Below are 113052 nucleotides of genomic sequence, written 5' to 3'. Positions count from 1 at the left end.
AGGACGCCCGCGGGTGCCTCGCGCCACTCCACGTCCCGGCCCGCGCCAAGAGCCGGGTGCGCGCGGCGCAGCGCGAGCGCCGCCCGGTACAGCTCCAGGGTCGAGGCCGGATCGCCCTGCTGCGCCGCGGCCGTGAGGTCCGCCCACCCCGCGGGCTGCGGCAGCCAGCTCGGGCCGCCCTCGACGGGCCCGAACCCGAACGGCGGCCGCGCCCCGGACCACGGCAGCGGCACCCGGCACCCGTCCCGCGTGCCCTCCTGCCCCGAACCCTGCCCGGCGCCCCGGAGGAACGCCGGGTCCTGGCGCACCTCGTCGGGCAGGTCCGTCACCTCGGGCAGGCCGAGCTCCTCGCCCTGGTACAGGTACGCGGAGCCGGGCAGCGCCAGCATCAACAGCGTGGCGGCGCGCGCCCGGCGCAGCCCCCTGGCCGGGTCGCCGTCGGCGAAGCGCGTGCTGTGCCGCACCACGTCGTGGTTGGAGAGCACCCATGTCGCGGGCGCGGCCACGGAGTTCATCGCGTCCAGGGAGCGGTCGATGACGGCGCGCAGCGCGGCCGCGTCCCAGCCCGTCGTCAGATACGCGAAGTTGAAGGCCTGGTGCAGCTCGTCGGGGCGCAGATACAGCGCGCTGCGCTCCACCGTCGGCGTCCACGCCTCGGCGACGGCGACGCGCTCGCCGTCGTAGCCGTCGAGCAGTGCCCGCCAGTCCCGGTAGATCTCGTGCACGCCGTCCTGGTCGAAGTACGGCACGGGCGCGGCGCCCAGGAGCTTGACCTGCTCTCCGTGGCCGACGTCCGGCAGGCCCGGCGCCTTGATCAGGCCGTGCGCCACGTCCACGCGGAAGCCGTCGACGCCGAGGTCGAGCCAGAAGCGCAGGATGGAGCGGAACTCCTCGCGCACCGCCGGGTGTTCCCAGTTGAAGTCGGGCTGCTCGGGCGCGAACAGGTGGAGGTACCAGTCGCCGGGGGTGCCGTCGGGGTCGGTGGTGCGGGTCCAGGCCGGGCCGCCGAAGACGGACTCCCAGTCGTTCGGCGGCAGTTCGCCGCCCGGGCCCCGGCCGGGACGGAAGTGGAAGCGCTCCCGCAGCGGCGACGCGGGGCCGTCCGCCAGGGCCGCGCGGAACCACTCGTGCTGGTCCGAGCAGTGGTTGGGCACGATGTCGACGATCACCCGCAGGCCAAGTCCATGGGCCCGGCGCACCAGTTCGTCGGCGTCGGCGAGGGTGCCGAAGACGGGGTCGACCACGCGGTAGTCGGCGACGTCGTACCCGGCGTCGGCCTGCGGCGAGGCGTAGAACGGGGAGAGCCAGACCGCGTCCACGCCGAGGTCCCTCAGGTGCGGAAGGCGGGCCGTCACGCCGGGCAGGTCGCCCATGCCGTCGCCGTCGGCGTCGGCGAAGCTGCGTGGGTAGACCTGGTAGATGACGGCGTCGTGCCACCAGCCGCCGCGGGCGGCGTCAGCAGCGGTGGTGGAGTCGGTGGTGGCGTCGGGCGTGCTGCCCGAGGCGGCGTCGGTCGTTACGGTGCTGGTGGCGTCGGTGATGTGCTGGGTCATGAAGTCCCTTGCCGGTACGGGGATTCCCTGCCGTTCCCCACAGTGTCGCCCCGACGGATCCGGGCACTGGGATGAACGTGCCGCGCGAGGCGAAGGTCACGAACACCGGGCGGACCTCGCCCGGGAGGGGGCGGATCATAGCGCCGGGCCCGGTGCGGCCGCGGCGGGTCGGATGATCTCCACCGTTCCAGGTCGTACCCCGGCCACGTACTCCCCGGTGGTGTGTTAGAGCGCTAGCGTGGACGGCGAGCCCGAAAGGGCCCGTTACCGTCCGCCGCTCCTGGGGGATGTCTACGTGGGCGTCAAGGACAAAGCAGTCAAGGGTGACAAAGGAGAGGCCGGGCCGGGGGTCACCACGGTCCTGGTCGTCGACGACGTGGCCGCGAGCCGGTACGCGCTGGGCGCGGTGCTGCGCCGCGCGGGCCACCGGGTCGTCCTGGCCGCGAGCGCCGGAGAGGCGCTGACCGAACTCGACGTGCGGCTGCGCGCGGACGACCTGCCCGACGTGGCCCTCGTCGACGTGGGCCTGCCCGACATGAGCGGCTACGACCTGTGCCGCCGTCTGAAGGCCTCCCCGACCACCGCCTGCCTGCCCGTCGTGCACTTCTCCGCCGCCGCGCACGGCTCCGCGGACCGCTGCCGCGGCCTCGACGCGGGCGGCGAGGCCTATCTGACCGTGCCCGCCGAACCGGAGGAGATCGCCGCCGTCGTCCGCGCCGCCGCCCGCGGCGCCCGGCACCGCAGCGCCGCCCAGACCCGGGCGGGCCGCCTCAGCCGCCTCGCCGAGGCCGTCCTCGACGTGCAGTCCGCGAGCTCGGTGCGCGAACTGGTGGACGCGGCGGCGGCCGGCGCGGCGGGCCTCGCCGCCGCCCCCGCCGCGGCCTTCGTCCTCGGCGAGGAGGGCGAGATCCACTGCGGCCGCTCCCAGCGCCGCGCCGCCGTGCCGCCGCCCGGCGCCGAAGCGCACGAGAGCGTCGCCCACCTGATGTGGCGCCTGATGTCCGGCAGGACCGGCGTCCACACCACGACCGTGCCCGCGCCGATGTGGCCCGCGGGGTTCGTGGGGGCGTCGCGGGGGGCCGCGCGGCTCACGGCGGGCCGCGGCGATGAGGCCCCGGACCAGGCGTCCAAGGGGTACCCGGCCCCGTGGCCGGACGGCGCCGCGGCGGAGGCGGCCGGGCTCCCCGTGCCGGGGGAGGGGGCGCTGCTCGCCCTCGCCCGCACCCGCGAGGACCGCGCCCCGGTGTGCCTGGCCACCGCCGCGTACGCCCAGGACTCCGCCCCCGACCTCGGCCGCCTGGCGCACGCCACGGCCCGCGTCGCGGAACGGCTCCTGATGTACGAGAAGGAGCGCCACATCGCGCTGACGCTCCAGCACAGCTTCCTGCCGAGCGCGCTGCCCGCCCTGCCCGGCACCGAGATCGTCGTCCGCTACGAACCCGCGTCCTGGCAGGCGGAGATCGGCGGCGACTTCTACGCCGCGCTGTCCACGCCCGCCGGGGTGCTCACCGGCATCGGGGACGTCGCCGGCCACTCCCTGGACGCGGCCACGGTGATGGTGGAGCTGCGCCACGCCCTGCGCGCGTACTGCGTCGAGGACCCCGACCCCGGCCGCCTCACCGCCCGCCTCGACCGCATGCTCCAGCGCTACCACCCCGACGTCACCGCCACCATGTGCCTGACCCTGGTCGACCCGCCCACGGGCCGCATCCGCGTCGCGAACGCGGGGCACATCCCGCCGCTCGTCGTGAGCGACACGGGCCCGGCCGCGTACATCAAGGCGAGCGGCCCGCTGCTCGGCCTCGGCCTCGACCGGCCGCCGCCCGTGGCGACCCGGCTCGCCCCCGCGGACCGCATGCTCATGGTCACCGACGGACTCATCGAGACCCGCGGCACGGACCTCGCCGTGTCCATGGAGCACCTGCGCCTCGCGGCCGCCGCCCCGCCCGGCGTGACCGCCCTGTGCGACACGCTCCTGGAACGCTTCGGCCGCGAACGGGACGACGACATCGCACTGTTGGCCCTGCGTCTGACGGCCTCGTCCGTCGGCGCCTAGCCCGCCCCGAGGACGGCCGCGCGCGGGCCGTCCGGTCGGCCTTGCGCGCGGAGCCCGTACGGAGACAGGGTGATCACACCTGTCCGTATCCGTACGCGCGCCGGAGAGAGCACCCCATGCCGCAGATCACCGTCGACTACTCCGAGCCGCTCGCGGACTCCTTCGACCGGCGGGGCCTCGCGCTCGCGCTGCACCCGCTGCTCGTCGAGGAGGCTGCCGCCACCCTGGAGGCCTGCAAGACCCGCTTCGTGCGCACCGAGGCGACCGTCGTGGGCGGCGACGAGGACGGGCACGCGGTGGTGCATGTGCTGATCGGGCTGCTCCCCGGCCGCACGGCCGAGGTCAAGGCGCGGGTGGCGGACGCGGCGGTCGCGCTCGTACGCCGCCATCTCACGCCCGTGGCGGGGCGCGTGGCGCACATCTCGGCGGAGGTGCGCGACCTCGACGCGTCCTACCGCAAGGCGACGGACGCCTGAGGTGCCGACGGCCCGAGGCGCCGACCGACCCGGGGCGTGACCGGCTCCCGCCGGGCTACGGAAGGACCGCGCGCGGCGCCAGCGCGGCGAGGCGGCCGAGGAGGTCCGCGAACGGCCCGTCGGCGGGCTCGTCCGCGAGGATGCCGCCGAGCAGCAGCGCCATCTCGTCGTCGTAGGCGGCGCTCACCGCCGCCAACGCCGCGAAGTCATGGACGAGTTGGAGCTCCAGCTCGGCGCGCGGAATGCGGCGGCCGTCCAGCCAGATCAGCGCCGTCGACTCGGCGAGCGAGATCCAGGAGCGCACCACCAGTTCGAGCCGGGCGGGCGGCGCCGTGACGCCCAGGTGCGCGAGGATCTGGTCGTACGCGGCCTGCCGCACCGAGTCGATGAGCGCGTTCGTCGTCGAGGAGCCGACCGCCGGGCCGCCGCGCATCAGCGCGGAGAAGCCAGGGCCGTGCTCGTCGACGAAGCCGAGGAAACGTCCCGTCACGCGCAGCAGCCGCGCCCCCAGCGGCCCCTCGTGCGGCTCCAGGAACCGCTCGGCCAGCTCGTCGGCGGCCCGCTTGAGCGCCGCCTCGTACAGGCTGAGCTTGCCGGGGAAGTAGTGGTACACGAGCGGGCGCGAGATGCCCGCGGCCGACGCTATCTCGTCGATGGAGACGTCGTCGGGCGAGCGGTGGCTGAACAGCTCGAGCGCGACCCCGATCAGTTGCTGCCGCCGCTCCTCGACACCCATCCTGCGGCGCATCCCGGTAGTCATGCGAACACTCTACCGATGTGATCCGGCCGTGAACGGACGCCCCCGCTCCGCCTGTTCGCCCGAGCTGTGTCCCCGCCGTGCCCGCCGCGCCGCTACGCGTCGAGCACGAGCCGCGTGCCGCGCGCCCGCGACACACAGATCAGCATCGAGTCCCCGCGCTCGCCGTCGGTCAGCAGCTCGTCGCGGTGGTCGATCTCGCCCTCCAGGACCCGGTGTTGGCAGGTCCCGCAGAACCCCTGCTCGCAGGAGTACGGGGTGTCGGGCAGCTCGGCGCGGACGGCCGCGAGCACCGTGGTGTCCGGGCCCACGGCCACCGTGCGGCCGCTGCGCCGCAGTTCGACCTCGAAGGCGCTCTCGCCGCCCGCGGCCGCGGCGGGCGCGAACCGCTCCAGGTGCAGCGCGCACCCCTCGGGCAGCGCCCCGGCGACGGCGTCCATGAGCCCCTCGGGCCCGCACACGTACACGGCACCGGCCGCGCCCGCCCCGAGAAAGCCCCCCACGTCGGGCCGCCCGGCCTCGTCCTCGGCGACGACGGTCACCCGCCCGCCCGGCCCGCCCAGCTTCTCCAGCTCCTCCAGGAACGGCATCGAGGCGCGGCTCCGCCCGCAGTACAACAGCCGCCAGTCGGCGCCCGCCGCGTCCACGGCCCGCACCATGGCGAGAATCGGCGTGACCCCGATCCCGCCGGCGACGAAGGCGTACGGCGCGGTGCCCTCGATCAGCGGGAACCGGTTGCGCGGCCCGCGCACCTCCACCTCCGCCCTCTCGCCCAGCGCCTCGTGCACCTCGCGGGACCCGCCGCGGCCGCCCTCGCCCGCCCCGATGAGCCGGGTGGCGACGGTGTACGAGGACGTGTCCTCGGGGTCCCCGCACAGCGAGTACTGCCGGACGAGACCCGACGGCAGCACGAGGTCCAGATGCGCGCCCGGCTCCCAGGCGGGCAGCTCGGCCAGATGCCCGCCCTCCAGGCGCAGTTGTAGGACGCCCTCGGCGACCCGCTCGCGGCGGGCGACGCGCAGCCGCAGCGCCCGCGAGCGCGGCTGCCCGGAGACGGGCTCGTCGAGGGCGGGCAGCGGCCACAGCGGGGAGGCGCCGATGCGGCGGCGCAGGGCACGGCGGGCGAGGAGGGCCGCGCCGGTCGCGACGAGGGCGGTGCGGACGGCGCGGGGCAGGTGCGGCGGCATGTCAGGCGGCCCCGTTCGCGCGGGCCTCGGCGGCGGTGGCCGCGGGGGACGAGGCGAGGTAGGCGACGGCCTGCTCGGTGCTGCCCTCCTGGGAGGGGTGGTAGGCGCGGCTCAGATAGCGCGGGATGGAGCGGATCATGTCGCCCGTGGTGGGCAGGGTGCCGGCGCGGCCGCTGCGGTGGAAGTCCCGGAAGGAGGCCTTGCCGTCGACGAGCGTCGGGTCGTTCTCCATGAAGAACCGGGCGCCGCGCTGCCACAGGAACACCAGCGCGGTGAAGGCGGTGGCCCAGGTGCGGGCGCGGCGGCGGTAGCCCCCGTCGACGTGCATGAACAGGTCGAAGGCGACCGCCCGGTGCTCGACCTCCTCCGCGCCGTGCCAGCGCAGCAGGTCCAGCATCGTCGGATCGGCCCCGCGCCGGTCCAGCTCCCGCGCGTTCAGGACCCAGTCGCCCAGGAACGCGGTGTAGTGCTCGATCGCCGAGATCATCGCGACGCGCTCCATCAGCCACCAGTGCCGGGGCCTGCCCGGCGGCAGCGTGCGGTCGCCGAGGAGCTTCTCGAAGAGCCAGTCGACCTGGGCGGTGTACGGGGTGGGGTCCAGGCCCTGCTCCCGCAGGTGCGGCAGGACCTCGTCGTGGGCCTGCGAGTGCATGGCCTCCTGGCCGATGAACCCGATGACGTCCTCGCGCAGCCGCTCGTCGCGGATGAGGGGCAGCACCTGCTTGTACACGTGCACGAACCAGCGCTCGCCCGCCGGGAGCAGGAGGTGCAGCACGTTGATCGTGTGCGTCGTGAAGGGGTCCCCCGGGAGCCAGTGGAGCGGGGTGCTCTCCCAGGAGAAGGAGACGTTGCGTGCCTTGAGCGCCGTGTGCTCGGAGGCGACGGGCTGCGGGAGCCGGGCCTTCGTATTAGACATGGCGTCAATGTACTGGCGGGTAGCTGGGGCGGTACAGGTGTGTGCGGCGGCTTTTTGTTCCCCCTCCGGACGGGGCGGGGACGCCGTCGTGCCAGAGTGTGGCCATGGACGCAGACTGGGAGAAGCGCATAGCTGCCGCGTGGGCCGAGATCGACGCGTACGGCGAGGAGCGGGCCGGGGAGTTCCGGGAGCGGATCGACGAGCTGGCCGGGGAGTTGCCGGAGGGCAGCCCCGTGGCGCCGTTCGAGCGGGCCTGCGCCTACGACTCGACCGGTCACTCGGACAAGGCCGTCCCCCTGTACCAGGAGGCCCTGGCCCTCGGCATCGACGGCTACCGCAGACGCCGCACCGTGATCCAACTGGCCAGCTCCCTGCGGAACATCGGCCGCCTGGAGGAGGGCATCGCCCTGCTCACCCCGGAACTCGACGCGGAGCACGACGAGTTGGACGACGCCGTGCGCGCCACCCTGGCCCTGTGCCTGATCGACGCGGACCGGGGCCGGGAGGCCGTCTCCCTCGCGGTGGGCGCCCTCGCCCCCCATCTCCCGCGCTACCAGCGTTCGATGGCGAACTACGCGCGCCTCCTGGTCGAGCCCGAGTAGCCCCGCGCACCCCCGCCGGGGCCCCCGCGCCCACCAGCGTGAAGTGACCGCCGGACGATTCGCTCGTTCTGCTGAACGTGTCGTCATCGCAGTCCACGAAAGCCGCCTCCCCGAGCGGCTCCGCATCACCCGTCGTCGACGTGGAGCAGGCCGAGGCCGCCCTCGTCGAGCACTACCCGCGCCTGGTCCGCCTCGCCTACCTGGTGCTGCCCCCGGCCCTAGGCCGCAACCGCCGCGTCCTGACCGCGCACGCCCTGGTCCAGCGCGCACTCCCGCGCGGCCGCGCCAGCGCCCCTGCGGTCCCCGACCAGCGCAGGCAGGCGGGCCGGGGCACCGACCCCGGCTACGCCTACGTCCGCTGCCAGGTGCTGCGCGCCGCGCTCGACGCCGGGCTCCCGCTGAAGCGGCGGGCCTGGCCCAAGCGCGCCCAACTGCCGCCGCTGCTGCCGCAGGTGTGGGGCCTCAGGCTGTTCCCGCGCTCCGGCGGCGCCGACGAACTCGCCCTGGACCAGCGGCTCGCCGCCCTGTCCGGGCCCGCCCGCGCCGCGTACGTCCTGCGCGGTCTCGAACGGCTCACGGACGACGAGACGCGGCGGATCCTCGACGCGGTCGGCGTCGACACCGACGAGGACTCCGAGGAGGCCGACGGCATCGCCGCCGCGCTCGCCGAGGCCGGCGCCGAGGGGCCGCCCGGCGGCCGGGGCCCCGCCGCGCTCCTGGAGTCGCCCGAGTTCGACCCGTGCTCCCTGCAGGCCCGGCCCACCGACCTGATGCGCCGTCGCCAGCACCTGAAGGCCGCCGCCGTCGCGACCGTCGCCGCCCTCGTGTGCGGGGCGCTGCTCGGCATGCCCGGCGAAGGCTGGGGCCCGGACGGCGCCGCCGCGCCGCCGTACGCGAAGAACCCCGCCGCCGAGGCGGCCCTCGACCCCGGGCGGCTCACCCGGGCCGCGCCCGCCGCCTGGAAGCAGTCCGCGCGCACCGACTTCTCCGTGTGGCCCGCGCGCGGCGCACTCACCGACGACAAGGCGCTGCTCAGGCGCGCACTCGCCGTGTGGGCGCGGCCCGGCGAGAGCGTGCAGGTGTCCGCGACGCCCGGCACCGCGTCGGGGGCGCCGCCCGGGCCCCCGCAACTGCTGTTCGCGGGGCCCGTCGACGGGGCCCGTGTGGTGCTCCTGTACGACGGTCTGCGCGTCGTGCGGTACGCCGAGCCGCAGGACGGGACCGGCGGCGCCGCGCTCGACTTCGCCCGCGTCGACGGCGCGGACGCCGGGGACTCCGGGGCCGTAGTCGTGGGCCGCGCCGACGGCAACGTCCGCTATCTGACGGCGCCCTGGGTGCGGACCGCCGTCGTACGCGACCTCCTCAAGCCCGACGCCGCCGCCACCCCGCTGCGGCGCTCCGCCGACGGGGTCACCGACCCCTTCGGCAGCCCCGCCCTCGCCCGCGAGTGCCGGTCCTGGAACGCCCTCCAGCTCCGCGACCACACCGGGGCCTCGCGGCTCGCCACCGACCTCGGCGAGCTGGCCCCCGCGCACCTCACCGCGGGGCGGCCCGACGCGCCCCGCGAAGCCGCGCCCCGGGACTGGGCGCGGACCGCCTGCTCCCTCGCCGCGGCCCGGTCGCACGGGGTGCGGGCCGTGAACTCCTGGCAGTACGCCCGGCAGGCGATGCCCGACGGGAGCGGGGGTGCGGCGTGGGTGTGCACCCGGGCCGAGACCTGGCGCGGCGGGGGCGGGCGGGTGCTCGCCCAGTTCCTCGCGCCCGGTGCCGCGGCCGGGGCCGTCGCCGCCAAGGCCGAAGGGGGGCCCGCCTGTGGGGTGCGGGAGCCGCGGGTGCTGGCCGGGGTGCTGTGGAAGTCCCCCGCCGGGGGCTGGTACCTGCTCGCCGCGGGCAGCAAGGACGTGTCCTCCGTGGCCGTGTCCGGCGGCGAGCGCGCCTCCGGCAACACCCTCGCCGCCCGCACCCGCCAGGGCACCCGCCCCACGGTGACCGGCACCCTCCCGGACGGCACCGAACTCCCCACGCTGCGCTGAGCCGTCCCCGGGCCGCCCCCCGAATCGGCGCTCCGCGCCTCGTCCTCAAACGCCGGACGGGCTTTTCCCCACCCAGCCGCCCCTACGGCCCGTCTCCTGACCAACAGCCCGGCACATTCCAGTCCGTCCGGCGTTTGAGGACGAGGCCGCAGGCCGATCGGGGGAGGACCGTTCCACCCGCACGGGGCACCCACCCCGTCCCGGCCCGTCCGGCGATTGAGGACGAGCGCGCAGCGCGATCGGCGGCGCCCCGGCCCACCCGCACGGGACACCCACCCCCGGGGTCCAGGGGCGCAGCCCATGGTTTCGGGAAGGGGCGGGGTCGGGGAGCCCCCGGCAGGGTCAGGTCAGTTGCCAGGCGCTGAACTCCGCCGTCCCCCGGCCCCCCGCACCCCCATGCGTCGCCGTCATGAACATCCCCACGTCCTGGGCGGAGCCCACCCCGGGGACCGGGACGGAGGCGACGGTGCGCCACGTGGTGCCGTCGTCGGTGGAGAGGGCCCCGGTGAAGGTGCCCCCGGCGCGGGTGAGCCGGAGGAGGACGGGCGCGCGGACGCCGGTGACGCGCTGGTAGGTGTCGAGGGTGCCGTCGCCCGTGGTGTCGTAGGAGAGGACGACGCCGTTGGCGGGGGTGACGGCGAGGTTGAGGAAGCCGGGGGAGCCGGGCGTGGCGAGGGAGTTGCGGGCGATGACGCCGGCGCGGGCCCAGGGCCCGGTGACGGCCTGGGAGTCGACGCGGACAGTGACGGACCCCCCGTCGCGCAGGCCCCCGGGCCGGTAGAGGGTGCCGAACTCGGCGGTGCCCCGCCACAGATCGGCCCCGCCCCCGTCGATGGCGTACCGCCCGTCCAACTCCCCGAAGACGGCACCGTTGTTGGCGTAGGTCTCCCAGCCCGGGCCGAGGGGCCCGGCGACGAAGAGGGTCCCTTCGTGGACGGCGGGCACCCGCTTCTCGCCCTGGGGCCCGTAGCGGGCGGTGAGGGTGTAGGGCAGCGGCCGCAGCGGCCGGTCGAGCGGAGCGTCGGGCGCGCTCACGCGCCAGGCGACGGTACCGGTCCCTCCGGCGGGCACCCGGGGCAGCGACGTCGGCCCGTCAGGATCGGCGTCGAGGCCGGTGAGGGTGAAGTCGACGCGGCCGGTGGCGCGCAGCCCGTTGACGTTGCGGAAGAGGGCGGAGACACGCGCGTGCCCGCCGGGCGGGAAGGACGGCGGCTCCGCGGTGACGGTCAGGGAGCCCTGGTAGGGGGCGCGGGCGAGGACGTCGTGGACGCGGGCGGCGGTGCGGTGGGCGTCGGCGACGGGCCGCAGCGGATAGTCCTTGCGCTCCCGCGTCCACGGCTCCTCCACGGCCCCGTACCAGTCGACGGGCGTGGGCGCGCGCCCCGCGGCGAGCGCGTCGGCGAGTTCGTCGAGCCACTTCTGCCAGCGCGGCAGATAGAAGTCGCCGGTCAGGCCGTGCCATTCGCGGTTGCCGTAGTCGTGGAGGTTGCCGGGGTCGGAGGTGGGCCGGTCGCCCCAGACGGTGATGAGGACCTTCGCGGTGCGTTCGAACTCGGCACGCTCGGTGTCGTTGGTGGCCAGGCGCCGGGCGTCCTCGATCCAGGGGCCGAGCAGGAACGCCGGATGCGTGCCGGTGACGTCGTCGGAGAGCCGCATGAGGCGCAGCCACAGGTTGGACAGGGCGCGGAAGGTGTCCTGGTCCTTGCGCGCGTACGCGGTCCTGAGCTGGGGCAGGAGCTGGCGGCTGCGGTGGGCGAGGGCCTGGCGGGCGACGTCGACGAGGTCGTGCCGGTAGGCGGCGCTGCGCCGCAGTCCGCCCGCGACGCCGAGCAGGCCGGTCAGGGCGGCGTCGAAGCGGCCGGGGTCGTAGGTGAGGGCGCGCGGTGCGTACTCGGCGGCGCGGTTCGCGGCGAGGTCGGGGCGGGCGGCGAAGAGCGAGTCGTGCGGGTCGCTGCGCTCGACGGCCTTGTGCTGGTACGCGGTGTCGTGCAGGGCGCGCCAGGCGGCGCGGGCGTGCCGGTCGCGGCCGCCGTAGCGGAAGTCGGCGTACGCCGAGAACCAGTCGGCCCGGTCCACCTCGTCGTCCATCCAGGCCAGTTCGGAGAACAACTCGAAGGCGGCGGGGTCGCGGTCGGTGGCCTCCGGCATGTAGGCGGTGCCCACGAGCGCGCTGTCCGGCTTGTCGCGCCAGGCGAAGAACCTCTCCTGCCACAGGTGCGTACGGGCGCCGATGGTGGAGCGGCCGCCGAAGTTCGGGATCGTGCCGAAGGCGTAGGGCGTGCCGCCCCAGTCCTTCTCCCGGTCGCTGACGTTCTGGTAGCGGTCGGAGACACCGTCGACGATCAGCATCTTCTCGCGGTCGACGGCGTCCAGGAGCGCGGGCAGCGGGTTCTCCTGCCAGCCGAGGATCACCCAGGTCGCGCCGGGGTGCGCGGTCCTGAGAGCCCTCTCCACGCCCTTCGCGGCGGCCGGCACGGGCACGTCGCCCGCGGTGCCGCCCTCGTGCAGCAGGTCCATCTTGAAGTGGTCCGCGGTGCCGAAGAGTTCGCGCTGGTGGCGGTAGAAGGACGCGGCGACCCGCGCGAAGGCGTCGGTGCGCGGGTCGAGCCAGTCGGGGCGCTTGAAGCCGTGCCAGGTGCCCTGCGGCACGACGCGCGCGTCACCGCCGTTGCGGGCCACGAAGCCGTCCGGGACGTGCCCGTAGTAGCCGGGGAGCACCGGCGCCATGCCGAGGTCGCGCAGCCGGTCGACGATCTTCCGGCCCAGGTCCACGCGCCGCTCGATGATCTCGGGGGAGAGGGGGCCGCCGTACCCGGACAGGTTCTGCAGCAGCCACCACGGCTGGTGCGAGGGCGCGGGCAGCCAGGCGCGGGACTCGGCGTCGGTGTACTGGAAGTCCTTCAGGACGCGGTGGTAGACGGCCTCGGTGCCCGCGATGGTGAGCACCTCGTTGCAGCCGTGCAGCGCGAGGACGTCGATCATGCGCTCCCAGTACGGCCAGTCGGCGTACGGGGCGGTGTAGCCGTCGTTGGTGTCGTTGAGGGCGAAGCGGTGGCGCAGCGCGGTGGCGCGGGTCAGCGGGCGGGCCGGTGCGGGCAGGCGGCGTGGCAGGTCGAGCTGGCCGCCGTTCCAGGCGATGTGCGCGCCGCACACGTACTTCAGGTACCAGTGGACGCCGGTGAGCAGCACGGCGGGCGTGGTGCCCGACACCTCGATGCGGCCCGTGGCGCCGGTCACGCGGAAGCGGTCCCGGCCTTCCTGAGCCGGGACCAGTCTCAGTCTGAACTGATCCGCGTGGTGTGGGAGTTGCCGATTGAGCACGGAGCGCGCGGAATCCGTATCGAGGACGGGGCCCGCGGCGGGCCCCTCGGCCGCGCGGGCCGGAGCCGGGGTGCCGACGGTGGTCCCCAGGCCTCCGAGCCCCGTCAGGCCGATGGCGCCGGCGGTGCCGAGCATGGTGCGTCGCGACGGTTCGTACATGTGTACCCCCTGCGTCGATGACTGCGGCGCACGGTATCCGCGCGGCCTCCGGCGCTCAACGGTGCTTACGGAGAAGGCGAGTTCGCATCGCCGGACGGGACAGGAGGAAGTGATGAGGAAGATGGTGTGGGCCGCGGGAGCGCTTTCGGCCACGACGCTCGGCCTGGTGATCGCGGCGGGTCTCGTCGCGGGCTCCGAAGAAGGCTCCGGTGGTGGGGGCGCGGCGGACGCGGCGCCGAGGACGGCCACCGGGACCCTGGAGCAGTTGGCGGCGAAGGCCGAGTGCGCGCCCGACATCCAGACGAACGCCGATGAGCTGCGCCAGGCCAAGTGCCAGAACGAGGACGGCCGTTTCGTCCTCGCGACCTTCGCCACCGACCGCGGCGAGCGCGACTGGCTGAACGCGGCCAAGGACTACGGCGGTACGTACCTCGTCGGCAGGAAGTGGGTCGCCGTCGGGGAACCGGCCGTGGTCGGAGCGCTGCGCGGCCGGCTCGGCGGGACGGTGGAACGGGCCTCGCACCACTCGCCGTGAGGGAGGGTGGTGGGGGGAGCGAGGACCGGGCCCTGGGCACGTAGGGCACGGTTCCACCGGCACCGCGCGAGCCGACCGCGCAGCAGTCATGGGTGGGGCGCGGGCGCCCCGCGGTTTCCTTCCGGCGGCGCTATGCGCAGCGGCGGTTGCCGTTGATGCACTTGGCGACGCGCTGCATCAGCCGCTCGTCGAACACGTTGATGAAGTCGCCGTGGTCGGTGATGGGCTTGTGCAGCTGCTCGGGGAAGGAGTCGACGGCGAAGCCGGGGCCCGGCGGCACGTCGTACACGACGCGCTGCACGAGCTGCGGGATGGCACGGAATCCCTGCGGGCAGCGGCCGCTGCGCTGGTCGGCGAACGCGACGTGGGTGCGGTGGTTGGCGCTGTCGGTGTTCTGACCGTCCCAGCAGCTCTGGAAGTTGAAGGTGCGCACGACCTTGCTGCCCTCGGGGCAGATCGGGTACTTGTCCTTCAGCTGCCGGTTCTCGAATCCGGTGCAGCTCCAGGACGCGTTGGCGTTGGCGTCACCATTGGTGAAGGCCTTGGCGTCACCGGTGATGATGCGCAGGAAACGCGGCATCGCGGTCACCTTTCCGACCGGACTTCCGACGAACTTCAGCGTGACCTGGTCCGGCGTCTGGATCTCGCCGACGTTCTTGTCCCGGCCGCCGCCGTCCGCGTCGGCGTCGTTCTCGTTGTTTCCGTTCTGCAGTCGAAGGACCGGCCAGTAATACGTCGACTTGTCGCCCCGATTGCGGCAACTGGTGTCACCGTTCGCGAGATCGTCGTCACCGGAGAAGGCGTCCGTCTCCTGATTTCCGACGTAATCGTGCATATGGTGGGCGCCATTGCTCACACCGGGCGCGACGATGACATTGTCCGGATTGAACTTTCCGTTCTCGTTCGTTCCGCAATTCGTGGTGAAGGTGCCGCGTGACGCGCCGCGTTGTTTGCGCGGCTTCTGGACGTTGGGGCGGACCGACTTGATGTCGACGAAGTCACCGGCCTCGGGACCGTTGCCCGCCTGGCCCTTTCCCTGCCCCTGGTCCCCGCCCTGCCCGTCGCCCTGGTCGCCGCCTTGGCCATCGCCCTGACCTTGGTTCTGGCCCTGGTCCTGGCCGCCACCCTGGTCCTGGCCGCCCTGGCCCTGGTCACCGCCCTGTTGGCCGCGGCCGTCGTCGTCGGCGCGCAGGGTGCACGGCGCCATGCTGTCCAGGTTCTCGGGTGCCTGGCCGTCCTTGTCGATGGCCGAGCGGATGTTGTCGATGGTCGGGCGCCGCTGCTCCGCGAGCGGGCCGAGGACGGAATTCTTGTCCTCGGCCTCCGCGAACCGTGCGTAGGCGTCGGTGATCTGGCTGTCGAGCGTGGCGAGTTCGCGGTCGACCTCGGCGCGCGCGCCCTCGGGAACCTCCGGGAGCTGATTGCCGACGTCGGGGCAGCTGATGGTGGTCGCCTGCTGAGCCCCGCCCTGAGCCTGGTTCTGCACCTGGCTCTCCGGCGGCGGATTCCCGCCGTCCTCGGCGTTCGCGTAGACATTCACCGCGACAAGTCCGCCGCCGCCCAGGATGAGCGCCGCCGACGCGGCGATCGCCCGCCCGGCCAGTTTTGATCGTTTTCGTGACGTGCGTCGTGAGGTGCGTCCCATGGGGCTACGTACGCATCGGCGGTCCGCCGTGTTCAAAGCCCGCCGGGAAATTCTCGGCGCGAACTCCCGTACGTATCAACGCCCTTGATCGAGATAGGCGAGAACCGCGAGGACACGGCGGTTGTCGTCGTCCGACACCGGCAGGTCCAGCTTCGCGAAAATATTTGAGGTGTGTTTGGCGATGGCCCGCTCCGTCACCACGAGCTGTCCCGCGATCGCGGTGTTGGACCGGCCCTGCGCCATCAATTCGAGGACCTCGCGCTCGCGCGGGGTGAGCGCGCCGAGCGGCTGGTCGCTGGCGCGCCGCGAGAGGAGCTGCTGGATGACCGTCGGATCCATCGCGGTGCCGCCCGCCGCGACCCGGCGCACCGCGTCCACGAACTGCTCCGCGTCGAAGACCCGGTCCTTGAGGAGATAGCCGACCCCGCCGTTGCCGTCGGCGAGGAGCTCGCGCGCGTACAACTGCTCCACGTGCTGCGAGAGGACGAGCACCGGAAGGCCGGGGCGCGCCCGCCGCGCGGCGAGCGCGCACTGCAGGCCCTCGTCCGTGTGCGACGGCGGCAGCCGGACGTCGACGACCGCGACGTCCGGCTCGAGCTCGGCCAGGGCCTTCGTCAGCTCCGGCCCGGTCTCTACGGCCGCCGCGATCTCGAAGTCGAATGCCTCCAGCATCCGCACGAGACCGTCGCGCAGCAGGAAGAGATCTTCGGCTAGGACAACTCGCAAGGGATCTCCATGGTCACCATGGTCGGACCGCCAACGGGGCTGCTGACGGCCAGTACGCCGTCGAATGTACCGAGTCGCCGTTCGATCCCGCTCAGCCCCGACCCGGCGCCGATCCGCGCCCCGCCCTTGCCGTTGTCCGTGATCGCGATCCGCAGCATGCCGTTGGCGTGGTGCACGTCCACCCAGACGCGCTCGGCCTGCGCGTACTTCACCGCGTTCGTCAGGGTCTCGCTCACCGCGAAGTACGCCGCCGCCTCCACCGGTTCGTCCAGGCGGCCCGGCAGCTCCACGTCGACCTCCGTGTCCAGCGGGAGCCGCAGCGCGAGCGCCCTCACCGCGTCGCCGAGGCCGCGCTCGGCGAGCACCGGCGGGTGGATGCCGCGGACCAGGTCGCGCAGCTCGGTCAGCGCCTCGCCGGAGTTCTGCCGGGCCTTGGCGAGCATCTCCTTGGCCTTCGCCGGGTCCTTCTCCACCAGCGCCTCGATGGTGCCGAGGTCCATGCCCATGGCGACCAGGCGGGCCTGCGCCCCGTCGTGCAGATCGCGCTCGATGCGGCGCAGCTCGGCGGCGGAGGTGTCCACCGCGTCGTGCCGGGTCTCCTCCAGTCGGTCCACGCGCAGCGCCAGCTCGCGCTCGCGCATCGAGGCGGTGGGCGCGAGCAGGCTGCGGGCGAGCAGGAAGTGGCCGCGGACGATGGCCGGGTTGGCGAAGAGGGCAAGGACCGCGAGCGCCGTGCCGAGCACGGCGGCGCCGTTCGCCGCCATCTGCGAGTTCACGTGGATGAAGCCGTACCACTCGCCGCCGTCCGCGTTGTAGATGGGCTTCCAGACGCCGAGGGCGAGCACCCAGCCGTACACCGGGTAGAGCAGCAGGGCGGGCGCGAAGATCACGACGGTGAAGCCCGCCGTCATGTCGACCAGGAGCCACTGCAGGTCGCGCCAGGTCGCCGGGTCCTTCAGCATCCGCAGGCAGCGCGCGACCTGGCCGACGGCGCCGGGCGGCTCGGTCGCGGGCGGCTGCCGGTAGGGGATCGGGATGCGGACGTCCGCCCACTCGGCGGCGTGCACCCGGCGCAGATTGGCGAACCTGGCCACGGCCGCGAGGACCACCGGGGTCGTGAAGAGGCCGATCCCGAGCGCGATGAACGCGATCGACACGACCGCGAGGACGAAGAGCGTGATCGACCCGGCCAGCGAGATGATCGCCAGATACAGGCCGCGCGCCCCCGACACCAGTGCTTCGCGCACCCTCGACGTCTTCATGATGTCCCTCTCCTCAAACGGCCCGTACGCGGTCGCTGCGTCCGGCACTCGAACAGTCTCCCTGGTCACGGCGGCCCGGGTCATTGGTCCGGGCACCCGCTTGGGGGTGTTGCCAACACCACCCCCGTGCCGGGTCCTGTGCTTCACCGACAGGGGGGCTCGGCGGCTGGGGCGGGACGCCCCTGATTTCTAGCGTGGATCACGTCAGTTCGGCTTATCTCACGCTTACTCAACTGGGGGCGAAGGACATGAGCGCCAAGGGGCAGAACCTCGCGGCACGACTCGGGGTGTGGAGCGCACACCATCGCAGGACGGCGATCCTCGGCTGGCTGCTGTTCGTGGTCCTCGCCACCGTGATCGGCGGCGCGACCGGCACGGTCACGGCCGCCGACGACGAGATGGGCGTCGGCGACTCGGCCCGGGCCACGAAGATCCTCGACGACGCCGGGATCGACGAGCCCGCGGGCGAGCTCGTCATGGTCGGCGCCAAGTCCGCCGACGGCTGGCGGGACGCCGCGGCCGACCTCTCCCGGGCGCTCCGCGACACCGGCAAGGTCGAGAAGCTCCAGCCGCCGCTGCCCTCCGAGGACGGCAAGGAAGCCTTGCTGCGCTTTCAGATGAAGGGCAAGTCCGACGACGCCGCCGACCAGGTGCAGCCGGTCCTCGACGCCGTCGCCAAGGCCGAGGACGCCGGGCGGGAGCGCGGGATCAGCGTCCACCAGTTCGGCGACGCCAGCTCCGAGAAGCACCTCAACGACCTGCTCGCCGACGACCTGAAGAAGGCCGAGTTCACCGCCGTACCGCTGGCACTCGGCATTCTCCTCGTCGCCTTCGGCGCCGTCGTGGCCGCGCTCCTGCCCGTCGGGCTCGCGCTCACCGCCTGCGTCGCCGCCTTCGGCCTGCTCTCCCTGGCCAGCCACTCGCTGCACCTGTTCGAGACCACGTACTCCGTGATGTTCCTGATGGGCCTCGCCGTCGGCGTCGACTACTGCCTGTTCTACCTGCGGCGCGAGCGGGACGAGCGGGCCGCCGGGCACGACGCCGAGACCGCGCTGCGCATCGCCGCGGCCACCAGCGGGCGGGCCGTCCTGGTGTCCGGCCTGACGGTCATGGTGGCCATGGCGGGCATGTTCCTGTCCGGGCTGCTCCTCTTCAAGGGCTTCGCCGTCGCCACCATCCTGGTCGTCTGCGTGGCCATGCTCGGCTCCGTCACGGTGCTGCCCGCGCTGCTCGCCTGGCTCGGCGACCGCATCGACGCCGGCCGCATCCCCTTCCTCAACCGCCGCTCCAAGAAGGGCGTCCACGCCAGCGGCTCCGTCGCCGGATCGCTCCTCAAGCCGGTCCTCGCCAAGCCGAAGTTCTTCGCGGTCGCCGCGACCGCGCTCCTGCTCGCCCTCGCCGCGCCCGCCCTCGGCATGAAGACCGAACAGCTCGGCCTGGAGAAGCAGTTCGGCTCCGACGCGCCGCTCTCCGTCTCCTTCAAGGCCATCACCGAGGAGTTCCCGGGCGGTCCCGCGCCCGCCCGGATCGTGGTCAAGGCCGACGACATCACCTCAGGACCGGCGCGCGACACCCTCCGTACGCTCAAGCAGCAGGCGGGCAAGGCCGCCGAAGTCACCGTCCACGCACGCCAGAACGTCGCGGAGATCGCCGTCCCGCTGCCCGGCAGCGGTACCGGCGCGGACGCGAAGAAGGCCCTCGCGGACCTGCGTGACGAGGTACGTGAGGTACGAGACGGGCGCAGCGGGGGAGTCGAGGCGTACGTCGGCGGGGACCTGGCCGAGTCCGAGGACTTCAGCGACCAGCTCTCCCGGGGCATCGTGCCGGTGTTCCTGTTCATCGCGGCCGTCACGTTCCTGCTGATGCTGTTCAGCTTCCGGTCCATGGTGATCGCCGTGACCTCCATCGCCCTCAACCTGCTGTCCGTGGGCGCCGCGTACGGCGTCATGACCGCCGTCTTCCAGCACGGCTGGGGTGCCTCGCTCATCGGCTCGGAGAAGGTCGGCGCCATCGAGAACTGGATGCCGCTGTTCGTCCTCGTCGTCCTGTTCGGCCTCTCGATGGACTACCACGTGTTCGTGGTCTCCCGGATCCGGGAGGCACGGGACCGGGGGCTCGGCAACCGGGACGCGATCCGTGAGGGCATCACGCGGACCGCCGGTGCGGTGACCGGTGCCGCCGTGATCATGGTGGCCGTGTTCGCCGTCTTCGGCACGCTGTCCATGCAGGACATGCAGCAGATGGGGGTCGGGCTCGGTGTCGCCGTCCTCCTCGACGCCACGGTGGTCCGTATGGTCCTCCTGCCCTCCCTCATGACCCTTCTCGGCGAGCGCAACTGGCACACCCCGCGCTACCTCCGGTGGCTGCCCCACGTCTCCCACGAGGCCCCGGCCCCGGCCCCGGCGCCCGCGCCCGCCCCGCAGCGCGTCTGAGCCCCGACGAGCCGGGCCCGCCCCACTCGCCCCTCCGGGGTGGGTGGGGCGGGCCCTCGGCCTGGGGGCACCCGGGGGCGGGCCCTCGGCCTGGGGGGCACCCGGGGGCGGGCCCTTGGCCTGGGGTCACCCGGGGCGGGCGGGCCTGCGGCCTGCCGTCGGCCCCGGCGTGCCCCCTTCTCCGCCGCTCCGCGGCGGCTTCCCACCCGCCCACCGGTTTCCAGCCGACCAGACGGTGAGCGTCTCCCGCTGGGGTTGCCCGCCGTCGGCGAGTGCGGGATGCAGGGCCCGTTGGCGTTGCCGTTGGCGTTGCCGTTGGCGCCTGCTGCTGCCGCCGCTGGCGCCTGCTGCTGCCGCAGGTGCGTGCGTCCTGCTCTCACCGCTGGGGGCTGGGGCGGCGGTGCCCTCTGCCTTACCGCTGTGGGCAGTCGTCCCGCAGGGCGATAGGGGCTCCCCTGCTCGAACGGAGCCGAGAGCTCGGGGAAGGGTGGGCACAGCCCCGGCCGACGGCGCCGTCAACGTCCACGGCCGCCGGGCCCGGGCAGCAGCCCGGCAAGGGCCACGGCACCCCGGCCCACGGAGGGGCACCGAGCCAGGCCGCCCGGCCAGACCACCGCACCCCCGGCCGGCCAAGGCCACCTCACCGGCCCAGCGCAGCTGCCTCCTTCGCCGGGGCCAGCCCCACCACCGGCCGGTCGGCCCGCTGCGGCGCCACCCCGCCAAGGCTCCGGAGCCAGCCCCACGTGTCGGAGACCGTGTCGAGGGCGCTCCGGCACCGCAGCCCGGCCTGCAGGGCCTTCGCGGCGCTGGTGTCGTGCATCGTGTCGTACAGCTCACCGGGCGGCAGCCACACGGGAAGCTCCTGCCAGGGCTCGATGCCCGCGGCGAGCACCGCCTCGGGGGCGGTCCAGACGAGCTCCACCCCGGGCGCCCCCGCCACGCCCACGCACGCGTCGAGCAAGTCCCCCATGGTGACGTGCCCTTGGGGGCAGACGACGTTGTAGGGCCCGGACAGCCCCGCGGCCACAGCGTCCAGCGTCCACGCGGCGAGATCGCGTACGTCCACGTACTGGACGGAGGCGTCCCGCGGCCCGGGCGCGAGCACGGCCCCGCCCCGGGCGACCCGGTTCAGCCACCACGGCAGCCGCCCGATGTTCTCGTAGGGCCCGAGGATCAGCCCGGCCCGCACGTGCAGCGTCCGTTCCGCCCCGAAGACCCCCTCCGCGGCCAGCTCACCCCCGCGCTTGTCCTCCGCGTAGGCGACGGCGTCGGCGTCGGGGTCACCTTCCACGAGGGGGTAGGACTCGTCGGACCCGGCCTCGCCGGGGTAGCGGTAGACGGAGGCGCTGGAGACGTACGCGTAGCGCCCGGCCCGCCCGGCGAGCAGCCGCGCCGCGTCCCGGACGACCCGCGGCGCCCCGGACCAGGTGTCGACGACGGCGTCCCACGGGCCGCCGTCGGCGGCGAGCGCCGCGAGCCCCGCGGCCGTGGTCCGGTCCCCGTGGACGGCCCGCGCCCCGTCCGGCGCCGCGTGCCGCCCCCGGTGGAACACCGTCACGTCCCAGCCGCGCGCGAGCGCGTCCTCGGTGACAGCCCGTCCCACGAACTCCGTACCACCCAGCATCAGAAGTCTCATGAGCGCGACTCTGACGGCAGGGGCGGCCCCGGGGGAACCGGATTCCGCCAGCGGAAGAATCGTTCAGCCGCAGGAGGAATCCGGCCAGGTCCGGACGGCTGCCGCGAGGTGGGGCCCGACGGCCGTCACCCGTCGGTCGGCGGCGCGTACTTGTACCCGACCCGCCGCACCGTCTGGATCGTCGCCCGGTGCTCGACGCCGAGCTTGCGCCGCAGCCGGGCGATGTGGACGTCGACGGTCCGCCCGTCGCCCACGTGCCCGTACCCCCACACCGTCGTCACCAACTGGTCGCGGGTGTGCACCCGGTGCGGATGGGCGACGAGATGCGCGAGCAGCTCGAACTCCAGGTACGTGAGGTCGAGCGGCTGTCCCTCGACGTGCGCGGAGCGGCGCGCGGTGTCGATGCGCACGGGCCCGCGGCCGCCCGCGTCGAGCGACGGCTCGGGCTCGGCGGCGACGGGACCGGCGGGGACGTGCTCCTGACCGGCGGGCAGGAGGACCAGATAGCCGATCATCGGCGGCTGCCCGGGCCTGGCGGGCAGCGTGTGCTGGGGCGCGGGCAGCAGCGTCGCGCCCGGCGGCAGGAAGCCCGAGATGTCGGCGAGGCCGGACACCTGGGCGACTTCGTCGGGGGCGACGGCACGCAGACGCCCGCGTGCGGAGGGGGTGGTGGGGCGGGGAGCCGCCGGAGCCGTGGAGGCGGCGGGGGCGGCGGAGAAGGAACGGGAGTTCGCCATGAGGTCAGCTCTTTCGCGCGGAGGAGTCGTCGAGGACGTACGTCGTGCGCGTCAGGCCGGAGGCCGGGAGAACGGCTTCAGAGGGCCCGCGCGGTCAGCGCGCGGCAACACACCCGGTCGAAGTCGTGATGCTGCCGGGAAGGCCAGAAAGGCTCGAGGTCACAGTGACCCGTCGCGGTGTTCTGGAAGCTGCCCATGGCCCCATTGAAGCAGATGAGGACGGGTTCGGCGGATCCCTCTCGCACGTTGATACGACCCCTTGGCGTGCGCGTGGCCCGAAACGGCCCGCTCCGAGGCGGAAGTTGGGGGACGCGCTCGGGGCGCCCACCACGCGGGTGGGCGCCCCGAACGAAATCCGGCAGACCGTAGGGAACGGGTCGGATCGGTCAGACCTGGCCGGCCTTCTCCAGCGCCGAGCAGCAGGTGTCGACGAGCAGCCGCGTCACGACGTACGGGTCGACGTTGGCGTTCGGGCGGCGGTCCTCGATGTAGCCCTTGCCGTCCTTCTCGACCTGCCACGGGATGCGGACGGACGCGCCGCGGTCGGAGACGCCGTAGCTGTACTCGTTCCACGGGGCCGTCTCGTGCAGGCCGGTGAGGCGGTCGTCGATGCCCGCGCCGTAGTTCTTGACGTGGTCCATCGGCTTGGAGCCCTCGCCGAGCGACTCGCACGCGGTGATGATCGCCTCGTAACCCTCGCGCATCGCCTTCGTGGAGAAGTTCGTGTGCGCGCCCGCGCCGTTCCAGTCGCCCTTGACCGGCTTGGGGTCGAGGGTCGCGGAGACGCCGAAGTCCTCGGCGGTGCGGTACAGCAGCCAGCGGGCCACCCACAGCTGGTCGGAGACCTCCAGCGGGGACAGCGGGCCGACCTGGAACTCCCACTGGCCGGGCATCACTTCGGCGTTGATGCCGGAGATGCCGAGGCCCGCCTTCAGGCAGTTGTCCAGGTGCGCCTCGACGACGTCACGGCCGAAGATCTCGTCGGCGCCGACGCCGCAGTAGTAGCCGCCCTGGGCCGCCGGGAAGCCGCCCTCCGGGAAGCCGAGCGGGCGGGCGCCCTTGAAGAACGTGTACTCCTGCTCGATGCCGAAGATCGACTCCTGTGCGGCGTACCGGTCGGCGACCTCGGCCAGCGCGGCGCGCGTGTTCGACGCGTGCGGCGTCATGTCGATGTCCAGGACCTCGCACAGGACGAGGATGTCGTCGCCGCCGCGGATCGGGTCCGGGTAGCTGGCGACGGGCTTGAGCACGCGGTCCGAGGCGTGGCCTTCGGCCTGGTTGGTGGACGAGCCGTCGAAGCCCCAGATCGGCAGGTCCGCGACCGTGGCGGCGCGCTGGGAGTCGGCCAGGATCTTCGTCTTCGAGCGAAGCTTGGCCGTCGGCTCGGTGCCGTCTATCCAGATGTACTCAGCCTTGAAGGTCACGGGCTTCATCCTTTGACGCTTGGTGCGGCGCAGACGTGCGGGTGCTGCGGGCCGCGGTGATGTCGCGCAGACTGCCAACCCGCGATTTCCCGTCCGTTGCCCGTTTGTGAACCCCGTGTTACCTGGGGCGGGAGTGACGGGGGTCACCTTGCCGGGGGCTCCCCGACCCCGCCCCTTCCCGAACCCGGGGGCTGCCGCCCCCTGGACCCCCGCTGATCGGCGCTCCGCGCCTCGTCCTCAATCGCCGGACGGGCTAAAACCTTGCCGCACCGGCGAGATATACAGCCCCTCCGGCGTTTGAGGAGCGGGGGTCTGGGGGGGCAGAGCCCCCAGTTCGGGAAGGGGCGGGGTTGGGGAAAGCCCCGCAGGGCCCCCTACTTGATCACCGCATTGGCCACAGCGATCACCACTCCGATCGCCGCGTCCGCACCCCCGATCAGCACAGCGGCCCCCCGCCGGTACCCCACCCGCAACGCGGCGAACGTCCCCCACCCGAAGAGCAGCGCCGCGTTCAACATCAGCCCCGCACGCGTGACGTCCGCCTCGGGCCACCCCATCACCCCGGCGGTCACGAGCAGCGCCACGGTCGGCCAGCAGGCGATCACGACGGGCCACTCGTCGGCAAGGGCCCAGCCGAGCTGCCGCCACCGGTGCAGCCCCCTGCCGGGCCGATGCGTGGCCATGTGATGGGCGTAGCCGTGCGCGAGCGCGGCCGTGCCCGCGGTGACCATGACCCAGGCGGCGTCGTAGTACGGCGTGTAGGGGGTGCCCTCGGACTGCAGGGCGGCGAGCAGCGCGCTCGCGAGGACGGTGCCGTACACGCCCCCGGACAGCCAGCTCCGCACGGTGCGCTCCTTCCTCCGGTGGCCTGCCTTCCGCAGATGGAGCGCTCAACCCTATGGGCCCGTATGTAACGTTTTGCCTGCCGCGGCCGATCGGTTGCCGGTCGATCGGCTACCGCGAGAGGGCGTCCCGCACGGCCTCCTCCGACCGCCCCACCACCGCCGTACCGTCGTCCGCCGTGATGATGGGCCGCTGGATCAGCTTCGGATGGGCGGCGAGCGCCTCGATCCAGGCGTCGCGCCCGGACGCGTCGCGCGGCCAGCGCGCGCGGTCCTTCAGGTCGAGCTCCTTCGCGGCGGCCTCCTGGGTGCGGGTGATGTCCCAGGGCTCCAGGCCGAGGCGGTCGAGGACGGCGCGGATCTCGTCGGGGCTCGGCACGTCCTCCAGGTAGCGGCGGACGGTGTACGTGGCGCCCTCCTCGTCGAGCAGGGACAGCGCGCTGCGGCACTTCGAACAGGCGGGGTTGATCCAGATCTCCATGGCGCACACGCTAGCGCCGCGGGCCCGGAAGCCCAGCCGGTGTTCGAATTCTGGGAGTCCCACGCGTACCTCGCGGAACTGGTGTGACGGAGTGGCAAGTTCCCTGTCCACCTGCGGTTTTGACGGTCTGCGCGGACTGCTGATTGTCAGTGGTGGGCAGTAAACTGGTAGCAATGTTCGAAGGGGCCGCGAGGGCTCCTGAACGCGACAGGAGGATGCCTGTGCCCGCTGCCGCACTGCCGTCGAAGCCCGGTGTCACCCGCACCCGCACTACTGCCGCCCCGCGTCCCGCGCGCAGGTCGCGCGCCCCGCGCCCGGACCACCCCACGCTCTGCGACGTGCCGTACGTCCCGATGGAGAAGCGCCCCCTGCCCCCCGGCCGCCCCCGCGACTGGTACATCACGCACAACCGCCGCCTCAAGGCCATGCGCCTGGCCATCGCCCTGCTCGACGCGGGCGTCCTGGTGCCGAACCAGGCGAGCAACGTACGGATACGCACCATGGCCGAGACGGTCGGCATCCACCCGCCGTCGGACACCACCTGCCACATGGTGCGGGCCCTGATGCGCTACAGCCGCTGACGCGGACCGGGGCCGCGCCGCACCGGCGCGGTCCGCTCGTTTCGGGACGGGGCGGAAGCGGGGAGAGGCCCCAGGGGGCCCACCCGCCCCACCCCGTCCCACCTATCGCCCACCTCCTGCCCCAGGAAGCGAGCCCCCGTGCCCAAGACCGTCAGCGTGTTCACCCTCGGCGGCACCATCTCCGCGCAGGGCGGGGACCACGCCCGTCTCACCGGTGCCCAGACCCTGGCCGCCGCCCCGGTCCCGGCCGGAGTGGACATCGAGCTGCACGACGTCCGCCGACTCCCCGGATCCTCACTGGCGTTGGCGGACCTGGCCGAGCTGGCAGGGAGGGTGGACGAGGCCACCGCGGCGGGGCACGGCGCGGTCGTCGTGCAGGGCACCGACACCCTGGAGGAGACGGCCTTCCTGCTCGACGTGGTCTGCGCGCCCCGCGAGCCCGTCGTCGTCACGGGCGCGATGCGCCGCCCCGACCTGCCCGGCGCGGACGGCCCCGCGAACCTCGCCGCGGCGCTCGCGACCGCCGCCGACCCGGGCTGCCGCGGCCTCGGCGTGCTCACGGTCCTCGCCGACGAGATCCACGCCGCCCGCCATGTGCGCAAGACGCACACCACGTCCGTGGCCACCTTCGCCTCACCGGGCGCGGGCCCGCTCGGCCGCGTCGTGGAGGGCGTCCCGCACATCCTGCTGCGCCCGGTGCAGCCCACGGTGGAGCGGCCGTTGCGGCTGCGCGACCCCGCCCGCGTCGCCCTGCTCACGCTCTCCCTGGGCGACGGGGGCGAGTTGCTCGACGCCGTGGACGACCGCTTCGACGGCCTGGTCGTCGCCGCGTTCGGCGCGGGCCACGTGCCGAAGTGGCTGGTCGAGCCGCTGGCCGCCGCGGCGGCCCGCATGCCCGTCGTCCTCGCCTCGCGCACCGGCGCGGGCCCGCTGCTCAGCGAGACCTACCGCGGGCCGGGTTCGGAGTCCGACCTCCTTTCCCGCGGCCTGATCTCCGCGGGCCAGCTCGACGCGCCCAAGGCCCGACTGCTCCTGCACGCGCTGCTCGCCGACGGCGCCGACCGGACGGCGGTGGGCGCGGCCTTCGACCGGCTGCGGGCCGGGTAGCACGGGGAAGCCCCGGGGCCGGCCGACCCCGGGGCTCCTCGCGGGGCCGCCCTCGGGTGGGCCGTCCCTTCGCACGGGCCGACCTCGGCCCGACCGCTCCGCCCCGCTAGCCGATCTGCTCCGGCGTCACCGTCAGCCACCGCTTGTCCGCCGTCACCGGCTGCCCCAACTCCCGCTGCCGCGCCGCGTTCTTCCGCTTCATCCCGTCCAGCTGCTTCATGTAGCTGTCCTTGCGGTTGACCCACACTCGCACGCCCCCGTGCCGCACGTCCGCCGAGTGGAACAGCATCGGGCCGTCGCTCACGGGGGTGTCCCCGGCGACGAGGACCGGCTTCTTCCACTCGTCGATGTACGTGGAGATGGCGGCGGGCTTGCCCTGGTACCAGGTCAGCGGCGCCCACAGGTTCGGCGTCAGCTCGTACGTCGCGAGCTTCGCCCGGTCCTTCGGGCCGAACCGGCCCTCGGCGATCTCCTTGCGGGCGCTGGTCACCCGGCCCGTCCTCGGATCCTTGAGCTGCAGGCCGACGCCGATGACGTTCTGCGGCTTCACGCCGTACCCGTACTTCGGGTCGGCGAGCACCATCCGCACCAGGTCCTCGCTGGCCGCGCTCACCACGTACACCTCGATGCCGTGCGCGCGCAGCGACTTGTACAGCTCCTGCATGCCGGGGGAGAACTCGGGCCGCTCGACCGTGGTTTTGGTGACCTTGCCGTTCTCGTAGTACGTCGCCGGGATCGGCTTGTCGTACGCCAGGAGGTCGTCCACGTACCCCTTCAGCTTCTTCAGCGTGAAGCCGGAGAAGATCTGCGCCGCCCACGGGTAGCAGACCTGGTCGTCGACCTCGCAGAGCCGGTTGTAGTAGCTGTACAGGCTCTCCTTGTGCGTGGCCGTGTCCTTGAACGGGATGACCTTCAGGGACGGTGCCATCGACGCGCGGCTCAGGACGCCCTTCATCTCCAGGAACGGAAGGAGCGACTCCTCCAGGTCGTGGCGGTACGTCGTGTTGTCCGCGTCGAAGACCGCGTACGCGCCCTTCCCCTCGTTCTTCGCGATGACCTTGCCGAGCTTCGCCGCCACCGGCTTCGGCCAGTGCTTGAGGTCGGCCGCCGCGGCACGGGCCGACGCGCTCGGTCCCTTGCCGTCCGCCGCCTTCGCGTCGGCCGCGGACGGCCACAGTGCGCCGCCCGCGAACACCGCCGCCGCCAGCGCCCCCGACGCCCCGACGACCGCCAGCCTGCCCTTTGCCCGAATAGCCATGGTTCCCGTTCCCTGAGAGCGCTGCGCCGACCCGTCCGGAGCGGCGCGCCATGCTACGAGGACCAGGGGCCCGATTCCCATGATCGAGGTCACCGTGCGTGCCGGGCATGGGACGGACGGAGGCGGGTAGCCGCACCGGACGACAGGCCCGTCCGCGCCCGCGCACAATGGGGTCATGGGCCTCACGGCTACGGACATCACCGCCCGGGACGGCGCCGCCGCCTCCCGCGAGTTCGTCCGCGCCGCGCCCCCGCCCGGCGGCCTGGTCGTGTCCGCCGTGGGCTACCGCAGCAGCGGCCGGCGCCCCGCCCTGCACCGCGGCCTGCCGTCCCCGTACCTCACGCTGATCTTCTCCCTCGACGGCCCCGTCACCACCGGCCGCACCCCCGGCGAGGCGACCGGCCCCGACGCCGTCCGCACGGACATCGTCGTCGGCGGCTTGCACCAGAGGCCCGCGTACGTCGTCCAGCCCGAGCACGAGGCCGGGATCCAGCTCGCCGTGCACCCGCTCGCGGCCCGCGCGCTCCTCGGCCTGCCCGCCGCCGAGCTGGCCGGGCAGCTCGTCACCGACGGCACCGACGTGCTCGGCCGCCTGGCCGCCGACGTACGCGAACGCCTCTGCGAGCAGGAAGCCTGGGGCGACCGGTTCGCCTTCCTCAACGCCTACTTGGCGCGCCGCGCGGCCGACGCCGAGCGCGCCGGGGCGGTGCGGCCCGAGGTCGGCGAGGCCTGGGCCTGGCTCGCCCGGCACCGCGGCGCGGGCACCCTGCGCGGCCTGTCCGCGCACGTCGCCCTCAGCGAACGCCGGCTGTCCGCGCTGTTCCGCGCCGAGACCGGCGTCACCCCCAAACAGGCCGCCCGCCTCATCCGCTTCCAGCACGCGAAGGCGGCCGTCGTCCGCGCGGTCGCCGCGGACGCGCGCCCCGACCTCGCCCGGATCGCCGCCGACTGCGGGTACTACGACCACTCCCACCTCGTACGGGACTTCCGGCAGTACACGGGCGTGAGCCCCAGCGCCTGGATGGCCGAGGAGTGCCGGAATATCCAAGCCGGAGGGCACGCGGGCGGCGAAGACTGGGACGCATGAACAGCAACGAAACCCCGCAGAGCACGCAAAGCGCGCAGACCGGTCAGGCCGATCAGGCCCCTGCGAACCGGCGCGCGCCCGACGTCTGGGCCACCTTCCAGGCCGACGACGCCCCCGCCCTCATCGACTTCCTCGTCGGCACCGTCGGCTTCCTGCGCACCGCCGTCCACGAGGACGGCGACCGCGTCGCCCACGCCCAGCTCGACTGGCCCGAGGGCGGCGGCGTCATGCTCGGCAGCTACGACCCGAAGGCCGCCGAATGGTGCCTGCGGCCGGGCACGTTCGGCGCGTACGTCGTCACCGACCACGTCGACGACCTCTACCTCCGCCTCACCACCGCCGGTGTGAAGGTGATCCGCGAGATCGAGGACCAGCCGTACGGCAGCCGCGAGTTCGCGGTCGCCGACCCCGAGGGCAACAAGTGGTCCTTCGGCACCTACCGCGGTGAGCCCGCCCCGACCAGGAGTGATGCCGCGCCGGAGTGATAGCTTGCGGACGCCAGTCGTACCCGCACCTGGGTCGGGGAATCCGGTGGAAGTCCGGAACTGACGCGCAGCGGTGAGGGGGACGGGCGGGGCCAGCGGCCACTGGGAGTCCACGGACCCCGGGAAGGCGGCCCCGCCCGGACGAACCCGAGTCCGAAGACCTGCTGGCACCGCCGTCCGCACGGGCGGCGGAGTTCGCAGACCAGGCTCCGCGCATGAGCCCTGAGACTCGGGAAGACGTGTGCCTTCGACCACGCGACGCGTTCGCCGTACACCCCTCGCCGCCTTGCTGAGCGCGGGCCTCGTCCTGCTGACCGCGTGCGGCGGCTCGCCCGCGAAGACGTCGGAGAAGGCGCGGGCGGGCTACCCCGTCACCCTCACCGCGTGCGGCGAGCGGACGAAGGTGCAGGCCCCGCCGAAGCGGGCCGTCTCCCTCGACCAGGGCTCCACCGAGATCCTCCTCTCCCTCGGCCTGGCCGACCGCATGGTGGGCACCGGCACCTGGACGGACCCCGTCCTGAAGGGCCTGGAGAAGGAGAACGCCAAGGTCCCGCGGCTCGCCGACCGCTACCCGGCGCTGGAGAAGGTGCTCGACAAGGAGCCGGACTTCGTCAGCGCGTCGTTCCTCTACACCGTCGGCAAGGGCGGCGTCGCCGACCGCGCCAAGTTCACCGAACTCGGCGTACCCGTCTATGTCTCGCCGACCGACTGCGCGGGCAAGGACAACGCCGGTGACGACGACGGCACCCGCACCAAGACCCTCACCATGAACACCGTGTACGGCGAGATCCGCGACCTCGCGCGGGTCTTCGACGTGGAGAAGCGCGGCGAGAAGCTGATCGCGGACCTCAAGTCCCGGGCCGCGCGCGCAAAGAAGTCCATCGACGCCTCCGACACCACCCTCATGTACTGGTTCGCCAACTCCGAGTCCCCCTACATCGCGGGCTGCTGCGGCGCCCCCGGCGTCATCACCCGCGAACTCGGCGTGAAGAACGCCTTCGCCGACACCCGCGAGGAGTGGCCCCAGATCAACTGGGAGACCATCGCCGACCGCGACCCCGACGTCCTCGTCATCGGCGACCTCACCCGCAGGTCCCAGTCCGCCGAGAGCGCCCGCCAGAAGATCAAGTTCCTGGAGTCCAACCCGGCCACGAAGAACCTCACGGCGGTGAAGAAGAAGCGCTACGTCCTGCTCAGCGGTCAGGCCCTGAACCCGAGCATCCGCACCGTCGACGGCATCGAACAAGTCGCGGCGGCGCTGCGCGAGTTCGGCCTCACGAAGTGAGGGGCGCCGCGGACAGCGGTTCGCGTGGCGCCGTGGCCGGTGACGCGTCCTCCGAGGCCGCGCCCGGTGACGCGTCGTCGTACGAGACCGCGCCCGGTGACGTACGACAGGCATCCCCGGCCGGGCGCCTGCGTGCCGCGCTGCGCGGCGCACTCCTCTCCCTGGCCGGACTCGCGGTCCTGTTCCTCTCCATCGCCGTGGCCATCACCATCGGCCCCGCCGACATCTCCGTGCCCGACGTGTGGTCGGCCGTGGCGGCCCACCTCGGCTGGGGCGAGGCGGAGCTGACGCCGATCCGCGACGGCATCGTGTGGAACCTGCGGATGCCGCGCACGGTCCTCGCGGCGGTGTGCGGCGCGGGCCTCGCCGTGTGCGGGGCGGTGCTCCAGTCGCTGCTGCGCAACCCGCTCGCCGACCCGTTCGTGCTCGGCGTCTCCTCCGGCGCGTCCACGGGCGCCGTCGCCGTCGTGGTCCTCGGCGTCGGCGGGGGAGCGCTCACGGTGTCGGCGGGCGCGTTCATCGGCGCCGTCCTGTCGTTCGCCCTGGTCCTGCTGCTCAGCCACACCCTCGGCGACACCACGGACCGGGTGGTCCTGTCCGGCGTGGCCGCGATGCAGCTCTTCTCCGCGCTCACCTCCTTCGTCGTCCTCACCGCGGCCGACGCCGAGACCACCCGCGGTGTGCTGTTCTGGCTGCTCGGCTCGCTGAGCGGCGCGGCCTGGACGGACGTCTGGACGTGCGGCGCGGTGCTCGTCGTCGCGCTCACCGTGTGCCTGCTGCACGCCCGGGCGCTGGACGCGTTCGCCTTCGGCCAGGACGCGGCGGCCACTCTCGGCGTGCACGTGGGCCGGGTGCGCGTGCTGCTGCTCTGCACCACGGCGCTCCTGACGGCGGCCCTGGTCAGCAGCGCCGGGGCGATCGGGTTCGTGGGCCTGGCGCTGCCGCACGCGGCGCGGGCGGTGGTGGGGGCGGGCCATCCGCGGCTGCTCCCGGTCACGGCGCTCGCGGGCGCGGTGTTCCTGATCTGGGTGGACACCCTCGCCCGCACGGTCCTCGACCCGCAGGAGGTCCCGGTGGGGGTGGTCACGTCGCTGATCGGCGTACCGGCGTTCGTGGCGGTGCTGTACCGGACGCGGAAGAGCCGATGACGGTGGAGGAGCGGACGGCGGCGGAGGGACCGACGACGGCGGAGGAGCCGACGGCGGCGGAGGAGCCGACGGCGGCGGAGGAGCCGATGACGTACGAGAAGCCGACGACGTACGAGAAGCCCGCATCCCCCGGGCTCGCGGCGGCCCGCGTCGCCCACGAGGCCGGGGGCCGCCTCATCGTCGACGGCATCACCCTCGCCCCCCGGCCGGGCACCACGCTCGGCCTCATCGGCCCGAACGGCTCCGGCAAGTCCACGCTCCTGCGCCTCCTCGCGGGCGTCCTCGCGCCCGCGGCGGGCGTGGTCACGCTGGACGGCACGCCGCTGCCCCGGCTCGGCCGCAGGGCGACGGCGCGCAGGCTCGCGGTGGTCGACCAGCACGCCGCCACGCAGGTGGAGCTGACCGTGCGGGAGGTGGTGGCCCTCGGCCGCATCCCGCACCGCAGGCCCTGGTCGGGCAGCACGCCCGCCGACGAGCGGGCCGTCCGGGACGCCCTGGACCGCACTTCCCTCAGCGACCGGGCCGACCAGTCCTGGCACACCCTCTCCGGCGGCGAACGCCAACGCGCCCACATCGCGCGCGCCCTGGCCCAGGCCCCCCGCGAGCTCCTCCTCGACGAACCCACCAACCACCTGGACATCCAGCACCAGTTGGACCTCCTGAACCTGATCGCCTCGCTCCCCGTGACGACGGTGATCGCCCTGCACGACCTCAATCTGGCCGCCATGTTCTGCGACGAGATCCTGGTCCTGAAGGAGGGCAGGGCGTACGCGCACGGCACGCCCGCGGAGGTCGTCACCGAGGGGCTGATCGCGGAGGTGTACGGGGTGCGGGCGCGGGTGACGCCACCGGCGGACCCGCTGGACCATGTGTCGGTCCGCTTCCTGAGAACGCCACCGCGGCGACCGGGTCCATAAACTCACCGGAAAACCCGCGGCCAGGGGGAGGCACCCATGACACGCCAGAGGATCCCGGACGACGACGAGGTCCCCCTCGACGTCCTCACCCACCTGCGCGCCGTGTGCCTGAACCTCCCCGACGCGCACGAGGAACCGGCCTGGATCGGCACCCGCTGGCGCATCCGCGCCGCGACCTTCGCGCACGTCTACCTGACCGACCTGACCCGCTCGGACTCCCCGTCGGCGCGCGCCATCGCGACCGAGGGCCTCACCACGATTCTCACGTTCCGCTCGCACGGCGAGGAGTTCGAGGCGCTGACCAACGCGGGCGCCCCGTTCTTCCGTCCCTCCTGGGGCAGGAACGTCGTGGGCATGCGCCTGGACGGGACCACCGACTGGGCCGAGGTGGCGGAACTCCTCACCGAGAGCTACCGCGTTCAGGCACCGAAGAGGCTCGCGGCGCGGGTCGGCGGCCCACCCCAGGCGACCGGATCCCCGCTTGAAAACGGAGGAGATCCATCCGATCGGCGGAGGGGTGAACGTTCTTCCAGGTGAACGGGGCGCCATTCGATCAACTGGGGTGACACGGGGCTGCGATCCTCGGGCCGAAAGCCGCCCCGGACCGCTCACCGTTCCGGGCCGTACCGTCCCTGCCTGACCAAGGAGTTCCCCGTGCCCGTCCGCCGCCTGGTGACCAGTGCCTTCGCCGCCACCGCTCTCGCCCTCACGTCCCTGGGCGCGGTGACCGTCACCGCGACCCCCGCGGCCGCCGACCCCTGCGGCTTCTACGAGACGTCCGCCGACGCCTTCTACAACCACTGCACGTCGGACGGCTCCCGCGTCGTCATCCAGGTCCGGGTCGCCCTGGCGCCCGACTACGAGCGCTGTGTCGGCCCCGGCAAGACGTGGCTGGGTTCGGCGGACAAGATCCAGGGGGCGCATTACGTCGGCCGCACCTGCTGACGACCGCACTTCGGTGAGAAGGTGACGCTGCCGGCGGGCAGCGCCACCAGCGGCCCGGGCGAGCGCGTCAGCGCACGCCCGGGCCGCCGCCGTTTCCCCGGCACCGGCCCGCCCCACCCTGGGCGACCTCTGATGGTCTGCACCAATAAAGTAGAGTCTGTGCCTGCGCGACGTATCCGAGTCGCATCAGGCCCTGCCGGAGAGCCAGTTGATGATCCCTCGCATACGTACGACAGCGCGCGCCGCCGCCCTCGGCGCGGCAGCCGTCCTCCTGACCGTGGCCTGCGGCGGCCAGGCCGACCGGTCCGATGGCCCGTCCGAACGGTCCGCCGAGCCGCCCGCGTCCAGCTCGCCGCCCGCCGATGAGGGACAGCTCGTCGAGTGGGGAAAGGGCGACGCGGAGGACGCGTTGCGGCGGGCCGACAGGGCTCTCGGCTACGACGACACGCCTGCCGAACTGGTCGACAGCGACGTCACGTCCTTCTCTGACGGGCTCAGGAAGACGTTCCCCACGCCGGGCGAGCGGCCCTACCGCCTCGACATCACCTGCGTGGCCCCGAACACCGACGAGATCACGCTCACGCTCGGCCGCGGTGGCGACGAGCAGGAGTGGGTCGTGCCCTGTGGCGAACGACAGGCGGACCAGTTCAACATCCCGGCAGGCGTCGCCCCGTTCACGGCCCGCGTCGCCCCCGACGCACGGCGGTCGGAGGACCTCGCCGAGATCGTCTGGCGCCTGAACACCATCGCCGAGGACGACGTGTTCGAGTGCGAGGACGACATCGTCGGCTGCGACGAGGACGGGTCATAGTCGACTCATGGCCGCCTCATGGCTGACTCGTAGCCGACGGCTAGAGGCTGTCCAGGAAATTGCCGACGGCCTCCACGACGCGGTTCTTGCGGCGGTGCGCCTTGCTGCAGTAGAGCCGCCTGCGCCATCTGCGGCGCGGCTGCGGCACCGGTGTGTTGCACCATGTGCACGGCAATGTCCGTGCTCTTGCTCCCCCGTACATGCCCGCACTTTAACCGGTGGGCTTGCTGGCCGGCGGACTGGCTAACCGGCGGACTGGCTAACCGGCGGGCTTGGTGGCGCGGACGATCGCGGAACGCATGCTGTCGGCGACGGTGTGGGTCACGGTGATCTCGACGTCGGTGAAACCCGCCGCCTCCAGCCCCCGCCGGTACTCGGCGAAGGACAGCGCCCCCGCGATGCAGCCGACGTGGTCGCCGCGTTCGGCCCGCTGGGCGGGGGTGAGGGTGTCGTCGGCGACGACGTCCGAGACGCCGATACGACCGCCGGGGGCCAGCACGCGGAACATCTCCGCGAAGACGGCGGGCTTGTCGGTGGACAGGTTGATCACGCAGTTGGAGATCACGACGTCGACGGTGTTCGCGGGCAGCGGGACGGCCTCGATGGTGCCCTTCAGGAACTCCACGTTGGTGGCGCCGGCCTTCTTCTGGTTGGCCAGCGCGAGGGCGAGCATCTCCTCGGTCATGTCCAGGCCGTACGCCTTGCCGGTCGGCCCGACCCTGCGGGCGGACAGCAGCACGTCGATCCCGCCGCCGGAGCCGAGGTCGAGGACGCGCTCGCCTTCGTGGAGGTCGGCCACGGCCGTCGGGTTGCCGCAGCCGAGGGAGGCGGCGACGGCCTCGGCGGGCAGGGCGGCGCGCTCGTCGGCCGCGTACAGGTCTCCGCCGAAGCCTTCGTCGACCTCGACGGCCTCGGGACCGCAACACCCGGTGCCGCCCTCGGCGACCTGGAGAGCGGCGGCCGCGTACCGCCGACGGACGGTCTCGCGCAGGTCAGCTGACTGATCACTCATGACGGGCCTCCTCAAGGGAACGAAACGGACTTCGTGACCGGAGCTCTCGATCGAGCCTCCCGATCGGGAGCCATTGATTCGAAGTCTGTCGATGCAAGGTTGCGCCTTGGATCGAAGCTTGTCAACATAGAGAAATGTCGAAACAAGAGCTCGTGGTGCTGGGGCAGACGGCCGCGGACGGCTGCTGCCCGGAGCTGCTGACCGCACCCCTGGCCGAGGATCAGGCCGTCGAACTGGCCAAGGTGTTCAAGGCGCTGGGCGACCCGGTCCGGCTACGCCTCCTTTCGATGATCGCCTCGGGCGCGGACGGCGAGATCTGCGTCTGCGACCTGACCCCGGCCTTCGACCTCTCCCAGCCGACGATCTCCCACCACCTCAAGCTCCTGCGGCAGTCCGGACTCATCGACTGCGAACGGCGCGGCACCTGGGTCTACTACTGGCTGCGCCCCGAGACGACCGACAAGCTCGCCGGGATCCTCACCCGCCCCGGACAGCCCGCCCCCGCCCAGCTCCGCAAGTGACCGAGGAAGCCCATGCCTGACACCTCAGACGCCTCAGACACCCCAGACACCTCTGACAGCCGCAAGCCGTCCGTACTCTTCGTCTGCGTCCACAACGCGGGCCGCTCCCAGATGGCCGCCGCCTGGCTGGCCCACCTCGCCGGGGACCGCGTCGAGGTCCGGTCGGCCGGGTCCGCCCCCGGCGCCGCCGTGAACCCCGCCGCCGTCGCGGCCATGGCGGAGGTCGGCATCGACATCTCCGACCGGGCGCCGAGGCTCCTCACGGTCGACGCGGTACGGGAGTCGGACGTCTGCGTCACCATGGGCTGCGGCGATGCCTGCCCCGTCTTCCCCGGCAAGCGCTACCTGGACTGGAAGCTGGACGATCCGGCCGGACGGGGCGTCGCCGCCGTACGCCCGATCCGCGACGAGATCGAGGCCCTGGTCCGGGGCCTGCTCGCGGAGATCGCGCCTGAGTAGCCGCCTTCGGGGACGGGACGCGGGCGCCGGTCACCTCGTCGTCGGGGTCCGCTCGGCCCGCGCCCCCTCGGGCAGCAGCCGGGGGACAGCCCTGACGTAGACGACCATGCCGATGACCTCGACGAGGGTCTGCGTGACCACGATGACGGCGGCGATGGCGTAGGGGTCGGGCAGGGCCAGGGCCAGGGGCAGTACGACCAGGGAGTTGCGGGTGGCGCCGGTGAAGACGAGCGCGCGCGAGCCGGGGGTGTCGAGGTGGAAGAGGCGGGCGACGGCCTTGCCCGCGAAGGCCATCGCGAGCAGGAACAGGGCGTAGAAGGGGACCACGGCGGCCACGTCGGTGAGGTTCCCGCCGAGCTTGGGGACCTGGGAGGCGACGACGGTCAGGAGGGTCGCGGCCATGAGCGGGACCATCGTGGTGGTCGCGGCGTCGGACACCTTCTGCCCGGTCGGCCCGCGCCCGGCCCACGCCTGCAGGGCCCAGGCCAGGGCGAGCGGTACGACGATCAGGACGAGGAACGCTTCCAGGAACGGGCCCGCCTCGACGATGTCACCCAGCTCCGGGCCCATGAACACGTACAGGAAGAGCGGCAGCAGGAGCATCTGGCCGATCAGCAGGAGCGGCGTCGCGGCCAGCAGACGGCGGCTCGCGCCGCCCGCGAGCCCGGAGAAGACGATCACGTAGTCGACGCACGGGCACAGCAGGACGAGCAGCACGCCGACGCGTACGGCCTGGTCGGCGGGCAGGAAGGCGAACATCGCTGCGACCACGAGCGGTACGACGGCGAAGTTCACCACCAGGGCGGCGGACAGGAACCGGGCGTCCTTGAGGGAGCGCAGCAGTTCACGGGCCGGTACCTGGAGGAAGGTCACGAACAGCAGGGCCGCGAGGACCGGGTTGATGGCGTGCTCCAGGCCGGGCCCGGCGTCCGGCGCGGCCAGCCCGAGTGCGGCGCCCGCGGCCATCGCGCCCAGGTAGATGGCCACTTGGTGGTCGTCCATCCGGTCCACCAGGCCCCGCGCGTCCTGCGACATCCGTGCGTACGTCCTTCTTGGTCGCCCTCATCCGTTTCGGTCGGCCGGAGGGTCCATCCTCACAGGTGAGGGGCGGCCCCGAGCCGGTGACCACTCCGCACGGGTCGGCGAGCGACGGACCGGTCACCCGGCCTCAGCGGACCGGCCGCCCTGGCTTCAGCGGACCGGCCGCCCTGGCTTCAGCGGACCGTCGCCCGCCCCCCCGGCCTCAACCGACCGACCACCCGCCCAGAGCCACCACCGCGCCCAGAGCCCCGGCCGCGAGCAGCGCGCCGACCACGCCGCGGCGGGCCACCAGCAGCCAGACGGCGGCGCCGACCAGCACCCCGTACTGCCACAGGTGCTGGAGGGCCAGCGCGAGGGGGATCGCCGAGCCCATGATTGCGCCGATGACCGCGGGCCCCGCGCCGGTGAAGAACGCCTGCACACCGGCGTGGGCCCGGATCCGGTCGAACCGGGGACCGCCGAGGACGACGAAGAGGAAGGAGGGGGCGAAGGCCACGGCGGCGGCCAGCAGCCCGCCCGGGATCCCGGCCGCCGCGTAGCCGACGACGGCGACGGTCTGCACGACGGGGCCGGGGGTGACCTGCCCGAGCGCGACGGCGTTGAGGAACTGGCCGTCCGTCATCCACTGGTAGGTGTGGACGGCGTCGGCCTGCATCAGCGGAATGATGACGAAGCCGCCGCCGTAGGACAGCGCCCCGACCTTGAACGCCACCCACGCCAGCGCGGCCGTCCCGCCCACGGCGGGGGCGGCGACCGCGAGCGGCAGCGGCCACGCGGCCCGCCGCCCCGAAGCGCCGCGGGTGCGCACGCCGACCTCCAGCAGACCGGCCGCGACAAGGACCAGCACCATCCACGGGCCCACGACCGCGGCCGCCGCGCCGCCCGCGAGGAAGTAGCAGAACCAGCGGGCCCGGGCCGCCCGCCGCTCACCGGCCCGCCGCCAACTCGCCGGAATCAGCGCGGTCGAGGCCTGGACGGCGACAGCGGCAACGGCCGCGCCCGCCCCGGCGGCAGCACCGCGCACCCACAGCGGCGGACTACCGGCGAGGAACAGGGCGGCCAGGGCGAGGATCAGGACAAGCCCCGGCACGATGAAGGCCAGTCCACCGACCAGCGCTCCGGCCAGGCCACGCAGCCGCCAGGCGCACAGGATGGCCAACTGGGTGGAGGCAGGCCCCGGCAACAGATTGGTAGCCGCGACCCCGTCCTCGAACTCGGCCGCCGAGATCCACCCCCGCCGCTTCACGCACAGTTCCCTGAGCAGGGCGACATGGGTGGGCGGCCCTCCGAACCCGACACAGCCGATGCGCCCCCACTCCCGGACGATCGCCCCGAGCCCCACCCGCGTCCGTCCGCCCTCGGACACCCCGCTCGCGCCGTCCACGACACCTCTTCCCCGCACCGGTTACCTCCAGGCGGCGCGACCCTACCGGCCGAGCGTGAACGGGCGGACACGACCGGAGGCCGCCACCATGCCGGTGACGGCCTCCGAAAGCTCACAGCACGCGAAGCGCCTGCGCGGCTCAGATGTCGAAGTACAGCTCGAACTCGTGCGGGTGCGGCCGCAGCTGGATCGGGGCGATCTCGTTCGTGCGCTTGTAGTCGATCCACGTCTCGATGAGGTCGGACGTGAAGACGCCGCCCGCCTGGAGGTACTCGTTGTCCGCCTCGAGGGCGTCGAGGACCGCCGGGAGGGAGGTCGGGACCTGGGGGACGCCCGCGTGCTCCTCGGGGGCGAGCTCGTAGAGGTCCTTGTCGATCGGCTCGGCCGGCTCGATCTTGTTCTTGACGCCGTCGAGGCCCGCGAGGAGGAGGGCCGAGAAGGCGAGGTAGGGGTTCGAGGACGGGTCCGGGGCGCGGAACTCGACGCGCTTGGCCTTCGGGTTGGAGCCCGTGATCGGGATGCGCATCGCGGCGGAGCGGTTGCGCTGCGAGTAGACCAGGTTGACCGGGGCCTCGAAGCCGGGGACCAGGCGGTGGTAGGAGTTCACCGTCGGGTTCGTGAAGGCGAGCAGCGACGGGGCGTGCTTGAGGATGCCGCCGATGTAGTAGCGGGCGGTGTCCGAGAGGCCCGCGTAGCCCTGCTCGTCGTAGAAGAGGGGCTCGCCACCGGTCCACAGGGACTGGTGGACGTGCATGCCCGAGCCGTTGTCGCCGAAGATCGGCTTCGGCATGAAGGTCGCGGTCTTGCCGTTGCGCCAGGCGACGTTCTTCACGATGTACTTGAAGAGCATCAGGTCGTCGGCCGCGGCGAGCAGCGTGTTGAACTTGTAGTTGATCTCGGCCTGGCCCGCCGTGCCCACCTCGTGGTGCTGGCGCTCGACCTTCAGGCCGGAGTTGGCGAGCTCCAGGGAGATCTCGGCGCGCAGGTCGGCGAAGTGGTCGACCGGCGGGGCCGGGAAGTAGCCGCCCTTGTAGCGGACCTTGTAGCCGCGGTTGTTCTCGAGGGCACCCGTGTTCCAGGCGCCGGCCTCGGAGTCGATCTCGTACATGGAGCGGTTCGCCGTCGTCTCGAAGCGCACCGAGTCGAAGACGTAGAACTCGGCCTCGGGGCCGAAGTACGCGGTGTCGGCGATGCCGGTCGAGGCCAGGTACGCCTCGGCCTTCTTCGCCACGTTGCGCGGGTCGCGGCTGTACTGCTCGCCGGTCACCGGGTCGTGGATGAAGAAGTTGACGTTGAGGGTCTTGTCGCGGCGGAAGGGGTCCACACGGGCCGTCGTCAGGTCGGCCACGAGCGCCATGTCGGACTCGTGGATGGCCTGGAAGCCGCGGATGGAGGAGCCGTCGAACATCAGCTGCTCGTCCGGGTCGAACGCCTCGGCCGGGACCGTGAAGTGCTGCATGACACCCGGCAGGTCGCAGAACCGGACGTCTACGAACTTCACGTCCTCGTCCGCGAGGAACTTCTTGGCTTCGTCGGCGTTCTGGAACATCCAGCTCCTCCTGTTCCCGCCCGGGAAGGAGCGGGGTTGCAGCTCGGTGGTGCGGCCAGTGCGGTGGCACACGCTGGGACCCGACCATAGGGACGGGGGATTTCTCAAGCGTGACCCATTTGTTTCGCCGAAGTTAACCGGCCCGGGTGCGGGACCCCGGCGTACGCCTTTCTCGGGGCACGACGAGACCCACCTCTCCGCGTACGAAAACGGGCACAGTACCGTGGACGGGTGGACAACAGGCAAGCAATCGGATCGTGGCTCTCCGGCCCCCGCGCGGCGGCCGAGGACGCGGGCGTCGACTTCGGATACCGCGGCGAGCAGCTCGGCCTGCCCGAGGAGGGCCCCGGCTCCATCGCCCGGCCCGGCCGCCGCATCGGCGCCATCGCCATCGACTGGGCGCTGTGCATGGTCATCGCGTACGGCCTGCTCGCGCGCGGCAACCCGCAGGCGATGGGCAACTGGGCGCTCGGGCTCCTCTTCGTGATGAGCCTGCTGACCGTCGGCACGGTCGGCAGCACGCCCGGCAAGCGCCTGCTCGGCCTGCGCGTCGTCAGCGAGGAGGGCGGCCGCCTCGGCCCCGTCCGCGTCCTCGTCCGCAGCGCCCTGCTGTGCATCGGCATCCCGGCCCTCATCTGGGACCGCGACGGCCGTGGCCTCCACGACCGGCTCGCCCGCGCGGTGCAGGTGAGGATCTAGCCGCCCGCGGCACCGGCGGTCGCCGCCGCGGTATACGTCCGTACACGTCGTGATACGACGATGGGGCGTCCGGAACCGAATCGGTTCCGGACGCCCCATCGTCGTAAGACTCTGGTCGGGCGCTGTTCTCCGCGCTCAAGGAACGGCTGCGAACAGCGAAGGGAACGGCGGCGGTGTCACCGCATCTTGGGGCCGCCCCGTGGGACCCTCGCGCCCTTGGGCATGGGCCCCTTCGGCAATGGCATGTTGCTCATCAGATCCCCCATCGCCTTCAGCCGGTCGTTGGTCGCCGTGACCTGCGGGCCCTGGAGGACGCGGGGGAGCTTCAGGAGCGTGGTGCGGAGCTTCTTGAGCTCGACCTGGCCCTCGCCGTTGCCGACGATCACGTCGTGGACGGGGACGTCCGCGACGATGCGGGCCATCTTCTTCTTCTCGGCGGCCAGCAGCGGCTTCAGCCGGTTCGGGTTGCCCTCGGCGACCAGGACGATGCCGGCCTTGCCGACGGTGCGGTGCACCACGTCCTGGCTGCGGTTCATCGCGATCGCGGGGGTCGTCGTCCAGCCGCGGCCGATCTTGTCGAGCACCGCGGCCGCCGCACCGGGCTGGCCCTCCATCTGCCCGAAGGCGGCGCGCTCGGCCCGGCGTCCGAAGACGATCGCCATCGCCAGGAAGGCGAGGATGAAGCCGAGAATGCCCAGGTAGATGGGGTGGTCGATCCAGAGGCCGATCGCGAGGAAGACACCGAAGGTGACGATTCCCACAGCCGCGATGATGAGACCGATCTTGGAGTCGGCCCGCCGGGTCATCTTGTAGGTCAGGGCGATCTGCTTGAGTCGCCCGGGTTCCGCGGCCGAAGCCGCCGCGGTGGTTTCCTTCCTCGCCATGCCTCGAAGTCTACGTGGCCCTGGAGGCGACTACGACGTGCGGGTTGCTCCTGCCTCTTCCAGTACGCGCTGTGCCTCGACCCGGTCCTTCGCGCGGCGCCGGTCCTCGAGGACGGACGTCCAGGCGTTGCGGCGCGCGGTGCGCTGGCCGCCGCTCATGAGCAGCGATTCGACGGCGCGCAGCGCGTCGGTGACGGACGGGATGGCGGTGGCGCGAACGGGCGCGGCCTGCATGGTGATGCCCTCCGGGGGAGCGACAGTTGACGGGGGAGCGCTGTGAGGGGGTGCCTGGCTCTGGGGGAAGCCCTCCGGGATCCGGGGAGAGCCCTGCGTACGGAAACGATCCATGTGCTCTGGGTAAGGCTGTACGTGTGGTAATTCCAGGGTCACTGATTGGTGTTACCAGGGCGTGACCGACCGGTCAAACACCGATGAAACCTTGACGCGGGGCCCCAAAACGCTGACGCGGCCCATGCGATCCCGTTCACCTGCGGGGATCGTAGGGGCCGCGTCATTACGGTCACTACTGGCTGGTAGTCACTTGTGCGCCGATTCACACAGTGGGTGCGCGCCTGGCATGTGCCCGCGTCACACCGCTTGCGAGGCCACGTACGCGCCGCGCCGCTCGATCGCCATCTGGTACAGCCGCCCGGCGCGGTACGAGGAGCGGACCAGCGGGCCGGACATGACGCCGGAGAAGCCGATCTGCTCGGCCTCGTCCTTGAGCTCCACGAACTCGTGCGGCTTGACCCAGCGCTCCACGGGGTGGTGGCGCACCGACGGGCGCAGGTACTGCGTGATCGTGATCAGCTCGCAGCCCGCGTCGTGGAGCTGGCGCAGCGCCTCGCTGACCTCCGCGCGCTCCTCGCCCATGCCGAGGATCAGGTTCGACTTCGTCACCAGACCGGCCTCGCGGGCCTCGGTGATGACCTTCAAGGAGCGCTCGAAGCGGAAGCCCGGGCGGATGCGCTTGAAGATGCGCGGCACCGTCTCCACGTTGTGCGCGAGCACCTCGGGGCGGGAGGAGAAGACCTCGGCCAGCTGGTCCGGCTCCGCGTTGAAGTCGGGGATGAGCAGCTCGACCTTGGTGTGGCCGCCCTCGCGCTCGGCGGTCATCGCGTGGATCTGGCGCACGGTCTCCGCGTACAGCCAGGCGCCGCCGTCCTCCAGGTCGTCGCGGGCGACGCCGGTGATGGTGGCGTAGTTCAGGTCCATCGTGACGACGGACTCGCCGACGCGGCGGGGCTCGTCGCGGTCGAGGGCCTGCGGCTTGCCGGTGTCGATCTGGCAGAAGTCACAGCGCCGCGTGCACTGGTCGCCGCCGATGAGGAACGTGGCCTCGCGGTCTTCCCAGCACTCGTAGATGTTCGGACAGCCCGCCTCCTGGCACACCGTGTGCAGGCCCTCGCTCTTCACGAGCTGCTGCATCTTCGTGTACTCGGGGCCCATTTTCGCCCGGGTCTTGATCCACTCGGGCTTGCGCTCGATGGGGGTCTGGGCGTTCCGGACCTCCAGGCGCAGCATCTTGCGTCCGTCGGGTGCGACTGCGGACACATCGGCTCCCTGATAGCTGGCGTAACTTCGATTCGTCGGCGCACCCCAGGGTACGCCCGCGATGTCATTGGACTTACTTCTGGCCAACCTCCGGCCCGAGGGGTGCATTCCCGCTCGGGCGCTCAGGGGTCGGCTCCGGGCCCGGACGGCTAGGCGAGCGCGGTCTCGGGGGCCCCGGTCGCCTCGTGGGCGGGCCCCGGCACCTCGGCGGCGGGCTCGGTCGCCTCCGTGGCGGGCTTCTCCACCACCCGCGGCCTGAGATCCGCGTTCTCCAGTACGTCCCGCAGATGCCTCTCGGCCACCGGCAGCACGTCCGCGATCGTGAGGTCGCGGCCCACCTCGTGCGCGATGGACGTCACACCCGCGTCGCGGATGCCGCACGGCACGATCCGGTCGAACCAGGTGTTGTCCGGGTTCACGTTCAGCGCGAAGCCGTGCATGGTCACGCCCTTGGCGACGCGGATGCCGATCGCGGCGACCTTGCGGTCCTCGCGGCGCTGGCCGGCGTTGGAGGGCGCGTACTCCGGGCCGTTCAGCCGGGGGTCGAACTCCTCGTCCGTGAGGCGCGGATCGAAGTCGAGGCTGAGCCCGCCGAGGGCCGGGCGCGACTCCACCGGATCGCCGAGGACCCATACGCCGCTGCGTCCCTCGACGCGCGTGGTTTCGAGACCGAACTCGGCACACGTTCGGATAAGTGCGTCTTCCAGGCGGCGTACGTGTGCTACGACGTCCACCGGACGCGGCAGCTTCTGGATCGGGTAGCCCACGAGCTGGCCCGGACCGTGCCAGGTGATCTTGCCGCCGCGGTCCACGTCCACGACCGGGGTGCCGTCCAGCGGCCGCTCGCTGTCCTCGGTCCTGCGGCCCGCCGTGTACACCGGCGGGTGCTCCAGGAGCAGGCAGGTGTCCGGGACCTCGTCCGCGAAGCGGGCGGCGTGCACCCGTCGCTGCTCGTCCCAGGCCTCCTGGTACTCGACGGACTCCGGACCGAAACCCAGCCGGATGAATCGAATCTCGCCCACGACACGTGCCTCCCTAAGAACCATCCCCGTGCACCGGACCCGCGCCTGCACGGAAACCTTCACTGTGCACGGATCGCGCCCCTGCCACTGTACGTCCGGCGGAATCCCGTCAGCTCTCCGGTCAATCCTCACACGATCGGATGAATGCAGCTTGAAGGCCGAGATGGGGCCCGTAGGGGCCGCTACATTCGCGCCGTTCACGAGGCCATAAGGGCTGCTCAAGGCAGGCCCGGAAGGCAGGAGACCGCACAGCTGATGACGGAACGACCCCCGCAGCGCACCCCCAACCGCCAGCTAGCCGCGCTCATCGCGGAAGCCGGGTTCTCCAATGCGGGCCTGGCGCGCCGCGTCGATCAGCTAGGGCTCGAGCACGGTCTCGATCTCAGGTACGACAAGACATCGGTGACACGCTGGCTCAGAGGCCAGCAGCCCCGCGGCACGACCCCCGCACTGATCGCGGAGGTCTTCACCCGGCGCCTCGGCCGGCGCCTGTCCGCACAGGACCTCGGGCTCGACGCGTGCGCGCCCGTCTACGCGGGCCTGGAGTTCGCGTCCTCGCCCGAGGAAGCCGTCGACATCGTCGGCGGCCTGTGGCGCAAGGACTCCGGCAGCCACGCCGAGCTGCGCAAGATCGCTTTCACCCCGGCCGGGCTCGTGGTGCCGAGCCGGGACTGGCTGATCGGCCGCGCCGACGAACGCGTCGCCCGCGGCGAACCGCCGCAGACACCCCGCGTGCCCCCGCAGGGCCGCCCGATCGTGCCCCGGCAGCGCCGCGACACCGACCGGGGGCCCGGCCACCGGGTCACCGGCGGCGACATCGCGGCCCTGCGCTCCGTCGGCGAGCTGTTCCGCGCGCTGGACCACGCCTACGGCGGCGGGCACGCCCGCCAGGCCCTGGTGCGCTACCTGGAGCACGAGGCCGAGCCGATGCTCCGCGGCACCTACGGCGAGCAGGCGGGGCGGCGCCTGTTCGCGGCCGCCGCCGACCTGACCCGGCTCGCGGGCTGGACGTCGTACGACATCGCCGCGCACGGGCTCGCCCAGCGGTACTTCGTGCAGGCGCTGCGCCTGTCGCAGGCCGCGGGCGACCGCGCGTACGGCAGCTACGTCCTGGTCACCATGAGCCGCCAGGCCGTCTACCTCGGCCACGGCCGCGAAGCCGTGCAGCTCGCCCGCGTCGCCCAGCAGGGCGTCGGCTCCTCGGCGCCGCCCGTCGTGCAGGCCCTGCTGCACGCCGTCGAGGCGCGCGGGCACGGGGTGCTCGGCGAGGTGCGGGCCTGCTCGGCGTCCATGGTGCGCGCCGAGCGCGCCCTGGAGACCGCCCGGCCCGGCGACGAGGTGCCGTACTGGGCGCGGTTCTTCGACGAGGCACAGCTCGCCGACGAGTTCGCGCACTGCAACCGCGACCTCCAGCAGTACCGCGCGGCCGCCCAGCACGCCGAGCGCTCCCTGCAACTGCGCGCCCCCGGCTACGCCCGCAGTAGGCTCTTCTGCCGCGTCGTCCTGGCCTCCGCGCGCCTCGGCCTCGGCGAGCTGGAACAGGCCTGCCAACTGGGCGCGGAGGCGGCCCAGGCGGCGGGCGAGATGCGGTCGGTGCGGGCGGTGGAGTACGTACGCGACTTCGAGCGCCGCCTGGAGCCGTACCGGGACGCGGCGCCGGTGCGGGGGTATCGCGACCGGGTCGCGGCGCTGGGCTAGTGGGGTCGGGGGCGGCCGGTCGTGGCCGCCCCCGACCGGGCGACGTCCTCGGGCCCCAACGCCACGTCCCACGTGGCGAGGTCGTCCAGGTCCCCGCGCAGCGAGGCCCGCTCCGTACCGATGGACCGCATCGGCAACGGCATCGACGCGGGGACGGCCCCGACCCGCACCCCGTCCGCGTACAGGACCGTGCGACCGGGCGAGGCGACCCACGTCAGCCGCACCCACCGGTCCAGCGGCAGGGCGTACGGAAAGCTGAAGTCGGCCTCTCCGTAGCGGGTGAAGCCCACCCGTCCCGTGCCGTGCTGCATGAGCTTCAAGGCCCCCGCCTTGGAGCTCAGCAGCACCTGGTCGTCCGTCCGTGCCGTCGCACGGACCCGCACCGACACGGTCCAGGGCTCCGCCACGTCCACACCACCGAAGCCGACCCCGTCCCGGTCCGAGTCGAAGCGCCAGGCCTGCCCGCGCACACCGGGTACGGGCGTGGGGTTGTCGATGATGTAGGAGGTGCCGGGCAGGTCGCCCGCCACGTCCTCGGCGAAGATCGTGTTGCCGGGGCTGCCCGCGTACGTCCAGCCCTTCGGGTACGCGGCGTCGTCGAAGGTCCAGTGGTGGCTCGGCCGGTCCCGCACCCGGGGGCGGGACCACGCGGGCGTGGTGCCCGGGGGGTCGCCGACGCGGGCGGCGCGGGTCCGGAAGCCGGCGAGCGTGTCCGGCGTCGGGGAGCCGTTCCAGGTGCGGTCGGCGAGGATCGCGCGGGGGCCCGCCAGATGCTGTTCGACGTACTCGTCGTCGGCCCAGAAGTTGTAGTCCGCCCAGTTCACGACGCCGGAGCCGAGCATGTCGGGGGCGGTGCTCGGTGCCCAGGTGTCGTACATCCAGGGCTCGTCGGGGTACTTGTGGTGGTAGGTGTTCGGGGTGTTGTAGAAGGGTCCGATGGCGATCTCGTCATGGCCCGGAATGGCGGGCTCCGCGCCGGTGCCCTCCCAGGTGAGGAAGACGACCGGGGCGTGCACGCGCTGCCGCGGCGCGGCCAGGTGCTCGGAGCCGTTGTAGACGGCGGTGCGCTTGCCGTGCGAAGTGACCACGTCGTCCAGGGTGTTGATGTACCGGTTGAGCAGGTCACCGAGGGTCGAGACGTCGGGCGCGGCGGCCAGGTGCTCCTTCACACGCGGGCACGCGGCGAGCTGACCCGGCACCTCCTCCGCGCCGATCGAGAACAGCGGCGCGTCGAACCAGCCCGCGAACTCGTCGACGATCTCCTTGCTCTTGGCGATCGCCTTCTCGCTGGTCATGTCGATGATCCAGTCCGGCGTGAGGTGGGAGTGCGTATGGGCCCCCGTGCACGCGCCCGGCCCCGAGCCGAAGCCGACGCCGAACGCCTCGCTGATCACCGTGGCGTGGCCGGGCAGTTCGAGACCCGGCATCACCTGCACGTGATGCCGCGCGGCGAAGGCCTTCAGCTCCTCGATGTCGGCGCGGCTGTAGCTGTGGTCGGGGTCGGCGAGCCCGGGGAACCGCGGGCTGTACAGCCGGAAGCCCTCGGACTCCGACAGATGCAGGAACAGGGTGTTGAGCTTCTGATCGCCCATCCTGCGGATCAGGTTCCTCAGGTACGGGATCCGCCAGTACTTGCGCCCCGCGTCCAGGTGGACCATGCGGACCGCCTGCGCGGGCCGGTCGGCCGAGCGGGCGCGCGGGACGGCGCGGTGGTCGGCGGCGGTGGTGCGCAGAAGCTGGAGGAGGGTGCGAGTGCCGTAGTACAGGCCGTGCGTGGAGGCGGCGGATACGCGCACGGGGCCCGTGCTGTCGAAGTGGTAGCCCTCGGCTCGCGCCTCGGCGGGTGCGTCTTGGGCGGCGGCGAGCGTGAGGACGATGTCGTCCCGGTCCGGTCGGCCGCCCGCGACGACGCGCGGGGCGATCCCGGTGACCTGCTCGATCTCCGTACGCAGCCGGGTCGCCAGCGCGCGCACGGGCTGGCGTGCGGGGCCCGGGAATTCGGCACGGCCGGACGGCAGCGCGGTGGCCGACGCTTGCCGAGGGTCGATCAGGACGCGGGTGCGGTGGGTGAGTTCGGTGCGCCCCGGGAGCGCGGTCCAGTCGGTGGGGCGGGGGACGACGGACGGCACGCTGTCGTCCGGCCGGGGTGTGCCTGTGCTGTCCTCCGGCCGGGGTGCGCCCTGGCCGTCGGCATGGGCGGTCGGCGCCGTCAGAGATCCCATGAATAGGCCCAGGATGAGTGTGATCACCGGCAAGGTGCGACGCACGTCAGTCCTCCCGCGGCTCGGCGGTCCGATGCCCGGATCCGCTGGGACGGTAGTGCTGTGCGGGGTCGGTGACAAGACCGTGGGACGGCTGAAGCCCCCGCGTGGGGGGCGCGGGGGCTTAGGGGGAGCCGGCCCGACGAGTCGGACAGGTCCGATGAGTGGGCCCCGGGGGAAGGGCCTCAGGCGGCAGCGGGTAGCGACTCCTCCGCGCAGGCGGGGCGGATGCCGAGGTCGGCGAGCGCGGCGTGCGCCGCCCTGCGCCCGGAGTGCAGCGCGCCCTGCACCGTGCTGGTGTCGCGGTGGTCGCCGCACACGTAGAGCCCCGCCAACAGCCGTACGGGACGGCGCAGATCGTGCGGCGGCGGCATCGCGGGCACCGCCTCGCGCGTGCGGTGCACGGCCAGCAGCTCCCAGCGGTCGGTCGGCGTGCCGTACAGCTTCGCGAGATGGCCGAGCACGGACCGCTCCAGGTCCTCCGGGGGCGTGCCGAGGACGGTCGAGGACACCAGGGTCCGGCCCGCGGGCGCGCGTGTGGGGTCGACGTGGCTGACGACGGCCGTGTGGGAGACCGGCCCCTCGCGGTCGGCGTCCAGGAGGAGCGCGGGTCCGGCGAGCGGCGGCTCAGGGACCGCGTGGTGCACCACGGTGACCGGGTGGAACGGCGGTACGCGCAGGCCGGGGAGGAGTTCGGCGGCGGCGCGGGCGTCCGTGGCCAGCAGGACACCGGCGCAGGTCAGTTCGCCGTGCTCGGCGGTGGTCACGCGGTTCGCCGACACCGAGGTGACGCGGACGCCGGTCCGTACGGTCCCGGGCGGCAGCGCGGCCGCGAGCAGCTCCGGCAGGGCGTCGGCACCGCCTTCGGGCAGGCACAGGCGGCCGCGCGCGAAGGCGTGCAGGGCGAGGTCGGCGCACCGGCTCGACGTCGTCAGGTCCGGGTCGCACAGAAGAGCCGACAGGAGCGGGCGCAGGAACCCCTCGATGGTGCGCGCGGGCAGCCCGCGCGCGGACAGGGCCTGGGCCGCGGGCAGTTCGGGGCGCGCGAGGAGCCGTCGCACGGGGGTCGCCGCGATCCGGGCGAGCGCCGCGCCGAGGCGGGCCTGGTCGAGTGCGCCGCCCAGCGGTGCCGTGCGGGACGGCGGCCTGGAGGGCCACGGAGTGGTCCTGGACGGGGGCCGGGGCGGGGCGCCCGGGGCCGTGCGGGCGGGCCGCGGCACCCGGGGGGCGCTCGCGAGGGCGCGCGCCGCCGTGAGTGCGCCCCTCGCGCTCCGTCCGCCGCTCGGCTCCACCATGCGGTGGTGCCTGCCGGCGCTGTGCACCAGCAGACCGGGGGCGAAGGGGCGCAGAACGAGTGCGTCGAGACCGGGCGTGTGACGCAGTTCCGGATACGACGTGGTCAGCAGTTGCCCGATCCTGTCGAGCCGGAAGCCGTCCACCTTCTCGGTGGACATCCGGCCGCCGACGTAAGGGGCGGCCTCCAGGACAACGGTCGTTACACCGGCGCTGGTCAGCTGGTGGGCGGCCGACAGTCCCGCGACCCCGGCTCCCACGATGACGACATCCACATGGTGCGCAGGCTCTGGCACGTGCTCCTCCCGGAGGTTGCGCGGCTCGCTCGACTGCTGGGGAGCCTTATGCCCTCACGAGGGCGGTGGAATCCCCGAGTTCCGGTCGAGGGTAGGAGCGTGGACGGCCGCTGGGAGTCGCGCATGGACCGGGCACGGACGCACGGCGGTCGCACGGCCGGGCGGGGGCGGTCCGGGCGTCAGGCCAGCGCGGCCCTGACGGCGTCCTCGATGCCGGGGTGGGTGAACGCGAACCCGGACTCCATGAGCCGTGTGGGGAGGACGCGCTGGCTGCCGAGGACGTCCCCCGCCATCTCGCCGAGGACCACCCGCAGCGCGGGCGCGGGCGCGGTGAACACCGTCGGACGGTGCAGCACCCGGCCCATGGTGGCCGTCACCTCGCGGTTGGTGACCGGCACCGGGGCCGTCAGGTTGAACGGCCCCGACAGGTCGTCCCGCGCGAGCAGATGCCGCAGCGCCGCCACCTCGTCGTAGAGCGCGATGAAGCTCCAGTACTGCCGGCCGTTGCCGAGCCGCCCGCCGAGGCCCGCCTTGAAGAGCGGGAACATCCGCCCCCAGGCACCGCCCCCGCGCGCGACGACCAGGCCGGTGCGCGTGAACACCGTGCGCACGCCCGCGTCCTGGGCCGCTGCGGCCGCCTGCTCCCACGCCACGCACATCGACGGCAGGAACCCCTCTCCAGGAGGGGCCGTCTCGTCGACCGCGCGCTGACCGGTGTCTCCGTAGTAGCCGATCGCGCTGCCGTTCAGGAACACCCGAGGCGGCTCGTCGAGGGCCGCCACGGCGGCCGCGAGCGTCCTGGTGCCGAGCACCCTGCTGTCGCGCAGCTCGCGCTTGTACGCGTCGTTCCAGCGCCGGTCGCCGATGCCTGCGCCCGCCAGGTTCACCACGGCGTCGCAGCCCGCGAGCCCGGCGGCGTCGACGTACCCCTCCTTGGGGTCCCAGCGCACCTCGTCCTTCGCGCGCGGGGCCCGGCGCACGAGCCGCACCACCTCGTGGCCGTCGTCCGACAGCGAGCGCGTGAGCGCGGAGCCGATGAGGCCGGAGGCGCCGGACACGGCGACGCGGCGCGGCTTGTGCGGGGGCTCCGCCGGGTTCACCTGGTCCTCCTGGTCTTCCTGGTTCACGAGGTTCGCCTGGGCCGCCGGATCCGTCGACTCCGGGGGCGACGCGTGCTGCTCCATGGGGCCATCCTGCCGTGAAAGGGACGGTTGTGCCGTCGTACGCCCGCCGTACAGTGGCGCTCATGCAGCAGACGTACATACGCACCGCGCGGGCCGACGACGATGCCGCCCTGGCCCGCATGGACCGTGCGAACTGGTCCACCGTGCACTCCGTGCAGCCGCGTCCGCAGCCACCCTACGAGCCGTTCTTCTCCGACCGCTTCGGCCCCCGCGACCACTTGGTCGCCGAACTCGGCGGTCACGTCGTCGGCTACATAAGACTCGGGTTCCCCACCCCGCTGGCCGTGAACGCGCACGTGCGCCAGATCCTGGGCTTCGTCGTCGCCGACGAGGTGCGCGGCAAGGGCGTGGGGCGCGAGCTGCTCCAGGCCGTGGTGGCGGAGGCGCGCCGCCAGGGCGCGCGCCGCATCACGCTGCGGGTGCTCGGGCACAACACCGCGGCGCGCACGCTCTACGAGTCCGAGGGGTTCGTGACCGAGGGCGTGCTGCCCGGCGAGTTCCTCCTGGACGGCCAGTACGTGGACGACGTCCTGATGGGCCGCCCCCTCTGACACCGGGCCGCCGGGGCCCGGGCGGCCGCCCGGTGGAGCGCCCGGCCCGGCACACCTGACGGACCGGCCCGGCGTGCGCCCGCCACGCGCGCGTAGGAGCGTGGACACGTCCTCCACTGAGCGTGGACACGTGTAGCGCGCGCGAGGACGCGTCCTGTGCGGGCGTGGGCCCGTCCTCCGGCCCGCCGGAAGGAGCACCGATGATCAGGGCCGCGGCCAGGCGCCGCAGCGCGCGGGAGGCGGGCTGGCACCGCGGCGCGCCGACGCCTCCCTGGGCGCGCTGGCCCGCTCCGGTGCTCCTGGTCCTGACCTGCGTCATCCAGCTCGCGACCCCCAAGACGCTGGACCTCAGCTTCCTGCTCGCCGCCGTACCGCCGCTCGCCGCTCTCGCCTACGGGCCCGCGGCCACCGCGCTCCTCGGCGGCACCGTCCTGCTGCTGCTCTCCCTGCCGCAATACGACCTGGGGCACCCCGGGGAGAGCGACACCGCGACCGTCGCCTTCGTGGCGGTGCTCAGCGTGCTCTTCTCCTGGGTGCGCAGCCGCCGGGACGCCCAGCTCGTCACCGTCCGCACGGTCGCCGAGGCGGCCCAGTTCGCGGTCCTGCCACCGTTGCCGGAACGCGTGGGCCCGGTGCGCTGCGCGGGCCTGTACCGGGCGGCGCAGCGCGGCACCCTGGTCGGCGGTGACCTCTTCGACGTGCGCAGGGGGCCCTGCGGGGTGCGGGCCCTGGTCGGGGACGTGCAGGGGCACGGGCTCGCGGCCGTCGGGACCGTCGCGGCGCTGCTCGGCGCCTTCCGGGAGGCGGTCCTCGACCAGGGCGACCTGGAGGGTGTCGCCGCGCGCCTCGACCGGCGCCTGGTCATCGACTCCGAAGACGCCGAACACGGCGAGCCCGGCGAACTCTTCGCCACCGCCGTCCTCCTGGAGTTCGGCGCCACGGCCGGTGAACTGCGCCTCGTCTCCTGCGGCCACCCGCCGCCCCTGCTGCTGCGCGACGGCGCGGTCACCGAACTCGACGTCACGCCCGGCCCGCCGCTCGGTCTCGGCATCGCGGGAGTGGTGCCGCCCGAGCCGGTCGTCGTCGGCCTCAAGCCCGGCGACTGGCTGCTGACCGTCACGGACGGCGTGACCGAGGCGAGGGACGCGTCCGGGGCCTTCTATCCGCTGGTGGAGCGGCTGCCCGCGATCTTCGCGGCGGAGCGGCGCGATCCGGCGGCCTTCACCGACGCCATCTGGAGCGATCTGGTCCGGTTCTCCGGTGGGGTACGGGACGACGTGGCGCTGCTGGTGTTCGTGGTGGAGGGGGCGGGGGCGGGTGCCGCGGCGGGGGCGTAGCGGGGTGGTGCGGGCTGCCGGGGCAGGGCGGGGTCCCGGGGCGGGGCTTTTGGCGGCCGGCCGCCTCATCTCTCCAGGAGCCTGAGGCCGCCCGTCAGCTCGCGCAGGCAGCGGACCGCCAGTTCCGCGGGGGAGCGGGGGCCGCGCGGCGGTTCGTCCGTGGCGGCCCAGGTCTCCAGGGCGATCCGGATGGCGTCGGTGGCGGCCGCGGCGGCGAGCCGCACCTCGAGTTCGTCGGCGCCCTCGCCCACGAGCCGGGCGAGCACCGGGACCAGCTGCTCCTCGGACTCCTGGTTCACCCGGTACCAGACCGCGCGCAGGGCCGGGTCGTCCTGGGCGGCGCGGAGCAGGCCGCGGGTCCACTCCAGGGCCTCGTCGGCCCGCGTGTCCACGGGCGTGAGGGCCTCGGCGATGGAGCGTTCGAGCGCCGTCGGCACCCCGGCGTCCAGGTCCGCGAGGCGGGCTCGCCACTCGGCGGCGCCCCCGGCGAGCAGCGGTGCGACCGCGTCCTGCTTGTTGCGGAAGTAGCGGTAGAAGGTGCGCAGCGCCACGCCCGCACGGTGCGCGATCTCCTCGGCGGTGGTGCCGTCCGGGCCCCGCTCGGCGAAGAGTTCGGCGGCGGCGCGGGCGATGTCGAGCTGCGTGGCCGCCTTGCGGCGCTCGGTCAGCGAGGGGCGGGTCGGCTGCGGCGCCCGCGTGGGCTGCGGCGGTTGGGTGCTCACGTTCGAAGCCTACGCGGGGCCGGGTCGGAATTCACGAATTGACGCTATGGCAAAACGTGCCACGAAGGCGTACATTGAAATCGGATGGACCGTGCCGGACCCGTGGCGGGCCCGGCTGTCCGAGGCTGATCGGAGAGACTCATGAACCTGACGCGTTACGCGGACCGTCGCGCCCTCGTCACCGGCGGCGGCTCGGGCATCGGCCAGGCCACCGTGCTTCGCCTGCTCGCGGAGGGCGGCAGAGTGGTGGCCGCCGACGTCAGCGAGGCGGGCCTGAAGGACACGGAGCGGAAGGCGGGCACCGACGCCGGCCGGCTGACGACGCTGCTGGTCGACGTCGCGGACGAGGCGTCGGTGCGCGCGGGCGTGGCCGCCGCGGCCGCCGCGCTCGGCGGTCTGGACGTGCTGGTCAACGCGGCGGGTGTGCTGCGCTCCTCGCACACGCACGAGACCAGCCTCGACTCCTTCGAGCAGGTGCTCCGGATCAACCTGACCGGCACGTTCCTGATGATCCGCGAGTCGATCCCGTTCCTGCTGGAGGGCGAGGACGCGGCCGTGGTCAACTTCAGCTCCACCTCGGCGGCGTTCGCCCATCCGTACATGGCGGCGTACGCGGCCAGCAAGGGCGGCATCCAGTCCATGACCCACGCCCTGGCGAGCGAGTACGCGAAGCGGGGCATCCGCTTCACCGCGGTCCAGCCCGGCTCCATCTCCAGCGGCATGACCGACGGCAGCGGCGCCAGCGGGCGGAGCCACGGCCCCGGCCTGCCCGAGGACGCGGACCTGAGCCTGTACGCGAAGCTGACCCCGGCGATCGGTCAGGGCTTCGCGGCCCCCGAGACGGTGGCGTCCGTCGTGGCGATGCTCGGGTCCGACGACGGCCGGTTCATCACGGGCACGGAGATACGGGTGGACGGGGGCACGCACTTCTGAGGGAGCGGGCCGGACGGCCTTCGGGGGCGCCGGGGCGGCGTCAGCAGGCCGCGAACCGCTCCCACAGCTTGGGGTAGCGCTCCGCGAGCACGCGGTCGTCCTCGAAGTCGATCGGGGTGCCCTCCGGCTCCGGCGGGGCGGGCGCGATGCCGAGGTCGGGGGCGACGACGCCGGTCATCCGCTCGTAGGCCTCGTCGGCGGCGTAGCCCAGCTCCTCGCCGTCGCCGTCGATCTCGTCGTCGAAGTCGTCGAGGAGCTCCGCAAGCGAGTCCGGGTCGTGCACGGCGCCCTCGAAGACCTCCCGGCCCTGCCCGATCAGCCAGCACCGGAAGTAGTCGAAGGCGTCGTCGCTCGCCCCGTCGAGCACGATCCAGGCGGCACCCCACAGATCCCAGCGGTAGGCCCGGTTGTAGCGGGCCTCGAAGTGCCGCGCGAAGTCCAGGACGGCGTCCGGGTCGTATTCGAGGAGCTTGTCGATGACCAGCTCGGCCTGGTCCTCGGGGTCGCCCTCGGCGGCCTCGCGGGTGCTGTCCACGATCTCCCAGAACTCCGTCTCGTCCATCACGGGTCAAGCATCGGTCCTGGGGGGTGGGGGCGCACGCGGAGTGCGCCGGAATGCGGCTGTGTCGTTATGCGTGCACATGCCCGTGGAAAGACCGACAGGAGGTGTCGGCATTCGCTGCGAGACTCCCTCCATGGAGAAGACACAGCAGTCGGCAGGCCTGGCGAGCGGAGCGGAGAACGAAGTGACGACGAAACCGGAATCCGAGGAGACCGGGGCGGCGGGGCAGGGCGACGGCCTGGTCGGGAAGATCGCGTTGGTGGCGGGGGCCACGCGTGGGGCCGGGCGGGCCATGGCGGTGGAGCTGGGCCGCGCGGGGGCGACCGTGTACGTGACGGGGCGGACGACCCGGCAGCACACGAGCGAGGTCGGCCGGGCCAAGGAGACCATCGAGGGCACGGCGGAACTCGTCAGCGAGGCGGGCGCCGAGGCGGGCACGGGCGGTACGGGGATCGCGGTGCCGACGGACCACCTCGACCCCGAGCAGGTGCGCGCGCTGGTCGAGCGGATCGATCGGGAGCAGGGGCGCCTCGACATCCTGGTCAACGACATCTGGGGAGGTGACGTCCATGTCGAGTGGGACAAGAAGATGTGGGAGCACGACCTGGAGAAGGGCCTCAGGATCCTCCGCCTCGGCATGGAGACGCACATCGTCACCAGCCGCTTCGCGCTGCCGCTGCTGGTCCGCAACCCCGGCGGCCTCGTCGTCGAGGTGACCGACGGCACCGAGGAGTACAACCAGCGGTACCGCAAGCCGTTCTACTACGACCTGGCGAAGGCGGCCCCGCTGCGCATGGCCCGCGCGCTCGCGGAGGAGGTCAAGGAGTTCGACTGCACGGCACTGTGCCTGACGCCGGGCTGGCTGCGCTCGGAGGCGATGCTCGACACGCACTTCAAGGTCACCGAGGACGACTGGATGGCGGGCACCAAGCAGAACCCGCACTTCGCGATCTCCGAGACACCGACGTTCGTGGGCCGGGCCCTGGTCGCCCTCGCCGCCGACCCCGACGTGGCGCGGTGGAACGGCGCGTCCCTGTCCAGCGGCGGCCTCGCCAAGGAGTACGGCTTCACGGACGTGGACGGCTCGGCCCCGGACGCGTGGCGGTACATCACGGAGGTGGACCAGGAGAGCAAGGAGGCGGACGTGACGGGCTATCGGTAGAGGGCGGCCATGCGGGCCGCCGTCGCCGCCAGGCGGTCCCGCAGCTCCGGCGGCCCGAGAACCTCGGCCTCCGGGCCCAGCATGAGGAGCTGGGAGTAGGCGACCACGGTGGACTCGACGGGCAGGGTGACGGTGACCCAGCCCCGACCGTCGGGTTCGGCGTCCGCCAGGGCCTCGTGGGCGGCGGCGCGGTTGGTGACGTAGGGGAGTTGCCGGGCGCCGTCGGGGGACAGACGCAGGACGGCGTTGTCGCGCAGGATGGCGCGGGCGAACTGGGCGGCGCGCTCCTCCCAGAAGCCGGGGAGGTCGAAGTCCTCGTCGCGCACGAAGCGGTTCTCGCCGTGGGGATCGACGGAGGTGAACCGGTCGATGCGGTAAACACGGTAGGAGCTGGAGCTGGAGCTGGAGCTGGAGCTGGAGCTGGAGCCGGAGCCGGAGCCCGGGCTGGGGTCCGGGACGCGGGCGCACAGGTACCAGACGCCGGCCTTCAGGACGAGGCCGTAGGGCTCCAGTTCGCGGCTGACCTCGGAGTCCTGGCGGCGGTACCGGGCGATCAGGCGGCGGTCGTCCCACACGGCGTCCGCGACGGCGGGCAGCAGGGCGGGGGCCGGGGTCTCCTTGAACCAGCCGGGGGCGTCCAGGTGGAAGCGCTGGGCGGCGTTCTGGGAGGCGTCGCGCAAGGAGGGGAGGAGGGCGGCGGAGACCTTCAGACGTGCGGCGGACGCGGCGTCCTCCAGGCCCATCTCGCGCAGCGCGCCCGGGACTCCGGACAGGAACAGGGCCTCGGCCTCGCTGCGGGCGAGCCCCGTCAGGCGGGTCCGGTATCCCCCGATGAGACGGTAGCCGCCCGTCCGGCCCCGGTCCGCGTACACCGGCACGCCTGCCTCCGACAGCGCCTGCGCGTCCCGCGTGATCGTGCGTTCCGAGACCTCCAGCTCCTCCGCGAGCTCGGCCGCGGTCATGGAGGCCCGCGTCTGAAGCAGAAGCACCATCTTGATGAGCCGGGCAGCGCGCATGCTCCCATGATGCCGCGCGCCCGCACTCGACGGTGCCCGGGGCCGGGGCTGGGCGGGCCAGCAGCCAGCGGCGGCGGAAGCGGAGGTCGGGCGGCTGGGCGGCCCAGCCGCTGGCAGAGGCCGGGGCCGGGCCGGGCGGGCCAATCGCCCACAGCCGTGGCGGGGCAAGGGCGCAGCCCAGCAGGGCGCCCCGGGGCGACAGCGACGGGCGGGTGGGTGGGGGAACCCCGCCGCGGAGCTGCGGGGAACGGTTGCCGCGGCGGCAACGCAAAAGGTGGGGCCCCGTCACCGCGACGGAACCCCACCCCGCGTACCGAGCCGGAGGCTTACAGCCCGTACTTGGCCCGAGCCTCCTTCACCGCGGCAGCGGGCACGACCCCCTGCGCGGCGAGCCGAGCCAACGCCGCGACGACGATCGACTCGGCGTCGACACCGAAGTGGCGGCGGGCCGCGTCACGCGTGTCGGACAGGCCGAACCCGTCGGCGCCGAGCGAGGAGTAGTCCTGCTCGACCCACTGGGCGATCTGGTCCGGGACCTGACGCATGTAGTCGGAGACCGCGAGGACGGGCCCCTCGGCACCCGCGAGCGCCTGCCGTACGTACGGCACCCGCTCCTCGCCGCGCAGCAGCGCCGCGTCCGCCTCCAGGGCGTCGCGCCGCAGCTCGGTCCAGGAGGTCGCGGACCACACGTCGGCGGCCACGCCCCACTCCTCGGCGAGCATCCGCTGGGCCTTGAGCACCCAGTGGATGGCCGTACCGGAGCCGAGGAGCTGGATCCGCGCGGCGTTGGCGGCAGGCGAAAGACCCGCCGTCTCGGCCGTGTTGAAGCGGTACAGACCCTTCACGATGCCCTCGTCCACACCCGCGGGCTTCGCGGGCTGCGGCATGGGCTCGTTGTAGACGGTCAGGTAGTAGAACACGTCCTTGTCTTCGGAGGCCCCGCCCGGCGCGCCCTCGCCGTACATCCGGCGCAGGCCTTCCTTGACGATGGCGCCGATCTCGTAGGCGAACGCGGGGTCGTACGAGAGCGCGGCGGGGTTCGTCGCGGCGATCACCGGCGAGTGCCCGTCGGCGTGCTGAAGGCCCTCACCGGTCAGCGTCGTGCGCCCGGCGGTGGCGCCGATGAGGAAGCCGCGGCCGAGCTGGTCGCCGAGCTGCCACATCTGGTCGGCCGTGCGCTGCCAGCCGAACATCGAGTAGAAGATGTAGAAGGGGATCATCGCCTCGCCGTGCGTCGCGTACGACGACGAAGCGGCGATGAAGTCCGCCATCGAACCGGCCTCGGTGATGCCCTCGTTGAGGATCTGGCCGTTCTTGGCTTCCTTGTAGTACATGAGCTGGTCGCGGTCGACCGGCTCGTACGTCTGGCCCTTCGGCGAGTAGATGCCGAGCGAGGGGAACAGCGACTCCATGCCGAAGGTGCGGGCCTCGTCCGGGACGATCGGCACCCAGCGCTTGCCGGTCTCCTTGTCGCGTACGAGGTCCTTGACGAGCCGTACGAGCGCCATGGTCGTCGCCACCGACTGGGAGCCGGAGCCCTTGTCGAAGGCCGCGAAGGCCTTGTCTGCGGGCGCGGGCAGCGGTGCGAGCGCGTGCGTGCGGCGGGCCGGGGCCGGGCCGCCGAGGGCCGCGCGGCGCTCCTGGAGGTAGCGGACCTCGGGGGAGTCGGCGCCGGGGTGGCCGTAGGGCACGACCCCGTCCACGAACTGGCTGTCGGAGATGGGCAGCTCAAGAAGGTCACGCATGTTCTTGAACTCGTCCGTCGACAGCTTCTTCATCTGGTGGTTCGCGTTCTTGGACGCGAAGCCCTCACCGAGGGTGAAGCCCTTGACGGTCTGCGCCAGGATGACGGTCGGCGCGCCCTTGTGGGACAGCGCGGCCTTGTACGCGGCGTACACCTTGCGCGGCTCGTGGCCACCGCGCGACAGGTGGAAGCACTCGAGGATCTTGTCGTCGGAGAGCAGCTTCGCCATCTCGACGAGCGCCGGGTCCGAGCCGAAGAAGTCCTGACGGATGTAGGCGGCGTCGCGGGTCTGGTACGTCTGGACCTGCGCGTCCGGGACCTCACGGAGGCGGCGGACCAGGGCACCCGTGGTGTCGAGCGCGAACAGCTCGTCCCAGGCGTTGCCCCACAGCGACTTCACGACGTTCCAGCCGGCGCCGCGGAACTGCGCCTCCAGCTCCTGCACGATCTTGAAGTTGGCGCGCACCGGGCCGTCGAGGCGCTGCAGGTTGCAGTTGATGACGAAGGTGAGGTTGTCCAGCTCCTCGCGCGCCGCCAGCGCGAGGGCCGCCGTCGACTCCGGCTCGTCCATCTCGCCGTCGCCGAGGAACGCCCACACGTGCGAGGACGAGACGTCCTTGATGCCGCGGTTGGTGAGGTACCGGTTGAAGCGGGCCTGGTAGATCGCGGAGAGCGGGCCGAGGCCCATCGACACGGTCGGGAACTCCCACAGCCAGGGCAGGCGCCGCGGGTGCGGGTAGGACGGCAGGCCGTCGCCGCCCGCCTCCTGGCGGAAGTTGTCGAGCTGCTGCTCGCCGAGGCGCCCGTCGAGGAAGGCGCGGGCGTAGATGCCGGGGGAGGCGTGGCCCTGGATGTACAGCTGGTCGCCGGAGCCGTCGCCCTCCTTCCCGTGGAAGAAGTGGTTGAAGCCCGTCTCGTACAGCCAGGCGGCCGAGGCGAAGGTGGCGATGTGGCCGCCGACGCCGTGCTTCGAGCCGCGGGTGACCATCGCGGCCGCGTTCCAGCGGTTCCACGCGGTGATGCGGGACTCCATCGCCTCGTCGCCGTCGATGACGGGCTCGGCGGAGGTCGGGATGCTGTTGACGTAGTCCGTCTCAAGAAGCTTGGGCAGGGCCAGGCCCGCGCCCTCGGCGCGCTCCAGCGTGCGGCGCATCAGGTACGCGGCACGGTGCGGCCCGGCCGCCTTGGTCACGGCGTCCAGGGAGGCCTGCCATTCGGCGGTCTCCTCCGGGTCGCGGTCCGGGAGCTGGTCGAGCTCGCTCGGCTGGATGCGGGGGTCGGTCATGACGCCGCCTTCCTGAGTCGGACGGGGTGCCCGTGCCCGAGTGCGGGCGGGGTCCCTAAACGGAAAGGGTCGGGGGTGCCCTTGGTCTTTGGCAGGACAGGGCGAGGGCCCTGGTGAGGGCCCGTCGTCGACTGTAAGCCCGCGATCGATGATCGATCAAAGTCTTGAAGGGAAAACTTCCTCGGATCGGCAAAAGTGGGCACAGGGTGCCGCGCCAGAGGGCACGGAGTGCCTTCAAATCGAAGGATTTACGCAGGTGGGGCGACGTATGAGCACAGTGGTCGGAGAATGAGCGCAACCGCCGTCGCGTCTGCCGCGACCGTCACACCACGCCTCACGCCTCACGCCCGCGGCGCGCACCCCAGCACATGGGCCTTCACCAGCTCCGCGATCGCGGGGTCACGCCGACGGAAGGCCGAGACGAGGGCCTCGTGCTCCTCCGCGTACGACTGCTGGACCGTGCCGAGCCACCGGATGGACAGCGCGGTGAACACCTCGATGCCGAGCCCCTCCCAGGTGTGCAGGAGCACGGAGTTGTGCGCGGCCCGCACCAGCTCCCGGTGGAAGCCGACCGTGTGCCGCACCTGCCCGGTCCCGTCGGAGTCCCGGTCGGCCTCGTACAGGGCCGCCACATGCGGCTCCAGGGCCGAGCAGTCCTCGGCGAGGCGCTCGGCGGCCAGCTCGGCGGCGATGGCCTCGAGACCGGCCCGGACGGGGTAGCTCTCCTCCAGGTCGGCGGCGGTCAAGTTCCGTACCCGCACGCCCTTGTTGGGCGCGGACTCGATCAGCCGCAGCGACTCCAGCTCCCGCAGGGCCTCCCGCACGGGCGTCTGGCTGACTTCCAGCTCGACGGCGATCCGCCGCTCCACGATCCGCTCGCCCGGCTTCCAGCGCCCGCTCACGATGCCTTCCACGATGTGCTCGCGAATCTGTTCGCGCAGCGAGTGAACGACGGGCGCGGTCATGGCGGGCTCCTATAAAGACAGGACAACGACCACTAGACAATACGGCCGCGCCCCCGCCCGGAAACCTCCGGACGGGGGCGTACTCGCTGATGAGACGAGTGTTACAGCCGTATGCGGGCGACTACAGGCCGAGCTCGACCTCGAACTCGCCGGCCTCCAGGATGGCCTTGACCGTCGTCAGGTAGCGGGCGGCGTCGGCGCCGTCCACCAGACGGTGGTCGTAGGAGAGCGTCACGTACGTCATGTCCCGCACCGCGATGGTCTCGCCGAGGTCGGGGTGGTTGATGACGACCGGGCGCTTGACGGTGGCGCCGATGCCCAGGATGCCGACCTGGTTCGGCGGCACGATGATCGTGTCGAACAGGGCGCCGCGCGAGCCGGTGTTGGAGATGGTGAAGGTCGCACCGGACAGCTCGTCCGGCGTGATCTTGCTGGCCCGGACCTTGTTGGCCAGGTCGGCGGTCGCCTTGGCGATGCCGGCCAGGTTCAGGTCACCGGCGCCCTTGATGACCGGCGTCATCAGACCCTTCTCGGAGTCCACGGCGATGCCGATGTTCTCCGAGTCGAAGTACGTGATGGTGCCCTCGTCCTCGTTGATGCGGGCGTTGACGACCGGGTGGGCCTTCAGCGCCTGCGCCGCCGCCTTGACGAAGAACGGCATCGGGGACAGCTTGACGCCCTCGCGGGCGGCGAAGGAGTCCTTGGCCTTGGCACGGAGCTTCATCAGCTTCGTGATGTCGACCTCGACCACGCTGGAGAGCTGCGCCTGGCCGTGCAGAGCCTTCATCATGTTGTCGCCGATGACCTTGCGCATGCGGGTCATCTTGACCGTCTGGCCGCGCAGCGGGGACGCCTCGATGACCGGAGCCTTCGACGCGGCCGCGGGAGCGGCGGCGGCCGGGGCGGCGGCAGCGGCCGGAGCCGCGGCCTTCGCGGCCTCGGCGGCGGCGAGCACGTCCTGCTTGCGGATGCGGCCACCGACGCCGGTGCCCTTGACCGAGCCCAGGTCGACGCCGTTCTCCGAGGCGAGCTTGCGCACCAGCGGGGTGACGTACGCGCCGTCGTCGGCCGGGGTGACCGGAGCCGGGGCGGCGGGGGCGGCCGGGGCGGCAGCCGGAGCGGCCGGGGCCGCGGGCTGCACCGGAGCCGGGGCGGCAGCGGCGGGCTGCGCCGGGGCGGCCGGGGCGGCGGGGGCAGCCGGAGCCGGGGGAGCCGCAGGGGCGGCCGGAGCCGGAGCCGCGGCGGGGGCGGCCGGGGCGGCAGCCGGAGCGGCGGCGGGCGCGGCACCCGGCGCACCGATGACGGCGAGCTTGGCGCCGACCTCGGCGGTCTCGTCCTCACCGACGACGATCTCGAGCAGCACGCCCGCGACCGGCGACGGAATCTCGGTGTCGACCTTGTCCGTGGAGACCTCGAGGAGGGGCTCGTCGGCCGAGACCTCCTCGCCGACCTCCTTCAGCCAGCGGGTGACGGTGCCCTCGGTGACGGACTCGCCGAGCGCGGGCAGGGTGACCTCGGTGCCCTCGGCGGCGCCACCGGCCGGGGCGGCGGGCGCCTCGGCGGGGGCGGCCGGAGCGGCGGCCGGGGCCTCGGCGGCGGGGGCCGGGGCGGGCTCGGCGGCCGGGGCAGGCTCGGCGGCCGGGGCGGGGGCCGCGGCAGGCGCGCCGGAGCCGTCGTCGATGACGGCCAGCTCGGCGCCGACCTCGACGGTCTCGTCCTCAGCGACCTTGATGGAGGCCAGGACGCCGGCGGCGGGGGAGGGGATCTCGGTGTCGACCTTGTCGGTCGACACCTCGAGCAGCGGCTCGTCGGCCTCGACGCGCTCGCCCTCGGCCTTCAGCCAGCGGGTGACAGTGCCTTCGGTGACGCTCTCGCCGAGCGCCGGAAGGGTTACGGAAACCGACATGGTTTCTGTTGCTCCTTACGCAATGGGGCCTCCCCTGCTCGAGGTTAGTCGAGAGCCCGGGGAAGGAAGTCTGTGGTCGTCGCGCCCGTGTGACTGAAAGGGTCAGTCGTGGGAGTGCAGGGGCTTGCCGGCGAGGGCGAGATGGGCCTCGCCGAGCGCCTCGTTCTGCGTCGGGTGGGCGTGGATGAGCTGGGCCACCTCGGCGGGCAGCGCTTCCCAGTTGTAGACCAGCTGGGCCTCGCCGACCTGCTCACCCATGCGGTCGCCGACCATGTGGACGCCGACCACGGCACCGTCCTTGACCTGGACGAGCTTGATCTCGCCCGCGGTCTTCAGGATCTTGCTCTTGCCGTTGCCCGCGAGGTTGTACTTGAGGGCGACGACCTTGTCCGCGCCGTAGACCTCCTTGGCCTTGGCCTCGGTGATGCCCACGGAGGCGACCTCGGGGTGGCAGTACGTCACCCGGGGCACGCCGTCGTAGTCGATCGGGACGGTCTTGAGACCGGCCAGGCGCTCCGCCACCAGGATGCCCTCGGCGAAGCCGACGTGCGCGAGCTGGAGCGTCGGGACCAGGTCACCGACGGCCGAGATCGTGGGCACGTTCGTCTGCATGTACTCGTCGACCAGGACATAGCCGCGGTCCATCGCGACGCCCTGCTCCTCGTACCCGAGGCCCTGCGAGACCGGGCCGCGGCCGATGGCGACGAGCAGCACCTCGGCCTCGAAGGTCTTGCCGTCGGCGAGGGTGACGCGGACGCCGTTCTCGGTGTACTCCGCCTTGTCGAAGAACGTGCCGAGGTTGAACTTGATGCCGCGCTTGCGGAAGGCGCGCTCAAGGAGCTTGGAGCTGTTCTCGTCCTCGACGGGCACGAGGTGCTTCAGGCCCTCGACGACGGTCACGTCGGTGCCGAAGGACTTCCAGGCGGAGGCGAACTCGACGCCGATGACGCCGCCGCCGAGGATGATCGCCGACTCCGGCACGCGGTCCAGGACCAGCGCGTGGTCGGAGGAGATGACGCGGTTGCCGTCGATCTCCAGGCCCGGGAGCGACTTCGGCACGGAGCCGGTCGCCAGGAGGATGTGGCGGCCCTGGACGCGCTGGCCGTTCACGTCCACGGAGGTCGGCGAGGACAGGCGCCCCTCGCCCTCGATGTAGGTGACCTTGCGGGAGGCGACCAGGCCCTGCAGGCCCTTGTACAGGCCGGCGATCACGTCGTCCTTGTACTTGTGGACGCCCTTGATGTCGATGCCCTCGAAGGTGGCCTTGACGCCGAACTGGTCGGCCTCGCGCGCCTGGTCGGCGATCTCGCCGGCGTGCAGCAGCGCCTTCGTGGGGATGCAGCCGTTGTGCAGGCAGGTGCCGCCGAGCTTGTTCTTCTCGATCAGTGCGACGTCGAGACCCAGCTGCGAGGCGCGCAGGGCCGCGGCGTAACCGCCACTTCCACCGCCGAGGATCACTAGGTCGAAAACGGTGCTGGCGTCGTTCGCCACGTCACGTCCTCCATGCATGTGCGCCGTGCGCCGGACCCCTCTTACCGGGGACGACCGGTCGGTCGGCTGGTATACGGCCGCTCTTCTTCGGCCCTGTGGTGGGGGCCCTGTCCTGCCGAGAACCCATCTTCGCACTTGTCGGCGACAGGCGGGACGCCGGGCCGGGCGATGGGACGGCCGATCGCCCGTCGACAGGGTCAGGACCACTAGAAATTAAGGCGCGGAGCGCGGCCTTGAAAGGGTGGTGGTGGGAGACGGGCGGGCAGATTTCATTCACAGCGAAATCCGTACGCCCGTGCGTACGCGCACCGCGCTGCCGCCCGCGTACACCCATGGGTACGGCCCCGGAGCCGAGGCTTCCGGGGCCGTACCCAGCGTACGAAATCAGCCGAGGTCGCCCGCGGCGGTGCGCTCCGCGAGGCGCACCAGGGTGCGGACCGCGGAGCCGGTGCCGCCCTTCGGGGTGTAGCCGAAGGGGGCGGCCTCGTTGTAGGCGGGGCCCGCGATGTCCAGGTGGGCCCAGGCGATGCCCTCGCCGACGAACTCGCGCAGGAAGAGTCCGGCGACCAGGCCGCCGCCCATGCGTTCGCCCATGTTGGCGATGTCGGCGGTGGGGGAGTCCATGCCCTTGAGCAGGTGCTCCGGCAGCGGCATCGGCCAGGACGGCTCGCCGACCTCCTCCGCGATCTCGTGCACCGAGGTGCGGAAGGCGTCGTCGTTGGCCATGACGCCGAAGGTGCGGCCGCCCAGGGCCATCATCATGGCGCCGGTCAGGGTCGCCACGTCGACGATCGCGTCGGGCTTGTCCTCGGAGGCCTTGGCGATGGCGTCGGCCAGGACCAGGCGGCCCTCGGCGTCGGTGTTCAGGACCTCGACGGTCTTGCCGCTGTACATCCGCAGGACGTCGCCGGGGCGGGTGGCGGAGCCGGAGGGCATGTTCTCGGCGAGCGCGAGCCAGCCGGTGACGTTGACCTCAAGGCCCAGGCGGGCGGCGGAGATCACGGCGGCGAACACGGCGGCGGCGCCGCTCATGTCGCACTTCATGGTCTCGTTGTGCCCGGCGGGCTTCAGCGAGATGCCGCCCGAGTCGTACGTGATGCCCTTGCCGACGAAGGCGAGGTGCTTCTTGGCCTTCGACGAGGTGTAGGAGAGCTTCACGAGCCGCGGCGGGGCGTCCGAGCCCACGCCGACGCCGAGGATGCCGCCGAAGCCGCCCTTGGCGAGCGCCTTCTCGTCCAGGACCTGGATCTTGACGCCGTGCTCCTTGGCGGCGGCGGTGGCGACCGCGGCGAAGGCCTCCGGGTTGAGGTCGTTCGGCGGGGTGTTGATCAGGTCGCGGGCGCGGTTGAGCTCTTCGGTGACGGCGGTCGCGCGCTCGACGGCGGCCTTGTGGGCCTTGTCGCGCGGCTTGGCGCCGAGCAGGGCGACCTCGGCGAGCGGCGCCTTGCCGCCCTTGTCGCTCTTGCCGGCGGTCTCGGCCTTGCCCTTGCCCTTGGCGGCCTTGGTGTCCTTGCCGTTGCCCTTGTAGGCGTCGAAGGAGTACGCGCCGAGCAGCGCGCCCTCCGCGACGGCGCCCGCGTCGGCCGCGTCGGTGACCGGCAGGGCGAAGCCCGCCTTCTTGGTGCCCGCGAGGGCCCGGGCGGCGACACCGGCCGCGCGCCGCAGGGTGTCCGCGTCGTACGCCGAGTCCTTCTCGGGGACCGCGCCGAGGCCGACTGCCAGGACGACCGGCGCCTTGAAGCCGGACGGCGCGGGCAGCTTCGTCACCTCGCCCTCGCCGCCCGAGGCGCCGAGGGTCTCCAGGACGGACGCGAGCTTGCCGTCGTACGCCTTGTCCACGGACTCGGCGCCAAGAGCCACGACCGGCCCCTTGGCGCCCTTCGCGACACCGACGACGATCGCGTCGGCACGCAGGCCGGACGCGGCGGCGGTGCTGAGAGTCAGAGCAGTCACGGTGCTGAAGTCCCTCTTTCATAGGAGGTTTCAATGAAGTCTTGCGGGCTTTTGGGTGGTAAGCCCGTCGCGAGCCTACGCCCGTAATTGTTGCGGTGCGCCTCACTGTGCGTGCTGGCCGAGGGCGAGCACAAGGAGGACGGCGGTGGTGGTCGTCTCGGCGAGTCCGCCGAAGACGTCGCCGGTGACGCCGCCGAAGCGCCGCACACAGTGCCGCAGGAGCAGTCCGGCGGCGGCGCAGCCGAGCACGACGGCGGCCGCGTTGTGCGCCATCGAGGACGCTCCGCCGGGCACTCCCGCCGCGGCCGCCGCGGCCGTGGTGACGGCGAGGACCGCCACCGCGGCGGGCGTGGGCACGGTCTCGGCGACAGCGGCGCCCAGGCCCTCGGGGCGGGCCGCGGGGACGCCGGTGCGGGCGGCCAGAGTGAGGGCGAGGCGGGCCGTGGTGGCGGCGACGACGGTGGCGGTGGCGCCGTGCGTCCAGCTCTCGTCGTACAGCTCGGCGAGGGCCGCGACCTGGGCGAGCAGCGTCAGGACGAGGGTGATGACGCCGAACGGGCCGATGTCGGACTGCTTCATGACGCGCAGCGCGCCGTCGGCCGCCTTGCCGCTGCCGAGCCCGTCGGCCGTGTCGGCGAGGCCGTCCAGGTGCAGCCCCCGGGTGGCCGCCGCCGGGACGGCGACGGCGGCGACGGACGCGAGCAGCGGGCTCGCGCCGAGGGCGAGCAGGGCCGACCCCGCCGCGGCCGCACCGAGCCCCACGGCCAGGCCCGCGAGCGGGGCGCACAGCATGCCCGCGCGGGCGGCCTCCCGGTCCCACCTGCGGACGTGGACGGGGATCACGGTGAGCGTCCCGAAGGCGAACCGGAGGCCGTCGGCGGGGGTGGGTCTGGGCATTCGGCGAGGTTACCCGGGGAGGCCGGGCCCGGCGGGGGCGGGCCGGGGCGCCCTTCGGCACCGCCGGGTGCCGTCCCCGCCTGCGAAAGCGGGAGGCGAACCGGAAGATGGGCCCATGGACGACTGGTGGTACCGGAACATCGTGGAGCCGGGGAAGCTGCCGCTGCTGCTCGCGCTGGTCGCCTTCGTCGGCTCGTTCCTGGTCACCAGGACCATCACGCGCCTCATCCGCGCCGGGAAGGGGCCGTTCCGCAACATCACGACGGGTGACGTGCACGTCCACCACGTCGTACCGGGCATCTTCCTGATGCTGGTGGGCGGCTTCTGGGCGGTGGCCGCCGGGCGGCACAGCTTCGGGTCGATGTGCGCCGCCGTCATCTTCGGCGTGGGCGCGGGCCTGGTCCTCGACGAGTTCGCGCTGATCCTGCACCTGGACGACGTGTACTGGAGCGAGCAGGGCCGCAAGAGCGTGGAGGTCGTGGTCCTCACGACGGCCCTGGTCGTGCTGATCCTCACCGGGTTCAGCCCGCTCGGCGTGAACGAGCTCTCCGCGGACGAGCGCCACGACCGCGTCGCGTTCGCCCTCAACATCACCTTGAACTGCGGCTTCGCCGTGATCGCGTTGGCCAAGGGCAAGCTACGCACGGCCCTGATCGGGATGGTGGTGCCGTTCGTCGCGCTGGTCGGCGCGATCCGGCTCGCCCGCCCCGGCTCGGCGTGGGCGCGGAGGTTCTACCGCAACCGGCCGCGCGCCCGGGCCCGCGCGGGTCTGCGCGCGTTCCGCCACGACCGCCGCTGGACGGGCCCGCGGCGCCGCTTTCAGGACCTCATCGGCGGCAAACCGGACCCCGAGCCGCGCCCCCGCTGACGCACCCGCGCCACCACCTCGACGGCCACGGTCGCCACCAGGACCCCGGCGATGGCCGCCAGATGCTCCTTGCCCGCGAGGTTGTTCTTGACGAGCACCTCGACGACCATCAGGACGATCACGAGGATCCCCGTGGCGTACGCCCGGTAGCGCCAGCACACGTACACCGCGAGCCCCACGACCGCGGCCGAGGGGCCGGTGTCGACCACCTGCGCGTCGGACGCGGGCAGCCCGATCGGGTGGTCCGGCCCCAGCTCGATGCCGAGGCGGGCGTACAAGGTGCCGCCGAGCGTCGCCGCGTACCCGATGAGGAGCGTGCGCCACCAGCCGATGCAGCACTCCGCGATGCCGAAGACCAGCAGGATCTGCGCGAGCGCGCCCCACACCGGCAGGTCGAGGGCGGGCACGAAGAGCGAGAGCGGGGTGCGCAGCAGGGACAGCCACAGCGGGTCCTCGGCCCGGACGCAGCCGATGTTCTGGACGAACTGGTAGCCCCAGGACTGGTTCTGCACGTACTGGAACGCCGCCGTCAGACAGACGGCGGCCAGTGTCAGGGGGATCGCGCGCCAGCGCCGGGCGTGAAGTCTGTCCCGGACCGTGCTGTACAGCGGGCCCCACTCGGCGCGGGCCAGCCGGGACAGGGTGCTCATCGTCGGGACTCCAGATGTGTGCGATGCAGCCATTTCGGCAGTCCCGGCGCTTCCAGGAAACCCTCGGCGCGGGCGGCGGCGACGCCGATGCGCAGCAGGTCGCCGCTCTTCTCGAAGAGAAGGAAGCGGGGTTCCCAGATGGGTCGGTACTTGGCGTTGGCGCGGTACAGCGACTCGATCTGCCACCACCGGGAGAAGAAGCTGAGCAGCGAGCGCCACAGCCTGAGCACCGGACCCGCGCCTAGCCGTGAGCCACGCTCGAAGACCGACCTGAACATCGCGAAGTTCAGTGACACCTGCGTGATCTGGATCTCCGCCGCGCGCTGGAGCAGCTCGATGACCATGAACTCCATCAGGCCGTTCTCGGAGTCCCGGTCGCGCCGCATCAGGTCGAGCGAGAGCCCCCGCGGCCCCCACGGCACGAAGGAGAGCACCGCCCGCAGCTCGCCGTCGCCATCCCGGCACTCCAACATCACGCACTCGCCGTCCGCCGGGTCGCCGAGCCGCCCGAGCGCCATGGAGAAGCCCCGCTCGGTGGCGCCGTCGCGCCAGTCGTCGGCGCGCTTCAGGAGGTACGCCATCTCGTCGGCGGGGATGTCGTGGTGGCGCCGGATGCGGACCTCGTACCCGGCGCGCTTGACGCGGTTGTAGGCCTGCCGGACGGTACGCATGGCCCGTCCTTCCAGCGTGAACTCGGCGATCTCGACGATCGCCTCGTCACCCAGCTCCAGGGCGTCCAGGCCGTGTCGGGCGTAGATGGTGCCCGCTTCCTCGCTCGCGCCCATCACCGCCGGGGTCCAGCCGTGCTCGCGGGCCTCGGCGAGCCAGGGCTCGATGGCGCCGGGCCAGGCCTCGGGGTCGCCGATGGGATCGCCCGAGGCCAGCGAGACCCCGCTGACGACCCGGTACGCGACCGCCGCCTTGCCCGTCGGGGACCACACCACGCTCTTCTCGCGGCGCAGCGCGAAGTAGCCGAGCGAGTCGCGCTCGCCGTGCCGGTCGAGCAGGGCCCGCAGCCGCTCCTCGTCGCCCTCCGACAGCGGGTCGACGGCCCGGCGGGAGCGGAACGCGGCGTACAGGACGGCGCACAGGAGCACCGTGCTCAGGACGTTGATGGTGACGTTGACCCAGCCCGGCGTGGTGATCCCGGCGAACCGGGAGTCGTCGGCGGCCAGCGACACCAGGCGCATCGTGCCGTAGCGCCAGCGGTCGGCGAACGTCGAGCGGTACTCGTCGTGGGCGTGGTTGGTGACGGTCACCAGGAACGCGGCGAGCAGGGACGTCACCAGGAGCCCGCCGACGGCCACGGCCGCCGCGAGCTTGGGGTTCGAGCGGTCGCCGACGGCGTAGAACTCGCGGCGGCCGACGAGGAGCGCGCCGACGAACAGCGCGGTGAGGCCGAGCGAGATCCAGTTCTGCGCGTACTGCCTGATCTCCGGGAAGCACATCGCGAAGGCGAACAGGAGCAGGAAGAGGCCGCTCAGGACGAGGTTGAGGATCCAGGCGGCCCGCTTCCTGCGCCGCATGGTGATCGCCAGGAACATCGTGAAGACGCCGGAGGCGAAGCCCGCGGTGAGCAGGTACGGGGTGAAGTAGTTCTCGGTGTTGTGGCGCCGCAGGTCCTGGCCGAGGGAGACCCATACGGCGCTGAGGAAGTTCACGAACGTCACGGCCCGCAGATACCAGACGGCCACTGTGGCCCCCCGCCGCGAGGCCACCGTGGACGTCCGGAGCCGCTCTTCGCCCGCTCGGTCTTCCCCTGCCCGTGCTTCTCCCATGAAACGGGATCTTATGGGGCGTTGTGGTGTGATATGTGGTCAGCGCGACTGGCTGCGGGGGCCGTAGAGGGCTGTCGGGGCTACTCGGTGGGCGCGTCCGCGGACTTGGCGGCCTTGCCGGACGCGTCGGACTCACCGGACGCGCCGGACGCGTCGGACTCCCCGGTTCCGTCCGTCCCGTCCGTCCGGTCCGCCTCATCGGAGTCATCGGAGTCATCGGGCTTCCCGGACTCCTCGGCCGCCACGGGCAGTTCCGCCGACAGGGCCGCCGCGGCCCGCACCACCGGCACCGCCAGCAGGGCGCCCACGCCCTCGCCGACCTTCACGCCGTGGGCGAGCAGCGGTTCGAGCGCCATCCGGTCCAGGGCCTTGGCCTGTGCGGGCTCCCCGCTGTCGTGCGCCGCGAGCCACCAGTCCGGCGCCCGGAACGCCACCCGCTGGGCCACCAGCGCCGCCGCGGCAGACACGACCCCGTCGAGGATCACCGGCGTGCGCCGCACCGCGCACTGCAACAAGAACCCCGTCATCGCCGCGACATCGGCCCCGCCCACCGTCGCGAGCAGCTCCAGTTGGTCGCCGAGGACCGGCCGGGCCCGCCGCAGCGCGTCCCGCACGGCGGCGCACTTGCGCATCCACGCGAGGTCGTCGATCGGGGCCCCGCCCCGCCCGGTGACGACGGAGGCGTCCGTGCCGCAGAGCGCGGCGATCAGCGTGGCCGCGGGCGTCGTACCGCCGACGCTGATGTCGCCGAGCACGATCAGGTCGGTGCCGGAGTCGGCCTCCTCGTCGGCCAGCGCGATGCCCGCCGCGACGGCGCGTTCGGCCTCCTCCAGCGTGAGCGCGTCCTCGATGTCGACGCGCCCGGAGCCGCGGCGCACCCGGTGCCCGGCGACCTCGGCGGGCAGCGTGTCCGGGTCGCAGTCCAGGGCCATGTCGACGACCCGCACGGGTACGTCGAGCTGTCGCGCGAGCACGGCCGCGGGGCTCGCGCCGCTGAGGACGGTCCGTACGAGGTCGGCCGCGCCGCCCGCCGCCCGCGCGGAGACGCCGAGTTCGGCCACCCCGTGATCGCCCGCGAACAGCACCGCGCGGGGCCGCTCGATCGGCTTGACCGGCACCGCGCCCTGCGCCGCCGACAGCCATTCGGCGAGGTCGTCCAGGCGGCCGAGGGCACCGGGCGGCAGGGCCTGGCGCTCCCTGCGCTCTTCGGCGTCACGGCGCACCCCGCCGTCGGGCCGCTCGATCAGGTCGGTGAAGTCGTCGAGAATCAGCGAGCTCATTCGGCGAACAGTACCGGCGGGGCGTGCCGTGCGCGCGAACGGCCCCGACCGCCCGGGCCACGGCCGAGGCCCGCGTGACACTCCGTCAGCCGGTCCCCGGCGCACCCACCCGCGGCCCGGTTACGCCATGCGACGCAAGCGCGCCCCAGCGTCGTTGAATCCCCGCGGCGCGTCCCTTACGTTCCCAATGTCCCGCATGTATCGCATGGTCGTACCGCCGGCCGTCCCCTCCGGCGCGCTGCCGCCCCGCGCGAGCGTCCCGCGGGCCGGAAGCATCCGGGAGTACGTCATGGACCTCGCCCAGCAGACCGCCGAAGGCCGCTCCGCCTGCCTCGCCCGCCTCGCCGAGGGCACCGCCCGGTTCCACGAACCGCGCCGCGACGACTGCCCCTGGTGCGGCTCGACCCGCCTGCGCGTACGGCTGCGCACCACCGACCTGATCCAGCGCAAGCCGGGCGGCTTCACCCTGGAGCGGTGCGACGACTGCGCCCACACCTTCCAGAACCCCCGCCTCACCGCCGAGGGCCTGGACTTCTACCGCCTCGGCGCGGCCCGCCACGACCTCGGCCACCGGGACTTCTGGCGCCAGGACCTGTGCCACGGGCTCGGCGGCGGCGCTCCCGCGCTCCTGGCCCGGGCCGGGTCGGGCCGCGCCCGGCGGCTCGCCGGGGTCCGCGCGCTGAGCCGCATCGACGAGCCCGAGAGCTGGCTCGACGTGGGCACAGGGCGCGCCCGCTTCCCGGGCGCCGCCAAGGACGTACTGCCGTACACGGCCTTCGACGGGCTCGACACCGACCCGGGCCTCGCGGCGGGGGTGCGGCGCGGCCGCATCGAGGAGGCCCACCGCGGCCGCCTCACCGACCTGGCCGAACGCCTCGCCGGGCGCTACGACGCGCTCAGCATGGTCCACTACCTGCAACGCCGCCCCGACCCCCGCGCGGAACTCGCCGCCGCCCGCACCGTGTTGCGCCCCGGCGGGCACCTGCTGGTCGAGGCCCCGGACCCCGAGTGCCGCTCGGCCCGGCTGCTCGGCAAGTGGTGGGCCTCCTACCGCCAGCCGCGCCACCCGCACTTCGTGCCGCTCGCCAACCTCTGCCGGGAGCTGGACGAACTCGGCTTCACCGTCGTCGACGTCGACCGCCGCACCCCGCACGTGCCGTCCGACCTGACCACGGCCTGCGCGCTCGTCCTCAACCGCCTGCTGCCCGCGGCGGACGTGCCCTGGCGGGCGCACGCCCCGAGCCCCCTGCGGCAACGCCTGCGCCGAACGGCCTGGCAGGCGGCCACCCCGCTCCTCGCCCTCGCGTACGCGACCGACCTGCTCCTCGCACCCCTGCTGACGCGCACCGGGGGTGGGAACGCGTACAGGGTGATCGCGCGGCGGGAGCCGGACGCCTGAGGGGGCGGGGCGGCCGGCATGGGGGCGCCTGAAGCGGGTGGTCGCGGGGGACCTGACGTGGGAGGTCGAGGGGCGCCCGATGCGGGGTGGCCGAAGCGGGAGGTTGCGCAGCGCCCGACGCGGGAGGCCGGGGGCGCCCGTAGCCTGACCAGCGGCGCCTGCCCCCGCGTACCCGTCCCGATCAGCCCCGCAGGGTCAGTGCCTGGCCCGCCACCACGAGCAGCACATGCTCGCACTCGGTGGCGAACGCGGCGTTGAGGCGGCCGAGTTCGTCGCGGTAGCGGCGACCCGAGGCGGTCGCGGGGACGATGCCCGAGCCGACCTCGTTGGACACCGCGACGACGACCCGGCGCGTGGCGCGCACCGCGTCCGTGAGCTCCGTGACCCGCTTGCGCAGCGACCGCTCGCCGCCGCTCGCCCACTCGGCGTCGTCCCAGGCGTTCACCTCGTCCATCGCGTGCGTCAGCCACAGCGACAGACAGTCGACGAGCAGCGGCGGCCCCGGCTCCGTGAGCAGCGGTACGAGATCGCAGGTCTCCGTGGTCCGCCAGGAACCGGGACGCCGCTCGCGGTGCGCCCGCACCCGCTCCGCCCACTCGCCGTCCCCGCCCCGGGTGCCGCCCGTGGCGACGTACAGCACATCGGGGAAGGCCTCCAGGCGCCGCTCCGCCTCGACGGACTTCCCCGAGCGGGCCCCGCCCAGGATCAGGGTGCGGCGCGGCAGGTCGGGTACGTCCTCGTAGGCGCCGACGGTCAGCGTCGTGCCGTCCGGGACGGCCCGCGCCCCGGCCGCCGCGAGCCGCCGCGTCAGCTCCGCCCCGGCGGGCGCCCCGTGCCCGATGTGGACGGCCACGACGTCCGTCGTCGGGGTCACGCCCCCGGCCGCCCGCAGCCGGGCCAGGCCGTCCGGGCGGCCGACGACGTCCGCCACGACCATCTCGTACGCGACCTGCTCCGCGGGGAAACCGGCGGGCGCGGCACCCGGCGGCAGGTACAGCAGCCGGTCGCCGTCGGGCCCGGTCACCTCGTAGCCGGTGCCGGGCGCGTCCGTCGCCACCGCGCGCACCCGGTGCCCGGTGAGGAGCGCGAGCTCCCGCCCGTCCGGCACCCGCCCCGGCTGCGGCAGCCCGGCGGGCACTTCCACGGCGGGCCCGTCGTGCGGGTGCGAGAGCAGCACCTGGCGCACCCCGCCGAGGGAGTGGCCGGCGCGGGCGGCGGCGAAGGCGGCGCCGGGCGTGAGGTCGAGCAGCAGCACACCGTCGACGAGCAGCGCCGTGGCGGCCCGCGCCGCGTCGCCGAGGGCGGTCGCGCACACGGCGCAGGGGCAGCCGGGGTACGGCAGCCCTTCGGGGGCTCCGGTGCCGAGCAGAGTCAGTTCCACAGGAAGATCCTCCCGCGTAGCCCCCGGCGGCGCGCGCCCGGCTAGGCTTCAAGCGGCTCCGGCTCCCGCTCCGGGCGGCTGCCGGGACATCCACTGGACCTCGGGAGGCTGACATGGCGGCATGGACGTGGCGGTTCGAGAAGGCGGACGGGACGGAGGTCCAGCCTGCCGTGCAGCCCGAGGAGTTCACCACCCAGGGAGACGCGGAGACCTGGCTCGGTGAGCACTGGAAGGACCTGAGCGAGGGCGGCGCGGACCAGGTGACCCTCTTCGAGGACACCTCGGAGATCTACGGCCCGATGAGCCTGCACGCGCAGGACGCGGGCAGCGCCCAGGGCTCCTGACCTCCGGCGCTGCTGAACTTCGGTGTTCCTGAACCTCGGCGGGGGCGGCGCGAGCGGCGCCGCCCCCACCCGCCGTTCCGGCCCCGTCCGGCCCGGCACGCGCCCGCCGGAAGCGCCGCACGGCTACATCTCGCCGAGCGTGACCTCCGCCGTCCGCTCGTCACCGTCGCGTACGTACGTCACCCGCTCCTTGGCGCCCGGCTCCACCGCCGCCAGCGTCTCGGACAGCGAGGTGATGGTGGTGATGGGGGTGCCGCCGAGGTCGGTGATGATGTCACCGGCCTCCAGGCCCGCCTTCGCCGCGGCGCCGTCGTCCTGCACCTCGACGATCGCGACGCCCGCCGGGCGGTAGTCGTCGCCGAGCACGGTGCGGGCGGTGACGCCGAGCGCGGCCCGGCCCGAGTCGGTGACCCGGCCGTTGCGCACGATCTGGTCGGCGACCGTCTTGACCATGGACGAGGGGATCGCGAAGCCGATGCCGGGGGCCGCGCCGTCGCCCATGTCCGGGTCGGTCGCGGCGAGCGTCGGGATGCCGATGACCTGACCGTCGAGGTCGACGAGGGCGCCGCCGCTGTTGCCCGGGTTGATCGCGGCCGACGTCTGCACCATGTTGGCGATGGTCGCGCCGGTGCCGCCGTCGTCGCTGCCCTCGCTGACCGTGCGTCCGGTCGCCGAGACGATGCCCTGGGTGACGCTCGACGACAGGCCGAGCGGCGAGCCCATCGCCAGCACGATCGTGCCGACCTCGACCTTCGTGGAGTCGCCGAACCTCGCGGCCTTCAGCCCGCTCGGCACCTTGTCCAGCTTGATCACGGCGAGGTCCTGCTCCGGATACGCCGACACCAGCTTCGCCGCGAGCGGCTGCTCACCGGTGGCCGTGGTCACCCGGAACGTCTTCTCCTCGCCCACGACATGGGCGTTGGTGACGATGTGCCCCTGGTCGTCGTAGACCACCCCGGAGCCGAGGCTGTCGGACGCGTCGATCTGGACGACCGACGGCAGCACGTCCTTGATCACCTTCTGGTAGTCGTCCTGAAGGTCGCTCGCGGCGACGGGCGCCGCCTGCGTGGTCGCCCGGTCCGCCCTGTCCGCCCGGTCGCCGTCCCCGCCGCCTCCACCACCGGAACACCCGGCGACGAGGACGACCAGGACGGCGGTGGCGGGAAGCAGCGGGACACGGGTGCGCGGCAGTCTCATAGCCCGAGTCTCGGCCGCGCCCCGAGCCCCGTCCTGCGGGGAGCGTCCGAACAGGGGGCCGCCGGACCGGGCGCCGCGCGGACCGCGGCGACCCGGGGTCCCGTACCGCGAGAGGTGTCGGTCCCGACTCGGGTACGAGGCGTGAGTCCCCGACTCGGGTACGAGGCGTCGGCCCCGGCGCCGTTAAGAGGCGTCGGCCCCGGCGCCGTTACGAGGCCTCAGTCCCGCCCGCCGCACAGGTGCAGCATCGTCGCCACCCGCCGGTAGGGGTCGGTGCGCCCGGCCCGGGTCTCGGCGGAGAGCAGGGCCTCCAGCTCGGGACCGGCGGCCGGTATGTCGGTGGCCTCGGAGAAGACCCGGACGCCGTACCAGGCGACCAGCGGTGCCGCGATGCCCGCGAGGGACTGCCCGACGGCGTCGAGGCGATGCGCCCGGACCTCGGCGCCGCTCTCGTCGCGGTAGGTGTCGGAGCCGAAGGCCGCGAGTGCGCCCGCCCAGTCCGCCCGCAGTCCGGGGCGCATGGCGAGGGCGTCGGCGTTGCGCACCACCAGGGACAGCAGGCCGCCGGGCGCGAGCACCCGGCCGAGCCCGGCGAGCAGCGCGTCGGGCTCGTCGACGTGCATCAGACCGCCGTGGCACAGCACGACGTCGAAGCTGCCCGGCAGGAAGTGCACGCCGGTGTCCCGCGCGTCGCCCTCGACGACCCGCATCCGCGACCGGATGCCCTCCGGCTCCGCGGCCACCACGGCCCGCACGGCGGCGAGCGCGTCCGCGTCCTGCTCGACGCCCGTCACTTCGTGCCCGCCGCGGGCCAGGCGCAGCGCCTGCGCCCCGCGCCCCATGCCGACGTCGAGCACGCGCAGCCGCTTGCCCAGCGGGAACCGCGCCACTATCCGCTCGTCGAGCTGGCGGCCGACCAGTTCGTGCCGGACGGCCTCGCCCGCGCCAGGGCTCGTGCCCCGGTCCTCGCTCAGGACCGGCCCCCGCGCTTGCCCTGCGGCTTCGGCAGCCGCAGTCGGCGCATCTGGAGGCTGCGCATCAGGGCGTACGCGACGGCGCCCTTCTTGTTCTCGTCCGGGAAGCGCTCGTTCAGGCGCTTCTTCAGCCGGATCACCGTGGCGACGGAGTCGACCACGATCAGGACGATCACGAAGAGCCACAGGAGCAGCGCGATGTTCTGCAGCTGCGGGATGCGGACCATGCTCAGGACGAGGATGATCACGGCCATCGGCAGGAAGAACTCGGCGACGCAGAACCGCGAGTCCACGAAGTCACGGGCGAACTTGCGCACCGGACCCTTGTCGCGCGCGGGCAGATACCGCTCGTCGCCGCTGGCCAGCGCCTCGCGCTGCTTCGCCATCTGGGCGCGGCGCTCGTCGCGCTGGCGCTTGGCTGCCTCCTTGCGCGTCGTCGGCGTGTTCATCACGCTGCGGCGCTGGGACTGGGCCAGGGCACGCTTGGGGGTGGGGCGGCCCTTGGGGGCCTGCGGGTCACGGGGCTCGGACGAAGAGTCGGTCACCGGGGCCTTGGCTGCCGGGGCCTTCTCGTCCTTGGATCGGCTACGGAACACAAAGCCCAAGGGTACGGGGTAGTCAAGAGGTGCGGGGCCGAAGACCCCCCTTTGCAGGGGCGGTGGTGGGAGACGGGTGGCAAGAGGTGCGGGGCCGAAGGCCCCTCTTTGCAGGGGCGGTGGTGGGAGACGGGTGGGCATGGACCGCAGTCGCATGGGGAACGATCCCGCAACACCGGACGTCTTGATTATGTGGCTAAGGGGCCTTGCGGGGCGGTTTCCCGGGGGCGCACCTACTCCTTGCGCCGGAGAGTCGGGCGGTGCAGTCGTCCTTGGGGATGAGCGCATCCGCTCGCGAACAGTGCGGTAATGGATACAGACCCCGTACCGTGGGTTCTGTTGCAGTAGCTGGAGCTGGAAGTCCGTCAGAAGGGGGCGCGCGAAGCCCATGAGCGGTGTCATGAAGCGTATGGGGATGATCTTCCGCGCGAAGGCGAACAAGGCCCTTGACCGGGCCGAGGACCCGCGCGAAACCCTCGATTACTCGTACCAGAAGCAGTTGGAGCTGCTGCAGAAGGTGCGCCGCGGCGTCGCCGACGTGGCGACCTCCCGCAAGCGCCTCGAGCTGCAGCTGAACCAGCTCCAGAAGCAGTCCTCCACCCTGGAGGACCAGGGCCGCAAGGCCCTCGCGCTCGGCCGTGAGGACCTGGCCCGCGAGGCCCTCTCCCGCCGCGCCGCCCTCCAGCAGCAGGTCAGCGACCTGGAGGTGCAGCACCAGACGCTGCAGGGCGAGGAGGAGAAGCTCACTCTCGCGGCCCAGCGCCTGCAGGCCAAGGTGGACGCCTTCCGCACGAAGAAGGAGACCATCAAGGCGACGTACACCGCCGCCGAGGCCCAGACCCGGATCGGCGAGGCCTTCTCCGGCATCTCCGAGGAGATGGGCGACGTCGGCATGGCGATCCAGCGCGCCGAGGACAAGACCGCGACGCTCCAGGCGCGGGCCGGCGCGATCGACGAACTTCTTGCTTCCGGCGCCCTCGACGACTCCTCCGGTCTCGCCAAGGACGACATCCAGTCCGAGCTGGACCGGCTCTCCGGTGGTACGGATGTAGAGCTGGAGCTGCAGCGCATGAAGGCCGAGCTGGCCGGCGGCTCCAGCACGTCGCAGCCGGCCATCGAGGGCGGTCAGGGCCAGAGCCAGCAGGTGCAGCCGCGGGACACCCCGCGCTTCGACAAGCAGTAGTCGCTCGGGCCTTGACCGAACCGCGCACGTCCGAGGAGGGCGTCATGATCGTACGGATCATGGGGGAGGGACAGGTGAAGCTGGCCGACAGCCACTTCGCCGAGTTGAACAAGCTGGACGACGAGCTGCTCGATGAGATGGAGAGCGGCGACGAGCCCGGCTTCCGCAGGACGCTGCACGCGCTCCTGGACAAGGTGCGCGAGCTGGGCGAGCCACTGCCCGACGACGCCCTCGAACCGTCCGAGCTGATCCTCCCGGCGCCCGACGCGACCTTGGACGAGGTCCGCGAGATGCTCTCCGACGACGGACTCATCCCGGGCTAGCCCCGGGGTGGTCGGAGGGCCGGGACCAGGACCGCTCGAGCGCCGGGCGACGGCCGGTCCGCGGGTGCCGCGCGGCGCGCCCCGCCCGGGAGGCACCGGGCGCGTCAACGAGGCGCGTCAACGCCCGCCCGGGGAACCCCCTTTCCGTTCCCTCCGTCTGAGCGGGCCCGTACCGTTTAGTACGTGACCAACTTTGAACGGTGCCGCGGCTGGGCCAGAACGCACCCGTTGGCCGTCGACGCGATCCTCGCCGCCGTCGCCCTCGTCTGCATGGTCATCGGCTCCTTCGCCGAGCCCTACGGGGAGCACGGCTCCACCTGGAACGTCCACGCCCCGGGCAGTCTGAGCCTCACCCTCATGGGAGCGGGCGCCGCCACCCTGGTCTTCCGCCGCCGCGCCCCCTGGACCGTGCTCGCGGCCAGCTGCGGCTTCTCCATCGTGGAACTGGTGACCAGCGGTCCGCGCGCCCCGGTCGTGATGTGCGCCGTCATCGCCCTGTACACGGTCGCCGCCACCACCAACCGCCCCACCACCTGGCGCATCGGCCTGGTCACCATGACGGGCCTGACCGGCGTCGCCATGCTGGCGGGCCCGCTGCCCTGGTACGCGCAGGAGAACCTCGGCATCTTCGCCTGGACCGGCATGGCCGCGGCCGCCGGTGACGCCGTCCGCAGCCGCCGCGCCTTCATCGATGCCATCAGGGAGCGGGCCGAGCGCGCCGAACGCACCCGCGAGGAGGAGGCCCGGCGCCGGGTGGCGGAGGAGCGGCTGCGCATCGCCCGCGACCTGCACGACGTGGTCGCCCACCACATCGCCCTGGTCAATGTGCAGGCCGGGGTCGCGGCGCACGTCATGGACAAGCGGCCCGACCAGGCCAAGGAGGCGCTCGCGCACGTCCGCGACGCCAGCCGCTCCGCGCTCGGCGAACTGCGCGCCACCGTCGGCCTGTTGCGCCAGACCGGCGACCCGGAGGCCCCCACCGAACCGGCGCCGGGCCTCGGCCGCCTCGACGACCTCGTCGACACCTTCCGCAACGCGGGCCTGCCCGTGGAGGTGGCCCGCGGCGACGCCGACCTGAAGCCCCCGGCCGCCGTCGACCTGGCCGCGTACCGCATCATCCAGGAAGCCCTCACCAATGTGCAGAAGCACGCGGGGGAGCACGCCAAGGCGGAGGTCAGCGTCGTGCGCGTGGGGACGAACCTGGAGATCACCGTCGTGGACGACGGCGCGGGTGAGGACACCCCGGCCGCCGACGACCCGGACCGCGGCGGCGGGCACGGACTCCTCGGCATGCGCGAGCGCGTGAGTGCCCTCGGCGGGAGGTGCAGCGCGGGGCCCCGCTACGGAGGTGGTTTCCGGGTACATGCGATCCTGCCCGTCACGACCGCGAAACAGGGCGACCGGGGTCAGACCCCGGTCAAGGGAGGGACTACCGCGTGACGATCCGGGTGCTGCTCGCCGACGACCAGGCGCTGTTGCGCAGCGCGTTCAAGGTCCTCGTCGACTCCGAGCCCGACATGGAGGTCGTCGGCGAGGCCTCCGACGGCGCGCAGGCGGCGCGGCTCGCGAAGTCCGAGTCGGCCGACGTCGTCCTGATGGACATCCGCATGCCCGGCACCGACGGCCTGGCCGCGACCCGGATGATCAGCGACGACCCGGCCATGTCCCACGTACGTGTGGTGATGCTGACCACCTTCGAGGTCGACGAGTACGTCGTGCAGTCGCTGCGGGCGGGGGCGTCGGGCTTCCTGGGCAAGGGCGCGGAGCCGGACGAACTGCTCGGCGCCATCCGGATCGCGGCGGCGGGCGAGGCGCTGCTCTCGCCCACGGCGACGAAGGGCCTGATCGCCAGGTTCCTCGCGCAGGGCGAGGGCTCCGACGGGGACGCGCCCGCCCGCAGCGAGCGCCTGGACGCGCTCACCGGACGGGAGCGGGAGGTCCTGGTGCAGGTCGCGGGCGGCCACTCGAACGACGAGATCGCCGAACGCCTGGAGGTCAGCCCGCTCACGGTGAAGACCCATGTGAACCGCGCGATGGCCAAGCTGGGCGCCCGCGACCGGGCCCAACTCGTCGTCATCGCCTACGAGTCGGGTCTGGTGCGGCCGCGGGGGGACTGAGCAGGGCCTGTACGACCTCGGGGCGCGTGCCGCGGCCGGGCACCTCACCCGCCCGCTTCCGCCCCCTCGCCCGCCCGCGCCACCGCAGCCCCCCGAGTCAGCCGCAGCGCCGCCACCGCGAGCCCGCCGCACACCGTCATCCCCACGAACAGCGGCACCGCCGTGTGCTCGCCGCCGAGGCCGACCAGCGGCGCCACCACCGCGCCCAGCGCGCTCTGGGCCGTGCCGAGGAGCGCGGAGCCGGTGCCGGACGCCCCCGGGACCCGGGCGATCGCCAGCGCCGCCGCGTTCGCGACCACAAGGCCGAGCCCGCCGCACACCACCGCCATCAGCGCCAGGCAGGCCACCGCGCCGAGGAGCCCGGCCACGGTCACGGCGAGCAGCGTGCCCGTACCGGCGAACATGGCGAGCAGCCCGGTGCGCAGCAGTGCTTCAGGGGCGACCCGCCCGACGAGGCGGGCCCCCACCGCGCTGGACGCCGTGACGACCACGGCCCCGCCGGAGAACGCCACCGACGAGACGCCGACACCCATCCCGAGGACGTTCTGGAGCAGGAACGGCGACCCGGCGATGTAGCAGAAGAGCACCCCGAAGCCGAAGGTGAAGGCCAGGGTGTACCCGACGTACGCCCGGTCGCCCAGGACCTCGCGCACGGCGGCGGCGAGCCGCCCCGCGCCGCCCGCCCGCCGCCGCTCCTTCGGCAGGCTCTCCGGCACCGCCACCAGCACGCCGAGCGCCACCACCAGGGCGACCCCGGCGAGCACCCGGAACACCCCGCGCCAGCCGCCGGCCCCGATCACGGCGCCGCCCGCGAGCGGCGCGAGGACCGGCGCCGTCCCGGCGAGCGTCATCAGGATCCCGAACATCCGTGCCGCCGCGGCCCCTTGGGCCACGTCGGTCACCACGGCCCGGCTGATCACGACCCCCGCGGCCCCGCCGAACCCGGTCACGAACCGCAGCGCCACCAGCCACCCCAGGGACGGCGCGACCGCGCACAGGGCGGTGCCCACGGCGCACACGAAGGCCCCCACGAGCAGCGGCCGGCGCCGCCCGTACCGGTCGGAGAGCGCCCCGAACACCAGATGCCCGGCCGTCATCCCGACCAGGAACGCGGTGAGCGTGAGCTGCACCCCGGACGCATCCGTGCCGAACTCCTCGGCCATGCGCGGGAAGGCGGGCAGATACATGTCGGTCGACAGCGGACCGACGAAGGACAGCAGCGCGAGCGCAGCGGTGAGCGAGGGCATGGCGAGGAAGACCCTTCAGGGACGGAGAGGACCGAGAGGATGAAGGGGGCTGAAGGGGCCGAGAGGACGGCGAGAAGGCGGGCGCGAGCGTGCGCGGCCTCGCCGACGGCGGGCTGCTGGAGCGCGGGAAGGACCCGGACGAAGGGCGGGAGTCGCTGCTTGAACCGACCTCAAGGCGGAGCAGGGGCAAATGGCCCTGGTCGAGAACGCCCGGGTGCTGAAGCAGCGTAGGACGCGGTAAGGGGCGTCCGCAATGGCGGACGCCCCTTACCGGGCGGGAGCGGGGACGGCTACGGCAGCGCCAGCATCCGCTCCAGGGCGAGCTTCGCGAACTGCTCGGTCTCGCGGTCGACCTCGATGCGGTTGACGAGCTTGCCGTCGGCGAGGGACTCCAGGGTCCACACCAGGTGCGGCAGGTCGATGCGGTTCATGGTCGAGCAGAAGCAGACCGTCTTGTCGAGGAAGACGATCTCCTTGTCCTCGGCGGCGAACCGGTTCGCGAGGCGCCGTACGAGGTTCAGCTCGGTGCCTATCGCCCACTTCGAGCCGGCCGGGGCCGCCTCCAGGGTCTTGATGATGTGCTCGGTCGAGCCGACGTAGTCCGCCGCGGCCACGACCTCGTGCTTGCACTCCGGGTGGACGAGGACGTTCACGCCGGGGATGCGGGCCCGCACGTCCTCGACCGACTCCAGCGAGAAGCGTCCGTGCACCGAGCAGTGCCCGCGCCACAGGATCATCTTCGCGTTCCGCAACTGCTCGGCGGTGAGGCCGCCGTTCGGCTTGTGCGGGTTGTAGACGACGCAGTCCTCCAGGGACATGCCCATGTCGCGCACGGCGGTGTTGCGGCCGAGGTGCTGGTCGGGCAGGAAGAGGACCTTGCCCGTCGTGGCGTCGACCTGCTCGAAGGCCCACTCCAGGGCCCGCTTCGCGTTCGACGACGTACAGATCGTGCCGCCGTGCTTGCCCGTGAACGCCTTGATGTCGGCGGAGGAGTTCATGTACGAGACGGGGATCACCTGCTCGGCGATGCCGGCCTCGGTCAGCACGTCCCAGCACTCGGCGACCTGCTCGGCCGTCGCCATGTCGGCCATCGAGCAGCCCGCGGCCAGGTCCGGCAGCACCACCTTCTGCTCGTCGCCGGTCAGGATGTCCGCGGACTCGGCCATGAAGTGCACACCGCAGAAGACGATGTACTCGGCCTCCGGGCGGGCGGCCGCGTCCCGGGCCAGCTTGAAGGAGTCGCCGGTGACGTCGGCGAACTGGATGACCTCGTCGCGCTGGTAGTGGTGGCCGAGCACGAAGACCTTGTCGCCGAGCCGCTCCTTGGCGGCGCGGGCGCGCTCCACCAGGCCGGGGTCCGAGGGCGAGGGCAGGTCGCCGGGGCACTCCACGCCGCGCTCGCTGCGGGGGTCGGCCTCGCGGCCGAGCAGCAGCAGGGCGAGCGGGGTCGGCTGTACGTCGAGCTCGGAGCGGTCCACGGTGGGCTGGGCGGTGGTCACGACACACACCCTTTCTTCTGTGATGGACACGGCCTGGGCCGCGTCCGAAGTGGGCCGGAGGTCGGCACCACGAATCCTTTTCGTCGATTTGACGCTATCTATCATAACTGCTTCACGTCAGTTTGACGATGGCCATAGTGTCGATGTGACGCATCCCCCGTGGGTGCCCGTGTGCGAGCATGGGAATGAACACGCGGCTCCGCCGGTTGCAACCGTCGGCAAGCAGTCTCCGTACAACCCGGGAGAGAAGCAGATGTCCGTATCGGACGAGACCACCACCGTGAGCGACGGCATCCTCCTGTCCGACGCCGCCGCGGAGAAGGTCAAGGCCCTCCTTGACCAGGAAGGCCGGGACGACCTGGCGCTGCGCGTGGCCGTTCAGCCCGGTGGCTGCTCGGGCCTGCGGTACCAGCTCTTCTTCGACGAGCGCTCGCTCGACGGCGACGTCGTCAAGGAGTTCGGCAGCGTGAAGGTCGTCACCGACCGCATGAGCGCTCCGTACCTGGGCGGCGCCTCCATCGACTTCGTCGACACCATCGAGAAGCAGGGCTTCACGATCGACAACCCGAACGCCACCGGCTCCTGCGCCTGCGGCGACTCGTTCAGCTAAGCCGGTCCGCGCCCGCCCCGCGCGGGCGGCGACCAGGCAGAGCGGTACGAAGGCGGCGGTTCCCCTCAGGGGGAGCCGCCGCCTTCGTCGTGCCCGGCGCGGGCGCTACTTCCGGGGTGCCGGAGTCCCGGTGTGCGTGCCGTCGTCGCGCGGCACCGCCGTGCCGCCCTCGGCCACGACCTTCCGGTCGCCGAGCGGCGCGTCCAGCTTCACCGACAGGACGTAGGCCTGCGCCATGGCGACGCACACCGTGCCCTTCTTCGTGGTCGAGGTGACCTTCACCTCGACCTGCCCGCCGCGCTCCCGCGCCGAGGCCGCGAACGTGCTGCACACCCCGTCCGTGAAGTGCAGGGTCAGGGTCCGGCCCGCCGCGCTGTAGCTGTCGACCTTCACGTCCTCGGTGCGGGTGTCCGGGTCGCCGGGCCGGACGGTCGGCCCCTGCGAGGGACCGACGGTGCCGGACTCACCCGGCGCCCGCAGGTACTTCGGGTCCACCGCGGGGTGCGTCACCGTGTAGGCGTCCGGCGCGCCCGCGGGCTTCACCTCGAACAGCCACGACGGCACGAGCGCGGTGCGCCCGTCCACGAACTGCGCCGCGAGCCCGAACTCGGCGTCCTCGACCGCGATCGGCCGCGGCGTCGGCGGCTTGGGGGAGGGCGGGCACGGAGCGTCCTTGCCGGGGGCGGGTTCGCCCGGCGCCACACCGTCGGCGCCCTGGCCCTGCGGCGCGTCGCCGCCGTCCGCGCCCCGCCCCTGCCGCGTATCGCCGCCGTCCGCGTGCGGCACCGGCCGCGCGCAGCCGCCGATGCCCCCGCGCCCGTCGCCCCTGCCGGACTTGTTCAACAGGTCGAGGGCCTTGTCCGCGCCCACGACCGGGTACGTCGCGCCCTTCTCCGGCTCGGTCAAGTGACCGCTGCCGCCGACCACTTGGCCGTCGGCCCCGACCTGGACACCCGTCGACCAGCCGTACGTCGGCAGGCCGCCCACCTCGGGGTCGGCGTTCACCACCCGCACCGCCCCCATGAGCTGGCGCGCGTCGAGCTTCGCGTCGTCCAGGCCGACGGCCTTCAGGACGGGGGCGGCCGCCTTCTTCGCGGCGGCCTCGCTGACGGCGCCGCCGGAGTCGTCGGCCGGACGGCGGTCGGGGGTCCCGGTGCCCGTGCTCGAATCCGGGCCGGGGCCCGTGCCCGGACACCGCTTGCCCTTCAGGCAGTTGTCGCCGCCCGGGGCCGCGTGCCGCGTGTACGTCCAGGTGCCCGGCGCCGCCTTGCTCACCCGCAGCGAGGGGCCCGCGCCGTCGTTCGACGGGCCGATCCACCAGGCACTGTCACGGGTGACCGGGGTGCCCGAGACGCCGAGGGCCTTCGCGAGCCGCTCCACCCGGTCCCGGGGAACATCCCCGCGCACCCGGTGCACGGCCGCCGAGTCCGGCCCGTCGGGCAGCTCGCCCACGGCCTTGTACGTCGCGCCGCTCGGGTCGGGCTCGCCCGGCGCGATCCCTTCGGTGCCGCCGTCGGGGCCCTGGCTGCTCCGGCCGTCGCGGTCGCCCGTGTACGCGTCGAGGGTGAGCGGAGGCGGCGCGCCACCGTCACCCGTCGCCGAGTCGCGGCCCCCGTCGGAGTCGGACGACACCGTCGCCAGATACGCCCCGCCGCCGCCCGCGAGCAGCACCGCGGCCGCGACCGAGGCGACCATCAGCGGTGACCGCCGCCGTTGTCCGTCCTGCGTCTGCTCGCTGCTCACCGCATCGCTCCTTAGAACGCCCAGCCGTCCCTGGTCGCCGAAACCCCACCCATGGGGTTTCGGCGTACATCGCATCCCCTCTGAAGGGGACAGCGGTGGGACGCGGCGGGGGAGCGCACGGTTCCCTCAGTGCGCGCCGGGCGGCGCGGGCGGCGTCAGGGCCCTTGCTCCGGTCTCAGTTGCCGTACTCCGACATGCGGTCGATGACGCGGGCGGACGCGGCCGGGACCGTGACCCCGTGGATCAGCGACGGCGGCACGGGCGCGGCCGCCACGGCGGGCACCACCCAGTGCGGGGCCATGCGGGCGCAGTCGCCGCGCAGCGTTTCCAGGGTCTCGGCGCGCGACACCTCCACGACTTCGGCGGTGTGCTGCGGGACGCTGTGCTTCGGGATGACGGCCATACCGGAACCGTATGCACCGCTACGGCGAAGAAGAAAGACCTACTATTGGGTATTTTTGGCCAGTTCAATGATGGGTGGTTGACCGGATAGCGTTAACCGTCAACCCCTCGCCTCGCCGCAGGAGCTCTCAGCCGTGCGAATCGCAGTCACCGGCTCCATCGCCACCGACCACCTCATGACCTTCCCCGGCCGTTTCGCCGATCAGCTGGTCGCCGATCAGCTGCACACGGTCTCCCTCTCCTTCCTGGTCGATGCCCTAGACGTCCGCCGCGGCGGCGTCGCCGCGAACATCTGCTTCGGCATGGGCCAGCTCGGCACCGGCCCCGTCATCGTCGGCGCCGCCGGCGCCGACTTCGACGAGTACCGCGCCTGGCTCGACCGGCACGGGGTGGACACCGCCTCGGTCCGCATCTCCGAGACCCTGCACACCGCCCGCTTCGTGTGCACCACGGACGCCGACCACAACCAGATCGGCTCCTTCTACACCGGGGCGATGAGCGAGGCCCGCCTCATCGAGCTGAAGACGGTCGCCGACCGCGTCGGCGGCCTCGACCTGGTCCTGATCGGCGCCGACGACCCGGAGGCCATGCTCCGCCACACGGAGGAGTGCCGCACCCGCGAGATCCCGTTCGCCGCGGACTTCTCCCAGCAGATCGCCCGCATGAGCGGCGACGACATCCGCACCCTCCTCGAGGGCGCGACGTACCTCTTCTCCAACGAGTACGAGAAGGGGCTCATCGAGTCCAAGACCGGCTGGACCGACGCCGAGATCCTGGCCAAGGTCGGCCACCGCGTGACCACCCTCGGCGCGAACGGCGTGCGCATCGAGGCCGTCGGCGAGGACCCGATCGAGGTCGGCGTGCCCGAGGAGAAGGCCAAGGCCGACCCGACGGGTGTCGGCGACGCCTTCCGCGCCGGGTTCCTCTCCGGCCTGGCCTGGGGCGTCTCGCACGAGCGCGCCGCCCAGGTCGGCTGCATGCTCGCCACCCTGGTGATCGAGACCACCGGCACCCAGGAGTACGAGTTGCACCGCGTCCAGTTCATGGAGCGCTTCACCAAGCAGTACGGCGACGAGGCCGCCGCCGAGGTCAAGGCCCACCTGCCGTAACCGTGCCGCCGGGTGCGGGCGCCGACCAGCCCCGCACCCGGCCGCACCGCGACCCCTCACGGGCCGCCTCCCGTGGCCCGCCGCCCCGGCTACACCAGCCGCCGCACCTCGTACGCCACCCCGGCCGCCCCGTCAGGCCGCTCCCGTGCCCCCACGTACTCCTGCCGCCGCGTCCAGCACCACGCCGGGATGTCCACGGCCGCGACCTCGTCGTCCGACAGGACGGTGACCGTGCCGCCGACCCGGACCCGGGGCAGCGCCTTCGCCAGCTCGATCACGGGCAGCGGGCAGCGCTCGCCCAGGGCGTCGACGGTCAGCTCGTCCAGCGTGCCCACGGCGGTCTCCCCGACCGGCGCGCCCAGCTTCTCGCGCACCCCGGCCACGGCGCCGGGCAGCACCTCGAGGAAGCGCTCGACCTCGGCGGCCTCGGTGCCCGGCGGCAGCGACACCCTCACATTGCCCTCGCTCACCACACCCATCGCCGTGAGCACATGGCTCGGCGTCAGCGTGCTGCTCGTACAGGACGAGCCGGACGACACCGAGAAGCCCGCCCGGTCCAGCTCGTGCAGCAGCGCCTCCCCGTCGACATAGAGACAGGAGAAGGTGACGAGGTGCGGAAGGCGTCGCACCGGATCGCCGACGACCTCCACATCCGGCACCAGTGCCGGCACCCGCGCCCGGATCCGCTCCGTCAGCTCCCGCAGCCGCGCCGCCTCCGCCACCGCCTCGGCCCGCACGGCCCGCAGCGCCGCCGCGGCCGCCACGATCGCCGGAATGTTCTCGAAGCCGGGGGAGCGCCCCGACTCCCGCTCGTCCACCGGCCCCCGCGGTGCGAACCGCACCCCCTTGCGCACCACGAGCAGCCCGACCCCGGCGGGCCCGCCCCACTTGTGCGCACTGGCGGCGAGCAGCGACCAGTCGCCGTCCACCGCGCCCCACGGCAGCGACTGCGCCGCGTCCACGAGCAGCGGCACCCCGGCGGCCCGGCAGACGTCGGCGACCTCGGCCACCGGCTGCTCGGTGCCGACCTCGTGGTTGGCGGACTGCAGACACGCAAGCGCCGTGTCCTCGCGCAGGGCGTCCGCGTACGCCGCCGCCGTGACCGCGCCCGCCCGGTCCACGCCGACCTCGGTCACCGCCCCGCCCGCCTGCTCGTGCGCCGCGGCCGAATGGAGTACGGCCGAATGTTCGACGGCGGACACCGCCAGATGCCGCCCCACCCGCCGCCGCCCGGCGAGGGCACCCGCGATGCCGTCGTACAGCGCCCGCGTTCCCGAAGGCGTGAACACCAACTCGTCCGTCCGGCACCCCACCGCCTCAGCGGCCGCCTCCCGCGCGGCGTCAAGCAACATCCGGGCCCGCCGCCCCTCCCGGTACAGCCGCGCCGGATCGGCCCACCCCTCGTCGAGAGAGGCCATCAGCGCCTGCCGGGCAACGGGATGAAGAGGAGCGGCGGAGGCAACGTCGAAGTAGGACACACGGCAACGCTAAGACGTGGCCCGAGGAATCCGCTCCGCAGGGGGCGTGCCCCGTAGGGGCGCGGGGAACTGCGCGACCGGCCACAGCGGACCCGCGGCCGCCGCGCCCCCGGTGGACCCGAGTCAAAAGGCGCCCCAACCCTCCGTCAGATACCGGCCGACGGAGGGGCATCCCACCTCTTCAGAGTGACCTGCGGCGCGTTAGGCACCCTCCCCGCGCGACCCCAAATAGCGTCCAGTAGGGTTTGGTCCGCATAAACATCCAAACCCCTGCCCGACGCAGGGCGGCGACCGACCACCGAGAAGGCCGCAGCCAACAGCGCGGGCGAGACTCTCGGGAAGGCGCTACGTGAGTCCCAACGGCTCCGACCGCTCGCCGCGGCGCCCGATGCGGCGGAAGCTGCTGCAGGCATTGACTGCGGGCCTGGTCCTGGTAACCGCCACCGGTTGCACATACAAGGACTTTCCCCGCCTTGGTATGCCGACCCCGGTCACGGAGGAGGCTCCGCGGATCCTCTCCCTCTGGCAGGGCTCGTGGGCGGCTGCGCTCGCCACGGGCGTGCTGGTCTGGGGCCTGATCGTGTGGAGCATCATCTTCCACCGGCGCAGCCGCACCAAGGTGGAGGTCCCTCCGCAGACGCGTTACAACATGCCCATCGAGGCGCTGTACACGGTGGTCCCGCTCATCATCGTCTCGGTGCTCTTCTACTTCACGGCACGCGATGAGTCCAAGCTCCTCAAGCTCGACGACAAGCCCGCCCACACCATCAACGTGGTCGGCTTCCAGTGGAGCTGGGGCTTCAACTACATCGAGAACGTGAAGGGCTCCAACAAGGACAACGCCAGGACCGCCAAGGAACTGGACGCCATTCCGGACCGGTTCCGCAAGGACTTCCCGGCCAACGCCGGCGGCGTCTACCAGGTCGGTACGCCCGGCGAGCGGAACCCGCAGAACGGCAACCCCGGCCCGACCCTCTGGCTCCCCAAGGGCGAGAAGGTCCGCTTCGTACTGACTTCGCGTGACGTCATCCACTCCTTCTGGGTGGTTCCGTTCCTGATGAAGCAGGACGTCATCCCGGGTCACACCAACGCCTTCGAGGTCACTCCGAACAAGGAGGGCACCTTCATGGGCAAGTGCGCCGAGCTCTGCGGCGTCGACCACTCCCGGATGCTCTTCAACGTCAAGGTCGTCTCTCCCGAGCGCTACCAGAAGCACCTCGAGGACCTCGCGAAGAAGAACCAGACCGGTTACATCCCGGCCGGCATCGAGCAGACGGGCCACGAGAAGAACCGGGAGACGAACAACCTGTGAGCATCCTCAACGAACCCCAGGGTGCCGCGGCAGCAGCCGACTCGTACGAGGACGAGCTGCCGGTCAGGCGCAAGCAGCCGGGAAACGTCGTCATCAAGTGGCTGACCACCACTGACCACAAGACGATCGGCACGCTCTATCTGGTCACGTCGTTCGCGTTCTTCTGCATCGGCGGCGTCATGGCGCTCTTCATGCGCGCCGAGCTGGCCCGCCCCGGCACGCAGATCATGTCGAACGAGCAGTTCAACCAGGCGTTCACGATGCACGGCACGATCATGCTGCTGATGTTCGCGACGCCGCTGTTCGCGGGCTTCGCGAACTGGATCATGCCGCTCCAGATCGGCGCGCCCGACGTCGCGTTCCCGCGCCTGAACATGTTCGCCTACTGGCTGTACCTGTTCGGCTCGCTGATCGCCGTCGGCGGCTTCCTCACCCCGAACGGCGCCGCGGACTTCGGCTGGTTCGCCTACTCGCCGCTCTCGGACGCGGTCCGGTCGCCCGGCATCGGCGCCGACATGTGGATCATGGGTCTGGCCTTCTCCGGCTTCGGCACGATCCTCGGCTCGGTCAACTTCATCACCACCATCATCTGCATGCGCGCCCCCGGCATGACGATGTTCCGCATGCCGATCTTCGTGTGGAACGTGCTGCTGACCGCCGTGCTGGTGCTGCTCGCCTTCCCGGTCCTGGCCGCCGCGCTGTTCGCCCTGGAGGCGGACCGTAAATTCGGTGCCCATATCTTCGACGCGGCCAATGGCGGGGCCTTGCTATGGCAACACCTCTTCTGGTTCTTCGGCCATCCAGAGGTGTACATCATCGCCCTGCCATTCTTCGGAATCATTTCCGAAGTCATCCCGGTCTTCTCCCGCAAGCCGATGTTCGGCTACATGGGTCTCATCGGCGCGACCATCGCCATCGCCGGCCTTTCGGTGACGGTGTGGGCGCACCACATGTACGTCACAGGCGGCGTACTCCTACCGTTCTTCTCCTTCATGACGTTCCTGATCGCCGTGCCAACAGGCGTGAAGTTCTTCAACTGGATCGGAACGATGTGGAAGGGGTCCCTGTCCTTCGAGACCCCGATGCTCTGGGCGATCGGCTTCCTGATCACCTTCACCTTCGGTGGTCTGACGGGCGTCATCCTGGCCTCGCCGCCGATGGACTTCCACGTGTCGGACTCGTACTTCGTCGTCGCGCACTTCCACTACGTCGTCTTCGGCACCGTGGTGTTCGCGATGTTCGCCGGATTCCACTTCTGGTGGCCGAAGTTCACGGGCAAGATGCTGGACGAGCGGCTCGGCAAGATCACGTTCTGGACGCTGTTCATCGGCTTCCACGGCACGTTCCTCGTCCAGCACTGGCTGGGCGCCGAGGGCATGCCGCGCCGGTACGCGGACTACCTGGACGCGGACGGCTTCACCGCCCTGAACACGATCTCGACGATCGCCTCGTTCCTGCTCGGCCTGTCGATCCTGCCGTTCTTCTACAACATCTGGAAGACGGCCAAGTACGGCAAGAAGATCGAGGTCGACGACCCGTGGGGCTACGGCCGCTCGCTGGAGTGGGCGACGTCCTGCCCGCCGCCGCGGCACAACTTCCTCACGCTGCCGCGCATCCGTAGCGAATCCCCGGCGTTCGACCTGCACCACCCGGAGATCGCCGCACTCGACCAGCTCGAGAACGCCGGTCACGGCGAGAAGGCGCTCGCTGGCAACAAGGAGGCCGGCAAGTGAAGATCCAGGGCAAGATGTTCATCTGGCTGAGCGTCTTCGTACTGGCCATGGCGATCGTCTATGGCTGGTGGTCGAAGGAGCCCGCCGGTACCACCGCGCTCTTCCTGGCCTTCGGCCTGTGCATCATGATCGGCTACTACCTGGCCTTCACGGCCCGGCGTGTCGACGCCTCCGCACAGGACAACACCGAGGCCGACGTCGCGGACGAGGCCGGCGAGGTGGGCTTCTTCAGCCCGCACAGCTGGCAGCCGCTCTCCCTGGCCATCGGTGGCGCGCTCGCCTTCATGGGCGTCGTCTTCGGCTGGTGGCTGCTGTACTTCTCCGCTCCGCTGCTCCTCATCGGACTGTGGGGCTGGGTCTTCGAGTACTACCGCGGCGAGAACCAGAACCAGTAGCTCTCCCGCACCAGCGGTCCCGAGGGGCCCGGACACTCCGTCAGGAGCGTCCGGGCCCCTCGGCCGTTCGCCCACTCGGCCTTTCGGGGGAACTCGTACGGGTCACTCGGCGCGCCGGTCCTGACGAACCTTCATAGCGTGTGCGCATGAGACACTCACCGCGAATCCGCACGGTACTGAGCTGCACGATGCTGGTGGTCGCCCTCGGTGCGGGGGCCACGGCCTGCGGCAGCGACGGCCATCCGCTCTCGGCCAAGCCGTACGACGCGGCGAGCCAGATCGCGTTCAACGGCCCCGCGGGCAGCCAGAAGGCGGACCCCGAGAAGCCGCTCGAAATCACCGCGGAGGGCGACGAGGGCCGCATCACCGACGTGACGGCCACCGACGCCACGGGCCGGTACGTGGCGGGCGAGCTGACCGCCGACGGCTCCCGGTGGCACAGCACGGCGCCCCTCGCGGCGGGCGCGGACTACACGGTGCGGGTCAGCACCGAGGACGACGAGGGCTCACCGGGCCGCAAGGTCCTGAACTTCACCACGGACGAGGCCGCCGAGAAGAAGCAGCTGAAGGTCACCTTCGGCCCCGAGGCGGGCAAGTACGGCGTCGGCCAGCCGGTCACGGCAAAGCTCAGCGCCAAGGTCAAGGGCAAGGAGGCCAGGGCCGTCGTCGAACGCGCCCTGAAGGTCCGCTCGCAGCCCGCCACGGAGGGCGCCTGGACCTGGGTGGACAGCCGGACGCTGCACTACCGCCCCAAGGACTACTGGCCCACCGACGCCACCGTCGACGTCCACAGCAACCTCGAGGGCATCAAGGTCACCGACAAGCTCTGGGGCGCCGGGACCAAGCCCCTGCGGTTCACCACCGGCGACAAGATCGTGGCCGTGACGGACGCGGGCTCGCACTGGATGACCGTCTACCGCAACGGCGAGGAGATCAACTCCATGCCGGTCACCACCGGCAAGCCCGGCTACGCCACCCGCAACGGCATCAAGGTGGTCCTGGGCAAGGAGTACGCGGTCCGCATGACCAGCGCCAGCATCGGCGCATCGGACTTCTACGACAAGATGGTCTACTACGCGACGAGGGTCACCGACAGCGGCGAGTACGTGCACGCCGCCCCCTGGTCGGTGGGCTCCCAGGGCTACGCGAACACCAGCCACGGCTGCACCGGCATGAGCACCGGCAACGCCGCGTGGTTCTACGAGACCGTCCGTCAGGGTGACATCGTGAAGGTCGTCAACAGTTACGGCGCCGACATGGACCCGTTCGGGAACGGATTCGGCGACTGGAACGTGAGCTGGAAGAAGTGGGTCGAGGGCAGTGCCCTCCTCGGCGGCGCCAAGGAGGGCTCCAAGCCCGCGGACGTGGCGAGACTGCGCCCCCAGTCGGTCTGAGTCCCGCCGGTCCGGCCGGGTCCCGCCGGTCCGGTTGAGCCCCGCCGGTCCAGCAGGGCCCCGTCAGGCGCTCAGTGCCGTCCTGTCACGCAGCAGGGCGGCCAGTGAGGCCGCGAACTCCACCGGGTCGACCGGAAGGGTCACCGCGGCCTCCGCGCGGCTCCAGGTGGCCAGCCAGGCGTCCTGCGGGCGCCCGATGAGCAGCAGCACCGGTGGGGCCTGGAAGATCTCGTCCTTGATCTGCCTGCACACACCCATGCCGCCCGCGGGAACGGCCTCGCCGTCCAGGACGCACACGTCGATCCCGCCCCGTTCGAGCTCGGCGAGGACCGCGGGCAGCGTCGCGCACTCGATGAAGCGGACTTCTGGGACATCGCTGGCCGGCCGGCGTCCGGTGGCCAGGCGGACCTGCTCACGGGTGTTCGCGTTGTCGCTGTAGACCAGCACCGTGGCGGTCGGCTGCATGGTTCCTCCGCTTGGTCGAGGGCATCTCGCGCGGATGCTACTCCTCCCGACACCCCGTCAACAGCGCTTCGGAGGCCGCTCCGATGGGCCATCCGGGCAGGACACACCCCACAGACACTCCGAACGGCACCCCCCGGGGTGAGGGCGGGATAAGCGACCGACATAATGTCGGTCGTGGCGACAGCAACGACAGTAGATACCGGGCACGCGCACCCGCCGGTCAATCGACCGAACCTCACCAGCGTCGGAACCATCATCTGGCTGAGTTCCGAGCTGATGTTCTTCGCGGCCCTCTTCGCGATGTACTTCACCCTGCGATCGGTTACGGGTCCCGATCACTGGAAGGAAATGGCGTCGAGCCTGAACTTCCCGTTCTCGGCGACGAACACCACGATCCTGGTGCTCTCCTCCCTCACCTGCCAGCTCGGCGTTTTCGCCGCCGAGCGCGGTGATGTGAAGAAGCTCCGGATGTGGTTCATCGTCACCTTCATCATGGGTGCGATCTTCATCGGCGGTCAGGTCTTCGAGTACACGGAGCTGGTCAAGCACGAGGGCCTCTCGCTCTCGTCCGACCCGTACGGCTCGGTGTTCTACCTGACCACCGGCTTCCACGGACTGCATGTGACAGGCGGCCTGATCGCCTTCCTGCTGGTCCTCGGCCGCACCTACGCGGCCAGGAGGTTCACCCACGAGCAGGCGACCGCCGCCATCGTCGTGTCCTACTACTGGCACTTCGTCGATGTCGTCTGGATCGGCCTCTTCGCCACGATCTACATGATCAAGTAGACGGTAGCGGGGACCGCGGCGGCCCTCGGCCGCGCTGACGCACCCGACGTACCGACACATTCCAGAAGCATCGACGCAGAAGATCCTGACACCGGGGTAATCCGTGAAAAAGCTCTCCGCACGACGACGCCATCCGCTGGCGGCGGTCGTCGTCCTACTCCTCGCGCTGGCGGCCACCGGGGGGCTGTACGCCGCGTTCGCGCCGGCGGACAAGGCGCAGGCCGACGAAACCGCTCAGTCCCTCGCCATCGACGAGGGCAAGAAGCTCTATGCCGTGGGCTGCTCCAGCTGCCACGGAACCGGCGGTCAGGGCACCTCCGACGGTCCGAGCCTGGTGGGCGTGGGCGCCGCCGCTGTCGACTTCCAGGTCGGCACCGGCCGGATGCCGCTCCAGCAGCAGGGTGCCCAGGCGCCCAAGAAGAAGGTCATCTACAAGCAGGCCGAGATCGACCAGCTCGCTGCGTACATCGCCTCGCTCGGCGCGGGACCCAACATCCCCACCGAGAAGCAGGTCAGCCCTGAGGGCGCCGACATCGCCAAGGGCGGCGAACTGTTCCGTACCAACTGCGCCCAGTGCCACAACTTCACTGGTGAAGGCGGCGCGTTGACGCACGGCAAGTACGCCCCGAGCCTGGAGGGCGTCAGCCCCAAGCACATCTACGAGGCCATGCAGACGGGCCCGCAGAACATGCCGTCCTTCCCCGACACGACGATGCCGGAGAAGAACAAGAAGGACATCATCGCGTACCTCGACGCGGTCAACGGTGAGAAGACCGAGAGCCCCGGCGGTCTCAAGCTGGGCGGTCTCGGACCGGTCAGTGAAGGCCTGTTCGCCTGGATCTTCGGCCTCGGCGCACTGATCGCGGTCGCCGTGTGGGTCGCCGCCCGGACCGCAAAGGCCAAGAAGTCATGAGTAGCCAAGAGAATCCAGAAGAGAACCTGCCCAGCGAGCAGGAATCAGCCGCCCACGGCGCAGTAGCCGTGGCCGACGACGCCGACCCGTTCGCGGACCCGGGGCTGCCGCCCCACGAGCACCGCGTCCAGGACATCGACGAGCAGGCCGCCCGGCGCTCCGAGCGCACGGTCGCGCTCCTGTTCACCATCTCGATGCTGGCCACGGTCGGCTTCATCGCCTCGTTCGTGGCCTTCCCGGTCGACAAGAGCGTGTTCATCTGGCCCATCGGCCACATCAGCGCGCTCAACTTCGCCCTGGGCATGACCCTCGGTGTGGCGCTCTTCTGCATCGGCGCGGGCGCGGTCCACTGGGCCCGCACCCTGATGTCCGACGTGGAGGTCGCCGACGACCGGCACCCCATCGAGGCCGAGCCCGAGGTCAAGGCCAAGGTCATGGCCGACTTCGCGGAGGGCGCGAAGGAGTCCCAGCTCGGCCGGCGCAAGCTGATCCGCAACACCATGTTCGGCGCGCTCGCCATGGTCCCGCTCTCGGGTGTCGTCCTGCTGCGTGACCTCGGTCCGCTGCCGGAGGACAAGCTGCGGCACACCCTGTGGTCCAAGGGCAAGCTGCTCGTGAACATGAACACGAACGAGCCGCTGCGCCCCTCGGACGTCCAGGTCGGCTCGCTCACCTTCGCCAAGCCCGAGGGCCTGGAGGAGCACGACCACGACTTCCAGACCCAGATCGCCAAGGCGGCCCTGATGATCGTCCGGATCCAGCCGGACAACATCAAGGACAAGCGCGAGCTGGAGTGGTCGCACGAGGGCGTCGTCGCGTACTCCAAGATCTGCACCCACGTGGGCTGCCCGATCTCCCTGTACGAGCAGCAGACGCACCACGTCCTCTGCCCGTGCCACCAGTCCACCTTCGACCTCTCCGACGGCGCCCGAGTCATCTTCGGCCCCGCCGGTCACGCCCTGCCGCAGCTGAAGATCGGCGTGAACGAGGAGGGCTACCTCGAGGCGCACGGCGACTTCGAAGAGCCCGTCGGCCCTGCCTTCTGGGAGCGCGGATGAGCACCGAGAACACCACGGCGACGGCCGCCCCGGCGGCCGACTCGCGCAAGAAAGCACCCGCCGGTGAGCGGGTCGCGGACTGGGCCGACGGCCGCCTCGGGATCTACTCCCTGGCCAAGGCCAACATGCGCAAGATCTTCCCGGACCACTGGTCCTTCATGCTCGGTGAGATCTGCCTCTACAGCTTCATCATCATCATCCTCACGGGTGTGTATCTGACGCTGTTCTTCCACCCGTCGATGAACGAGGTGGAGTACCACGGCAGCTACGTGCCCCTGCAGGGCCAGCTGATGTCCGAGGCGTTCAACTCGACCATGCACATCTCCTTCGACGTGCGCGGTGGTCTGCTGATCCGGCAGATCCACCACTGGGCGGCGCTGATCTTCCTCGCCGGCATGTTCGTGCACATGATGCGCGTGTTCTTCACGGGTGCGTTCCGCAAGCCGCGTGAGGTCAACTGGCTGTTCGGCTTCCTGCTGTTCGTCCTCGGCATGTTCACCGGCTTCACCGGTTACTCGCTCCCGGACGACCTGCTCTCCGGCACCGGTGTGCGCTTCATGCAGGGCGCGATCCTGTCGGTGCCGATCGTCGGCACGTATCTGTCGATGTTCCTGTTCGGCGGCGAGTTCCCCGGCGGCGACTTCGTGGCCCGGTTCTACTCGGTCCACATCCTGCTGCTGCCGGGCATCATGCTCGGCCTCGTGGTGGCGCACCTGATCCTGGTCTTCTACCACAAGCACACGCAGTTCGCGGGCCCGGGCAAGACCAACAAGAACGTCGTCGGCATGCCGCTGCTCCCGGTCTACATGGCCAAGGCCGGAGGCTTCTTCTTCCTGGTCTTCGGCATCATCGCGGCCATCGCGGCGATCGCCTCGATCAACCCGATCTGGGCCCTCGGCCCCTACCGGCCGGACCAGGTGTCCACCGGCGCCCAGCCCGACTGGTACATGGGCTTCGCCGAGGGTCTGATCCGAGTGATGCCCGGCTGGGAGATCAACATCTGGGGCCACACGCTGGTCCTGGGCGTGATGATCCCGCTGGCGATCTTCCCGCTGGTCCTGGTGGCGCTCGCGGTCTACCCGTTCATCGAGTCCTGGATCACCGGGGACAAGCGCGAGCACCACATCCTGGACCGCCCGCGCAACGCCCCGACCCGCACGGGCTTCGGCGTCGCCTGGATCACCGCCTACATGATCATGCTGGTCGGTGGTGGCAACGACCTGTGGGCCACGCACTTCCACCTGTCGCTGAACGCGATCACCTGGTTCGTCCGGATCTTCTTCTTCGTCGGACCGGTCATCGCCTTCATCGTCACCAAGCGGATCTGCCTGGGCCTGCAGCGGCGCGACAAGGACAAGGTGCTGCACGGACGCGAGTCCGGCATCATCAAGCGCCTGCCGCACGGTGAGTTCATCGAGGTGCACGAGCCGCTCGACAAGGAGCAGCTGCACACCCTCACCGCGCACGAGCAGTACGCGCCGCTCGAGATCGGCCCGACGGTCGACGAGAACGGCGTCGAGCGCAAGGTGACGGGCGCGCAGAAGCTGCGGGCGAAGCTCTCCAAGGGCATGTACGGCGAGGAGAGCCAGATCCCGAAGCCCACCGCCGAGGAGTACAAGGAGATCACGAGCGGCCACGGCCACCACTGATCACCTGAGCGCTTCCAGGCGCTGACCCGAAGGTCGCCACGGCAGGAGCCCCGTCCAGTGCATGGACGGGGCTCTTTGCCGTGCTGGGGGCTGGATAGGGTGGACCCACCCCAAGAGCTTGGGATGTCTTCGTCTACGAACCCAGGAGCGGCCATGAGCGCTGTGACCCCCGCAGGAGGCGACACCGCGGCGGCCCGTTCCTGGCCCGACGTACTGAACGGGCTGCTCGACGGGCGCGACCAGAGCGCGGACGACACGGCCTGGGCCATGGACCGCATCATGAGCGGCGAGGCCACGGACGCGCAGATCGCGGGCTTCGCGGTGGCGCTGCGCGCCAAGGGCGAGACCGTCGAGGAGATCTCCGGTCTGGTCCGGACGATGTACGCGCACGCCCACGTCATCGAGGTGCCGGGGCCGAGCGTCGACATCGTCGGCACCGGCGGCGACGGCGCCAAGACCGTGAACATCTCCACCATGTCGGCGATCGTCGTCGCCGGGACCGGCGCGAAGGTCGTCAAGCACGGCAACCGCGCGGCGTCCTCCGCGAGCGGCGCCTCCGACGTCCTGGAGAAGCTCGGTGTGAACCTGGAGCTCACCCCCAGACGGGTGCGTGAGGTCGCCGAGGAGGCCGGGATCACCTTCTGCTTCGCGGTGAAGTTCCACCCCGCGCTGCGGCACGTGGCGCCCGCCCGGCGCGAACTGGGCATCAGGACCACCTTCAACTTCCTCGGCCCGCTCACCAACCCGGCCAAGGTGCGGGCCCAGGCCACCGGTGTCGCCGACGCCCGGATGGCGCCGATCCTCGCCGGTGTCCTCGCCGAGCGCGGCTCGTCGGCGCTCGTCTTCCGCGGTGACGACGGGCTCGACGAGCTGACGACCACGGCCACGTCGCGGGTGTGGGTGGTCCGGGACGGGGGCGTCCGCGAGGAGCCCTTCGACCCCCGGGACGTCGGCATCGACCTGGTCCCGGTCGAGGCGCTGCGGGGCGCCGACGCCTCGTACAACGCGGAGGTCGCGCGGCGGCTCCTGGACGGCGAGACGGGGCCCGTGCGGGACGCGGTGCTCCTGAACTCGGCCGCGGCGCTGGTCGCCCTGGAGCCGGGCGACGGGTCGCTCACGGAGCAGGTGCGGGCGGGGATGGCCAAGGCGGCCGAGGCCATCGACTCCGGGGCGGCGAAGGCCGCGCTCGCGCGGTGGGTGGCGGCCAGCAACCGCTGAGCCCCCCGAGGTGTGGCGCACACCGCAGTCCGGATTCTGGACTGCGGTGTTGCGCGTCCAAGATCGTGTGGCAAGATGCTGCGCAGGTCATGAGCGACAGCGACTAGGCCCCGGCCCGCTGTCCGGCAACCCTCCGTCCGTGGCGGGGTGCCCCGGGTGAAGACCAGGCGGTGGACAGCAAGGTCCGCCGCAAGCGCGGACCCCTCGCGTCACCAGGGGTCCTGGTCGTCGAGGGAGCAGTCTCGTGGTTCAGCGAATGCGCTAGGGCTTCGGCCCCGTTCTGAGAATCCTCCGTCCGGCCCGTGTGCGGCCGTGCGTCGAGGCACCCCCCGTACGCGAAGTGGCCGTCCGGCCGTCGTGCGGGTCCTTCACAGCCATTCCGCCCTGTCCTGCCGGGAGATACCGCCATGTCCGCACGCCCGCACGCCGTCGCCACCGAGTCCGCCACCACCACCGACTCCGCCGACCCCTGCTGTGCCGCACCGCTGCCGGTCCTCGGCCGCGATGTCACCGTCCCCCTCGTCACCGGCGGCGAGGTGACCTACGCCGCGCTCGACTACGCCGCCAGCGCCCCGGCCCTGCAGCGGGTCTGGGACGACGTGGCCGCATACGCGCCGTACTACGGGAGCGTGCACCGCGGCGCCGGATACCTGTCGCAGCTGTCGACCGACCTGTTCGAGAACGCGCGGAAGACCGTCGCCGAGTTCCTGGGCTGCCGCGAGGGCGACCAGGTGGTGTTCACGCGGTCGACCACCGACTCGCTGAACCTGCTCGCCGCCGCCCTGCCCGCCGACTGCCAGGTCTTCGTATTCGAGACCGAGCACCACGCCTCGCTGCTGCCCTGGCGCGACGCCCGCGTCACCTACCTCGACGCCCCGCGCACCCACGACGAGGCCGTCCACACCCTGGAGCGCGCCCTCGCCGACCGCGGCCTCCATGGCCCCGCCCTGGTGTGCGTCACCGGCGCGTCGAACGTCACCGGCGAGCTGTGGCCGGTGCGCGAGCTGGCCGCCGCCGCGCACGCGCACGGCGCCCGCATCGTCCTCGACGCCGCCCAGCTCGCGCCCCACCACCCCGTGGACGTACGGGAGTTGGACGTCGACTGGATCGCCTTCTCCGGGCACAAGCTGTACGCGCCCTTCGGCTCCGGTGTGCTCGCGGGGCGGGCCGACTGGCTGCAGGGCGCCGAGCCGTACCTCGCCGGTGGCGGAGCCTCGCGGAAGGTCGCGCGGCGCACCGACGGGGGAGTGGACGTCGAGTGGCACGACACGGCCGCCCGGCACGAGGCCGGTTCGCCCAACGTCATCGGCGCCTACTCCATCGCCTCCGCCTGCAAGGCCCTGGACGAGGCCGGGTTCGACGCGCTCGTGGAGCGGGAGCGGCACCTGATCGCGAGGGTCACCGAAGGGCTCGCTGCGGTGCCGCAGGTGCGGGTGCTCTCCCTGTTCGGGGACGACGCGCCGCGCGTGGGCGTCATCTCCTTCGTCGTGGACGGCTGGAACAGCTCGCACTTCGCCGCCGCCCTGTCCGCGGAGTACGGCATCGGGGTGCGCGACGGCCTCTTCTGCGCCCACCCGCTCGTGCGCACCCTGCTCGGCGGCGCCCCCGACGAGCCCGGCGAGTGCGGCGCCCCGGAGGCCGCGCCCGGCGAGCGGTCCCTGAACGCGATCCGGGTGAGCTTCGGCGCGGGCACCCCCGACGAGCACGTGGAGCGCTTCGTGCGCGCCGTCCGCGAGCTGGTGACCGACGGGGCGCGCTGGAACTACCGCACGGAGGACGGGCGGTGCGTGCCGGACACCGGCGTGGCGGAGACGGGCGCGGTGGCGGCCGGTGCGGCGCACAGTGCCGTCGCCGGTCCCGCGGACGCCGCCGCTGCCTGACGGCGCAGCCGGGACCCCAGGACGATCATGCGCAGGGCGCGCTCCGTCGCGTCCGTCAGGAACTCGCCGCCCCGGCTCAGCGCCTCCGGGAGTGACACCGGGGCGGGCAGGATCGCGCTGTAGGCGTCCACGCCAAGGTCCCGGACCGCGTGCGCCCCGTCCCCGATGGTGCCCGCGAGCACCAGGACAGGGCGCCCGAACCGCTTGGCGCGCCGGGCCACCTCGGCCGGGACCTTGCCGCGCGGCGTCTGGTGGTCCAGGGCGCCCTCGGCGGTGACGACCAGATCGGCGCGGGCGAGCCGGGCGTCCAGGTCCAGATGGTCCAGGAGCACGTCGAAGCGGGGCAGGAGCCGGGCGCCGAGCGCGGCGAGCCCGGCGCCGAGGCCGCCGGACGCGCCGGTCCCGACGCCGTTGCAGAGGTCGGTGGTGACGTTCAGGTCGCGGGTCAGGACGTACGCCCAGTGTTCGAGGCCCGCCGCGAGCTGCTCGACCTGGGCGGGGGTCGCGCCCTTCTGCGGGCCGAAGACGCGGGCCACGCCGCGCTCGCCGCACAGGACGTTGTGCGGGTTGCAGGCGACGAGCAGCTCGGTGTCCGCGAGGCGCGGGTCGAGGCCGGTGGTGTCGATGTGGTGCAGCCGCATCAGCTCGCGCCCGCCGTACGGCAGTTCCCAGCCGTCCTCGTCCAGGAGCCGGGCGCCGAGGGCCTGCAGCGCGCCCGCGCCCCCGTCCGACGTGCCCGAGTCGCCGCAGCCCACCAGGACGCGGCGGGCGCCCGTGTCGAGGGCGGCGCGGATCAGCTCGCCCACGCCGTACGTGGTGGTGGCGCCCGGGTCGCGCAGGTCCCGCGGGACCAGGCTGAGGCCCGCCGCCGCGGCCATCTCCACGACGGCGGTGCCGGAGTCGAGGAGCGCGAAGTGGGTGCCGATGCGCTCGCCCACGGGGCCCGTCGCGGGCAGCGCCACGAGCCGGCCCCCGGCCGCCGCGGCCAGCGCCTGTGCGGTGCCCTCGCCGCCGTCGACCAGCGGGATCAGGTCGACCTCGGCGTCCGGCACGACGCGCCTGACCCCGGCGGCGATGGCCTCCGCCACGGACTGGGCGGACAGGGACTCCTTGAAGCCGCTGGGCGCGACGGCGAAACGGGTGAGGGGCATGGACGTACTCCTTGAGTGGTGAGCGAGCGGCGGAGGGGGAGGGGCGGGATCCCAATGGCCCGCGAGGTCTGTGAGGCCTGCGAGGCCCGGGTGGCCGGGTGGCCCGGCTGGGCTCAGCGGACGACGGGCACGCCGAGCAGCGGCCACACCGCGAGGGCGAACAGCAGGACGAGCGCGGCCGTCAGGGGCGCCAGGACGGCGGACAGGCGCAGCAGGTCGCGCGGGGTGTAGGTGGGCGTGCCGGGTATCTCGGCGAAGAGCGTCACCGGCTTCGCGGACGCGGGCAGCGTGTGGCAGAAACCGGCGGCCGCCGTGGACGCGAGCGCGGCCGCGACCGGGTTCACGCCCGCGCCCACGGCGGCCGCGACCACCAGCGGCACCAGGACCGACGAGCGGGCCGAGCGGGACTGGAGGACCAGGTGCGCCGCCGTGCTGATCGCGATGACGGCGGCCAGGAACAGGCCGGGCGGCAGGTCGACGGGCAGCCCCGACACCAGCCACTTCGCCGCGCCCGAGTCGGCGAGCGCCACGCCCATCGCCATCGTCGCCGCCATGAAGAGCAGCAGCGCCCACGGCACGGTCTTCAGCGCGTCCTTCAGGCGTACGGTGCCGAGCGCGGGCGAGGACGCGACGACCGCGCCGATCAACGCGACCACGGCGGGCGGCACTTGGTGCAGGGGCTCGCTGCACCACAGGGCGACGACGGTGGCGAGGAGCAGGGCGCAGCGCGTCTCGGCGGGCTCCCAGGGGCCGGTGACGGGGTGTTCGCTGTGCTCCTGGATCTGCTCGGCGGTGATGTGGATCGGGCCCGCGCGGTCGGCGCGGCGGGTCGTCGTCCACAGCACGGCCTCGGCCGCGAGGTGCGAGGACGCTATGGCGAGCGGCAGGCCGAGCAGCAACCACTGGGTGAAGCCGACGCGTTCGCCGGTGGCCTCCCACAGCACCGACACGGTGATCAGGTGCGCGCCCGCGCCGATCAGGGTCGCGACGGCGGACAGCAGGATCACGGTGGGGAACAGCAGCGCCAGCATCACGACGAGCCGCTTGCGGTCGGCGAGGACCTTGGCGAGCGCGAGGAAGACGGGTAGCGCGAGCGCGGCCCGGCCGGAGGTGGCGGGAACCGCGAAGGCCGTGACGACGAGCGCGGCGGTCGTCAGATGCGTCAACTGCCGTACGCTGCGGGCCCCGCTGACCAGGAACGCCGCCGCCCGCCCCGCGAGCCCGCTGCGCGCCACGGCGGCGGCGAGCACGAACGCGCAGATCAGCAGCCACACCGTCTCGTCGCCGAGGGTCCCGAAGAGGGTGTCGCTGCTGATCACGCCGGTGGCGGTGAGGGCGAGGCCCGCGCCGAGCGCGATGTACGTGTCGTCGATCGGCGTGCCGATCCAGGCGCAGGTGGCCAGGGCGAAGACGGCGAGGGTGAGGCGGGCGTCACCGCTCAGGCCGGGGAAGTTGCCGGGGACGACGAGGAGTGCGCACAGGCTCAGTGCCAGGCAGAGCAGGATCGTTTGCCGCGGGGTCGGGGTCACGGCATTCAGCGTCCAGGCGCGCCGTGAGCCCCCAATGAGCCGAAGATGAAAGGAACTTCACCGGCGGCCCCGCACCCGGGCCCCGGCACTCACCCGGGCAGCCGGTACCCCATGCCCCGCACCGTCTCCACCCGCTCCGCCCCCAGCTTCTTGCGCAGCGCCCGTACGTACACGTCCACGATGTTCGACCCCGGGTCGAAGTCGTAGCCCCACACGTGGGACAGGATCTGCTCCCGGGAGAGCACCTGCCCGGGATGGCGCAGGAACAGCTCCAGGAGCACGAACTCGCGCGCCGTCAGGTCCACCGTGCGCTCGCCCGAACGGGCCCTGCGCGTGCGCAGGTCGAGCGTCACCTCTCCGCTGCGGAGCACGGTCACCTCGGGCGCCCGGGCCGCCGTGCGCAGCCGGAGGCGCACCCGCGCGAGCAGCTCCTCGAACCGGAACGGCTTCGTCATCCAGTCGTCGGCGCCGCCTTCGAGCCCGGCGACCGTGTCCCGCACGGAGTCGCGCGCCGTCAGTACGATCACCGGCGCCGACACCCGCGCCTCGCGCAGCTCGCGGAGCACGGTGAACCCGTCCCGGCCCGGCAGGCCGATGTCCAGGAGGATCAGGTCGAAGCCGCCGGTGACGGCGTAGTCGTACGCCGCGTCGCCGTCGCCCACGATCGTCGTCGTGAAGCCGTTGGCCCGCAGCCCCTTGTCGACGAAGGAGGCGATGCGCTCCTCGTCCTCCACGATCAGCACCCGGCTCACGTCCGGCCCCTCGTGGTCGCCGCACGGCTCATGTCTGGTCCTCCAGTACGAGTACGAAGGTGGCGCCGCCGCCGTCGGTGGGGCGCAGCCGGACCTCGCCGCGGTGGCCGCGGGCGATCGCGCGGACGATCGAGAGCCCGAGCCCCGCGCCGCTGGTCCTGGCCCCGCGCCGGGACGTGCCGCGCCGGAAGCGTTCGAAGATGACCTCGGCGTCCTGCGCCTGGACGCCGGGGCCGCTGTCGGCGACGTACAGCTCGATCCGCCCGGACACCAGGCGCGAGCCGACGCGGATCGGCCCGCCGGGCACGGTGTGCTGCACGGCGTTCTGGGCGAGCTGGACCATCGCCTGGGTGATGCGCTGCGGGTCGAGCCGGGCCTCGCGGTCGGCGGTCTCGGACAGTTCCCAGCGGCGCTCGCCGAGGGCGCGGGCCTTCACGAAGACGTCGGCGGTCAGCTCGGCGAGCTGCACCGGCTCCGGCCTGATGAAGTCGGGGCGCTCGGCCTTGGCGAGGAGCAGCAGGTCCTCGACGATGCGGCTCATCCGGTCCAGCTCGTCGGTGACCAGCCGGACCGTCTCCTCGCGCTCCGCCGGGTCGTCGCCCATCAGCTCCAGGTGGCCGCGGACGATGGTGATGGGGGTGCGCAGCTCGTGCCCGGCGTCGTCGACGAACTCGCGCTGCGCGGCGAACGCCCGCTCCAGGCGGTCCAGCATGCCGTTGAACGTGTCGGCGAGCGCGGCGATGTCGTCCTTGCCGCGCACGGGGATGCGCCGGGTCAGATCCTGCTCGGTGAGCTGGGCGGCGGCGGTGCGCACCAGGCGTACGGGTTTGAGGATGCGCCCGGCGACGGCCCACGCGATGCCCGTGGTCAGGACGAGGGCGACGCCGGAGATGGCAAGGAGGATGCGGAACACGTCGTCCGCCTTGGCCTGTTCGGCGGCCGGGTGGAAGGCGACGACGAACGCCGCCTCCGGCTCGTCGCCGTGCCGGGCCACCTCGACCTTCGCCCAGCGCAGTTCGCCGGAGCGGCGGTCCAGGGTGCCGGTGGAGCCGTCCGCCGCGAAGATCGCACGCCGGGCGGCCGGGTCGCTGTGCAGGGGGTGGCGCACCGAGAGCTCCCGGGGCTGGGTGAACTGGGCCGGGCCCGCGCCCTCGCGGCGTACGAGACCGATCAGCTCCTCGTCGGGATCCGCGTACTGCCGCTCGAGGAAGACCTTGAGCAGGCGGCGCGGGTCGGTGAAGCGCTCGCCGGTGACCGGGTCGACGCCCCGGTCCACGAAGTTGGTGAACTCGCCGGTCTCCTGGGTGAGCAGCCGGTCGACGCGGTGGTCGACGTCGCGCAGCAGGATCGAGCGGGTGGTCGCGGCCACCGCGGCGAGCGCGACCGCCATCACCAGGAGCAGCCAGAGCAGGATGCGGACGCGCGCGGAGACGCGGCGGTGCGCGGCGCCGGGCGGCTCGGCCGTCGCCGCCGGGTCGGTCGTCCCTGGGGCGCTGGTTCCTGAGCCGCTGGTCCCCGGGCCGCCCGTCCCCGGGTCAGTCGTCGCCGGGTCCGTCGTCCGCGTCGTCGTCCCCGGAGGAGCTGGACTTGCCGGTCGGTCCGGGGGAGTGGGGTCCGGTGCTGCCGTCGTCGTCATCGTCGCCCTGATCGTCCTGGTCGCCCTGGTCGCCCCTGCCGTCCGTGGAGTTCTCGCCGACCGGGGGCGGCGAGACCACCTGGTCGCTGGGGGTGGGCGGGGGCTTCGTCGGCGCGGTGGACGGGGAGCCGCTGTCCAGTTCGACCTTGGGGGGCACCTTGGGCGAGGAAGGGCTGTCGGTGAGGGCGTAGCTCGTCACGGCGATGCCCAGCGGAATCGCCACGACGGCCGCCAGGGCCGCGATGCGATGGGAGAAGACCATGGCGGCGATGGTGCGTGGCGTACCGCGTCATCAGCATGAGCCGCAGATGAAGAATCCCTCATCCGGGGGCGGCCGGGCACGCGTCCCCGGCGCCCGGACCGGACCGGGCTAGGAGTCCAGGCCGATCGCGAACGCCGCTTCCAGGTCGTGCTGCGAGTACGTGCGGAACGCCACGTGCGTGTCCGTGCCCTCCACGCCGGGGATCTTGCTGATCTTGCCGGGGATGACGTCCGCGAGATCGTCGTGGCGGGCCACCCGGACCATGGCGATCAGGTCGTACGTACCGGTGACGGAGAAGACCTCGCTGACGCAGTCGAGGGCGGCGATCGACTCGGCGATCTCGGGGATCCGGTCCACGCTGGTCTTGATGAGCACGATCGCGGTGATCACGGCTGACTGTCTCCCTCGGTGGCCGTTCCAGAGGCTTTCACTCTACTTGGCCCCCGACGTCGCCCCCAGGCGTAGACAAACCCCAAGGAAAAGCCCACCAGGTGCGCCAGATACGCCACCCCGGGCCCCTGCCGCTCCTGCCCCGCAGCCGCCCACTGCAACGCCACCCAGAACGGCAGCACCACCCATGCGGGAAACCGCAGCGGCAGGAAGAACAGGAACGGGAAGAGGCTGGTGACCCGCGCCTTCGGGAAGAGATACAGAAAGGCGCCGAGCGCGGCGGAGATCGCCCCCGAGGCGCCCACCAGGGTCTGGCCGGAGTCCGCGTGCGCGATCGCGTAGGCGAGCAGGGCGAGGGCCCCGCAGCCGAGGTAGAAGAGCGTGTACTGGAGGTGGCCCATGCGTTCCTCGACCATCACCCCGAACACGTACAGAAAGAGCATGTTGCCGAGCAGATGCAGCCAGCTGCCGTGCACGAACAGCGCCGTCACGGCGGTGAGCGCGGCCCGCGGTTTCCCGCTGAGGAGTTCGACGGGTACCACCCCCCAGCGCTCGAAGTAGGCCCGCTGCGCGGCGATCAGCTCGTCGCCGGTGCCGTAGGAGGGATTGAGACCGGAGCCCGGGGAGATCAGGAAGATCAGACAGCACGCGACGATCAGCGCGTACGTCACCGGAGCCGCCCGTCGCCCGACCATCCGGCCGGCGGCCGGGACCCACGCAGTGATCATGGACAGAGCATGACGTAACGGCAGTGATCTCCGCAGATCGCCTCGCCCACCCATGTGCGTACGGAGCCCCTTACGCAGGCCTTAGGGTTACGGGCAATACGCACCACGGTTCCCGAAGGAAAGCGAACGTCACGATGACGGTTCCCCTGCCGACCGAAACCACCCGATGGCGCTGCGCCCTCTGCGGCAACCTCACGCGCTTCGACGTGACCCGCTCCTCGAAGGTCGTCGAATATGTGCACCTCGACCTGGCCGGAGCGCCGAAGGTCGAAGAACGCGAGGTCGTCAGTGAGACCATCGAGTCGGTCCGCTGCCGGTGGTGCAACGCGGTGGACCAGGTGGAACTCGTGGACAGGCCCGGGGCCGGCTCCTGAAACGGGAGCGGGCCCCGCACAGCTAGTGGGGTGACCGATGGTGGAGAGCGCGGGCGGAACGCCGGAGGACGGCGCCGCTGAGGTGCTCGACCGTCCGCTGCCCGACGGCGTGCGGCGGGCGGTCGTGCAGATCGTGTCGGACGGCTTCGGCGGCCTCACGGTCGCCGAACTGCCACCCCAGCTGCGTCAGTACGCGCGCTTCACCCCGAGCAGGCGGGTGAAGTTCGCGGCCAACGCCATGGCCGCGGCCCTGGAGAGCGACCCCCTGTTCCGCCAGCGCATCGGCGAACGCCTGCGCGAGGCGCAGCCCGAGCTGGCCGAGGCCCTGGACGCCGGCACGCCGCCGCCCGCCGCCGACCCGCTGGACGTCGCGGCCGCCGCCTATGTGCTGCGCCCGCTCGGCTGGGTGAAGCTCGTCACCGCCGCGGGCGAGGAGGCCCAGCGCGCGGACGCCGAGCGCGCCGACGAGGAGGCCCGGGCCGAACTGGAGCGGCTGCGCGCCGAGCTGGCCGCCGCCCGCACCCACACCAAGGCCGAGACCGAGCGCCTGCGCGCCGAGCTCGACGCGGCCAAGCGCGAGGCCGACGCCACGCACCGCAAACTGCGCGCCGCGCTCAGCGACATCAAGCGCGGCGAGGCGGCGCTGCGCAAGGCGGCCGCGGAGGCCGACGCCGTGCGCTCCGAGGGCCAGACCCAGCTGTCCGCCGCCGAGAGCGAGGCGCGGCGGCTCAAGGCCCGCCTCGGTGAGGCCGAGGCGGCCCTCGAAGCCACCCGCAGGGCCGCGCGCGAGGGCCGCAGCGTCGAGGACATGCGGGTGCGGCTGCTGCTCGACACGGTCCTCGAGGCGACCCAGGGGCTGCGCCGCGAACTGGCCCTGCCGCCGGTGTCCGTGCGGCCCGCCGAGACCGTCGACGCCGTCGAGCCCGGCCGGATGACGCCGAAGGACATCGCCGCCCGCGCGCTGTCCGAGAACGATCCGGCCATTCTCGACCAGTTGCTCGCCCTGCCGCAGGCGCATCTGGTCGTCGACGGCTACAACGTCACCAAGACCGGCTATCCCACGATGCCCCTGGAGAAGCAGCGGCTGCGCCTGCTCGGCTCCCTCTCCCAGCTCGCGCTGCAGAGCGGGGCCGAGGTGACCTGCGTCTTCGACGGCGCCGAGCTGGCCGCGCCGGTGCTGCTCGCGCCGCCGCGCGGGGTCCGGGTGCTCTTCTCCAAGGCCGGGGTGACGGCGGACGAGCTGATCCGGCAGCTGGTGCGCGCCGAACCGCCGGGCCGTCCCGTCATCGTGGTGTCGACGGACCGCGAGGTGGCCGACGGGATCGCGAAGGCGGGGGCGCGCCCCGTGGCGTCCGCGGTGCTCCTGAAGAGGCTTTCGCGGGGCTGAGTCCCATCCGTAACTCCCGTGCCGTATGCCCGAATTGGGTCGCGCCTGCCCGGGACGGAGCGTCAAATGACCGCTACCGAACGTTGATTCTTCGTAAAGAAAACGCTCGGCGGCCGACTTTTTCATGGTCAGGATTTGATCTGATCATCGGCGGGTCACTAGGGTCACGCCCAGACCTCCGCTCTGTTGATCACTCATCGAAGGAGCCGCCTTCGTGGCGTCACACCGTCGACCCAAGCAGCCGGGCCGCGCCCGTGTGACCGTGCTGACCGCGACCGCCGCCGCGGCCGTCGCGCTCACCTCCCAGGCCGCGAACGCCGCGCCGAACGAGAAGCCGAGCAAGGACGAGGTCAAGTCCAAGGTCGACAAGCTCTACGAAGAGGCCGAGAAGGCGACCGAGAAGTACAACGGCGCCAAGGAGAAGCAGCAGAAGCTGGAGAAGCAGGTCGACAACCTGCAGGACAAGGTCGCCCGCGGCCAGGACGACCTCAACGAGCTGCGCAGCGGCGTCGGTTCGCTTGCCAGCGCCCAGTACCGCTCCGGCGGCATCGACCCGTCGCTGCAGCTCTTCCTCTCCTCCGACCCGGACAACTACCTCGACAAGGCCTCCGCGCTCGACCAGTTGAGCACCAAGCAGGCCGAGTCCCTGAAGAAGATCCAGGCCAAGCAGCGCACCCTCGCGCAGCAGCGCAAGGAGGCCGCGGACAAGCTCGGCGACCTCGCCACCACGCGCACCGAACTCGGCAAGAAGAAGAAGGAAGTCCAGGGCAAGCTCGGCGAGGCCCAGCGCCTGCTCAACTCCCTGTCCGCCGCCGAGCGGGCCGCCCTGAAGGCCAAGGAGGACCGCGCCTCGCGCGACTCCGAGCGCCAGGCCCTCGACAAGCCCGACTCCAAGGGCGGCGCCCCCGCCAAGGGCTCGGGCCGCGCCTCGTCCGCGTACGCCGCCGCGCAGAGCAAGATCGGCTCGCCCTACGTCTACGGCGCGACCGGCCCCTCCTCCTTCGACTGCTCCGGCCTCACCTCCTGGGCCTACGCCCAGGCCGGCATGGACATCCCGCGCACCTCGCAGGCCCAGGCCAACTACGGCACGCGCATCGCCTCGCAGAGCGACCTGCGCGTCGGCGACCTGGTGATCTTCTACGGCGACCTGCACCACGTCGGCTTCTACGCGGGCAACGGCCAGGTCCTGCACGCGCCGCGCACCGGCACCGTGGTCCGCTACGAGTCGATCAACAACATGCCGTTCCAGTTCGGCGTCCGCATCTGACGTCCGGGCCGAGCCGACTCGCCTGATCCGACCCGTCTCGGGCCGACTTGTCCGCGCCGAAGCCGGTACCGGGGCCGACCGCCCCGGACGGCGTCCGACGCACCGTCCGATCGGGCGAATTCCGATAACTTCCGCTGACCCCGCGCCCCGCCGATGACCTGCGTCTGAGGCGGGGCGTCACTGTGCGTGGACGTTCAGGGTCTTTGGTCGCGACCTGATCACGCCGCTACTGTCGCGCGCGTTCCCCGACACCCGGGGAGCGGCCCCCGCTCCGCGCGGGGGACCGACAGTCCCCCGCTTCGGCGGGGGTCCGTTCCAGCGGAAGGGAGAGCGGCTTCCCGTGGGATCCCATCGCCGTCCCGCAGCACCCACCGGTCCCGACCGGTGCGTACGCACCGCCACCATCACCGTCCTGTCCGCCGCGGCCGCCGCGGCGGCCCTGGCCGCGGCACCCGCGGGCGCCGCCCCGCAGGACCCGCGGTCCGATGCCTTGGCCAAGGTGGACCGCCTCTACGAGCAGGCCGAGAAGGCGACGGAGGCGTACAACAAGGCGGACGAGCGCGCGGACACACTGCGCGACCAGGTCGAACGGGCCAAGGACAAGGTCGCCCGCGGCCAGGAGCGCATCAACGCGATGCGCGGCGCCCTCGGCACGCTCGCCGGCGCCCAGTACCGCTCGGGCGGCATCGACCCCGCGCTCGCCCTGATGCTCTCCTCCGACCCCGACGGCTATCTGGACCGGGCCTCGGCCCTCGACCGCATCAGCGCCCGGCAGAGCGGCGAACTCACCAAGCTCCAGCGGGCCCAGCG

100 protein-coding genes, 1 pseudogene and 2 riboswitches (2 of these 103 cut by a window edge) are annotated in these 113052 nt (G+C 72.5%); of the genes and pseudogenes, 47 read left to right on the top strand and 54 right to left on the bottom strand.

Annotation, left to right across the window (positions count from 1 at the left end):
• Positions 1-1553, bottom strand: the 5' portion of a protein-coding gene (locus ACZ6BG_RS02560) for a glycoside hydrolase family 13 protein (protein ID WP_468995874.1). It extends 193 nt beyond the left edge of the window; the window shows 1553 of its 1746 coding nt (coding positions 1-1553); its start codon is at positions 1551-1553; its stop codon lies beyond the left edge, outside the window.
• Between the two features lie 295 nt (positions 1554-1848).
• On the opposite strand from ACZ6BG_RS02560, the gene ACZ6BG_RS02555 reads away from it, so the two are divergent.
• Together ACZ6BG_RS02555 and ACZ6BG_RS02550 are read left to right on the top strand one after the other, a co-directional pair.
• The gene (locus ACZ6BG_RS02555) at positions 1849-3609 is read left to right on the top strand and encodes a SpoIIE family protein phosphatase (RefSeq protein WP_468995871.1); all 1761 of its coding nucleotides are present in this window, start codon (positions 1849-1851) and stop codon (positions 3607-3609) included.
• 116 nt (positions 3610-3725) lie between these two features.
• A complete protein-coding gene (locus ACZ6BG_RS02550; RefSeq protein WP_468995867.1) occupies positions 3726-4085 on the top strand; it encodes a 5-carboxymethyl-2-hydroxymuconate Delta-isomerase in 360 nt (119 codons plus the stop codon).
• 55 nt (positions 4086-4140) lie between these two features.
• Here ACZ6BG_RS02550 and ACZ6BG_RS02545 read toward each other — a convergent pair whose 3' ends face one another.
• The 3 genes from ACZ6BG_RS02545 to ACZ6BG_RS02535 all read right to left on the bottom strand — a co-directional run bounded on the left by ACZ6BG_RS02545 (position 4141) and on the right by ACZ6BG_RS02535 (position 6945).
• Entirely contained in the window at positions 4141-4845 is a 705-nt protein-coding gene (locus tag ACZ6BG_RS02545) for a TetR/AcrR family transcriptional regulator (RefSeq protein WP_468995864.1), read from the bottom strand.
• Between the two features lie 92 nt (positions 4846-4937).
• Positions 4938-6029: a PDR/VanB family oxidoreductase gene (locus ACZ6BG_RS02540; RefSeq protein WP_468995860.1), complete on the bottom strand. Its 1092-nt coding sequence runs from the start codon at positions 6027-6029 to the stop codon at positions 4938-4940.
• 1 nt (position 6030) lies between these two features.
• Positions 6031-6945 carry a metal-dependent hydrolase gene (locus ACZ6BG_RS02535; RefSeq protein ID WP_468995858.1) on the bottom strand — a complete coding sequence of 305 codons (915 nt, stop codon included), beginning with the start codon at positions 6943-6945 and terminating at the stop codon, positions 6031-6033.
• Positions 6946-7049: 104 nt separating this feature from the next.
• Here ACZ6BG_RS02535 and ACZ6BG_RS02530 point away from each other — a divergent pair, with 104 nt between their 5' ends.
• Both ACZ6BG_RS02530 and ACZ6BG_RS02525 read left to right on the top strand, forming a co-directional pair.
• Positions 7050-7547: a tetratricopeptide repeat protein gene (locus ACZ6BG_RS02530; RefSeq protein WP_468995854.1), complete on the top strand. Its 498-nt coding sequence runs from the start codon at positions 7050-7052 to the stop codon at positions 7545-7547.
• Between the two features lie 77 nt (positions 7548-7624).
• Positions 7625-9580: a hypothetical protein gene (locus tag ACZ6BG_RS02525; RefSeq protein ID WP_468995849.1), complete on the top strand. Its 1956-nt coding sequence runs from the start codon at positions 7625-7627 to the stop codon at positions 9578-9580.
• A 342-nt stretch (positions 9581-9922) separates the two neighbouring features.
• Here the strand turns inward: ACZ6BG_RS02525 and ACZ6BG_RS02520 are convergent, their stop codons facing one another.
• Entirely contained in the window at positions 9923-13060 is a 3138-nt protein-coding gene (locus ACZ6BG_RS02520) for an alpha-N-acetylglucosaminidase (RefSeq protein WP_468995846.1), read from the bottom strand.
• A gap of 112 nt (positions 13061-13172) precedes the next feature.
• On the opposite strand from ACZ6BG_RS02520, the pseudogene ACZ6BG_RS02515 reads away from it, so the two are divergent.
• Positions 13173-13639 (top strand): annotated as a pseudogene (locus ACZ6BG_RS02515) (hypothetical protein).
• An 86-nt stretch (positions 13640-13725) separates the two neighbouring features.
• Here the strand turns inward: ACZ6BG_RS02515 and ACZ6BG_RS02510 are convergent.
• The 3 genes from ACZ6BG_RS02510 to ACZ6BG_RS02500 all read right to left on the bottom strand — a co-directional run bounded on the left by ACZ6BG_RS02510 (position 13726) and on the right by ACZ6BG_RS02500 (position 17228).
• Positions 13726-15240 carry a DUF1996 domain-containing protein gene (locus ACZ6BG_RS02510; protein ID WP_468995844.1) on the bottom strand — a complete coding sequence of 505 codons (1515 nt, stop codon included), beginning with the start codon at positions 15238-15240 and terminating at the stop codon, positions 13726-13728.
• 75 nt (positions 15241-15315) lie between these two features.
• A complete protein-coding gene (locus ACZ6BG_RS02505) occupies positions 15316-15966 on the bottom strand; it encodes a LuxR C-terminal-related transcriptional regulator (protein ID WP_468995841.1) in 651 nt (216 codons plus the stop codon).
• Positions 15951-17228, bottom strand: coding sequence for a sensor histidine kinase (locus tag ACZ6BG_RS02500; protein WP_468995838.1), 1278 nt, complete (start codon positions 17226-17228; stop codon positions 15951-15953). Before ACZ6BG_RS02500 ends, ACZ6BG_RS02505 begins: the two co-directional genes overlap by 16 nt.
• A gap of 248 nt (positions 17229-17476) precedes the next feature.
• Between ACZ6BG_RS02500 and ACZ6BG_RS02495 the strand changes: the two genes are divergently transcribed.
• Positions 17477-19660, top strand: a complete 2184-nt coding sequence (locus ACZ6BG_RS02495) for an MMPL family transporter (protein WP_468997864.1) — start codon at positions 17477-17479, stop codon at positions 19658-19660.
• Between the two features lie 640 nt (positions 19661-20300).
• On the opposite strand, the gene ACZ6BG_RS02490 is transcribed toward ACZ6BG_RS02495, so the two are convergent.
• From ACZ6BG_RS02490 to ACZ6BG_RS02470, 5 genes are all read right to left on the bottom strand, one after another.
• Positions 20301-21296: an NAD-dependent epimerase/dehydratase family protein gene (locus ACZ6BG_RS02490; RefSeq protein WP_468995835.1), complete on the bottom strand. Its 996-nt coding sequence runs from the start codon at positions 21294-21296 to the stop codon at positions 20301-20303.
• 125 nt (positions 21297-21421) lie between these two features.
• The gene (locus ACZ6BG_RS02485) at positions 21422-22033 is read right to left on the bottom strand and encodes a winged helix-turn-helix domain-containing protein (protein ID WP_468995832.1); all 612 of its coding nucleotides are present in this window, start codon (positions 22031-22033) and stop codon (positions 21422-21424) included.
• Between the two features lie 386 nt (positions 22034-22419).
• The gene (gene glnII / locus ACZ6BG_RS02480; protein ID WP_468995828.1) at positions 22420-23457 is read right to left on the bottom strand and encodes a glutamine synthetase; all 1038 of its coding nucleotides are present in this window, start codon (positions 23455-23457) and stop codon (positions 22420-22422) included.
• Between the two features lie 374 nt (positions 23458-23831).
• Entirely contained in the window at positions 23832-24302 is a 471-nt protein-coding gene (locus ACZ6BG_RS02475) for a hypothetical protein (protein WP_468995826.1), read from the bottom strand.
• Positions 24303-24411: 109 nt separating this feature from the next.
• The gene (locus ACZ6BG_RS02470) at positions 24412-24780 is read right to left on the bottom strand and encodes an arsenate reductase family protein (protein ID WP_468995822.1); all 369 of its coding nucleotides are present in this window, start codon (positions 24778-24780) and stop codon (positions 24412-24414) included.
• 221 nt (positions 24781-25001) lie between these two features.
• Here ACZ6BG_RS02470 and ACZ6BG_RS02465 point away from each other — a divergent pair, with 221 nt between their 5' ends.
• Both ACZ6BG_RS02465 and ACZ6BG_RS02460 read left to right on the top strand, forming a co-directional pair.
• Positions 25002-25361 carry a hypothetical protein gene (locus tag ACZ6BG_RS02465; RefSeq protein ID WP_468449302.1) on the top strand — a complete coding sequence of 120 codons (360 nt, stop codon included), beginning with the start codon at positions 25002-25004 and terminating at the stop codon, positions 25359-25361.
• Between the two features lie 138 nt (positions 25362-25499).
• On the top strand, positions 25500-26468 hold the full coding sequence (locus ACZ6BG_RS02460; protein WP_468995819.1) for an asparaginase: 969 nt from the start codon (positions 25500-25502) through the stop codon (positions 26466-26468).
• A 106-nt stretch (positions 26469-26574) separates the two neighbouring features.
• On the opposite strand, the gene ACZ6BG_RS02455 is transcribed toward ACZ6BG_RS02460, so the two are convergent.
• Positions 26575-27726 carry an HAD family hydrolase gene (locus ACZ6BG_RS02455; protein WP_468995817.1) on the bottom strand — a complete coding sequence of 384 codons (1152 nt, stop codon included), beginning with the start codon at positions 27724-27726 and terminating at the stop codon, positions 26575-26577.
• 175 nt (positions 27727-27901) lie between these two features.
• Between ACZ6BG_RS02455 and ACZ6BG_RS02450 the strand changes: the two genes are divergently transcribed.
• From ACZ6BG_RS02450 to ACZ6BG_RS02415, 8 genes are all read left to right on the top strand, one after another.
• Positions 27902-28813 (top strand): helix-turn-helix transcriptional regulator, encoded by a 912-nt coding sequence (locus ACZ6BG_RS02450; RefSeq protein WP_468995813.1) that lies wholly within the window; start codon positions 27902-27904, stop codon positions 28811-28813.
• On the top strand, positions 28810-29298 hold the full coding sequence (locus ACZ6BG_RS02445; RefSeq protein WP_468995810.1) for a VOC family protein: 489 nt from the start codon (positions 28810-28812) through the stop codon (positions 29296-29298). The genes ACZ6BG_RS02450 and ACZ6BG_RS02445 overlap by 4 nt, the downstream gene beginning before the upstream one ends.
• Positions 29296-29481: riboswitch (cobalamin riboswitch) on the top strand. (Overlaps the previous gene by 3 nt.)
• Positions 29482-29539: 58 nt before the next feature.
• Complete coding sequence (locus ACZ6BG_RS02440; protein ID WP_468995808.1) at positions 29540-30583, top strand: ABC transporter substrate-binding protein; 1044 nt, start codon at positions 29540-29542, stop codon at positions 30581-30583.
• 128 nt (positions 30584-30711) lie between these two features.
• Positions 30712-31731: a FecCD family ABC transporter permease gene (locus ACZ6BG_RS02435; protein ID WP_468997862.1), complete on the top strand. Its 1020-nt coding sequence runs from the start codon at positions 30712-30714 to the stop codon at positions 31729-31731.
• 86 nt (positions 31732-31817) lie between these two features.
• Entirely contained in the window at positions 31818-32648 is an 831-nt protein-coding gene (locus tag ACZ6BG_RS02430) for an ABC transporter ATP-binding protein (protein ID WP_468997858.1), read from the top strand.
• A 36-nt stretch (positions 32649-32684) separates the two neighbouring features.
• Positions 32685-33185 carry an MmcQ/YjbR family DNA-binding protein gene (locus tag ACZ6BG_RS02425; protein WP_468995805.1) on the top strand — a complete coding sequence of 167 codons (501 nt, stop codon included), beginning with the start codon at positions 32685-32687 and terminating at the stop codon, positions 33183-33185.
• Between the two features lie 117 nt (positions 33186-33302).
• Entirely contained in the window at positions 33303-33593 is a 291-nt protein-coding gene (locus tag ACZ6BG_RS02420) for a DUF6355 family natural product biosynthesis protein (RefSeq protein ID WP_468995802.1), read from the top strand.
• 211 nt (positions 33594-33804) lie between these two features.
• Positions 33805-34404, top strand: coding sequence for a hypothetical protein (locus ACZ6BG_RS02415; protein ID WP_468995799.1), 600 nt, complete (start codon positions 33805-33807; stop codon positions 34402-34404).
• Between the two features lie 259 nt (positions 34405-34663).
• On the opposite strand, the gene arsM is transcribed toward ACZ6BG_RS02415, so the two are convergent.
• Positions 34664-35416 (bottom strand): arsenite methyltransferase, encoded by a 753-nt coding sequence (arsM, locus tag ACZ6BG_RS02410; RefSeq protein WP_468995796.1) that lies wholly within the window; start codon positions 35414-35416, stop codon positions 34664-34666.
• A gap of 134 nt (positions 35417-35550) precedes the next feature.
• On the opposite strand from arsM, the gene ACZ6BG_RS02405 reads away from it, so the two are divergent.
• Both ACZ6BG_RS02405 and ACZ6BG_RS02400 read left to right on the top strand, forming a co-directional pair.
• Positions 35551-35937 (top strand): ArsR/SmtB family transcription factor, encoded by a 387-nt coding sequence (locus ACZ6BG_RS02405; RefSeq protein WP_468995793.1) that lies wholly within the window; start codon positions 35551-35553, stop codon positions 35935-35937.
• 12 nt (positions 35938-35949) lie between these two features.
• Positions 35950-36396, top strand: a complete 447-nt coding sequence (locus tag ACZ6BG_RS02400; RefSeq protein ID WP_468995789.1) for an arsenate-mycothiol transferase ArsC — start codon at positions 35950-35952, stop codon at positions 36394-36396.
• 30 nt (positions 36397-36426) lie between these two features.
• Here ACZ6BG_RS02400 and ACZ6BG_RS02395 read toward each other — a convergent pair whose 3' ends face one another.
• The 3 genes from ACZ6BG_RS02395 to glnA form a co-directional block, all read right to left on the bottom strand.
• Positions 36427-37431, bottom strand: coding sequence for an arsenic resistance protein (locus ACZ6BG_RS02395; protein ID WP_468995786.1), 1005 nt, complete (start codon positions 37429-37431; stop codon positions 36427-36429).
• 208 nt (positions 37432-37639) lie between these two features.
• A complete protein-coding gene (chrA, locus tag ACZ6BG_RS02390) occupies positions 37640-38821 on the bottom strand; it encodes a chromate efflux transporter (RefSeq protein WP_468995783.1) in 1182 nt (393 codons plus the stop codon).
• 139 nt (positions 38822-38960) lie between these two features.
• Positions 38961-40370 (bottom strand): type I glutamate--ammonia ligase, encoded by a 1410-nt coding sequence (glnA, locus tag ACZ6BG_RS02385; protein WP_468995781.1) that lies wholly within the window; start codon positions 40368-40370, stop codon positions 38961-38963.
• Positions 40371-40601: 231 nt separating this feature from the next.
• Between glnA and ACZ6BG_RS02380 the strand changes: the two genes are divergently transcribed.
• A complete protein-coding gene (locus ACZ6BG_RS02380; RefSeq protein ID WP_468995778.1) occupies positions 40602-41069 on the top strand; it encodes an RDD family protein in 468 nt (155 codons plus the stop codon).
• A 176-nt stretch (positions 41070-41245) separates the two neighbouring features.
• Here the strand turns inward: ACZ6BG_RS02380 and ACZ6BG_RS02375 are convergent, their stop codons facing one another.
• From ACZ6BG_RS02375 to lipB, 4 genes are all read right to left on the bottom strand, one after another.
• Positions 41246-41953, bottom strand: coding sequence for a DUF4191 domain-containing protein (locus ACZ6BG_RS02375; protein ID WP_468995775.1), 708 nt, complete (start codon positions 41951-41953; stop codon positions 41246-41248).
• Positions 41954-41983: 30 nt separating this feature from the next.
• Positions 41984-42187 (bottom strand): SCO2195 family GlnR-regulated protein, encoded by a 204-nt coding sequence (locus ACZ6BG_RS02370; RefSeq protein WP_468997856.1) that lies wholly within the window; start codon positions 42185-42187, stop codon positions 41984-41986.
• Positions 42188-42541: 354 nt separating this feature from the next.
• A complete protein-coding gene (locus tag ACZ6BG_RS02365; RefSeq protein WP_087883784.1) occupies positions 42542-43507 on the bottom strand; it encodes a lipoyl synthase in 966 nt (321 codons plus the stop codon).
• Positions 43508-43656: 149 nt separating this feature from the next.
• Positions 43657-44529 carry a lipoyl(octanoyl) transferase LipB gene (gene lipB, locus ACZ6BG_RS02360; protein WP_468995770.1) on the bottom strand — a complete coding sequence of 291 codons (873 nt, stop codon included), beginning with the start codon at positions 44527-44529 and terminating at the stop codon, positions 43657-43659.
• A 255-nt stretch (positions 44530-44784) separates the two neighbouring features.
• Between lipB and ACZ6BG_RS02355 the strand changes: the two genes are divergently transcribed.
• A complete protein-coding gene (locus tag ACZ6BG_RS02355; RefSeq protein ID WP_087883783.1) occupies positions 44785-46227 on the top strand; it encodes a regulator in 1443 nt (480 codons plus the stop codon).
• Here the strand turns inward: ACZ6BG_RS02355 and ACZ6BG_RS02350 are convergent.
• The 3 genes from ACZ6BG_RS02350 to ACZ6BG_RS02340 all read right to left on the bottom strand — a co-directional run bounded on the left by ACZ6BG_RS02350 (position 46224) and on the right by ACZ6BG_RS02340 (position 51261).
• Positions 46224-48449 (bottom strand): family 20 glycosylhydrolase, encoded by a 2226-nt coding sequence (locus ACZ6BG_RS02350; protein WP_468995766.1) that lies wholly within the window; start codon positions 48447-48449, stop codon positions 46224-46226. The two genes, ACZ6BG_RS02355 and ACZ6BG_RS02350, sit on opposite strands and share 4 nt — an antisense overlap.
• Positions 48450-48673: 224 nt before the next feature.
• Entirely contained in the window at positions 48674-50077 is a 1404-nt protein-coding gene (locus ACZ6BG_RS02345; protein ID WP_468995762.1) for an NAD(P)/FAD-dependent oxidoreductase, read from the bottom strand.
• 179 nt (positions 50078-50256) lie between these two features.
• Entirely contained in the window at positions 50257-51261 is a 1005-nt protein-coding gene (locus tag ACZ6BG_RS02340) for a TIGR01777 family oxidoreductase (RefSeq protein ID WP_468995759.1), read from the bottom strand.
• A 62-nt stretch (positions 51262-51323) separates the two neighbouring features.
• Here ACZ6BG_RS02340 and ACZ6BG_RS02335 point away from each other — a divergent pair, with 62 nt between their 5' ends.
• Both ACZ6BG_RS02335 and ACZ6BG_RS02330 read left to right on the top strand, forming a co-directional pair.
• The gene (locus tag ACZ6BG_RS02335) at positions 51324-51812 is read left to right on the top strand and encodes a GNAT family N-acetyltransferase (RefSeq protein WP_468995756.1); all 489 of its coding nucleotides are present in this window, start codon (positions 51324-51326) and stop codon (positions 51810-51812) included.
• A 200-nt stretch (positions 51813-52012) separates the two neighbouring features.
• Positions 52013-53149: a PP2C family protein-serine/threonine phosphatase gene (locus tag ACZ6BG_RS02330; RefSeq protein WP_468995755.1), complete on the top strand. Its 1137-nt coding sequence runs from the start codon at positions 52013-52015 to the stop codon at positions 53147-53149.
• A 65-nt stretch (positions 53150-53214) separates the two neighbouring features.
• Here ACZ6BG_RS02330 and ACZ6BG_RS02325 read toward each other — a convergent pair whose 3' ends face one another.
• On the bottom strand, positions 53215-53871 hold the full coding sequence (locus ACZ6BG_RS02325) for a TetR family transcriptional regulator (protein ID WP_468995754.1): 657 nt from the start codon (positions 53869-53871) through the stop codon (positions 53215-53217).
• A 141-nt stretch (positions 53872-54012) separates the two neighbouring features.
• Between ACZ6BG_RS02325 and ACZ6BG_RS02320 the strand changes: the two genes are divergently transcribed.
• Positions 54013-54804 carry an SDR family NAD(P)-dependent oxidoreductase gene (locus tag ACZ6BG_RS02320; RefSeq protein ID WP_468995751.1) on the top strand — a complete coding sequence of 264 codons (792 nt, stop codon included), beginning with the start codon at positions 54013-54015 and terminating at the stop codon, positions 54802-54804.
• A gap of 40 nt (positions 54805-54844) precedes the next feature.
• Here ACZ6BG_RS02320 and ACZ6BG_RS02315 read toward each other — a convergent pair whose 3' ends face one another.
• The gene (locus ACZ6BG_RS02315; RefSeq protein WP_468997854.1) at positions 54845-55366 is read right to left on the bottom strand and encodes a DUF4240 domain-containing protein; all 522 of its coding nucleotides are present in this window, start codon (positions 55364-55366) and stop codon (positions 54845-54847) included.
• Between the two features lie 133 nt (positions 55367-55499).
• Here ACZ6BG_RS02315 and ACZ6BG_RS02310 point away from each other — a divergent pair, with 133 nt between their 5' ends.
• The gene (locus ACZ6BG_RS02310; protein ID WP_468995749.1) at positions 55500-56528 is read left to right on the top strand and encodes an SDR family oxidoreductase; all 1029 of its coding nucleotides are present in this window, start codon (positions 55500-55502) and stop codon (positions 56526-56528) included.
• On the opposite strand, the gene ACZ6BG_RS02305 is transcribed toward ACZ6BG_RS02310, so the two are convergent.
• The 7 genes from ACZ6BG_RS02305 to ACZ6BG_RS02275 form a co-directional block, all read right to left on the bottom strand.
• Positions 56519-57544 carry a helix-turn-helix transcriptional regulator gene (locus tag ACZ6BG_RS02305; RefSeq protein WP_468995746.1) on the bottom strand — a complete coding sequence of 342 codons (1026 nt, stop codon included), beginning with the start codon at positions 57542-57544 and terminating at the stop codon, positions 56519-56521. The two genes, ACZ6BG_RS02310 and ACZ6BG_RS02305, sit on opposite strands and share 10 nt — an antisense overlap.
• Before the next feature lie 326 nt (positions 57545-57870).
• Positions 57871-60573, bottom strand: a complete 2703-nt coding sequence (aceE, locus tag ACZ6BG_RS02300) for a pyruvate dehydrogenase (acetyl-transferring), homodimeric type (protein WP_468995742.1) — start codon at positions 60571-60573, stop codon at positions 57871-57873.
• A 341-nt stretch (positions 60574-60914) separates the two neighbouring features.
• Positions 60915-61538, bottom strand: a complete 624-nt coding sequence (locus tag ACZ6BG_RS02295; protein ID WP_468449233.1) for a GntR family transcriptional regulator — start codon at positions 61536-61538, stop codon at positions 60915-60917.
• Between the two features lie 121 nt (positions 61539-61659).
• A complete protein-coding gene (gene sucB, locus ACZ6BG_RS02290) occupies positions 61660-63444 on the bottom strand; it encodes a 2-oxoglutarate dehydrogenase, E2 component, dihydrolipoamide succinyltransferase (protein ID WP_468995738.1) in 1785 nt (594 codons plus the stop codon).
• 102 nt (positions 63445-63546) lie between these two features.
• The gene (lpdA, locus tag ACZ6BG_RS02285; RefSeq protein ID WP_468995735.1) at positions 63547-64935 is read right to left on the bottom strand and encodes a dihydrolipoyl dehydrogenase; all 1389 of its coding nucleotides are present in this window, start codon (positions 64933-64935) and stop codon (positions 63547-63549) included.
• A gap of 384 nt (positions 64936-65319) precedes the next feature.
• Positions 65320-66888, bottom strand: a complete 1569-nt coding sequence (locus tag ACZ6BG_RS02280) for a leucyl aminopeptidase (RefSeq protein ID WP_468995732.1) — start codon at positions 66886-66888, stop codon at positions 65320-65322.
• A gap of 102 nt (positions 66889-66990) precedes the next feature.
• Complete coding sequence (locus ACZ6BG_RS02275; protein WP_468995728.1) at positions 66991-67785, bottom strand: adenosylcobinamide-GDP ribazoletransferase; 795 nt, start codon at positions 67783-67785, stop codon at positions 66991-66993.
• Between the two features lie 115 nt (positions 67786-67900).
• Here ACZ6BG_RS02275 and ACZ6BG_RS02270 point away from each other — a divergent pair, with 115 nt between their 5' ends.
• Positions 67901-68653 carry a hypothetical protein gene (locus ACZ6BG_RS02270; protein ID WP_468449223.1) on the top strand — a complete coding sequence of 251 codons (753 nt, stop codon included), beginning with the start codon at positions 67901-67903 and terminating at the stop codon, positions 68651-68653.
• On the opposite strand, the gene ACZ6BG_RS02265 is transcribed toward ACZ6BG_RS02270, so the two are convergent.
• From ACZ6BG_RS02265 to cobT, 3 genes are all read right to left on the bottom strand, one after another.
• Complete coding sequence (locus ACZ6BG_RS02265) at positions 68605-69303, bottom strand: hypothetical protein (protein WP_468995722.1); 699 nt, start codon at positions 69301-69303, stop codon at positions 68605-68607. The two genes, ACZ6BG_RS02270 and ACZ6BG_RS02265, sit on opposite strands and share 49 nt — an antisense overlap.
• Positions 69300-71081, bottom strand: coding sequence for a phosphatidylglycerol lysyltransferase domain-containing protein (locus tag ACZ6BG_RS02260; RefSeq protein ID WP_468995718.1), 1782 nt, complete (start codon positions 71079-71081; stop codon positions 69300-69302). The genes ACZ6BG_RS02265 and ACZ6BG_RS02260 overlap by 4 nt, the downstream gene beginning before the upstream one ends.
• A gap of 80 nt (positions 71082-71161) precedes the next feature.
• Positions 71162-72361, bottom strand: coding sequence for a nicotinate-nucleotide--dimethylbenzimidazole phosphoribosyltransferase (gene cobT / locus ACZ6BG_RS02255; RefSeq protein WP_468995716.1), 1200 nt, complete (start codon positions 72359-72361; stop codon positions 71162-71164).
• Between the two features lie 187 nt (positions 72362-72548).
• Between cobT and ACZ6BG_RS02250 the strand changes: the two genes are divergently transcribed.
• Entirely contained in the window at positions 72549-73760 is a 1212-nt protein-coding gene (locus ACZ6BG_RS02250) for a class I SAM-dependent methyltransferase (RefSeq protein ID WP_468995710.1), read from the top strand.
• 181 nt (positions 73761-73941) lie between these two features.
• Here ACZ6BG_RS02250 and ACZ6BG_RS02245 read toward each other — a convergent pair whose 3' ends face one another.
• Positions 73942-75141 (bottom strand): bifunctional adenosylcobinamide kinase/adenosylcobinamide-phosphate guanylyltransferase, encoded by a 1200-nt coding sequence (locus tag ACZ6BG_RS02245; protein WP_468995705.1) that lies wholly within the window; start codon positions 75139-75141, stop codon positions 73942-73944.
• 113 nt (positions 75142-75254) lie between these two features.
• Between ACZ6BG_RS02245 and ACZ6BG_RS02240 the strand changes: the two genes are divergently transcribed.
• Complete coding sequence (locus tag ACZ6BG_RS02240) at positions 75255-75485, top strand: hypothetical protein (RefSeq protein ID WP_380852031.1); 231 nt, start codon at positions 75255-75257, stop codon at positions 75483-75485.
• 123 nt (positions 75486-75608) lie between these two features.
• On the opposite strand, the gene ACZ6BG_RS02235 is transcribed toward ACZ6BG_RS02240, so the two are convergent.
• From ACZ6BG_RS02235 to ACZ6BG_RS02225, 3 genes are all read right to left on the bottom strand, one after another.
• Positions 75609-76682, bottom strand: a complete 1074-nt coding sequence (locus ACZ6BG_RS02235) for a S1C family serine protease (RefSeq protein WP_468995698.1) — start codon at positions 76680-76682, stop codon at positions 75609-75611.
• 218 nt (positions 76683-76900) lie between these two features.
• Positions 76901-77656, bottom strand: coding sequence for a class I SAM-dependent methyltransferase (locus ACZ6BG_RS02230; RefSeq protein ID WP_468997852.1), 756 nt, complete (start codon positions 77654-77656; stop codon positions 76901-76903).
• Entirely contained in the window at positions 77653-78309 is a 657-nt protein-coding gene (locus ACZ6BG_RS02225) for a DUF3043 domain-containing protein (RefSeq protein ID WP_468997850.1), read from the bottom strand. Before ACZ6BG_RS02225 ends, ACZ6BG_RS02230 begins: the two co-directional genes overlap by 4 nt.
• 331 nt (positions 78310-78640) lie before the next feature.
• Between ACZ6BG_RS02225 and ACZ6BG_RS02220 the strand changes: the two genes are divergently transcribed.
• The 4 genes from ACZ6BG_RS02220 to ACZ6BG_RS02205 all read left to right on the top strand — a co-directional run bounded on the left by ACZ6BG_RS02220 (position 78641) and on the right by ACZ6BG_RS02205 (position 81875).
• Positions 78641-79435: a PspA/IM30 family protein gene (locus tag ACZ6BG_RS02220; RefSeq protein WP_468995695.1), complete on the top strand. Its 795-nt coding sequence runs from the start codon at positions 78641-78643 to the stop codon at positions 79433-79435.
• A 44-nt stretch (positions 79436-79479) separates the two neighbouring features.
• Entirely contained in the window at positions 79480-79758 is a 279-nt protein-coding gene (pspAA, locus tag ACZ6BG_RS02215; protein WP_468995691.1) for a PspA-associated protein PspAA, read from the top strand.
• Between the two features lie 183 nt (positions 79759-79941).
• On the top strand, positions 79942-81198 hold the full coding sequence (locus tag ACZ6BG_RS02210; protein WP_468995686.1) for a sensor histidine kinase: 1257 nt from the start codon (positions 79942-79944) through the stop codon (positions 81196-81198).
• Positions 81195-81875: a response regulator gene (locus tag ACZ6BG_RS02205; protein ID WP_468995682.1), complete on the top strand. Its 681-nt coding sequence runs from the start codon at positions 81195-81197 to the stop codon at positions 81873-81875. Before ACZ6BG_RS02210 ends, ACZ6BG_RS02205 begins: the two co-directional genes overlap by 4 nt.
• A 44-nt stretch (positions 81876-81919) precedes the next feature.
• Here ACZ6BG_RS02205 and ACZ6BG_RS02200 read toward each other — a convergent pair whose 3' ends face one another.
• Both ACZ6BG_RS02200 and nadA read right to left on the bottom strand, forming a co-directional pair.
• Positions 81920-83122, bottom strand: a complete 1203-nt coding sequence (locus ACZ6BG_RS02200) for a multidrug effflux MFS transporter (protein WP_468995679.1) — start codon at positions 83120-83122, stop codon at positions 81920-81922.
• 290 nt (positions 83123-83412) lie between these two features.
• Positions 83413-84621, bottom strand: a complete 1209-nt coding sequence (gene nadA / locus ACZ6BG_RS02195; protein ID WP_468995675.1) for a quinolinate synthase NadA — start codon at positions 84619-84621, stop codon at positions 83413-83415.
• Between the two features lie 253 nt (positions 84622-84874).
• Here nadA and ACZ6BG_RS02190 point away from each other — a divergent pair, with 253 nt between their 5' ends.
• Positions 84875-85231, top strand: coding sequence for a HesB/IscA family protein (locus ACZ6BG_RS02190; protein WP_030360910.1), 357 nt, complete (start codon positions 84875-84877; stop codon positions 85229-85231).
• A 105-nt stretch (positions 85232-85336) separates the two neighbouring features.
• Here ACZ6BG_RS02190 and ACZ6BG_RS02185 read toward each other — a convergent pair whose 3' ends face one another.
• Both ACZ6BG_RS02185 and ACZ6BG_RS02180 read right to left on the bottom strand, forming a co-directional pair.
• Positions 85337-86926 (bottom strand): hypothetical protein, encoded by a 1590-nt coding sequence (locus tag ACZ6BG_RS02185; protein WP_468997848.1) that lies wholly within the window; start codon positions 86924-86926, stop codon positions 85337-85339.
• A 223-nt stretch (positions 86927-87149) separates the two neighbouring features.
• The gene (locus tag ACZ6BG_RS02180) at positions 87150-87377 is read right to left on the bottom strand and encodes a hypothetical protein (protein WP_468995665.1); all 228 of its coding nucleotides are present in this window, start codon (positions 87375-87377) and stop codon (positions 87150-87152) included.
• A gap of 133 nt (positions 87378-87510) precedes the next feature.
• Between ACZ6BG_RS02180 and ACZ6BG_RS02175 the strand changes: the two genes are divergently transcribed.
• Positions 87511-88485 carry a carbohydrate kinase family protein gene (locus ACZ6BG_RS02175; protein ID WP_468995658.1) on the top strand — a complete coding sequence of 325 codons (975 nt, stop codon included), beginning with the start codon at positions 87511-87513 and terminating at the stop codon, positions 88483-88485.
• Between the two features lie 89 nt (positions 88486-88574).
• Here ACZ6BG_RS02175 and ACZ6BG_RS02170 read toward each other — a convergent pair whose 3' ends face one another.
• Positions 88575-89963: an aminotransferase class V-fold PLP-dependent enzyme gene (locus tag ACZ6BG_RS02170; RefSeq protein WP_468995650.1), complete on the bottom strand. Its 1389-nt coding sequence runs from the start codon at positions 89961-89963 to the stop codon at positions 88575-88577.
• Positions 89964-90312: 349 nt separating this feature from the next.
• On the opposite strand from ACZ6BG_RS02170, the gene ctaC reads away from it, so the two are divergent.
• The 4 genes from ctaC to ACZ6BG_RS02150 all read left to right on the top strand — a co-directional run bounded on the left by ctaC (position 90313) and on the right by ACZ6BG_RS02150 (position 94797).
• Positions 90313-91275, top strand: coding sequence for an aa3-type cytochrome oxidase subunit II (gene ctaC, locus ACZ6BG_RS02165; protein WP_030360905.1), 963 nt, complete (start codon positions 90313-90315; stop codon positions 91273-91275).
• Entirely contained in the window at positions 91272-93008 is a 1737-nt protein-coding gene (ctaD, locus tag ACZ6BG_RS02160; protein ID WP_468449188.1) for an aa3-type cytochrome oxidase subunit I, read from the top strand. Before ctaC ends, ctaD begins: the two co-directional genes overlap by 4 nt.
• Entirely contained in the window at positions 93005-93403 is a 399-nt protein-coding gene (locus ACZ6BG_RS02155; RefSeq protein WP_468995642.1) for a cytochrome c oxidase subunit 4, read from the top strand. Before ctaD ends, ACZ6BG_RS02155 begins: the two co-directional genes overlap by 4 nt.
• Positions 93404-93549: 146 nt before the next feature.
• Positions 93550-94797 carry a L,D-transpeptidase gene (locus ACZ6BG_RS02150; protein WP_468995636.1) on the top strand — a complete coding sequence of 416 codons (1248 nt, stop codon included), beginning with the start codon at positions 93550-93552 and terminating at the stop codon, positions 94795-94797.
• A 63-nt stretch (positions 94798-94860) separates the two neighbouring features.
• Here the strand turns inward: ACZ6BG_RS02150 and ACZ6BG_RS02145 are convergent, their stop codons facing one another.
• Complete coding sequence (locus ACZ6BG_RS02145) at positions 94861-95262, bottom strand: DNA-binding transcriptional response regulator (protein ID WP_385712522.1); 402 nt, start codon at positions 95260-95262, stop codon at positions 94861-94863.
• A gap of 165 nt (positions 95263-95427) precedes the next feature.
• Between ACZ6BG_RS02145 and ctaE the strand changes: the two genes are divergently transcribed.
• From ctaE to ACZ6BG_RS02115, 6 genes are all read left to right on the top strand, one after another.
• Positions 95428-96048, top strand: a complete 621-nt coding sequence (gene ctaE / locus ACZ6BG_RS02140) for an aa3-type cytochrome oxidase subunit III (RefSeq protein ID WP_030360900.1) — start codon at positions 95428-95430, stop codon at positions 96046-96048.
• Positions 96049-96151: 103 nt separating this feature from the next.
• The gene (gene qcrC / locus ACZ6BG_RS02135; RefSeq protein ID WP_468995630.1) at positions 96152-96961 is read left to right on the top strand and encodes a cytochrome bc1 complex diheme cytochrome c subunit; all 810 of its coding nucleotides are present in this window, start codon (positions 96152-96154) and stop codon (positions 96959-96961) included.
• Positions 96958-98019, top strand: coding sequence for a cytochrome bc1 complex Rieske iron-sulfur subunit (gene qcrA, locus ACZ6BG_RS02130; protein WP_468449180.1), 1062 nt, complete (start codon positions 96958-96960; stop codon positions 98017-98019). The genes qcrC and qcrA overlap by 4 nt, the downstream gene beginning before the upstream one ends.
• A complete protein-coding gene (gene qcrB, locus ACZ6BG_RS02125; protein WP_468995619.1) occupies positions 98016-99668 on the top strand; it encodes a cytochrome bc1 complex cytochrome b subunit in 1653 nt (550 codons plus the stop codon). Before qcrA ends, qcrB begins: the two co-directional genes overlap by 4 nt.
• A gap of 153 nt (positions 99669-99821) precedes the next feature.
• Positions 99822-100886: an anthranilate phosphoribosyltransferase gene (gene trpD / locus ACZ6BG_RS02120; protein ID WP_468995616.1), complete on the top strand. Its 1065-nt coding sequence runs from the start codon at positions 99822-99824 to the stop codon at positions 100884-100886.
• Positions 100887-100971: 85 nt separating this feature from the next.
• Positions 100972-101088: riboswitch (SAM riboswitch) on the top strand.
• Positions 101089-101293: 205 nt separating this feature from the next.
• Positions 101294-102766 (top strand): aminotransferase class V-fold PLP-dependent enzyme, encoded by a 1473-nt coding sequence (locus ACZ6BG_RS02115; protein ID WP_468995611.1) that lies wholly within the window; start codon positions 101294-101296, stop codon positions 102764-102766.
• Here ACZ6BG_RS02115 and ACZ6BG_RS02110 read toward each other — a convergent pair.
• From ACZ6BG_RS02110 to ACZ6BG_RS02080, 7 genes are all read right to left on the bottom strand, one after another.
• Positions 102649-103917: a glycerate kinase family protein gene (locus tag ACZ6BG_RS02110; RefSeq protein WP_468995606.1), complete on the bottom strand. Its 1269-nt coding sequence runs from the start codon at positions 103915-103917 to the stop codon at positions 102649-102651. The genes ACZ6BG_RS02115 and ACZ6BG_RS02110 overlap by 118 nt on opposite strands.
• Positions 103918-104030: 113 nt before the next feature.
• A complete protein-coding gene (locus ACZ6BG_RS02105) occupies positions 104031-105446 on the bottom strand; it encodes an SLC13 family permease (protein WP_468995603.1) in 1416 nt (471 codons plus the stop codon).
• 89 nt (positions 105447-105535) lie between these two features.
• Positions 105536-106198, bottom strand: a complete 663-nt coding sequence (locus tag ACZ6BG_RS02100) for a response regulator transcription factor (RefSeq protein WP_468995597.1) — start codon at positions 106196-106198, stop codon at positions 105536-105538.
• Between the two features lie 28 nt (positions 106199-106226).
• Entirely contained in the window at positions 106227-107588 is a 1362-nt protein-coding gene (locus ACZ6BG_RS02095; RefSeq protein ID WP_468997846.1) for a sensor histidine kinase, read from the bottom strand.
• Between the two features lie 145 nt (positions 107589-107733).
• The gene (locus tag ACZ6BG_RS02090) at positions 107734-108096 is read right to left on the bottom strand and encodes a small secreted hydrophilic protein (RefSeq protein WP_468995593.1); all 363 of its coding nucleotides are present in this window, start codon (positions 108094-108096) and stop codon (positions 107734-107736) included.
• A 108-nt stretch (positions 108097-108204) separates the two neighbouring features.
• The gene (locus ACZ6BG_RS02085; RefSeq protein ID WP_164325752.1) at positions 108205-108486 is read right to left on the bottom strand and encodes an Lrp/AsnC family transcriptional regulator; all 282 of its coding nucleotides are present in this window, start codon (positions 108484-108486) and stop codon (positions 108205-108207) included.
• Positions 108483-109214: a rhomboid family intramembrane serine protease gene (locus ACZ6BG_RS02080; RefSeq protein WP_468995586.1), complete on the bottom strand. Its 732-nt coding sequence runs from the start codon at positions 109212-109214 to the stop codon at positions 108483-108485. Before ACZ6BG_RS02080 ends, ACZ6BG_RS02085 begins: the two co-directional genes overlap by 4 nt.
• Positions 109215-109348: 134 nt before the next feature.
• Between ACZ6BG_RS02080 and ACZ6BG_RS02075 the strand changes: the two genes are divergently transcribed.
• From ACZ6BG_RS02075 to ACZ6BG_RS02060, 4 genes are all read left to right on the top strand, one after another.
• The gene (locus tag ACZ6BG_RS02075; RefSeq protein WP_030360887.1) at positions 109349-109588 is read left to right on the top strand and encodes a hypothetical protein; all 240 of its coding nucleotides are present in this window, start codon (positions 109349-109351) and stop codon (positions 109586-109588) included.
• Positions 109589-109625: 37 nt separating this feature from the next.
• Entirely contained in the window at positions 109626-110975 is a 1350-nt protein-coding gene (locus ACZ6BG_RS02070; protein ID WP_468995578.1) for an NYN domain-containing protein, read from the top strand.
• 214 nt (positions 110976-111189) lie between these two features.
• On the top strand, positions 111190-112242 hold the full coding sequence (locus ACZ6BG_RS02065; protein ID WP_468449161.1) for a C40 family peptidase: 1053 nt from the start codon (positions 111190-111192) through the stop codon (positions 112240-112242).
• 340 nt (positions 112243-112582) lie between these two features.
• Positions 112583-113052, top strand: partial view of a C40 family peptidase gene (locus ACZ6BG_RS02060; RefSeq protein ID WP_468449159.1) — the 5' end (the start) only. 568 nt of this gene lie beyond the right edge of the window; only the first 470 of its 1038 coding nucleotides appear in the window; the start codon lies at positions 112583-112585; the stop codon falls past the right edge of the window.

The organism is Streptomyces sp. NPDC041205 (genome assembly GCF_055591765.1).
Note: the sequence above shows the minus strand (reverse complement) of the source record. Positions and strands in the feature narration are given on the sequence as shown.

Bases quoted from the DNA above. Each gene is read 5' to 3' on its own strand.
- aceE (WP_468995742.1), bottom strand. From the start codon at position 60,573: ATGACCGACCCCCGCATCCAGCCGAGCGAGCTCGACCAGCTCCCGGAC.
- ACZ6BG_RS02520 (WP_468995846.1), bottom strand. From the start codon at position 13,060: ATGTACGAACCGTCGCGACGCACCATGCTCGGCACCGCCGGCGCCATC.
- ACZ6BG_RS02260 (WP_468995718.1), bottom strand. From the start codon at position 71,081: ATGGGAGAAGCACGGGCAGGGGAAGACCGAGCGGGCGAAGAGCGGCTC.
- ACZ6BG_RS02445 (WP_468995810.1), top strand. From the start codon at position 28,810: ATGAACAGCAACGAAACCCCGCAGAGCACGCAAAGCGCGCAGACCGGT.
- ACZ6BG_RS02545 (WP_468995864.1), bottom strand. From the start codon at position 4,845: ATGACTACCGGGATGCGCCGCAGGATGGGTGTCGAGGAGCGGCGGCAG.
- ACZ6BG_RS02080 (WP_468995586.1), bottom strand. From the start codon at position 109,214: ATGATCACTGCGTGGGTCCCGGCCGCCGGCCGGATGGTCGGGCGACGG.
- ACZ6BG_RS02335 (WP_468995756.1), top strand. From the start codon at position 51,324: ATGCAGCAGACGTACATACGCACCGCGCGGGCCGACGACGATGCCGCC.
- ACZ6BG_RS02305 (WP_468995746.1), bottom strand. From the start codon at position 57,544: ATGCGCGCTGCCCGGCTCATCAAGATGGTGCTTCTGCTTCAGACGCGG.
- ACZ6BG_RS02250 (WP_468995710.1), top strand. From the start codon at position 72,549: ATGTCCCGCATGTATCGCATGGTCGTACCGCCGGCCGTCCCCTCCGGC.
- ACZ6BG_RS02180 (WP_468995665.1), bottom strand. From the start codon at position 87,377: ATGGCCGTCATCCCGAAGCACAGCGTCCCGCAGCACACCGCCGAAGTC.
- ACZ6BG_RS02470 (WP_468995822.1), bottom strand. From the start codon at position 24,780: ATGGAGATCTGGATCAACCCCGCCTGTTCGAAGTGCCGCAGCGCGCTG.
- trpD (WP_468995616.1), top strand. From the start codon at position 99,822: ATGAGCGCTGTGACCCCCGCAGGAGGCGACACCGCGGCGGCCCGTTCC.
- glnA (WP_468995781.1), bottom strand. From the start codon at position 40,370: ATGTTCCAGAACGCCGACGAAGCCAAGAAGTTCCTCGCGGACGAGGAC.
- ACZ6BG_RS02235 (WP_468995698.1), bottom strand. From the start codon at position 76,682: ATGAGACTGCCGCGCACCCGTGTCCCGCTGCTTCCCGCCACCGCCGTC.
- ACZ6BG_RS02185 (WP_468997848.1), bottom strand. From the start codon at position 86,926: ATGGTCGCCTCGGTCGCGGCCGCGGTGCTGCTCGCGGGCGGCGGCGGG.
- ACZ6BG_RS02400 (WP_468995789.1), top strand. From the start codon at position 35,950: ATGCCTGACACCTCAGACGCCTCAGACACCCCAGACACCTCTGACAGC.
- ACZ6BG_RS02145 (WP_385712522.1), bottom strand. From the start codon at position 95,262: ATGCAGCCGACCGCCACGGTGCTGGTCTACAGCGACAACGCGAACACC.
- ACZ6BG_RS02530 (WP_468995854.1), top strand. From the start codon at position 7,050: ATGGACGCAGACTGGGAGAAGCGCATAGCTGCCGCGTGGGCCGAGATC.
- ACZ6BG_RS02295 (WP_468449233.1), bottom strand. From the start codon at position 61,538: ATGACCGCGCCCGTCGTTCACTCGCTGCGCGAACAGATTCGCGAGCAC.
- ACZ6BG_RS02200 (WP_468995679.1), bottom strand. From the start codon at position 83,122: ATGCCCTCGCTCACCGCTGCGCTCGCGCTGCTGTCCTTCGTCGGTCCG.
- ACZ6BG_RS02330 (WP_468995755.1), top strand. From the start codon at position 52,013: ATGATCAGGGCCGCGGCCAGGCGCCGCAGCGCGCGGGAGGCGGGCTGG.
- ACZ6BG_RS02415 (WP_468995799.1), top strand. From the start codon at position 33,805: ATGATCCCTCGCATACGTACGACAGCGCGCGCCGCCGCCCTCGGCGCG.
- ACZ6BG_RS02490 (WP_468995835.1), bottom strand. From the start codon at position 21,296: ATGAGACTTCTGATGCTGGGTGGTACGGAGTTCGTGGGACGGGCTGTC.
- ACZ6BG_RS02500 (WP_468995838.1), bottom strand. From the start codon at position 17,228: ATGAAGACGTCGAGGGTGCGCGAAGCACTGGTGTCGGGGGCGCGCGGC.
- ACZ6BG_RS02370 (WP_468997856.1), bottom strand. From the start codon at position 42,187: ATGCAGGCCGCGCCCGTTCGCGCCACCGCCATCCCGTCCGTCACCGAC.
- ACZ6BG_RS02495 (WP_468997864.1), top strand. From the start codon at position 17,477: ATGAGCGCCAAGGGGCAGAACCTCGCGGCACGACTCGGGGTGTGGAGC.
- ACZ6BG_RS02265 (WP_468995722.1), bottom strand. From the start codon at position 69,303: ATGAGCACCCTGTCCCGGCTGGCCCGCGCCGAGTGGGGCCCGCTGTAC.
- ACZ6BG_RS02535 (WP_468995858.1), bottom strand. From the start codon at position 6,945: ATGTCTAATACGAAGGCCCGGCTCCCGCAGCCCGTCGCCTCCGAGCAC.
- qcrB (WP_468995619.1), top strand. From the start codon at position 98,016: ATGAGCACCGAGAACACCACGGCGACGGCCGCCCCGGCGGCCGACTCG.
- ACZ6BG_RS02350 (WP_468995766.1), bottom strand. From the start codon at position 48,449: ATGGGATCTCTGACGGCGCCGACCGCCCATGCCGACGGCCAGGGCGCA.
- ACZ6BG_RS02375 (WP_468995775.1), bottom strand. From the start codon at position 41,953: ATGGCGAGGAAGGAAACCACCGCGGCGGCTTCGGCCGCGGAACCCGGG.
- ctaE (WP_030360900.1), top strand. From the start codon at position 95,428: ATGTCGGTCGTGGCGACAGCAACGACAGTAGATACCGGGCACGCGCAC.
- ACZ6BG_RS02075 (WP_030360887.1), top strand. From the start codon at position 109,349: ATGACGGTTCCCCTGCCGACCGAAACCACCCGATGGCGCTGCGCCCTC.
- ACZ6BG_RS02275 (WP_468995728.1), bottom strand. From the start codon at position 67,785: ATGCCCAGACCCACCCCCGCCGACGGCCTCCGGTTCGCCTTCGGGACG.
- ACZ6BG_RS02190 (WP_030360910.1), top strand. From the start codon at position 84,875: ATGTCCGTATCGGACGAGACCACCACCGTGAGCGACGGCATCCTCCTG.
- pspAA (WP_468995691.1), top strand. From the start codon at position 79,480: ATGATCGTACGGATCATGGGGGAGGGACAGGTGAAGCTGGCCGACAGC.
- ACZ6BG_RS02430 (WP_468997858.1), top strand. From the start codon at position 31,818: ATGACGTACGAGAAGCCGACGACGTACGAGAAGCCCGCATCCCCCGGG.
- ACZ6BG_RS02150 (WP_468995636.1), top strand. From the start codon at position 93,550: ATGAGACACTCACCGCGAATCCGCACGGTACTGAGCTGCACGATGCTG.
- ACZ6BG_RS02550 (WP_468995867.1), top strand. From the start codon at position 3,726: ATGCCGCAGATCACCGTCGACTACTCCGAGCCGCTCGCGGACTCCTTC.
- ACZ6BG_RS02455 (WP_468995817.1), bottom strand. From the start codon at position 27,726: ATGGCTATTCGGGCAAAGGGCAGGCTGGCGGTCGTCGGGGCGTCGGGG.
- ACZ6BG_RS02270 (WP_468449223.1), top strand. From the start codon at position 67,901: ATGGACGACTGGTGGTACCGGAACATCGTGGAGCCGGGGAAGCTGCCG.
- ACZ6BG_RS02510 (WP_468995844.1), bottom strand. From the start codon at position 15,240: ATGGGACGCACCTCACGACGCACGTCACGAAAACGATCAAAACTGGCC.
- ACZ6BG_RS02110 (WP_468995606.1), bottom strand. From the start codon at position 103,917: ATGCCCCTCACCCGTTTCGCCGTCGCGCCCAGCGGCTTCAAGGAGTCC.
- ACZ6BG_RS02115 (WP_468995611.1), top strand. From the start codon at position 101,294: ATGTCCGCACGCCCGCACGCCGTCGCCACCGAGTCCGCCACCACCACC.
- ACZ6BG_RS02395 (WP_468995786.1), bottom strand. From the start codon at position 37,431: ATGTCGCAGGACGCGCGGGGCCTGGTGGACCGGATGGACGACCACCAA.
- ACZ6BG_RS02070 (WP_468995578.1), top strand. From the start codon at position 109,626: ATGGTGGAGAGCGCGGGCGGAACGCCGGAGGACGGCGCCGCTGAGGTG.
- sucB (WP_468995738.1), bottom strand. From the start codon at position 63,444: ATGTCGGTTTCCGTAACCCTTCCGGCGCTCGGCGAGAGCGTCACCGAA.
- ACZ6BG_RS02315 (WP_468997854.1), bottom strand. From the start codon at position 55,366: ATGGACGAGACGGAGTTCTGGGAGATCGTGGACAGCACCCGCGAGGCC.
- ACZ6BG_RS02405 (WP_468995793.1), top strand. From the start codon at position 35,551: ATGTCGAAACAAGAGCTCGTGGTGCTGGGGCAGACGGCCGCGGACGGC.
- ACZ6BG_RS02425 (WP_468995805.1), top strand. From the start codon at position 32,685: ATGACACGCCAGAGGATCCCGGACGACGACGAGGTCCCCCTCGACGTC.
- ACZ6BG_RS02240 (WP_380852031.1), top strand. From the start codon at position 75,255: ATGGCGGCATGGACGTGGCGGTTCGAGAAGGCGGACGGGACGGAGGTC.
- ACZ6BG_RS02485 (WP_468995832.1), bottom strand. From the start codon at position 22,033: ATGGCGAACTCCCGTTCCTTCTCCGCCGCCCCCGCCGCCTCCACGGCT.
- qcrA (WP_468449180.1), top strand. From the start codon at position 96,958: ATGAGTAGCCAAGAGAATCCAGAAGAGAACCTGCCCAGCGAGCAGGAA.
- ACZ6BG_RS02310 (WP_468995749.1), top strand. From the start codon at position 55,500: ATGGAGAAGACACAGCAGTCGGCAGGCCTGGCGAGCGGAGCGGAGAAC.
- ACZ6BG_RS02540 (WP_468995860.1), bottom strand. From the start codon at position 6,029: ATGCCGCCGCACCTGCCCCGCGCCGTCCGCACCGCCCTCGTCGCGACC.
- ACZ6BG_RS02340 (WP_468995759.1), bottom strand. From the start codon at position 51,261: ATGGAGCAGCACGCGTCGCCCCCGGAGTCGACGGATCCGGCGGCCCAG.
- ACZ6BG_RS02090 (WP_468995593.1), bottom strand. From the start codon at position 108,096: ATGGTCTTCTCCCATCGCATCGCGGCCCTGGCGGCCGTCGTGGCGATT.
- ACZ6BG_RS02095 (WP_468997846.1), bottom strand. From the start codon at position 107,588: ATGGCGGTCGCGCTCGCCGCGGTGGCCGCGACCACCCGCTCGATCCTG.
- ACZ6BG_RS02320 (WP_468995751.1), top strand. From the start codon at position 54,013: ATGAACCTGACGCGTTACGCGGACCGTCGCGCCCTCGTCACCGGCGGC.
- arsM (WP_468995796.1), bottom strand. From the start codon at position 35,416: ATGAGTGATCAGTCAGCTGACCTGCGCGAGACCGTCCGTCGGCGGTAC.
- ACZ6BG_RS02220 (WP_468995695.1), top strand. From the start codon at position 78,641: ATGAGCGGTGTCATGAAGCGTATGGGGATGATCTTCCGCGCGAAGGCG.
- cobT (WP_468995716.1), bottom strand. From the start codon at position 72,361: ATGAGCTCGCTGATTCTCGACGACTTCACCGACCTGATCGAGCGGCCC.
- ACZ6BG_RS02450 (WP_468995813.1), top strand. From the start codon at position 27,902: ATGGGCCTCACGGCTACGGACATCACCGCCCGGGACGGCGCCGCCGCC.
- ACZ6BG_RS02355 (WP_087883783.1), top strand. From the start codon at position 44,785: ATGACGGAACGACCCCCGCAGCGCACCCCCAACCGCCAGCTAGCCGCG.